The 115,343-nt window shown below is 35.5% G+C and carries 93 protein-coding genes and 1 tRNA gene (2 of these 94 running past the window's edge); 13 read left to right on the top strand and 81 right to left on the bottom strand.

What is annotated here, in order from left to right; genetic code table 11:
• The 28 genes from NTZ27_12475 to NTZ27_12340 all read right to left on the bottom strand — a co-directional run.
• Nucleotides 1-1,304: the 5' portion of a glycosyltransferase family 4 protein gene (locus NTZ27_12475; protein ID MCX6175560.1), read on the bottom strand. Its footprint begins 979 nt before the window's first position; only the first 1,304 of its 2,283 coding nucleotides appear in the window; its start codon is at nucleotides 1,302-1,304; the stop codon falls past the left edge of the window.
• 288 nt (nucleotides 1,305-1,592) lie between these two features.
• Nucleotides 1,593-3,074 (bottom strand): DUF4070 domain-containing protein, encoded by a 1,482-nt coding sequence (locus NTZ27_12470; protein ID MCX6175559.1) that lies wholly within the window; start codon nucleotides 3,072-3,074, stop codon nucleotides 1,593-1,595.
• Nucleotides 3,075-3,536: 462 nt separating this feature from the next.
• Nucleotides 3,537-3,716 (bottom strand): hypothetical protein, encoded by a 180-nt coding sequence (locus tag NTZ27_12465; GenBank protein MCX6175558.1) that lies wholly within the window; start codon nucleotides 3,714-3,716, stop codon nucleotides 3,537-3,539.
• Between the two features lie 324 nt (nucleotides 3,717-4,040).
• On the bottom strand, nucleotides 4,041-4,409 hold the full coding sequence (locus NTZ27_12460; GenBank protein ID MCX6175557.1) for a response regulator: 369 nt from the start codon (nucleotides 4,407-4,409) through the stop codon (nucleotides 4,041-4,043).
• A gap of 56 nt (nucleotides 4,410-4,465) precedes the next feature.
• A complete protein-coding gene (locus NTZ27_12455) occupies nucleotides 4,466-6,481 on the bottom strand; it encodes a PAS domain S-box protein (GenBank protein ID MCX6175556.1) in 2,016 nt (671 codons plus the stop codon).
• Nucleotides 6,482-7,017: 536 nt separating this feature from the next.
• Nucleotides 7,018-8,667, bottom strand: coding sequence for a response regulator (locus tag NTZ27_12450; protein ID MCX6175555.1), 1,650 nt, complete (start codon nucleotides 8,665-8,667; stop codon nucleotides 7,018-7,020).
• A 226-nt stretch (nucleotides 8,668-8,893) separates the two neighbouring features.
• Entirely contained in the window at nucleotides 8,894-10,099 is a 1,206-nt protein-coding gene (locus tag NTZ27_12445; GenBank protein ID MCX6175554.1) for an ATP-binding protein, read from the bottom strand.
• A gap of 183 nt (nucleotides 10,100-10,282) precedes the next feature.
• Nucleotides 10,283-11,293 carry a response regulator gene (locus tag NTZ27_12440; protein MCX6175553.1) on the bottom strand — a complete coding sequence of 337 codons (1,011 nt, stop codon included), beginning with the start codon at nucleotides 11,291-11,293 and terminating at the stop codon, nucleotides 10,283-10,285.
• A 20-nt stretch (nucleotides 11,294-11,313) separates the two neighbouring features.
• Nucleotides 11,314-13,752 (bottom strand): PAS domain S-box protein, encoded by a 2,439-nt coding sequence (locus NTZ27_12435; protein ID MCX6175552.1) that lies wholly within the window; start codon nucleotides 13,750-13,752, stop codon nucleotides 11,314-11,316.
• Nucleotides 13,753-13,996: 244 nt separating this feature from the next.
• Nucleotides 13,997-14,512 carry a hypothetical protein gene (locus tag NTZ27_12430; protein MCX6175551.1) on the bottom strand — a complete coding sequence of 172 codons (516 nt, stop codon included), beginning with the start codon at nucleotides 14,510-14,512 and terminating at the stop codon, nucleotides 13,997-13,999.
• A 65-nt stretch (nucleotides 14,513-14,577) separates the two neighbouring features.
• Nucleotides 14,578-15,267, bottom strand: coding sequence for a response regulator transcription factor (locus NTZ27_12425; GenBank protein MCX6175550.1), 690 nt, complete (start codon nucleotides 15,265-15,267; stop codon nucleotides 14,578-14,580).
• Nucleotides 15,268-15,666: 399 nt separating this feature from the next.
• Nucleotides 15,667-16,785 carry an OmpA family protein gene (locus NTZ27_12420; protein ID MCX6175549.1) on the bottom strand — a complete coding sequence of 373 codons (1,119 nt, stop codon included), beginning with the start codon at nucleotides 16,783-16,785 and terminating at the stop codon, nucleotides 15,667-15,669.
• A gap of 153 nt (nucleotides 16,786-16,938) precedes the next feature.
• The gene (locus NTZ27_12415) at nucleotides 16,939-18,648 is read right to left on the bottom strand and encodes an ice-binding family protein (GenBank protein ID MCX6175548.1); all 1,710 of its coding nucleotides are present in this window, start codon (nucleotides 18,646-18,648) and stop codon (nucleotides 16,939-16,941) included.
• A 75-nt stretch (nucleotides 18,649-18,723) separates the two neighbouring features.
• The gene (locus NTZ27_12410; GenBank protein MCX6175547.1) at nucleotides 18,724-19,806 is read right to left on the bottom strand and encodes an ice-binding family protein; all 1,083 of its coding nucleotides are present in this window, start codon (nucleotides 19,804-19,806) and stop codon (nucleotides 18,724-18,726) included.
• Nucleotides 19,807-20,156: 350 nt separating this feature from the next.
• Complete coding sequence (locus NTZ27_12405; GenBank protein MCX6175546.1) at nucleotides 20,157-20,942, bottom strand: hypothetical protein; 786 nt, start codon at nucleotides 20,940-20,942, stop codon at nucleotides 20,157-20,159.
• 309 nt (nucleotides 20,943-21,251) lie between these two features.
• Nucleotides 21,252-21,902 carry an MlaD family protein gene (locus NTZ27_12400; protein MCX6175545.1) on the bottom strand — a complete coding sequence of 217 codons (651 nt, stop codon included), beginning with the start codon at nucleotides 21,900-21,902 and terminating at the stop codon, nucleotides 21,252-21,254.
• 30 nt (nucleotides 21,903-21,932) lie between these two features.
• Entirely contained in the window at nucleotides 21,933-22,709 is a 777-nt protein-coding gene (locus NTZ27_12395; protein ID MCX6175544.1) for an ATP-binding cassette domain-containing protein, read from the bottom strand.
• 17 nt (nucleotides 22,710-22,726) lie between these two features.
• Complete coding sequence (locus tag NTZ27_12390; protein ID MCX6175543.1) at nucleotides 22,727-23,569, bottom strand: ABC transporter permease; 843 nt, start codon at nucleotides 23,567-23,569, stop codon at nucleotides 22,727-22,729.
• An 80-nt stretch (nucleotides 23,570-23,649) separates the two neighbouring features.
• Nucleotides 23,650-23,784, bottom strand: a complete 135-nt coding sequence (locus NTZ27_12385; GenBank protein MCX6175542.1) for a hypothetical protein — start codon at nucleotides 23,782-23,784, stop codon at nucleotides 23,650-23,652.
• Between the two features lie 24 nt (nucleotides 23,785-23,808).
• The gene (locus NTZ27_12380; protein MCX6175541.1) at nucleotides 23,809-24,060 is read right to left on the bottom strand and encodes a hypothetical protein; all 252 of its coding nucleotides are present in this window, start codon (nucleotides 24,058-24,060) and stop codon (nucleotides 23,809-23,811) included.
• A gap of 183 nt (nucleotides 24,061-24,243) precedes the next feature.
• Nucleotides 24,244-24,627 (bottom strand): hypothetical protein, encoded by a 384-nt coding sequence (locus NTZ27_12375; protein ID MCX6175540.1) that lies wholly within the window; start codon nucleotides 24,625-24,627, stop codon nucleotides 24,244-24,246.
• 115 nt (nucleotides 24,628-24,742) lie between these two features.
• Nucleotides 24,743-26,464 (bottom strand): circadian clock protein KaiC, encoded by a 1,722-nt coding sequence (gene kaiC, locus NTZ27_12370; GenBank protein ID MCX6175539.1) that lies wholly within the window; start codon nucleotides 26,462-26,464, stop codon nucleotides 24,743-24,745.
• Between the two features lie 323 nt (nucleotides 26,465-26,787).
• The gene (locus tag NTZ27_12365) at nucleotides 26,788-28,053 is read right to left on the bottom strand and encodes a divalent metal cation transporter (GenBank protein MCX6175538.1); all 1,266 of its coding nucleotides are present in this window, start codon (nucleotides 28,051-28,053) and stop codon (nucleotides 26,788-26,790) included.
• A 135-nt stretch (nucleotides 28,054-28,188) separates the two neighbouring features.
• Nucleotides 28,189-28,800, bottom strand: coding sequence for a LysE family transporter (locus NTZ27_12360; GenBank protein ID MCX6175537.1), 612 nt, complete (start codon nucleotides 28,798-28,800; stop codon nucleotides 28,189-28,191).
• A 63-nt stretch (nucleotides 28,801-28,863) separates the two neighbouring features.
• A complete protein-coding gene (locus tag NTZ27_12355) occupies nucleotides 28,864-29,403 on the bottom strand; it encodes a hypothetical protein (GenBank protein MCX6175536.1) in 540 nt (179 codons plus the stop codon).
• Nucleotides 29,404-29,530: 127 nt separating this feature from the next.
• Nucleotides 29,531-30,418 carry a phosphatase PAP2 family protein gene (locus tag NTZ27_12350; GenBank protein MCX6175535.1) on the bottom strand — a complete coding sequence of 296 codons (888 nt, stop codon included), beginning with the start codon at nucleotides 30,416-30,418 and terminating at the stop codon, nucleotides 29,531-29,533.
• Between the two features lie 183 nt (nucleotides 30,419-30,601).
• Nucleotides 30,602-31,081, bottom strand: coding sequence for a bacterioferritin (gene bfr, locus NTZ27_12345; GenBank protein MCX6175534.1), 480 nt, complete (start codon nucleotides 31,079-31,081; stop codon nucleotides 30,602-30,604).
• Nucleotides 31,082-31,123: 42 nt separating this feature from the next.
• The gene (locus tag NTZ27_12340; GenBank protein MCX6175533.1) at nucleotides 31,124-31,342 is read right to left on the bottom strand and encodes a hypothetical protein; all 219 of its coding nucleotides are present in this window, start codon (nucleotides 31,340-31,342) and stop codon (nucleotides 31,124-31,126) included.
• A gap of 359 nt (nucleotides 31,343-31,701) precedes the next feature.
• Between NTZ27_12340 and NTZ27_12335 the strand changes: the two genes are divergently transcribed.
• On the top strand, nucleotides 31,702-33,504 hold the full coding sequence (locus tag NTZ27_12335; protein ID MCX6175532.1) for a chloride channel protein: 1,803 nt from the start codon (nucleotides 31,702-31,704) through the stop codon (nucleotides 33,502-33,504).
• Nucleotides 33,505-33,565: 61 nt separating this feature from the next.
• Here NTZ27_12335 and NTZ27_12330 read toward each other — a convergent pair whose 3' ends face one another.
• The 7 genes from NTZ27_12330 to NTZ27_12300 all read right to left on the bottom strand — a co-directional run bounded on the left by NTZ27_12330 (nucleotide 33,566) and on the right by NTZ27_12300 (nucleotide 40,012).
• Nucleotides 33,566-34,381, bottom strand: coding sequence for a phosphatase PAP2 family protein (locus NTZ27_12330; protein MCX6175531.1), 816 nt, complete (start codon nucleotides 34,379-34,381; stop codon nucleotides 33,566-33,568).
• Between the two features lie 50 nt (nucleotides 34,382-34,431).
• Nucleotides 34,432-36,042 carry a DUF3943 domain-containing protein gene (locus NTZ27_12325; protein MCX6175530.1) on the bottom strand — a complete coding sequence of 537 codons (1,611 nt, stop codon included), beginning with the start codon at nucleotides 36,040-36,042 and terminating at the stop codon, nucleotides 34,432-34,434.
• A 36-nt stretch (nucleotides 36,043-36,078) separates the two neighbouring features.
• Nucleotides 36,079-36,519, bottom strand: a complete 441-nt coding sequence (locus NTZ27_12320) for a hypothetical protein (GenBank protein ID MCX6175529.1) — start codon at nucleotides 36,517-36,519, stop codon at nucleotides 36,079-36,081.
• 91 nt (nucleotides 36,520-36,610) lie between these two features.
• Entirely contained in the window at nucleotides 36,611-37,051 is a 441-nt protein-coding gene (locus tag NTZ27_12315; GenBank protein ID MCX6175528.1) for a hypothetical protein, read from the bottom strand.
• A 101-nt stretch (nucleotides 37,052-37,152) separates the two neighbouring features.
• Complete coding sequence (locus NTZ27_12310; GenBank protein MCX6175527.1) at nucleotides 37,153-37,338, bottom strand: CsbD family protein; 186 nt, start codon at nucleotides 37,336-37,338, stop codon at nucleotides 37,153-37,155.
• Between the two features lie 246 nt (nucleotides 37,339-37,584).
• Nucleotides 37,585-39,042, bottom strand: coding sequence for a DUF3943 domain-containing protein (locus NTZ27_12305; protein ID MCX6175526.1), 1,458 nt, complete (start codon nucleotides 39,040-39,042; stop codon nucleotides 37,585-37,587).
• Between the two features lie 286 nt (nucleotides 39,043-39,328).
• The gene (locus NTZ27_12300; protein ID MCX6175525.1) at nucleotides 39,329-40,012 is read right to left on the bottom strand and encodes a hypothetical protein; all 684 of its coding nucleotides are present in this window, start codon (nucleotides 40,010-40,012) and stop codon (nucleotides 39,329-39,331) included.
• 250 nt (nucleotides 40,013-40,262) lie between these two features.
• Between NTZ27_12300 and NTZ27_12295 the strand changes: the two genes are divergently transcribed.
• Complete coding sequence (locus NTZ27_12295; GenBank protein ID MCX6175524.1) at nucleotides 40,263-40,394, top strand: hypothetical protein; 132 nt, start codon at nucleotides 40,263-40,265, stop codon at nucleotides 40,392-40,394.
• A gap of 181 nt (nucleotides 40,395-40,575) precedes the next feature.
• Here the strand turns inward: NTZ27_12295 and NTZ27_12290 are convergent, their stop codons facing one another.
• The 6 genes from NTZ27_12290 to NTZ27_12265 form a co-directional block, all read right to left on the bottom strand.
• Entirely contained in the window at nucleotides 40,576-41,250 is a 675-nt protein-coding gene (locus NTZ27_12290) for a hypothetical protein (protein ID MCX6175523.1), read from the bottom strand.
• 450 nt (nucleotides 41,251-41,700) lie between these two features.
• A complete protein-coding gene (locus NTZ27_12285) occupies nucleotides 41,701-43,098 on the bottom strand; it encodes a hypothetical protein (protein ID MCX6175522.1) in 1,398 nt (465 codons plus the stop codon).
• A complete protein-coding gene (locus NTZ27_12280; GenBank protein ID MCX6175521.1) occupies nucleotides 43,095-44,168 on the bottom strand; it encodes an AI-2E family transporter in 1,074 nt (357 codons plus the stop codon). Before NTZ27_12280 ends, NTZ27_12285 begins: the two co-directional genes overlap by 4 nt.
• Before the next feature lie 12 nt (nucleotides 44,169-44,180).
• Nucleotides 44,181-44,693, bottom strand: a complete 513-nt coding sequence (locus NTZ27_12275; protein ID MCX6175520.1) for a CDP-alcohol phosphatidyltransferase family protein — start codon at nucleotides 44,691-44,693, stop codon at nucleotides 44,181-44,183.
• Nucleotides 44,694-44,785: 92 nt separating this feature from the next.
• On the bottom strand, nucleotides 44,786-44,935 hold the full coding sequence (locus NTZ27_12270; protein MCX6175519.1) for a lmo0937 family membrane protein: 150 nt from the start codon (nucleotides 44,933-44,935) through the stop codon (nucleotides 44,786-44,788).
• A gap of 111 nt (nucleotides 44,936-45,046) precedes the next feature.
• Complete coding sequence (locus NTZ27_12265) at nucleotides 45,047-46,423, bottom strand: hypothetical protein (protein ID MCX6175518.1); 1,377 nt, start codon at nucleotides 46,421-46,423, stop codon at nucleotides 45,047-45,049.
• A 104-nt stretch (nucleotides 46,424-46,527) separates the two neighbouring features.
• Between NTZ27_12265 and NTZ27_12260 the strand changes: the two genes are divergently transcribed.
• Complete coding sequence (locus NTZ27_12260; protein MCX6175517.1) at nucleotides 46,528-46,782, top strand: hypothetical protein; 255 nt, start codon at nucleotides 46,528-46,530, stop codon at nucleotides 46,780-46,782.
• Between the two features lie 79 nt (nucleotides 46,783-46,861).
• On the opposite strand, the gene NTZ27_12255 is transcribed toward NTZ27_12260, so the two are convergent.
• From NTZ27_12255 to NTZ27_12190, 14 genes are all read right to left on the bottom strand, one after another.
• A complete protein-coding gene (locus NTZ27_12255) occupies nucleotides 46,862-47,956 on the bottom strand; it encodes an OmpA family protein (GenBank protein ID MCX6175516.1) in 1,095 nt (364 codons plus the stop codon).
• Between the two features lie 181 nt (nucleotides 47,957-48,137).
• The gene (locus NTZ27_12250) at nucleotides 48,138-49,001 is read right to left on the bottom strand and encodes an alpha/beta hydrolase (GenBank protein MCX6175515.1); all 864 of its coding nucleotides are present in this window, start codon (nucleotides 48,999-49,001) and stop codon (nucleotides 48,138-48,140) included.
• Nucleotides 49,002-49,099: 98 nt separating this feature from the next.
• The gene (locus tag NTZ27_12245; protein MCX6175514.1) at nucleotides 49,100-49,285 is read right to left on the bottom strand and encodes a hypothetical protein; all 186 of its coding nucleotides are present in this window, start codon (nucleotides 49,283-49,285) and stop codon (nucleotides 49,100-49,102) included.
• A gap of 150 nt (nucleotides 49,286-49,435) precedes the next feature.
• Nucleotides 49,436-49,567, bottom strand: a complete 132-nt coding sequence (locus tag NTZ27_12240; protein MCX6175513.1) for a hypothetical protein — start codon at nucleotides 49,565-49,567, stop codon at nucleotides 49,436-49,438.
• A 437-nt stretch (nucleotides 49,568-50,004) separates the two neighbouring features.
• Nucleotides 50,005-50,136 (bottom strand): hypothetical protein, encoded by a 132-nt coding sequence (locus NTZ27_12235; GenBank protein ID MCX6175512.1) that lies wholly within the window; start codon nucleotides 50,134-50,136, stop codon nucleotides 50,005-50,007.
• Nucleotides 50,137-50,284: 148 nt separating this feature from the next.
• Complete coding sequence (locus tag NTZ27_12230) at nucleotides 50,285-50,977, bottom strand: response regulator transcription factor (protein ID MCX6175511.1); 693 nt, start codon at nucleotides 50,975-50,977, stop codon at nucleotides 50,285-50,287.
• 703 nt (nucleotides 50,978-51,680) lie between these two features.
• Nucleotides 51,681-52,862 carry a serine hydrolase gene (locus NTZ27_12225; protein ID MCX6175510.1) on the bottom strand — a complete coding sequence of 394 codons (1,182 nt, stop codon included), beginning with the start codon at nucleotides 52,860-52,862 and terminating at the stop codon, nucleotides 51,681-51,683.
• 111 nt (nucleotides 52,863-52,973) lie between these two features.
• Nucleotides 52,974-54,098: a serine hydrolase gene (locus tag NTZ27_12220; protein ID MCX6175509.1), complete on the bottom strand. Its 1,125-nt coding sequence runs from the start codon at nucleotides 54,096-54,098 to the stop codon at nucleotides 52,974-52,976.
• A 95-nt stretch (nucleotides 54,099-54,193) separates the two neighbouring features.
• On the bottom strand, nucleotides 54,194-55,993 hold the full coding sequence (locus NTZ27_12215) for a hypothetical protein (protein MCX6175508.1): 1,800 nt from the start codon (nucleotides 55,991-55,993) through the stop codon (nucleotides 54,194-54,196).
• An 829-nt stretch (nucleotides 55,994-56,822) separates the two neighbouring features.
• Nucleotides 56,823-57,893: a hypothetical protein gene (locus NTZ27_12210; protein ID MCX6175507.1), complete on the bottom strand. Its 1,071-nt coding sequence runs from the start codon at nucleotides 57,891-57,893 to the stop codon at nucleotides 56,823-56,825.
• Nucleotides 57,894-58,457: 564 nt separating this feature from the next.
• Nucleotides 58,458-61,226: a T9SS type A sorting domain-containing protein gene (locus NTZ27_12205; GenBank protein MCX6175506.1), complete on the bottom strand. Its 2,769-nt coding sequence runs from the start codon at nucleotides 61,224-61,226 to the stop codon at nucleotides 58,458-58,460.
• 70 nt (nucleotides 61,227-61,296) lie between these two features.
• A complete protein-coding gene (locus NTZ27_12200; protein MCX6175505.1) occupies nucleotides 61,297-63,228 on the bottom strand; it encodes a T9SS type A sorting domain-containing protein in 1,932 nt (643 codons plus the stop codon).
• A gap of 270 nt (nucleotides 63,229-63,498) precedes the next feature.
• On the bottom strand, nucleotides 63,499-63,657 hold the full coding sequence (locus tag NTZ27_12195) for a hypothetical protein (protein MCX6175504.1): 159 nt from the start codon (nucleotides 63,655-63,657) through the stop codon (nucleotides 63,499-63,501).
• Nucleotides 63,658-64,160: 503 nt separating this feature from the next.
• Nucleotides 64,161-64,577, bottom strand: coding sequence for a hypothetical protein (locus NTZ27_12190; protein MCX6175503.1), 417 nt, complete (start codon nucleotides 64,575-64,577; stop codon nucleotides 64,161-64,163).
• 597 nt (nucleotides 64,578-65,174) lie between these two features.
• Here NTZ27_12190 and NTZ27_12185 point away from each other — a divergent pair.
• Genes NTZ27_12185 through NTZ27_12170 form a run of 4 tightly spaced genes read left to right on the top strand, consistent with a single transcriptional unit; the run spans nucleotide 65,175 to nucleotide 69,721 of the window.
• On the top strand, nucleotides 65,175-65,783 hold the full coding sequence (locus NTZ27_12185) for a TetR/AcrR family transcriptional regulator (GenBank protein MCX6175502.1): 609 nt from the start codon (nucleotides 65,175-65,177) through the stop codon (nucleotides 65,781-65,783).
• 23 nt (nucleotides 65,784-65,806) lie between these two features.
• A complete protein-coding gene (locus NTZ27_12180) occupies nucleotides 65,807-66,787 on the top strand; it encodes an HlyD family secretion protein (protein ID MCX6175501.1) in 981 nt (326 codons plus the stop codon).
• Nucleotides 66,780-68,387, top strand: a complete 1,608-nt coding sequence (locus NTZ27_12175; GenBank protein MCX6175500.1) for a DHA2 family efflux MFS transporter permease subunit — start codon at nucleotides 66,780-66,782, stop codon at nucleotides 68,385-68,387. Before NTZ27_12180 ends, NTZ27_12175 begins: the two co-directional genes overlap by 8 nt.
• A gap of 20 nt (nucleotides 68,388-68,407) precedes the next feature.
• Nucleotides 68,408-69,721 carry a TolC family protein gene (locus NTZ27_12170; GenBank protein MCX6175499.1) on the top strand — a complete coding sequence of 438 codons (1,314 nt, stop codon included), beginning with the start codon at nucleotides 68,408-68,410 and terminating at the stop codon, nucleotides 69,719-69,721.
• Nucleotides 69,722-69,917: 196 nt separating this feature from the next.
• Here the strand turns inward: NTZ27_12170 and NTZ27_12165 are convergent, their stop codons facing one another.
• A complete protein-coding gene (locus NTZ27_12165; protein MCX6175498.1) occupies nucleotides 69,918-70,691 on the bottom strand; it encodes a slipin family protein in 774 nt (257 codons plus the stop codon).
• A gap of 186 nt (nucleotides 70,692-70,877) precedes the next feature.
• Nucleotides 70,878-72,188 (bottom strand): nodulation protein NfeD, encoded by a 1,311-nt coding sequence (locus tag NTZ27_12160; protein MCX6175497.1) that lies wholly within the window; start codon nucleotides 72,186-72,188, stop codon nucleotides 70,878-70,880.
• A gap of 506 nt (nucleotides 72,189-72,694) precedes the next feature.
• On the opposite strand from NTZ27_12160, the gene aceK reads away from it, so the two are divergent.
• The 3 genes from aceK to NTZ27_12145 all read left to right on the top strand — a co-directional run bounded on the left by aceK (nucleotide 72,695) and on the right by NTZ27_12145 (nucleotide 79,253).
• Entirely contained in the window at nucleotides 72,695-74,458 is a 1,764-nt protein-coding gene (aceK, locus tag NTZ27_12155) for a bifunctional isocitrate dehydrogenase kinase/phosphatase (GenBank protein MCX6175496.1), read from the top strand.
• A gap of 588 nt (nucleotides 74,459-75,046) precedes the next feature.
• Nucleotides 75,047-77,908, top strand: coding sequence for a UPF0182 family protein (locus NTZ27_12150; GenBank protein ID MCX6175495.1), 2,862 nt, complete (start codon nucleotides 75,047-75,049; stop codon nucleotides 77,906-77,908).
• Between the two features lie 97 nt (nucleotides 77,909-78,005).
• The gene (locus NTZ27_12145; GenBank protein MCX6175494.1) at nucleotides 78,006-79,253 is read left to right on the top strand and encodes an MgtC/SapB family protein; all 1,248 of its coding nucleotides are present in this window, start codon (nucleotides 78,006-78,008) and stop codon (nucleotides 79,251-79,253) included.
• Nucleotides 79,254-79,812: 559 nt separating this feature from the next.
• Here NTZ27_12145 and NTZ27_12140 read toward each other — a convergent pair.
• The 18 genes from NTZ27_12140 to NTZ27_12055 form a co-directional block, all read right to left on the bottom strand.
• The gene (locus NTZ27_12140; protein MCX6175493.1) at nucleotides 79,813-82,989 is read right to left on the bottom strand and encodes a PDZ domain-containing protein; all 3,177 of its coding nucleotides are present in this window, start codon (nucleotides 82,987-82,989) and stop codon (nucleotides 79,813-79,815) included.
• Nucleotides 82,990-83,128: 139 nt separating this feature from the next.
• A complete protein-coding gene (locus NTZ27_12135) occupies nucleotides 83,129-84,064 on the bottom strand; it encodes a polysaccharide deacetylase family protein (GenBank protein ID MCX6175492.1) in 936 nt (311 codons plus the stop codon).
• Between the two features lie 249 nt (nucleotides 84,065-84,313).
• Entirely contained in the window at nucleotides 84,314-85,396 is a 1,083-nt protein-coding gene (locus NTZ27_12130; protein MCX6175491.1) for an alpha/beta hydrolase, read from the bottom strand.
• A 210-nt stretch (nucleotides 85,397-85,606) separates the two neighbouring features.
• Complete coding sequence (locus NTZ27_12125; protein MCX6175490.1) at nucleotides 85,607-86,104, bottom strand: N-acetyltransferase; 498 nt, start codon at nucleotides 86,102-86,104, stop codon at nucleotides 85,607-85,609.
• Between the two features lie 121 nt (nucleotides 86,105-86,225).
• A complete protein-coding gene (locus tag NTZ27_12120) occupies nucleotides 86,226-86,945 on the bottom strand; it encodes an SDR family oxidoreductase (protein MCX6175489.1) in 720 nt (239 codons plus the stop codon).
• A gap of 108 nt (nucleotides 86,946-87,053) precedes the next feature.
• Nucleotides 87,054-87,494: a DUF6326 family protein gene (locus NTZ27_12115; protein MCX6175488.1), complete on the bottom strand. Its 441-nt coding sequence runs from the start codon at nucleotides 87,492-87,494 to the stop codon at nucleotides 87,054-87,056.
• Between the two features lie 16 nt (nucleotides 87,495-87,510).
• Nucleotides 87,511-88,455 carry an NAD(P)-dependent alcohol dehydrogenase gene (locus tag NTZ27_12110; protein ID MCX6175487.1) on the bottom strand — a complete coding sequence of 315 codons (945 nt, stop codon included), beginning with the start codon at nucleotides 88,453-88,455 and terminating at the stop codon, nucleotides 87,511-87,513.
• Between the two features lie 36 nt (nucleotides 88,456-88,491).
• Nucleotides 88,492-90,930, bottom strand: a complete 2,439-nt coding sequence (locus tag NTZ27_12105) for a TonB-dependent receptor (protein ID MCX6175486.1) — start codon at nucleotides 90,928-90,930, stop codon at nucleotides 88,492-88,494.
• A gap of 143 nt (nucleotides 90,931-91,073) precedes the next feature.
• Nucleotides 91,074-92,195 carry a DUF4932 domain-containing protein gene (locus tag NTZ27_12100; protein MCX6175485.1) on the bottom strand — a complete coding sequence of 374 codons (1,122 nt, stop codon included), beginning with the start codon at nucleotides 92,193-92,195 and terminating at the stop codon, nucleotides 91,074-91,076.
• A gap of 377 nt (nucleotides 92,196-92,572) precedes the next feature.
• Nucleotides 92,573-93,766, bottom strand: a complete 1,194-nt coding sequence (locus tag NTZ27_12095) for a hypothetical protein (GenBank protein ID MCX6175484.1) — start codon at nucleotides 93,764-93,766, stop codon at nucleotides 92,573-92,575.
• A gap of 23 nt (nucleotides 93,767-93,789) precedes the next feature.
• Entirely contained in the window at nucleotides 93,790-94,947 is a 1,158-nt protein-coding gene (locus NTZ27_12090) for a putative Ig domain-containing protein (protein ID MCX6175483.1), read from the bottom strand.
• 236 nt (nucleotides 94,948-95,183) lie between these two features.
• Nucleotides 95,184-95,885, bottom strand: a complete 702-nt coding sequence (locus NTZ27_12085) for a LytTR family DNA-binding domain-containing protein (protein MCX6175482.1) — start codon at nucleotides 95,883-95,885, stop codon at nucleotides 95,184-95,186.
• Entirely contained in the window at nucleotides 95,885-97,612 is a 1,728-nt protein-coding gene (locus NTZ27_12080; GenBank protein ID MCX6175481.1) for a histidine kinase, read from the bottom strand. Before NTZ27_12080 ends, NTZ27_12085 begins: the two co-directional genes overlap by 1 nt.
• 715 nt (nucleotides 97,613-98,327) lie before the next feature.
• Nucleotides 98,328-99,062 carry a hypothetical protein gene (locus tag NTZ27_12075; protein ID MCX6175480.1) on the bottom strand — a complete coding sequence of 245 codons (735 nt, stop codon included), beginning with the start codon at nucleotides 99,060-99,062 and terminating at the stop codon, nucleotides 98,328-98,330.
• A gap of 741 nt (nucleotides 99,063-99,803) precedes the next feature.
• On the bottom strand, nucleotides 99,804-100,856 hold the full coding sequence (locus tag NTZ27_12070) for a hypothetical protein (GenBank protein MCX6175479.1): 1,053 nt from the start codon (nucleotides 100,854-100,856) through the stop codon (nucleotides 99,804-99,806).
• 435 nt (nucleotides 100,857-101,291) lie between these two features.
• A complete protein-coding gene (locus NTZ27_12065; GenBank protein MCX6175478.1) occupies nucleotides 101,292-101,744 on the bottom strand; it encodes a hypothetical protein in 453 nt (150 codons plus the stop codon).
• 377 nt (nucleotides 101,745-102,121) lie between these two features.
• Nucleotides 102,122-104,326: a T9SS type A sorting domain-containing protein gene (locus NTZ27_12060; GenBank protein MCX6175477.1), complete on the bottom strand. Its 2,205-nt coding sequence runs from the start codon at nucleotides 104,324-104,326 to the stop codon at nucleotides 102,122-102,124.
• Between the two features lie 12 nt (nucleotides 104,327-104,338).
• A complete protein-coding gene (locus NTZ27_12055; protein MCX6175476.1) occupies nucleotides 104,339-105,088 on the bottom strand; it encodes a T9SS type A sorting domain-containing protein in 750 nt (249 codons plus the stop codon).
• 799 nt (nucleotides 105,089-105,887) lie between these two features.
• Here NTZ27_12055 and NTZ27_12050 point away from each other — a divergent pair.
• Nucleotides 105,888-106,652 carry an integrase core domain-containing protein gene (locus NTZ27_12050; GenBank protein ID MCX6175475.1) on the top strand — a complete coding sequence of 255 codons (765 nt, stop codon included), beginning with the start codon at nucleotides 105,888-105,890 and terminating at the stop codon, nucleotides 106,650-106,652.
• Between the two features lie 286 nt (nucleotides 106,653-106,938).
• Here NTZ27_12050 and NTZ27_12045 read toward each other — a convergent pair.
• Both NTZ27_12045 and NTZ27_12040 read right to left on the bottom strand, forming a co-directional pair.
• Nucleotides 106,939-107,028, bottom strand: a tRNA-Ser gene (locus NTZ27_12045).
• Entirely contained in the window at nucleotides 107,007-107,267 is a 261-nt protein-coding gene (locus tag NTZ27_12040) for a GIY-YIG nuclease family protein (GenBank protein ID MCX6175474.1), read from the bottom strand. The genes NTZ27_12045 and NTZ27_12040 overlap by 22 nt, the downstream gene beginning before the upstream one ends.
• A 239-nt stretch (nucleotides 107,268-107,506) precedes the next feature.
• Here NTZ27_12040 and NTZ27_12035 point away from each other — a divergent pair, with 239 nt between their 5' ends.
• Entirely contained in the window at nucleotides 107,507-109,348 is a 1,842-nt protein-coding gene (locus NTZ27_12035) for a glycoside hydrolase family 13 protein (GenBank protein ID MCX6175473.1), read from the top strand.
• Between the two features lie 4 nt (nucleotides 109,349-109,352).
• Here NTZ27_12035 and NTZ27_12030 read toward each other — a convergent pair whose 3' ends face one another.
• Genes NTZ27_12030 through NTZ27_12020 form a run of 3 tightly spaced genes read right to left on the bottom strand, consistent with a single transcriptional unit; the run spans nucleotide 109,353 to nucleotide 112,673 of the window.
• A complete protein-coding gene (locus tag NTZ27_12030) occupies nucleotides 109,353-110,342 on the bottom strand; it encodes a DUF4249 family protein (protein ID MCX6175472.1) in 990 nt (329 codons plus the stop codon).
• The gene (locus tag NTZ27_12025) at nucleotides 110,339-112,594 is read right to left on the bottom strand and encodes a TonB-dependent receptor (GenBank protein MCX6175471.1); all 2,256 of its coding nucleotides are present in this window, start codon (nucleotides 112,592-112,594) and stop codon (nucleotides 110,339-110,341) included. Before NTZ27_12025 ends, NTZ27_12030 begins: the two co-directional genes overlap by 4 nt.
• The gene (locus tag NTZ27_12020; protein MCX6175470.1) at nucleotides 112,581-112,673 is read right to left on the bottom strand and encodes a DUF5989 family protein; all 93 of its coding nucleotides are present in this window, start codon (nucleotides 112,671-112,673) and stop codon (nucleotides 112,581-112,583) included. Before NTZ27_12020 ends, NTZ27_12025 begins: the two co-directional genes overlap by 14 nt.
• A gap of 196 nt (nucleotides 112,674-112,869) precedes the next feature.
• Between NTZ27_12020 and NTZ27_12015 the strand changes: the two genes are divergently transcribed.
• A complete protein-coding gene (locus NTZ27_12015) occupies nucleotides 112,870-114,855 on the top strand; it encodes a GDSL-type esterase/lipase family protein (GenBank protein ID MCX6175469.1) in 1,986 nt (661 codons plus the stop codon).
• 97 nt (nucleotides 114,856-114,952) lie between these two features.
• On the opposite strand, the gene NTZ27_12010 is transcribed toward NTZ27_12015, so the two are convergent.
• Nucleotides 114,953-115,343, bottom strand: the end of a protein-coding gene (locus NTZ27_12010) for a T9SS type A sorting domain-containing protein (protein ID MCX6175468.1). Its footprint extends 1,508 nt past the window's final position; 391 of the gene's 1,899 nt are visible here — the last part of the coding sequence; its start codon lies off the right edge, out of view; the stop codon is at nucleotides 114,953-114,955.

Raw genomic sequence — 115,343 nt, 5'->3', positions numbered from 1 at the left:
GGCACTGTAAAAAGAGCGTGCTGAAACATGCCGGTATAATCCGTTAGACGGTCTAAGTGATCGAGTTTTAATGGAGGTAATTCGCCCGGATATTTATCTAGTGCTTTCGCTATAAATCCCGGTGGGATATAATGACGACGCTCTACCCGCGCAAGTTCAAAACTTTCCATATAACGTTGCGCTACCTCAGACCAAATCATAGCTCGTCCAAACTTATAAGCACGCTTGCGCATAGCGTGCCGTTCGGCTTCATTGTCTAACAAGTTAATAACCTGCTCTGCCAAAGCTTTATAATCGCGGAATGGAACAAGCACACCCCGTCCATCAGAAAGCATTTCTTGTGCATACCAATATGGTGTAGAGATAACAGCTTTGCCCGCTCCTAATGTGTAAGCTAAAGTTCCGGATGTAATCTGTGCCTCGTTGAGATAAGGTGTAATATAGATATCGGCTGCACCGATGAATTCAACAAGTTCTTCCAAACTTACAAAGCGGTTGTAAAAGATAACATTACTTTCCACACCCTTCTGCTGGGCTAACCATTGAAGAGAGAGCCGATAAGTTTCACCCTCGTGTTTGATGACGTGAGGATGTGTGGCTCCGACAATGATATAAACGCAGTCTGGATATCGCGCAACTATTTCAGGCATAGCTGAAATAACAGTCTCGATTCCTTTGCTTGCGGAGAGTAAACCAAAACTGAGTAATACTGTTTTGCCTTCGACTCCAAATAAATCTTTGTTGAAACTCGGATCAACGAACGGTACATCAGGAATGCCGTGCGGAATCAGATCAATCTTTTTCGGTGATACATTATAAATTTTTTGTAAAAATTCAGAGCCGCGTTCACTCATTACAACTAACCGGTCAGAAAGAGCAGCAACTTCTTCCAATACTCGCCTCTGATCTGGATCAGGGTCTTTTAGTATTGTGTGCAAAGTTGTAACTATCGGCATTCGCAGTTCGCGTAAAAGTGAAAGGATATGACTGCCCGCTCTTCCACCGAAGATTCCATACTCGAATTGTACACATACTAAATCAACATCATTAATGTTTAGAAAATCGGCTGCCCGGAGGTAAGATTCGATATCCTTCTCCGTCAATTCAAATCGAACGCGTGTTGGATAAGCATAACCGGCCTCGATATCATTAACCGGCAGTGCAATACACGTTGTTCCGGCATATTGAGCAGCGATTGCCTCGCACAAATCGGTAGTAAACGTTGCAATGCCGCACTGACGCGGTAAATAATTTCCGATGAAGGCGATACGGTTGATAGTGGAACTTGTTACCCTTTTTTTCAAGATGAAGAACTCCCTCTGGTTTTTTCGGAGTTGAATATGAATAAGTGATATTATTCAACTAAATAAATTTTCTCTAAAGATCTCTCTTGAGCTCTTTAACTACATCCCTCAATTCGGGGTAAAGTATTATTGTGCAAATGATCATTACAATTGCACAGAGTCCAAAAACAATTATCGCTAATGTTGAAAATTCCATCGCTCAATCTCGTTTTTTAATTGTTGCGTACACTTAAACAACTCAGTGGTATCATCAATCGCCTTTGTATCAATTGATGGAAGCAAATACTCTTAATAAAAACTATTGGATATTTTTTTGAAATGAAATCCGTAAATCGTAAACAATATTGCTAAAGAAAATAGCTGCGGTTTTCGGAACAATGACCAGAAAAATAATTTCCAGTAATAGATTCTCTCCTCACCGACCACTCCTAATTTGAACATGGATTTAAACAGCGCGAGGATGTAATTAGGATTAAGATGAAAAACTTTCTTCTTCTTCGGTTCAAAATCTTTCATGAAGCGCATAACGCGTTCATAATAAAATTTGGGTGAATAGATTGTATTTAGAATTTTTTTATAACCATTGATGAGCACTTCGGAATCCATATGAGGAATAAAATTGATAGAAAAATCCGTGTTATTACCGGTAAAATCATTTAACAATCTTCCTTCCTCAAGAAGTCTTTTTTGAAGCTTCGTTCCTTGAGGTGCATTTAGTAATCCAACCATTGCTGTTACAATTCCACTTTCCTGGATAAAGTTTGTAAGCTTATCGAAGATTGCTGGTGGATCGTTATCAAACCCAACAATAAATCCTCCCTGAACCTCTATGCCTGACTCTTGAATTTTCTTTACGCTTGAAATAAGATCACGATTTCTATTTTGAGTTTTATTACATTCTATCAGACTCTCCTCGTTCGGAGATTCGATGCCAATGAACACGGCCTCAAATCCCGCTTTAACCATAAGCTGCATAAGTTTATCATCGTCGGCAAGATTGATTGATGCCTCCGTATTGAAATAAAACGGATTTTTTCTACTTTCCATCCACTCTGCAATTGCAGGGAGAATTTCTTTTTTCAATTTTACTTTGTTGCCAATGAAATTATCATCTACAAAAAATACCGGTCCTCGCCATCCTGTAAAATATAATGCATCTAATTCAGCTATCACCTGTTCTTTAGTTTTTGTACGCGGTTTCCTACCATAAAGAACTGTGATATCACAAAAGTCACAATCAAAAGGACAACCGCGTGAATACTGTACATTCATCGAAGTATAATTTTTAAGAGATACCAATTCCCAAAGAGGTAAAGGGGTGGTTGTAATATTAGCCCAATCTTCCGAACTGTATTTTTGTTTCGGTTTTCCTTTATTAAGATCACTTAAAAACTGCGGCAGAGTAATTTCGGCTTCATTAAGAATTAGGTGATCAATGTTTTGATAATATTCGGAACTGCTTGTAAATAAAGGTCCGCCGGCTACAATTTTTGCTTTTAACTTTTTACATCTTTCAATTACTTGATTTGCCGATTCACTTTGAATTGACATGGCGCTTATGAAAACATAATCCGCCCAAAGAATATCTTTATCGGTGAGGTCGCTTGCGTTCATATCAATTAATTTTTTGTTCCATCCTTTTGGAAGCATCGAAGCAACTGTTAATAATCCCAAAGGAGGAAAGCTTGCTTTCTTCGATACAAATTTTAATGCATGCTTAAAACTCCAAAACGTGTCTGGGTACATTGGATAAACCATTAATATATTCATAAGCGAGATCTCACGAATACTTCTTTAAAAATCAGTCTTATAATTGAGAAGAATAATTGTACAAACACATAGATTGTTCTATTGTTTAAAGATTTTATTCTCCCGAATTTCTTTTCAATTACATAATCAATTTTGTGCCTCAACTCGATAACAAATTTTTCTTCTGTAGAAGAAATACTGGCATAAATCATTTTTCTATCTCAGAGCATTGTTTGTTTTTAATCTCGTTTTATAATCGTCAGTTAAGAGGAAGTATTCAATCGGTCAAAAGGATGAAAAAGGAACTACATCTTTTGGATGAGCTATAAACAAAATATTATTATTCAAGCACACTAATAGTGATATAAGCTTAACTCAGAATTATTTCTTGTTCGTGAAAAGACAGTAACTAAATTATTTTTTTATCCTGTGTGGAAACAAATCGCTGAGAAGTCTGTATGTTGGGAATCGAGTCGATCCATTTCAGATTTTTTTTGTTAGGATAATGAAATCCCTATATGGAAGAAGGTACGATTTTTCATCAACTTTGATTTTAACGTTTTCTTTGCCTTCTTTTAATATGGTTGCAACAGCCCCGTTTGTGAATTTGTATCCCTCATTTAAAGAAACATAATTTTGCTTAAATACTCTTTTCTTTTCCATTGTTACTCCTATTTGTTTTTTAAATACCTCACTTATTCTTAATGATGGTGATTTAAGGTATAAAGAGGATTTATAGAAGTAAATAATCCAAAGGGATGAAAAAGGGATTAGATCTTTAGTGTGATTTTTTAAAAGACTATTTTCAAAACAGAGCAAAATAGATTTGAATATATAAGTGCGAATGAGGTGTTAAAATATTGACAACTTATTAAAATTTTTCTATCTATTGTTTATCAAAATAAAATACAAATGATAACTAAATATTTTTCATCTCAATAAATCTACTGTAAAAAACATCCCTTAAATTTTTATTTTATTTCTGTACTATTTTGATTTTAAAAGAAATTCAACTGCTTCTTTAAGCACTTTATTTGAAACCGGTTTGGTTATGAAATAATCTGAACCGGACTCAATTGCCGTTTGCCTCATTTTAGTTTGTGCATGTGCGGTTAGACAAAGTATGGGAGTGCCCGTAAATGTAGGTGCGGCTTTAATCTCTTTGATTAACTCCAAACCATTCTTAGTTCCTTTTAATGCTACATCCATTATTATTACGTCATAATTTGTCTTCGAGTATTTTTCATAATATTCATCAACTGATTCACAAAAATCAATTTCAAAATCACTTTTAAATATTCTTCTCATTACATTTTGAGATAGAATATCATCTTCTACTATTAACATTTTTTTCATTTTAATTTCCACAATAGTTGGGCTTCAAAAATTTCTAAATTGTCATTGCTCTTGATCTAACTCTTAAATATTACTCTAAAAGTTGAACCTACATTTTTTTCGCTCTCTACTTCTAATACGGCATTGTTTATATCGCAATAGTTCTTTACAAGCGTTAATCCCAATCCGCTGCCATCGTAACTTCTCGTATATCCTTGCTCTTCTTGAACAAACGGATCAAACATTCTTGAAAGAAAATCTTTACTCATTCCTATTCCGGTATCTTTTATCTCAACCATAATATTACCGGTTTTATTCTTTAATAAAAGTATTTCTACTTTACCCTTTTTTGTGTACTTGATTGCATTGTCTATCAAGTTGGCAAAGATTTGAGTAATACTGTATACATCGGCTAAAACTTGCGAGTCCTTTGATTCACTTGTGTAGATCAGTTCTAATCCTTTCTGCTTAGCTGAAAGCTGATGCTCTTTATATAATTTATTAAGTATCTCGGAATTGAGATCAACTTTTACTTTGTAAGGATTATATCCGCTGGTTTGTAATTCTGCTGCATTAAGTATCAAATCTACAGTTCTAATAATTCTTTTTGAAGCCAGACCAATACCATCAAAACAATCGCGAGCATCGGAATTCATTTCTTTACCAACCGAATCATTGAGGTAATCAACATTTCCAACTATTGCATTTATAGGAGTTCTAATTTCGTGAGACATCTGATTGAGGAATTCAGATTTCAGTTTATCGGATTCTTCTGCTCTCTCTTTTGCTTCTATCAGTTCTTTCTCGGCACGTCTACGCCCGGTTATATCGGTTGCAACTCCAATTAGTCCTAAAGGTTTGCTTTCCTTATCATTTATAATTGTTGTGGAAAGATATATCGGGAATTCACTTCCATCTTTTCTTTTATTCCACAATTCACCTTGCCATCCTCCGCGTATTGTGGCTGGTAAAATTTCCTTAACTAATTCCGGTGGATTGTTGGGTGAACGTACTATGCTCATATGTTTTCCTACCAGTTCATTTTCATCGTAACCATAAGTCTTCAAAAATGATTCGTTGACAAAAATAATTTTATCTTCCATATCGGTGATACTAACACACTCATTTATACTTCTTAAAGAGTGAGCAAGCATTATAATTTCTTCTTCGGCACGTTTGCGCTCTGTAATGTCGCGAACGACTACTTGCACAGATGGTTTGCTTTCATAACTAAAAGGCATTGCAGCCACTTCTACATCTATTACTGTTCCATCCAATTGAATAAATTTTTCTTCAATCAGGTGCACTGTTTGCCCCTTGCTTATTTGTTGCACCCGATTTTGAACTATGTTTCGAAAATCCGGATGTACAAATTCGATAATGGGCTTACCAAGTATATCCTGAGGATTTTTCCCTCCGAAGAGTTTTACAGCCGCAGGATTAACAAAAATGAATCTGCCACCGGAATGTACAACAATAGCATCTGGAGATAAATTTACTAACTTGCGGTAACGCTCTTCGCTTTCGAGCAGCGCTTCTTCTGCACGTTTGTGTTCCTCTATTTCTTTAAGAAGTAGGATATTATATTTTCTAATATCTTTTTCTGATTGCCCTACCTGCAACATTTTATCTTCGAGTTTTCGCACAAGAGCTTCATTGTACTCTTTTAAGATTACAGTCTCTGGAGTTGAAGGTGTTTCTGTCGTTTGGATATTTTTTCCTTTCGCCTCTTTTAAAAGTGCTTTTACAATTACAATAAACTCTCCCAGATCATGAGGTTTGACTATAAATCTATCCGCCCCAAGACTAAGAGCAAATTCTTCATCCTTTGGATCTGTGTAAGTCGCAGTATAAAATATGAAAGGGACGTTACAAAGTTTCTCATCTTTTTTAAATTCACGGCACAGAGTGAAACCATCCATAACAGGCATAAGAATATCCGTAATGATAAGATCCGGAATATCTTTTCGAGCCAGGCCTAATGCTTCCGCACCGTTTTTAGCGGAGACAGTAATATATCCGTTTTCTTTAAGAAGTAATTCAAGCAGATATAAATTTTCTCGTATATCATCAACGATTAGAATATTTGTCATAGCTTAACCTTTTAATTATTCTTTCCCTTTGAAGAATTATTTCATTTGAGAAATAATAGTATCTCCGGGTCAATTGGCTTTTCGATATAACCGCTTCAAAAACTATTGCATCCGGCGTTTGGTGAAGCATCCAAGCAATGCCAAGAATACTGCGAATGGCTAATGAAGAATCATATCCGCCACAACTATTGAAACGATCCCCGCCGATACTATTGTTGAACAGTTTTTACTCATTATAACAGAAAGATGCAACTATTTTGGATATAAAATCAATCTATCAAAAGGATGAAAAAGGGATTAGATCTTTAGTGAGTTTTTTAAGTCTATTTTCAAAATCAAGCAAAATAGATCTTAATAAAGAAGTGCGAACACGGTCTTAAATATTAACCAGTAATTAAAATATTTTTCTATCTATATATATGGTCCCCTCAGTAATAAATTGTAAATGTGTCATACAATTTCAACGCTATTTTATACGTTGGCGGAGTTTTGGATTTGGACAAGTATGCTGTATTATTAAACCCTGATTCACTTCTTCATTTTGCAAGGCATTTTTCTACTAAACTAACTAAAATATTTTTCGAAAATGGTTTTGCTAAATAATCATCAAAACCTTCGCTTAAAAACCGTTCCTTATCCCCGAACATAACGTAAGCAGTAACAGTAATAATTGGTACACGTGTATATCCCGGAATTTTTCTTATCTGATGCATTGCTTCAACACCGTCAATGCCTGCACCGAGGTTTATGTCCATAAGAATTAGATCGAAGTGTTCCTTTGATGCAAATGTAACACCCGTTATGCCATCTTCAGCTTCAATTATTCTCACATAACTTGATAAACAATGATTCATAAACAAACGATTGGAGGAGTTATCGTCAACAATTAATATTTTTGGTAACCCTTTTTCTTTTATAGTAGGTGGTTTAACTATTGTACTTGCCAATTTTTCTTCGATCTGATGATGTATCTGATTTTTATTTGGTATTGCTGGCAGCCAAATTGAAAAGGTAGATCCTTTACCAATATCACTTTCGATTTGTAAATAACCCTGCATTAACTCAACAATTCTTTTGGCAATTGTTATTCCAAGTCCTGTCCCTTCATAGTTTCTACTATTACCTTCGCTTGCTTGTCTAAAAGCATCAAAGATTTTATTTAGATTCTCCTTTGATATTCCAATGCCCGTATCAATTACTTTGGTAACAGCCCAATCGTGGTCTTGTTTTCTTTCATGATTCAATGTAACTAAAACGCCCCCTTCTTTTGTAAACTTGATTCCATTGCTGACCAAATGATAGAGCGCTTTACCAAATAGTTCACTGTCTATATAAACATTTAGAGAAGTATCATTAAGTTCTGTTTTGAGGAATAACCGCTTTGATTGAGCCATAGGTAAGAACGATTTTACTAATACTTTTATCTCGTCAGCAAGATTGTACGGCTGCAATTTTAAAAACGAATTTGCTGCTTCAAGTTTTGAGATTTCTAAAATTTTACTTAAAGTGTTGTTTAATCTTTGTCCTCCTTCCATTATGTTTTTAACAAATTCCAATTGTTCGGGATCTTTTAATTCTTGCTGAAGCAATTCTGCAAAACCTAGTACAGAAATTAAGGGCGTTCGCAATTCATGACTCATATTAGAAAGGAAACAATTTTTTAAGCGGTTCATTCCCTCAGCTTGTTCTTTTGCAACTATCAATTCTATGTTTGCCTTTTCAAGTTCTTTGGTTCTTTCCTTCACCTTTTCTTCTAAAACCTGATTTTGGTTTTCTAGTTGTTGGTGAAGATAGCGGACTTTAAGAAGATTTTTTATTCGAAGGTCAACTTCTATCAAATCAAATGGTTTTGTAAGAAAATCGCTTGCGCCAGCGGCAAGTGCTTTTTGTTTAGATTCTGGTGTTATATCGGCAGTGAGTACTAATATGGGGAAGTAAGTATTGGCTGGAATAAAAACCTTCAATTGCATCATCACTTGAAAACCGGTTAAGTGCGGCATGTTCAGATCAAGCAAAAGTAAATTCGGTTTATATTCTTCGAACAAGTTGATCACTTTTCGTGAATCTGTTGTTGTGGTATAGTCTGTATAACCCTTTGCATCCAGCAACCCGGTAAGAACATCAATGTTAGCTTGTTGATCATCTACAATGAGAATTTTTGCGTTTATCAGTGTAGAAGCTATCATGGCTTATTTCCACTTAAATTATCATTTAACATTGTAGATATATTGTTCAAATCCTTTCTTCAAGTGAAATTGTATCTACCTATGACTTATTCTGCAAAGGATAATTAAGGGACATATATTTTCATACCGATGCATACCTGCCTGCCCGTAGACAAGTCTATGTTCCAATTTCTTCCAGAACTTTTCATTTTCGTATTTCTCTAAAATAGGTGGTCCATTTATTTAACTATTTTGGACAGGTAAAAAACAAAGTAAACTTAGTTCCTACATCTTTCTTTGATTCTACTGTGAGAGCTATTCTGTTCAAATCGCAATATTTTTTTACGAGTGAAAAACCTAAGCCGTTCTCATCATATCTTCTAGAGTTTCCTCTATCCTCTTGCATAAACGGGTGGTACATTATTTTCAAAAATTCTTCTGATATACCTATGCCGGTATCATCGATGCTAACATTTATTCCTTGTTCATCTTTTGAAACGTTAATAGAAATGTATCCTTTCTTTGTGTACTTGATAGAATTGTCTATTAAATTCACAAATATTTGATAGATGCTGTATTGATCACCTACTATTATTGCTTTTGATAGATCTGAGAAAAAATTAAATTTTAGTCCCTTACTTTCTATTAACTTCATGTTATCATTTATAATTTTTCCGATAATTTCTTTTAGTAAATCGAATTCTCTAAAAGATAGTTCATATGTGCTGACTTGCATTTCAGAAACATTCAAAATTAAATCAACAGTTCTAATCAGTCTATGACCGGTAGAGTCAATTTCATCAAAATAGTCTAAAAGATCCGGCGTTAGTTTTTCTATAATCTCTTCTCTTAATATATTTGTAAAACTCAAGACGGCATTCATTGGAGATCTTATTTCGTGCGACATCTGATTGAGGAATTCGGATTTCAGTTTATCTGACTCTTCGGCTTGCTCTTTAGCAGCTGTTAATTCTATGTTTCTCTTTTCAAGTTCTTGGGTTCTCTCCTTCGCCTTTTCTTCTAAAATCTGATTCTGATTTTCTAATTGTTGGTGAAAATATCGGGCTTTAAGAAGATTTTTTATTCGAAGGTCAACTTCTATCAAATCAAATGGTTTTGCAAGAAAATCACTTGCACCGCAGGCAAGTGCTTTTTGTTTAGATTCCGGTGTTATATCGGCAGTGAGTACTAATATGGGGAAGTAAGTACTGGCTGGAATAAGAATTTTCATTTGCATCATCACTTGAAAACCGGTTAAGTGTGGCATGCTTAAATCAAGCAAAAGTAAATCCGGTTTGAACACTTCGAACAAACCAATAACTTGTCTAGAGTCTTTAGTTGTTGTATAGTTTGTAAAACCTTTAGCATCAAGCAGCCCGGTAAGAACATCTATATTAGCCTGTTGATCATCTACAATTAGTATGTTTGCGTTTTTTAGTGATGAATCAATCAAGGTTTTATCCTTCTATTGTTTATTTATTATGAAGTTTATAACTATTTTCTTTGCGGATACTTCTCCCGGGGGACGGCTATGCCGGTAGTCTCTTAGCCTAAATCTTTAAAAGCATTAAACCTGCCTACCGCAGGCAGGCGCAAAGGTTGCAAAGCTTTCTTCTATCATTCATCAACATACTTCTTAAACCTTACTACTTTTTCTTATCCTCTCATCCACTACTTTCAAAAATTGCACTACATCAATCGGTTTTATGAGATAATCTTTAGCTCCAGTTGCAAGTAATATTTCAATCTGACGACTCATTGCGTATGCACTAAGAATAATAATTGGTATTTCCGCTGTTCTCGGTTCTGCCTGTAACAGCTTTATCACTTCACTACCGTGAATATCCGGCAAACTGAGATCAAGCAGAATTAAATCCGGTTTGTAATCAATTGCAAATTGAACTGCATTTTTGCCATACATATTAGTTATTAAACGAATAGTAGGACGATGCGTTTCTAAAATCTGTTCAATTAATTGTATGTTCGAAAGATTATCTTCGATATACAAAATAGTTTTGCTGTCCTGTGTTATTTCGGCTTCCGGTTTTGTTAATTCACTTATTCGTTCGTGGTGATTCTTTTGACTTTCCGTCAGCGACATCTGATTAAGTAATTCGAATTTCACTTTATCTGACTGTTCGGCTTTTTCTTTAGCAACTCTCAATTCTATGTTTGCCTTTTCAAGTTCTTTGGTTCTTTCTTTCACCTTCTCTTCTACAATCTGATTCTGATTTTCTAATTGTTGGTGAAGATAGCGGACTTTAAGCAGATTTTTTATTCGAAGGTCAACTTCTATCAAATCAAACGGTTTTGCAAGAAAATCACTTGCGCCGCTGGCAAGTGCTTTTTGTTTAGATTCCGGTGTTATATCGGCGGTGAGTACTAATATGGGGAAGTAAGTATTGGCTGGAATAAGAGCTTTCAATTGCATCATCACTTCATAACCGTTTAAGTTCGGCATGATCAGATCAAGCAAAAGTAAATCCGGTTTGAACTCATCAAACAACTTAAAAACTTGTCTGGAGTCTTTAGTGGTTATATAGTTTGTAAAACCTTTAGCATCAAGCAGCCCGGTAAGAACATCTATATTAGCCTGTTGATCATCTACAATTAGTATGTTTGCATTTTTTAGTATTGAATCATTCATGATTTATTCCCTTGAAATTATCACTCCTTACTACTTTTCCTTATCCACTTATCCACTACTTTCAAAAATTGTACTACATCAATCGGTTTTATCAGATAATCTTCAGCTCCGGCTTCCATTAATTGCTCGATCTGTTTTGTCATTGCATCCGCGCTAAGAATAATAACCGGTATTTTCGCTGTTCTCGGTTCTGCATGTATCAGCTTTATCACTTCACTACCGTGTATATCGGGCAGATCGAGATCAAGCAGAATTAAATTCGGCTTGTAATCAATTGCAAATTGAACTGCATTTTTACCATATATATTCGTTATCAATTTAATTGATGGACGATGCATTTCTAAAATCTGTTCAACTAATTGTATGTTCGAAAGATTATCTTCGATATACAAAATAGTTCCGCTGTTCTGTGTTATTTCAGCTTCCAGTTTTGTTAATTCACCTGTTCGTTCGTAGTGATTCTGTTGTCCTTCCGTCTGAGGCAGTTCAATCCAGAAAGTACTTCCTTTGCCGACCTCACTTTCAACACCAATTTTGCCACCCATTGCTTCAATCAATTTTTCAGAAATGGCTAATCCAAGTCCGGTGCCTTCAGTTTCTGTTCGTTCAGCGCCAATGCGTTCGAACGGTTTAAAAAGTTTTTCAATGTATTCTTGAGCAATACCTTTTCCCGTATCAGTCACACTAATCCGAATTACATTCTCATTTCTCCCTTCCGACTTCTTTATTGTACATTCAACCCTCACCACTTGTTTCAAACGCTGGTGATCTGTTTTTACAAAGAGTCTTTCAGTAGTTGAAGCATCTGATTCGAGCTTGATCTGATTTTCTTCAGCGAGATGACGAACAATATCAATCGTTTCCAAAATAATACCGAAAATTTCAACCGGTTCCGGCGAAACAGTCAGCCGTCCAGCTTCAATCTTGGCCATATCGAGCACTTCATTTATTAAATTTAGAAGATGCTTTCCGCTTTTCAAGATTTGATCTACACCTTTTTTGTGAGACGGATTTAGTTCTCCCATATCCATCAATTGTGCAAAGCCGAGAATCGAATTCATTGGTGTTCTAAGTTCGTGACTCATACGGGAAAGGAATTCACTCTTTGCAAAATTGGCCCGTTCGGCTTCTGCTTTTGCTTTTGAAAGTTCGTTCTCATTTTTTTTACGTTCGGTGATGTCCTCAATGGCAAGAAGTATTATCCGTTCTTTTCCCGATCCTCTTTGAATTTGCCGGGCATTCAAAAGCATGATGCGTTTACCGATTGTAGAAAAGTCATGTTCAACTTCATAGTTATCGAATGCTGCTTTTTCGGGAAGGATTGTCTCAAGAAGTTCTCTCAGTTTAGGTATATTCCACTGGTTATTTCCCAGTTCATATATAAGCGTTCCTATTGTTTCTTCAGAACTTACTTTGAAGAATTCATAGAATGAACGGCTGGCTTTGACTACTCTTAACTCTTGATCCAGTGCAAGTAAAGGTTCACGCACAGTGTTGATTAAGTTCTCGGCGAATTCACTTACTTCATCTGCCGATTTTTTAATTACCGCAAGTTCTTTGCGGGTTTTTTCCAGACCGGCTTCTATCTCCTTACGTTCGGTGATATCCTCAATGGCAAGAAGTATTATCTGTTCTTTTTCCGATCCTCTTTGAATTTTTCGGGCATTCAAAAGCATGATGCGTTTACCGATTGTAGAAAAGTCATGTTCAACTTCATAGTTGTCGAATGTAGTTTTTTCCGGAAGGATTGTCTCAAGCAGTTCTCTCAGTTTAGGTATATTCCATTGGTGATTTCCTAGATCATATATAAGCGTTCCTATCGTTTCTTCAGAACTGACTTTGAAGAATTCATAGAATGAATGGCTGGCTTTAACTACTCTTAGCTCTTTATCCAATAAAAGTAAAGGTTCACGTACAGTGTTGATTATGTTTTCGGCGAATTCACTTACTTCATCTGCAGATTTTTTAATCACCACAAGTTCTTTGCGGGTTTTTTCCAGACCGGTTTCTATCCCCTTACGTTCAGCGATGTCCTCAATGGCAAGAAGAATTATCTTCTCTTTTCCAAGGGCTCTTTGAATTTGCCGGGCATTCAAAAGCATGATGCGTTTACCGATTGTAGAAAAGTCGTGTTCAACTTCATAGTTGTCGAATGTTGTTTTTTCGGGAAGGATTGTCTCCAGAAGTTCTCTCAGTTTTGGAATATTCCACTGGTGATTTCCCAAATCATATATAAGCGTTCCAATTGTTTCATCGGAGCTTACCTTGAAGAAATCATAGAATGAACGGCTGGCTTTGACTACTCTTAAATCTTTATCCAGTAAAAGTAAAGGTTCACGCACAGTGTTGATCACACTCTCGGCGAATTCACTTACTTCATCAGCGGATTTCAATTTGATTTTCGAGAGGGACGGCTTTATAGCTGATTTTATTCTTTCTTTTTTATTAATCTTTGCCATTATACTAACCTATATCTAATTTAAGATGTAACTATTTAGTGCTAAAAATCAATCCATCAAAGGGATGAAAAAGGAACTACATCTTTTTGGTGAGGAGCTGCTTGTTTATTCAGAGACAAACCGAAAACAATTCATTTCTAACTTGAGAAATTCATTGCTCATTCCCTTTATAATACCGGTTTCGAAGTGCAATAACTCTGTCAGATCAAAACCGGTTTTTAATTTTTGTAATTATACATCCCAGTTATTTTTTATTCTTGCCTTTATCTTGCTTGTCTCGATTATTATTTTGTTTATTAGCCTTATTCTTACTGTTATCTTGCCTTTGTTGCTGAACCCAGTTATTATGCTCGGGATGGTTTTTGTTCACAAAATATTTTGAATCCTTGCTATCGCGGATTGGCTGCTGATCGTGTTGACCTTTAAATGAGGAATATTTATCTCTGTAGGTATTATGATTTCGCCACGGTGATTTATCATTCACTACTTCTTTATGAGAATTATATAAATCAAAATTACGATAACGTGAAGGCAATGATGCACTGCTAATCCAACGCCCTCTATCATTATAGTAATAACGATGTGATGGGACATTGTAGTAAACTTCAATATCCGGGAAGTAATAATTTTCAGCATAATCATAACCGGTGGGACCCCAAGCTGGCTGGCTATTTAAATTAAAGCTGATACCAAAACGTACTTGTGCATTTAAAGCACCTGCAAAGCACAGTACTACGATTAATGCAAAAAAATAACGCATAATGTTTCTCCTTTTTTTTCCGCTGTTTCATCCAACTACTGTTAGAACGAACAGCGATTGTTTAACTAATTGTTTACCATCGAAATACTTTTGGTAATTGTCTTTAGTGTTTCATCAGTGTAAGAATAGTTTGCAATTTCCAACCGTGTGTGTAGTGCGAGTTTCTCCATAATATTATGAATATGACTTTTAACAGTATAGGTGGATATGTGAATTTTTTGACCGATCTCTCTGTTGCTTATTCCTTCACTAAGTAACCCGATAACCTCCCGTTCCCGCTTTGTCATCCGTACTGATTCTTTCAGTTGGGATTTACCATCTCTTACCGCGTTATCAACAATCTGAGAAAAAAGGGAATTAACTAAGAGAGATGGAAGAACAGTTGACCCATCAGCTATTGTTCGTATCGTGATTAAAAAATCATTAAGCGATGCATCTTTAAGGATGAAGCCGTTGGCACCTGCTTTTACATACTGTAAGATATCGGCTTGTACAGGTGCAAGGTCCATAACAATGATTTTTGCTTCCGGGAAATCTTTTTTCACTATTTCCACAACATGTAAACTATTTTGACTTCGCAATCCCAAATCCAAAAGAACCACATTTGGTTTTAACTGCTGGATTTTGAGAAGTGTGTTCCTACCGTCTCCGGATGCAGCGATTATAACTATATCCTTATAAGGTTTAAGAATCTTTAGGATTCCATCTCGAAGAAGACGGTTATCTTCAATAAGTAACAATCTGATTTTTTTCATGGTATAATCTCAATTAAAAGTAAAACAAATGTGAACTCTATGATAAACTCAACTTAAATTGTTTTCTAAAAAAGTTGGGGTTTGAACAAACTGCCGGCATCGAACGGCAAACAAATCAAACCCCTTCAGGAAATACTATTTTTTTTCCATTACTTTATCTTTAATTATAATTCTTCACTTCTTCACTTACTACCATAATTAAGATGCAACTAATTAGGACGTAAATTCAATCGGTCAAAGGGATGGAAAAGGAACTACATCTTTTGGGTGAGGAAATGCTTGTTTGTAATGATGGTACTAATAAAACTTTTGTGTTTATTTTATAGATTCAAAATATTTATGAGCATCTCTGTAATTTTCAGTTACAGAGATACTCATACTCTGTATAAAAAAAATTAATTATTTAATAATTCTAAACACAATTCTTCTGTTCATTGCTCTGCCATCTGCTGTTTCGTTATCGGCGATCGGATTGCTTTTTCCGTAACCGATAGTTGTAAGTCTGTTTTCATTTATACCTTTTGAAACAAGATAAGTTTTTACTGTTTTAGCTCTATCAACTGAAAGTACTTGGTTGTATTCCACTGTGCCGATATAATCGCAATATCCTTCAATCTCAACATTTACACCGGATTTATCATTTAATAAATCCACCGCTTTATCAAGCACAGGATATGATTCAGGTAATAGGTCTGATTTATCAAATGCAAAATTTACACCGATCAGAACTAATCTATCTTCTGAAATTGCTTTAATATATCTATCAACAACAACTTCTTTTGTAATTTCTTTTGGAATGTGCTTCTTAATCATATCTTCAATTCTGTTATAGTCGGTCATGTCTTTCATTTCATGATTCATCTCCATGGTTATTCCCTGACAAGGTTCGCACAGCTTAGATGGTTTGCCTTTATCGAAATAATAAAGAAGACCAAGATTAATAGTCATGTAAGAATCGCGTCCGTTAACTTCTGTAGGAACAGGAACAATAGCACCATCAAGTTCTGAATTGAACATTGTATGATAGCCATACTCTGTCAAGATTTTCCATTGTGAATCAAGAGACCATTCAACGCCGCCGCCCACATTGAAAGAGAGGGCAGTTTCGTTTGCATCTAAAGTTGTTGTTGCATAATTATTTAACGTTCTTAAAGCAGCACCGGCACCGGCAAATAAATAAGGTGAAACCGGTTTGCATGGAATAAGATAAAAAAGTAAATCAAGATCGCCTGTTATTAGGTTTGTTGATTCTGTAATCACGTTAAGAGATGAATTGGTCCATTGTCCTTCAAGGTGATTATAACTGCCTTTCAATCTTAATCCAACATATTCAGAAAAATTCCTTTTTAAGGAAAGAAATGCGCCGTAGTCAGAGTTTAATGGTTGAATATTGACACTTACAAATCTTGGATATGAAAAACCAAAACCAAATGCCCAGCTATCTGTTGCTGCTTGTGCGTGAGAAATACTCATGCCAATTATTAACATCAATGCAAGAGTTATTAAAAATTTTTTCATTTCATGTCTCCTTTTTTGCTTTTTTGAAATTCTGTTCAACTCACTACTATCAAATTTATTTCCGATCTATTCTTCAAACAGTGCGCCTATTTAGTGCACTCATTTTGAAAATATAAGGTGAGGAGACTGTATCTCCTCACCATGCATATTAAATTATGGTTTTACAATTATACTATGATCCAAAGAAACCTGTCCGGCTGCTGGCCCTTGTATTAACGCTCTTCCGTCTAATCTTGCACCTGTCAAAAGCGAGATTGAAGTACTGGCGATGATTGTTCCTTTCATCTTGGAGTTTGTACCAAGAGTGACAGCAGATCCCGCCGACCAGTAAATGTTCGCTGCCTGTGCGCCATTTGTTAAGACAACCTCACTTGTGGCCTCTGTTGTTATCGAAGTAGCACTGCGAATAACGAAGACAGCATTGGAATTACCCTGTGCATCTAAGTACAGAAAACCACCCGGAGATATTTGAATAGAAGTTCCTGATTCATAAAGACCGGGAACGAGTGTAAGTCCATTAATATTTCCTGAGATCGGTGTTGGGGTTCCGCGTACGGCAGCTGTGGCATCAAGATATGCGACTTGCGCATCATTCTTAGCTGCAATTAACATCGCAGGAGTTGGAACTGCATCGTTAGCAGCAAACACTTTTCCAGTCACTTCAGGTGATGTCGAAAATGTATTCGAGGCATCTGGTGTTAATACAAATCCGGTTATCGACGACCTTGCACCAGGACTTATACCAATATCTCCGGTAATTGCTGAAGTCGGAATGTTTGTGATCGCTGAGTTAGACAGAAGCCCAAACCGTGCTGCTGTTCCAAGATTGACCGGTGCTTGACCTCCAGTACCTGCTGAAGCAAAGTTCGCTACTAATGTTCTGTTTCCACTTATCGTAAATGTATAACTTGCATTTGTAGATACAGTATTTCCGTTCTCTGTCCAGTTAGTAAATGTATATCCAGAATTTGGCGTTGCGGTTACCGTTACCGAAGAGCCTGAATTAAATGCACCGCCTCCATTTGTCGTTCCACCTGCTGATGGATTTGATAATAGCGTTATTGTATACTGTGTTGGAGCTACAGCAGTAAAGTTCGCTACAAGCGTTCTATTTCCACCTATAGTAAACTGATAACTTATACTTGACGTTACCACAATTCCGTTCTCTGTCCAGTTATTAAATATATATCCAGCGTTCGTTGTTGCGGTTACTGTTACTGAAGAGCCTGAATTAAATGTACCGCCTCCATTTGTCGTTCCGCCTGCCGATGGATTTGATGATAGCGTTATTGTATACTGTGTTAAAGATCCAGCAGTAAAGTTCGCTACTAATGTTCTGTTTCCACTTATTGTAAATGTATAACTGGCATTTGTAGATACAGCAGTTCCGTTCTCTGTCCAATTTGTAAATGTATATCCAGCGTTCGGTGTTGCGGTTAGTGTTACTGAAGAGGCTGAATTAAATGCACCGCCTCCACTTGTCGTTCCGCCTGCCAATGGATTTGATAATAGCGTTATTGTATACTGTGTTGGAGCTACAGCAGTAAAGTTCGCTACGAGTGTTCTATTTCCATTTATAGAAAACTGATAACTTATACTTGATGTTACCACAACTCCGTTCTCTTTCCAATTTGTAAATGTATATCCAGAATTTGGTGTTGCGGTTACTGTTACTGAAGAGCCTGTATTAAATGTACCGCCTCCACTTGTCGATCCGCCTGCCGATGGACTTGATGATAGCGTTACTGTATAAGGGATGACCAGCGTAGAAGTGATTCCAACTCTATCTTCGCAGCCCGCCATAATCATGACCAGTAGCAGTGGAATTAACCATATCTTAGAATAGTTTTTCATTTTGTTCATTATAATTTACCTCCCATGATAAATTAGTTTTTGTTATTTATTTGTTAAAAAAGTTTCATACTTTATCAATAAGAACTACTTCATGAGAATCAACTTCTTCGTCGAGACGAAGGATCCGGTTTCCAAACGGTAGAAATACACACCACTTGAAAGATTCAGTTTTGCTTCGCTCGTGTTAAATGGTACTGTATAACTTCCGGCTTCCTGATTGCTGTTCACAAGCGTAACAACTTCATGACCAAGCACATCATACACCTTGAGGGAGACCAAACCGGCATTTCCAATTGTGTATTGAATCTTTGTTGACGGATTGAATGGGTTTGGATAGTTTTGGTCGAGAGAAAAAGTTTGAGGCATTACATCATTTTCAACCGAGGTCAACACCGGTTTGGAGACGGTATTGGCGATCAATGTAACTGCGGTCTGTGCCAGCGCTCTGCCGTTGAGTGTTGCACCGGTATTCATTGCAATCTGTGTTTGACACAATATGATTCCCTTCATGTCAGCCGTTGTTCCAAGAGTAACTTGACCGGCAACCTGCCAGAAGATGTTGGAAGTCTTTGCACCGCCGCTGAGAGTAACAATGGCTCCGTTGCCAACGGTTAGGTTCCCCGCTATCTGAAAGATCCAGACAGCTGTTGCGTTGCCCGAGATAGTGACACCGCCAGCAGATACCATGACCCCAGTACTCCATTTGTAAAGACCAGGAGTGAGGGTCTGCCCGGTAACATCCCCGGTGTACATTTCAGTATGATCAGGCAATGTTCGTCCAGCAGCATCGGTGTATGCGGTTTCCATGTCGCCAATAGCTGTAGTCATCTTAGTTGGAGTTGGGGGAGTATAGTCAGCGGCATATATCCTTCCAGTAACTAAAGATGATGTTGAAAATGTATTCGAAGCATCCGCGATTAACCCAAATCCCGTTATGAAACTCGCGGCGGCTGGACTAATTCCAATATCTCCAGTAATTTGAGTCGTTCCCGTGGTTGAGACTCCTGTTTTTGCTAGAATCACAAAATCGCCAGCTGTTCCAAGATTCACTGGTGTCGATTGAGGTACGGCAGCGACGGGCACTAACAAAACAACCGTCAGCATCGCTCCGAGGAAGCGCATCCATCTGTTTAATACATTTGTTGGATTTTTTGTATTGGTCTTCATAAGATTCTCCTTGTAATTGTAGTTATTGAAAGGGTAAGTGTTCGAACAATTGCGTTTTTCATTCTTATTCATAATAATTTACCTCCTATGGTAATTTCGTTTTCCTTATTTACTTATATAAGGTAAGTAGATGTTGTGAATGTTGTAATCAGGCGAAGGGATGAAAATGGAACTACTACTTTTGGTTGAGTTCTTTGGATGATTATTTTGAAAAGAAACTATTCGTGGATAAAATTTATTTTGTTTGATTAAGTTTTCATTATTAATAAATAAAAGCCCCAATTTTATACGGGGCTTTTTAACTAAAACTGTCAACTTTTTTTAGGACGATTCAAGCGTTAAAAGTTGATTTAATTGCTGTCTTCTTTTCCGTCTTTATTATTATCCTTGAATGCTTTTAAGAAACTTTTCAAATTATTTTCTATAACACTAAAGTTATTCGGGTTTGTTGGATCGAGCAGAGCGTTGTTTTGATCCAGGAACCAGCCAGCTGAGCTAATCTGTAAAGTAAGATTAAATGTTGTTTGAGTTTGACTGATAACTAAATTGGGGGAAAGTGTCTTTTCAAACTCAACATTTATCTTTGACTTATAAGTAAAAGCAGTAGCAGTAGACTGTCCATTTTTATATATGCTACCATCTATAATTATGCTGAACCTATCGCCGCTAAGGAAATCTGCAAATGTTGCTTTTTGTGAAGCTGATAAGGTATCGATTTCACTTTGACTTACCTTGTGAATCTCAAATTTAAACTTGTTATAAGTATCAAATGGAATATTCGAAATAGAAATCTGCTGCATTGCACCGGAAAGGTTTAAATCCAATACAAACGGAGCGAGTTTTTTGGTTGAGTTTATACCATTTTCTTCGTGTTCCATTTCTACTTCATTATTGTCTTCGGCTTTCAGCTTTATATTACGCAGCACAACTCTTACACGAGTTATTTTTATAGAATCTACTGCATTTACTGAGCCTGATTTCTGCAAGCCGGAAATAGCCTGAGTAGTATATACTGCAGTCATCGAAATTTTACTTGTAGTGCCAATGGGAGCCGGATCAGTTGAGTTACTGCAGCCGTAAACAAAAAGGGATACAGCAAAAATCAGGACTAGAAATACTACATTTATGTTTTTCATGGGGATTCTCCTATTTTATGAATTTTTTAAGTCATTCAACTATTTTAGTTAATGCTTGTGGGAAAAGATATTATTATTGGGATTGGAATACTATCAGGCAAAGGGATGAAAAAGGAACTACATCTTTTAGTTGGGTAAAGATTTTAAACAATAATTTTCCATTTCTGATTTTCGAATATTCATTTCCAAGAATCTTATTAGATTCTAATTACAAATTTATTATTGAACCTGATATTCTTTCTAACTAACGTTAAAATACTTTTTCTCCATAGGAGTCCTTCGGACAAACTTTATTCAAATATTCAAATACTAAAAACCCCACAGCAGCCAACTACTTTTTGCCTTATCCATAAGTATTTTAAACCCGGCTGAGCCTTCTTTCAAATTAACAAAAGTAGAATCGAAATTTTGCGCGTAAGTTCGATCCATTAACAGTCTTCCTATTGTTCCTTTTCCGGATTGTATATTGTTTGTAATCTTAGACAAATCATTTGTGATGTTGGATGTATTATCAATAGTTGTTTTTAATGATATCAGAACATCGTCCATATTAATTGGCTGGACTGTTTCGATAGTATCGTTATTTTCTATTCCCATTTTTTCGCCTGATCCGGGACTTATAATTAAAATTTTATTCCCCATAAGTCCTTCCGAGCCAATACTTGCAACCGCATCCTTCTTTATAAACTTTCGAGTGCTTTCATCAATTAGTATTTTTACTATAACGGAAGTATCGCTAACTATACTAATATTTTCTACTGTCCCAACATTTATTCCCGAGAACCTTACGTTATTTCCTGCCTGGAGCCCGGCAACATCTTTAAATACTCCGCTTACTCGAAAAGTACTTCTGAATAATTGCTGCCTCTCACCGATAAAATATATTCCTAAAATGAATACCATTATTCCAACGGAAATAAATATTCCCAGCCTGATTTTATTACTTGTGTCTTTTTTCATTTGATTTACTCTTATAATTTGTTTTATGTATTATTCAAAAAATGATCTCACCCATGCATCTGAAGAACTCTCAAGATCCGAATATGATCCTTCTGCAACGCATACTCCATCTTTGATTACTATAATTCGATTTGCCGTACGCCTGGCACAATCAATATCGTGCGTGATAATAATGGAAGAAGTATTATATATTCTTTGTACTTCCAGAATAAGGTTGCTTATTTCTTTTGATGTAATAGGATCCAGTCCTGTAGTAGGTTCATCATAAAGCATTATTTCAGGTTTTAAGATCAACGTTCGGGCTAAACCTAACCTTTTACGCATACCGCCGGAAAGTTCCGAAGGTGTCATATCAATTTCTCCACCAAGTCCTACATTTTGTAATGCTTCTTGAACCATTGAGTTCATTTCTTCTTTCGGTATGGAACCTAATTGTCTTCGTAGCGGGAATTCAAGATTTTCTCTGGCAGTCATAGAATCATATAGTGCACCGCTTTGAAAAAGGAAACCAATCTTTTTGCGTATTTCAATTAGTTCCTTTTCATTAAGTTCTGAAATATTTTGCCCGAGTATTACCATCTTACCTTCATCAGGATCAACCAATCCTACAATACATTTTATTAGTACTGATTTTCCGGTTCCGGATTGGCCAAGTATAACAAGGTTTTCTCCTTTATTAATAGCCAAATTAATATCACGCAGCACATGATTATTCCCAAAAGATTTCTTAAGATGTTCCATCTCAACAACAACATCATTTTGCTTATAATCATTTTCAACTTTTACAGATGTAGCGATAGTTGTCATTTCTCTCATTACCAAAATTAATTTTGGAACAAACTTGTAATTTGTACTGCAATTACATCAATTACAAAAACCATTAGGGATGCAAACACTACTGCTGAGTTAGCGGCTTTTCCAACTCCTTCGGTTCCCTTATTGGAATTATATCCTTTATAACTTCCTATAAGTCCAATTGCAAATCCGAAGAAAAATGTTTTGATGAAAGCAGGAAACAGATCTTTAAATTCGAGACTTTGGAATACCTGCGAAAAAAATAAATAAAAGCTTACATTTCCTTTTAAGTTTACGCCGACAAATGAACCTAATAAACCAATTGCATCGGCAAAAACTACCAATACTGGAAGCATCAACGTTGCAGAAAGTACCCTTGTAACAACTAGATATTTAAACGGATTAGTGCCTGATACCTTCATTGCATCAATTTGTTCGGTTACATTCATTGATGCCAGTTCTGCACCGATTCCAGATCCAACTTTTCCGGCAAAGATTAGCGCAGTTACTGCCGGTCCTATTTCCCTTATAATTGAAACTGCTACCATTGCAGGTAATAACGATTCAGCTCCAAACTTTACTAAAGTTGGTCTTGATTGAATTGTAAGTACAAGTCCAATTATAAATCCCGTTATAGCAACTAAAGGAAGTGACTTGTAACCAACAAGAAAAAATTGTTTCAATAGTTCATTAAACTCATACGGAGGTTTAAATACTTCTTTGAAAAAGCGTAGGGTAAAAATTGCAATTGAAGATACTTCTAAAAAGAATTTTTTAAATATTGAATAAGAGATACCCTCAGAAAACGATTCAGGAATGATTTCTTCTTCGTGGTGTAGATTTTGGGACTGCTGTAAAATTATTTTTTCCATTTTAGTGATGTCTTTAAATATTTAAAATTATTTATCCGGCGGTTATCTGTTTTTCCAATAAGCCTCCTTTATCAAAACCATCAACTGGCTTGTTGATTGAAAAACCCTTGGTTCATCTTTTCATTTTTCTTTTCTCTTTTAGCTGTCTTTTTTTCTTTCATAGTTTTTGTCGGTTCTTTCTTTGAACCCTTTTTACTGTCTTGACCTTTACTCATGATTTTTTTCCTTTTTTGAATTAGCTAAAATTCAGTGTGTAAACGAACTAGTGAAACCCTTGAAATTAATTTTTGCAACTCTTCTTTACTAAGTCCAAGCTTGATTTTAAGGTTTTCCCACATTGCACCTTTTTTCCCTTCGTCATAACGTAAATCGCTATCCGTTAAACTTGGATACTTCTTTTTAAGTTTAGCTTTTTGGATATCCCAATTTTCCCTCATTGAAGGAGTGGAGATAGTAAATGGTCGTACAGTTGTGCTATTTCTAAATGTCATTTATTAAATCCTAATTTAATTGCAATGTCTTAACAAATTATATTATGTAGAAATAAGCTTCTATACAATAGAGCAAAGGGATGAAGAAGGAACTACATCTTTTATGGGGAGATCAGAAATTAATTGCCTACTTAACAATTAATCTATAGCGATAAAGATTAAGAGATGGGGATTTGGTGGCATTTACTTTTGTTCAATTTCCAAAAGCCAATTAAATGCTTCTAGAATATTATCCGCACAAAAATATTTCAAGATACTCCAACGGTTATTTTGGTTTATGGATTCTGGCGATTTGGAGTCGAACCCAAGATTAGCAATTACAATTGCAATCCGGTCTGTATTCTTAAATCCAAATTGCTGCAGTTCTTCTCCATCCGTGTGTAGCTTGTTAATTCCCCCTTGAATTGTTGTTTCTGTGTGGTCTAATAAAAACTTTGTACAATCATGTTGATGAGCAAGTTTTACAGCTTCCTTGGAATACTGTTCTACAATCTGAAAGTTTAATCTTCCTTTCATTTTAACGCTGACAATTTTTTTGTCAGGTAAGTAATCAGTTGTGTATCCCATACCTAAATCCTACTGCACTTTCATCGTTACAATTTTGGTTATTCTTTTTCACTGATCTATTTTCAACATCTACTGTTTGGCTTCCTTAAAAAACCAAATAACCATTTCTTCCTGGTCATGCTTTTTTCTTTACGAATGTATCTGCCTTTCTACTCTTTGCCATTTTTTTCTGATCTAGTGCGAACATTTCATTTTTTGATTTTTCCATCTCAATAATCTTTAGTGCTTCTGATTCATCTTCTTTAAATTCAGATCGTAAAACTACAATATGAGCATCCGTTGCCGCACGTTTAAGCTCTAGACCAAATTGTTTGCGTTCAATTTCTTGTTGACGCAATAATTGTTCAGCATCGTTTTTCGCTTCTTGTGATAATCGAGCCGAGCCCGTCAATACGCCTTCCGGACCAACATAGACATCAAGCAATTCAATTCCGTGGTCGGTAAGTATGAACTCACGGATCTGATTGGAATGCGCCATACCTCGAGATTTAAGAACATACAGTCCTCTGTTGCGTTCACCGCCAATTTCAATATCACGCAGAAGCAGCCATGTGTCTATTAGTGATGATATTGATATATCTGTAAGTTCCTGGGCATCATTTGTGTTGGTAAGACTTGCAAAGAATGCAGTGATATTCCTCATCTTCAAAAAATCCACAAGACGCAGTAACATTATTTTTACTTCAGTTTGGTTCCCTCCAATCACGAATGCATCAATAGGATCCAGAACAACTATTTGCGGTTTAACTTTATTAATTAATTTGATAGAAGTCGTTAGATGATGTTCCAATCCATAGAGAGTTGGACGCGTTGCATGAAAGGTGAGCAATTCTTTTTTCACCCACGGTTCTAAGTGTATTCCAATTGAAGACATATTGCGCATAAACTGACTCGGGGATTCTTCGAAAGCAAAATAAAGAACGCGTTCCCCACGCTTACATGCTGCTTCAACAAATTGCGCTGCAACACTTGTCTTGCCGGTACCGGCTGTACCTGAAACAAGCACTGTACTGCCGCGAAAGTAACCTTTACCGGAGAGCATTGTATCCAGTCGTGGAATACCGGTGGAAATTCTTTCGCTGGATGTAATGTTATTCAATCCCAGCGAAGTGACAGGCAGAACAGAAAAACCATCTTCATCAATTAAAAAAGGATATTCGTTTGTACCGTGCGTTGAGCCGCGATATTTAACAATACGCAATCGTCGTATAGATGATTGATCGTTCACGCGATGATCGAGCAGAATGACACAATCGGAAACGTACTCTTCCAAACCCTGACGTGTTAATGTGCCATTGCCTCGTTCTCCAATTACTATTGTTGTAACACCTTTCATTTTCAACCAGCCGAATAACCGTCGCAGTTCTGTGCGTACAACAGTAGCATTTGGCAGCGCTGTAAAGAGTGATTCAATAGTATCCAGTACAACACGCTTAGCTCCAATGCTTTCAATTGCACTATGGATGCGGACGAACAAACCTTTTAAATCATATTCACCGCTCTGGTCAATTTCACCTCGCTCAATGTGAATATGTTCAAGCAAAATCTTTTTTCGTGCTATAAGTCCATTCAAATCGAACCCCAAAGAAGCAACGTTTGCAATGAGTTCTTTTTCAGATTCCTCGAACGAAATAAAAACACCAGGTTCATTGTAAATAGTCGCACCGCGAACGAGAAACTCCATTGCAAAAAGAGTCTTGCCGCAACCCGCACCCCCGCATATAAGCGTCGGTCTCCCTTTCGGTAATCCTCCGCCGGTGATTTCGTCCAAACCTTGAATACTGGTGGGGGATTTAGGAAGGGTCTTTCGCTGAAATTTTAATATGTTTTTTTTCATAAAATTTATCTCCAGAAATGTTATTACTATTCCTTAATTATATTTTTTTACGATTATTTAAATCAGTCATAAATAATTTAGCTTGACACCAAATGCTTGTTTGTTAATAAAGTAATGCAACCTCTTAGAAAAGATTTTGGTGTTTTGTCTTAATATCTCAAGGAATTATAGAAACTTTTGTAAAATAGAACAATAGTCCAAAGGGATGAAAAAGGGATTAGATCTTTATCACAACAAAACCTCTAATTGATCACATAGAAGATTGATTGTTAACTACCGAATATGTAGAAGTATTCGAAATAGAAAATTGAAATTAAGTTATTCTACTTGAACTGAAAATAAATCAATGCAACTGCAGCCGCACTCATCAGTATTAACGTTATTAATCCGAGAACATTTGACCATCTCTTGTTGGTAAATTCACCCATAACTTTTTTGTTGTTACAAATGTGTATTATTATGGCAATCATTACCGGCGCAGTTATGCCATACAAAACAGCAGTGTAAATAAGCGCATGTATTGGGCTTATGCCGAGAAATTCCAGAGACAATCCAACAATGAGCGACACGATAAGCGTGATGTAAAACCCTTTGGCTTCGTGAAATTTTTTATCTAACCCTTCCTTCCAATTAAAAGTCTCGGCTAAAATATAGGAAAGTGAGCCAGCTAAAACAGGTATTGCTAAAAATCCTGTACCGATTATACCCACAGCAAAAAGTAAATAAGTAAGTTTACCTGTCAATGGTTCTAATGCTTTTGCTGCTTGTCCTACCGTATCAATTTGTCTTATGCCCGCCTTATACAACACAGCGCCCGTAGTAAGGATTATGAAAAACATAACAAGGTTTGAAAATAACATTCCGAAATCAATATCCATTTTCATGTTGTCTAAAATTCGTTTATTGATTATGATTTTTTTACGGTTATGTGCAATGTCTTCGGCTTCCATAGTGGCTTGCCAAAAAAACAAATAGGGAGAAATAGTGGTTCCGAGAATGGCTACAAGTATCGCAAAGAAAGTTTTGTCAAAATGAATAGTAGGAATAAAAGTACTTTTCATAACATCCATCCAATCAGCATGCACCAAGAACGGAACTACGACATATAGTAATAAAGAAAGGCAAAGCCATTTTAATACAGCAGAAAGTTTTTGATATGGAAATTTGATAATAAAGAAAATAAGTAAACCCGTAAAAATTATACTGAAAGCAAAAGTTGGAATTTGAGGTATAAGTAAATTGGCAACAGCTCCCATTCCCTGAATGTCTGCACCTATATTAAGAGTAATAGCGGGAAAACTAAACACTGCCATTAGATATAAAATACTTTTCGGATATTTCTTTTTTAGTGTTGCTGTCAATCCTTCTTGAGTTACCATACCGATTCGTGCGCACATCTCCTGCACAGCAGCCATTAGAGGGAAAGTGATAATTGCAGTCCAAAGAGTTGCAAAACCAAAACCGGCACCTGCCTGTGAATAGGTTGCAATGCCCGAAGGATCATCATCGCTTGCGCCTGTGATAAGTCCGGGACCAAGTATGTGCCAGTATTTTTTAATTCTTGTTGAAAGTATTGTAGATATATTCATTATCATTAAATAATGAGGAACCCGGTTATATTTTTCATGAAAATTCTTTCCAATGATTAATGATAAACAATGTGATAAGATTTAATTCGTATTCGAAAATTGATGAGCGCAATTAAACTTTCTTGAAAATAATATTCATAACAAACTCACAATTGCAATAACACCGGAGATAATAATTAAAATACCGGCAATTTTGTTTACCCACCGCAGCCCGATTAAGTCAAGCTTTTTTCTAAAGAGTGTAACGCCGGAACTAAGAAATAGAAACCATAAACTTGAACCAATAAAAACTCCTACAACAAGTGCTGATGCAGAAAAATAACCGAGCCCGGTTCCTAAACCAAGAATTGCAAACACAGCTATAAAAGAAAAGATGGTCATAGGATTAGTGAGCGTTAGAAAAACAGTAGTGAGATATGATCTAAAAATTCCACTGCCTTTAACAGGAAGATTGGGATCAGCAGGATGTGTGCGAAATGTTCTTACCCCTAAGAAAAAGAGAAGAGCTCCTCCAACCAGCCGTATCCAGATTTTTTGACTAACAAGCGTATTTGAAATAATTGTAAGTCCAAATGCAGCCACACAACCGTAAAACATATCAGCTGTAGCAGCTCCAAGACCTATGATTAATCCGCGTAATCGTCCCTCGGTAAGTGTCTTGCGGATACACATTATTCCAATTGGTCCAACCGGTACTGCCATCGCAAAACCAATAAAGATTCCTTTAAGAAAAATAGTAAGTTCCATAACATAACCTTTCAACCATGGTGTTCGTGTAAATAGTCATGCATTCAACATACAATACGTTGCTTACTTTACTTTGTACTTGAACTGTGTAGTTTTGTAACCCATACCAACATTCAGATTAATAGTAAATAGGTATTCACCTTTTTCATCGAGTGTAACACCTGCACCGAAATGGTTCATCATTGGTTTGAGGTTCACAGATGATATTTTCTTGGTAGGAGAAACAACTTCCACCTTAGCACTGGTATCGGCGACTTCTTTTTTATTCAAAATATTTGTTACATCAAATATGAAGTAATGAGTCCCGGTCGAAATAGCTTTTTTAATTTCAGTATCCTTCACAGTGTTTTTATCTTTCATTTTTCCCATCACCTCACCCACAGTAGTGCTCTTCATTTCTGTGTTAAGCTTCTGACTTATGATCCACACTTTAGTGTTGAGACTATCAACTGTTGATTCATAAACTGGTTTACCCAACACATTTGAAATATCATTTACCTTTTTAACAGTCTTTGTTTTCATATCGCGGATAGTCTGCCCATACATAGTTAATGTCAGAACGATTACCATCATTGCTGAGAGAAGTAAATATTTAGTTTTCATAATAAATCCTTCCATATTAATTTGTAATTATGTTGATATTATAAAATCAATGGTAAAATTTTATTTATCACTTAAATCGGATCATAACTTTGTAAAAGACATAATCAGTTCAATGAACCAGATACAACTATTTCAAAAAATTTGGCTGCCATTTTACAGCTATTCCTGTTGCTTCGGATGAAGAATACACCCCTAATAAAATGTTCTTATCTTGTAAACGATGGAGTTCTGGGATTAATATGCCGAAAAATGCTCCTACTCCAAGACCAACTAATACATCGGTTGGAAAATGCATGAGTGCCCCGATTCTAAAATATGACATGAGAAGTGGGGGTATTGCCGCCGCACCATATACAAGATATTTCTTCCATCCCAGTTCTGGATGGTAATCACAAAATATCTTTGCGGTAAAAAAAGAAGCCGCTGCCGCAGATGCAACATGCCCGCTATAAAGTGAATTCCGGTTGTTGCTGTCCCTTCTTACGTCACTACTGTCACCAAGTGCATTGTAATAGACAACAGGACGTAATCTATTCTGAAAAGTGGCTCCGAATGGGCTATAAAGGTAAAAATTATTTGTAATTGCCTGGGTTTGCAAATACATCATCAGCACGTCTAACCAGTCTTGCCTGATATTGCGATCCAACATAGTTAAAACCGGAAGAAAGGGGCAGAGTGATGCCAATTGAGTTGAAAGTTTATCGTATTTGCTTTTTTGCGAGGGGTCAAGATTCAAAACCCAACGGTCAATTGGGGTAATATCATTTCTGTTTAAATTCTGTAATTCTGCAATTGATATGGTAGATTTGTTCGATAACCAGGGTACTCCAATCTTTTCTAACGCCAGTCCTCCGATTATGATACCACCTGTTGCCCAGTAATTAACATGGTAGGGATGAAATGAAGAATCACTTGCAGAAGATTGAGGATATATCGGTCTCACAAGACCGAAAAGAGCAAATGAAAAGATGATGAATTTAATAAGAATGAAACGATTATTTGAATTCTTTGTCATGATTATTCTCGAATTAGATCAATGCGACCCAGTTTATAGGAGCTCAATAGTTTAGCGTTTTTCATTTTACATTCCCTTCTATAAAATTATTCATCAAAGTTAGTACAGACTCAATAACCGTATTACAACTTTCTGAAAAACACAACAAGATAATTTTTCATTTGGTTATCAAATAATTTTGAATCAACTTACCAGACCTTCAACTTGGTTAGTTAAATAATTTTCCATGCCCATTTGTTCAATCTGTGCACGTTGTATTTCTGCCCAATCGACGTGGCCTTCTTCCATTTTAAGTATCTTGGTTAGCAGGTCAACAGTGCCTTGATCATCAACCTCACGGGCGAGTTTGATTGCGTCATTATAAGAGCGCACAGCATCAAGTTCATCTTTATCGTCGTTACTGATCATTTCTGAAACAGTCTTACCAATTTTTATAGTATTAAGTTTAGATACCGTTGGCGAAGCATCAAAAAAAATAATTCGCTCGATAAGCCACTCGGCATGGTGCATTTCATCCATTGCCTGTTTTCTGATAGCCATGTGAAGTTTACTGTAACCCCAGTTTTCGCACATTTCAGAATGCACCATGTACTGGTTTATTGCAGTGAGTTCATCTGCCAGAAGCAAATTCAAAACTTTAAGTAATTCTTTATTCCCTTTCATCTTTGTCTTCCGTTAAAATTGTTATTATAAATCTTGACTTGATTATGCTTTCCTTCTAAAGAGCAGCCAGCCAACTAAGACACCAAAACCAAAAGTGATTAATGCAGGAACCCATCCGAATCTGTTTCTGCCCATCCAATCGTTTAGATTCATTTTTCCATTCATTCCGCTATCCATCATCGTTCCATTGCCAAAGTACAAAAACAGCACTACTATGATTGCTAACACGATGATCAACAGCGTATTTTTTGTTATTGTCATTTGATTAATCTCTATTATAAAAATTGATCCTACTTATCATGAATATTTCAGATTCTTATTAATTGTAATTATTAAATATTTCATCACTAGTTTCTTGAATACCTTATGATGATATGAAGGTTTGTAGAATTGTTCAATCGGGCAAAGGGATGAAAAAAGGACTACATCTTTTGGGCGAGCTTAAAGATTTTAGTAGATTACTACTAGAATTGAAACATGGTAACATTGCTTAGATACTCAATTACTATTGAAAGATTATTTCATTGTAATTCTTTACTATAAATATGAATTTTGTAAGAAAGCTATCGGAAATCAGTATTTGTTTATAATTTAATATGAGTAAAAATTCTAGGAGTTTATTGAAACCAACAAGAAGGCATATAAAACTTTATTCTCGACTGTTAGGTAAGAAAATTCTATCTTATCTAAAATTAAGAATTGAGTATAAAACATTTCTGATTATAGCTAGTCTTTGTGTTGGAATATTTTCTGGTTTAGCCGCATCGATTTTAAAAAACACTGTACATTTTATTCAAAATGAAACTCATACACTATTCAATAATCTTGGAATTCAATATTTACTCCCAATTACTCCTCTTATTGGTATATTATTATCAATTCTAATTGTAAAAGTTATGTTTGATGGAAAAATTGTTAAAGGACTTAGTAACATTATTTACTCAATAATAAGGAAAAAGTCTGATATTCCACGACGGAAGATCCTTTCGCATTTACTAACTAGCGGTATTACTGTTGGAATGGGTGGGTCAGCGGGGTTAGAAGCACCTATTGTTATTATTGGAGCTTCAATCGGTTCGAATGTTGCTAAGGAGCTAAAACTTAATTATAAAACGAGAACATTATTATTAGCTTGCGGTTCAGCAGCGGGCATCTCAGCAATTTTTAATAGTCCAATCGCTGGAGTTATTTTTGCCTTTGAAGTGTTATTACCAGAAATAACCGTCTATTCATTTATTCCTCTTCTAATTGCATCGGCATCATCTGCGGTTCTTTCAAAAATGCTTTATAGTGGACAGTTGTTTTACTTAGTTACAGAGGGTTGGCATTTATATGCGATACCTTTTTATATCTTATTAGGAATCATTTGTGGGTTTGTTTCATTGTATATGATTAGAACCTCTCATTATATAGAAAACGTTTTGAATAATTATAACAAGCCTATAAGAAAAGCTATAATTGGAGGATTGGTTCTTTGCACTATGATTTTATTATTACCACCTCTGTTTGGCGAAGGATATACAACAGTTATTAATTTGTTAGCCGGACGACAGAACGAACTATTAGATAGTAGCATTTATAGAATATTTAATAACAAGGAATTGGCGCTTCTAGTTTTTATTGCAATAATAATATTAACCAAAGTTGTTGCAACAGCACTCACAATTGGCTCAGGAGGAAATGGAGGGATAATTGCCCCTTCACTTTTTACTGGTGCATTGACCGGCTTCTTTCTCGCCCAAGTTGTTAGCTATTTAGGAATATCAGAACTAAATCGAGCTAATTTTATTGTTGTAGGAATGGCCGGTATTTTAAGTGGCGTGATTCATGCCCCGCTAACCGGGATATTTTTAATCGCAGAAATTACAGGTGTTTATGTACTTATAGTACCTTTAATGATAGTTGTAGCTTTATCTTTTTTTATTTCTAAACACTTTAACCAAAATTCTATTTATACAACCTCTCTTGCAGAAAAAGGGATTCAATTCCGATCTAAGAGAGAATATTTCTTTACTCAGGAAATAAAACTCGAGGATTTAATAGAGACTGATTTTATCACTCTTAATCCAAACATGACATTAAGAATAATCATGGAAAAATTAACACATACGAGAAGAAATTTATTCCCAGTTATAGATGAGAAGGAACAATTAGTTGGAATTATAACGCTAGATGAAATAAGGGAAATAATATTGGATAAAGAAGCTTACGATTTTATTCTAGTTGGAGATATAATGAGTCAATATTTTGATTCAATTGAAATTAACACCGAATTTATTGAAGTCATGGAATACTTTGAAGAAAAAAATATTTGGAATTTGCCAGTAACAGACGGAGGAAAATATGTAGGATTTCTTTCCAAATCTAATATTTTTCAAAGATATAGTACCTTATGGACTAAGCAACAAAACGAAGGAATATAATGAATCTCCCCGACGCAAGGCGTCGGGGATTAACGATTTAGGTTTGTATAATTATATTAATTCAAAGTGCAATCCTAATGGATAACGGGAACGCCGAAGAAGTTTCTACTATTGATTTATTATTCTCATGCAGATCAACAACCCATGTTGCAACAAAGTAACCGAGTGCAGCACCAAAAAAATCATCTGATGTCCAATGTTGATCTTGATAAATGCGAGAGACAAAAGTAAGCGCAGCAGGTAAGTAAGCCAATACTTTTAACCAACCCGCTTTAGCATTTCTTGAAAGAACTGTTGATAAGACCATGGCAGCAGTAGTATGTCCGCCGGGAATTGAGTGATCATCCTGGTTAAAAATTGAAGAGAATGGGTGAAATGAAGTTGTGCCTCTATCCGTATAAGGTCGCGACCTTCCAATTGCCATTTTTAATAAAAAAGTAACTGCACCGGCATAGAGAGAAGCCTGCCCGATCTCATAAGCAATTTTCCTGGTCCCAATATCATCCGCTATCAATGAATGAATAGCAAATCCACCAAAGAGGATTACAGGCATATATAGTTCTCCCCACATTCTGCCGAATTCAATCGGAAAACTTTTGTAATATTTTTGGCTTCCTGGTATCGGTAACCCATTCGTATCATATCTTCCGTCTTTTAAAACTGCATTGCGTATAGGTTGATCTATAGTTTGCATAATTAAAAATGTTGCCGCACTTACAACACCTAATTTGAGCCAATCGCCTCCATCCCACTTGGTCGGTTGCTTGATGAAGTCACCGGTCTCACTCCAGAACTGAGGAAAAGTATATTTTAGTTGTCCGAAGAGAGAAGATGCACATATGATGATTAATAGAAGTGATAAATAAATTTTCTTCATTGTTGTGTCCATTTTTTTTATCTGTTATTAAAAATTCAAAAAAAAATATTTTATCTTTTAAATTTGAACTCTTCTATAAATATTTGAAGAAAAATTTTCTGTTCCGTTCTTACGTCATGTACACTTGCAAAATTAGTCGGGTATCTATCGCTGTAGTAAACCAAATGTTCAAATCCAAGGCTTACATTGTCAAAAAGTTTGAATGAGACACTGGGCTTTATTAATAATACGGAACTATTTCCTGCAACTCCGACATAGGTATGAAACCACCAGTAATAACCTATGAATGAAAGGCTTACCCAACCGCCGATATTGAAAGCACTTTCAATCTTTGCTTCCGCTCCGCCAGTATAGCTATAATCTCTAAACTCTGTAACATCAGGCCCAAATCGATTGCTAAGTGCGCCGAAAGGCACAATATCAACATGAAGATTAGTATAAAGACTGGTACTCTTGCTCATTGGTAGCTTAGAAATTATTCCGGGCCCAAAAGCCATTGTACCTAATTCGAAAGTTTTATTATCAAAATAATTCATGTGTTGAAACAATCCAATTAACATTTCCAAATTACCAACTTGAACATTCTTACCAAATAAAATTCCATACCCGGATATAAGGTCAATAATTTTCCTTCCCACTCCAAAATCCAAATCACTCCGAACTTTGAAATAATCAAAAGGTTTTCGTGATCTTTTTTCAAACGGGTTTCCGTAATCGAGATTAAGATTGATATTAAAGCTGGTGGTTCCACCATTTTCGATTTTTGTTCCAGGATTTACCTTATGATACCCTGCCTCTAATGTTATGTTAAGCGGTTCTTTCTGATATACTTCTTCCGTTGTTAACCTGGAAAGTTCTCCTTGCAAAAGCCTGCTAAAAAACCGGTTAGGTGTCATAATGCCAACAGCTAGTTCCCGGAAAAATCTATTTGCCCCGGTTGTTTGATCATCCAGAATATTTGAGCCCAATCGATATAATATTTCTCCAATAAATGACCCGTTAACTGTTGTATTTATTAAATCGTTATATGAGGGTAGTGTGGTTTCACCAAAATACTCCCACTCTAAACTGCCAAAAGTTGCAAATGGCACTGATCCGAAGTAAGAATAACCGTTTGCACGAGCAGCATTAAAATACATTCCGCCGGAAAATGGATGGAAAAAATAATTCATACCAAATCTGTCTTGATCCCATTCCCATCCCGTTTGTATGTTATGTTGCCATGAATTAAATCCTACTCTTGAAAAACTTTCGTTAAGGATATACCTGTCAATTAAAAAAGTGGAAACGTTTGACAAGGTAACTCTTAGGGCAACCATCAACAAAGAAGATTTCGGGTTATACAACGGATTGTCATTCAGTAAATCACCATACATGTTGTACTTCATTGTGTCCGGAGTAGAAGTTTTATTAGAGGTTTTAATAGTGTCGCGAATTGAGGTTTTCGTAGTATCGCGAATTGATGTTTTATTCGTATCAGCAACTGAATCGGAATAACGATTAATCTCATTCATTGACATCTGCTGACCTGCCTGTCCGGTAGGCCGGCTTAACCATGTGTTTTGATTTAAGAATATTTTTTTCCCCATCGCAGATTTAAACTGCGCCTGAAGAATTATTGGAACTAAAAACAAAGAAAACAAAAAGTATACTTTTTTCATTTTATTCTTCCTTAACAATTAAAAATCAATTACTGGTTATTTTTTTTTTGCAAATAAATCCTTGATTGCTTTTCCAACAACCTCCATATCATGATTAAACCCTTGTTTGAATTCTTCCCATTTATCTTTTCCTTCGTACTTATATTCACTTATCGTTTTCTTTAACTCGATATTTTTTTGTTCTAACACCACTACTTCTTTTTCATATTGAGCTTTGAATTTTCTACTCGCTGTTTTCATTTCCACTTTGAATGTATCAATGCTTTTTTCGTTAGCGGTAATTTTTAATTCAGCATCGCTCTTGAATTGTTGCCAGTCCTTTTCATATTGAGCCTGTGCTTCTTTCAAATCTTGATTTGCTTCTTTAACATTTTCTTTAGCATTCTCTACTTTTTTTTCTCGATTGATGTTGCAACCGGTTAATACTGATCCTCCAATTAACCCTATAACTGCTAAGATTAAATATTTGTTTTTCATGATTCTCCTTTTAGGATATTTAGAAATATTTATATGCTTTATTCTAGTATGCAAGATATAATTGCTTCCTTAGTAGCCTTATCCATTTCAGTTAATCTTTTTTTGCGAATAAATTCTTGATTGCTTTACCGACTACCTTTAAATCATGATTAAACCCGCGCTTGAATATTACCCATTGATCTTTTCCTTCATACTTATATTCACTTATTTTTTTCTTAAGCTCGATATTTCTTTGCTCTAGCGAGTCTACTTTTTTATCATACTTAATTTTGAATTTTTCGTCTGCTGTTTTAATCTTCACTTTGAATTTTGCAATACTTTTTTCGTTATCGTTGATTTTTAATTCGGCATAGGCCTTAAATTGACGGTATTCCTTATCACTTTCCGCCTGTGCATCTTTCAACTCTAGTTTTGCATTTTTAACCTTTTCTTTTGCAGCTTCTACTTTAGTTGCCTGAGCGAAGTTAATTCCTGTAAATAATAAGCCGTTTATTAATACTATGGCCGTTAAGATGGAATATTTGGTTTTCATAATTCTCCTTGTTGGTTTTATTGTAATTATTTATTTGTACTATACTAGTATGCTGGAAATTCTCGCAACCGGAACGCATTAAATTTCTCGGTGAACTACCGCTATAATTTCGAAATTATTTTGCGTAATTCTTCTTTAGTTTTTCCGAGTTTATTCTGCAACCTTCCCAATAGTTCTTCTTCTTTACCATTTTTGAAAAGTAAATCATCATCAGTAAGGTTTGCGAATTGTTGTTTGAGTTTACCTGCGGCTTCATTCCAGTTTCCTTTAATTATCAGCGAATTCATTTAATAACTCCTTTATAACCGTAATTAATAAATATTTCACGTACTAATCCCATGATTACCATAATATGATAGGAAGGAATTTAGGATTGTTCAATCGGGCAAAGGGATGAAAAAGGAACTACATCCTTTAGGTGAGTTTTTCAACGCTTATTCAGTATGAGAACTATTTGCAGACAAATAAATTTTCTTAATGGTTGTGCCCATTTTATTTTTTTACATGATATCAAAAATTCGGAAAAGATCAATTTATTTTTTGAACTTGAACTCTTCTATAAATACTTGAACAAAAACTTTCTGTTCGGTTCTTACGGAATGAACACTAGGAAAATCACGCGGGTATCTATCGCTGTAGTAAACTAAATGTTCAAAACCAATGCTTACATTGTTAAAAAGCTTGAATGCAATTCTGGGTTTGATTAATCCTATATAACTATTTCCTGCAGTTCCATAAATTGTATGTAACCACCAGTAATAAGCTGTAAATGTAAGCCCTACCCATCCTCCAATATTATAAGTGCTTTCAAATGTCATCAGAGCTCCACTGTCGTAATCGAAATCCCTAACCTGTGAAGTATCAGGACCAAATCGGTTGCTTAGTGCGCCAAAAGGAACTATACTAACATGAAGATTAGTATAAAGACTTGAATTATAGCTCATTGGGAGTTTAGCAATTATTCCCGGTCCAAAAGCAAAGGTACCCAATTCAAAAGTTTTATTATCAAAATAATCCATGTGTTGAAAAAGCCCAACTAAAGCTTCCAGACTACCGCTTTGAATATTATTTCCATATAAAATACCATACCCAGTTATATTGGCGGCAATTTTATCTCCTACTCCAAAATCTAAACTCCCCAGGACTTTGTAATAATCAAAAGGTTTCCGCGATCTTTTTTCAAACGGATTTCCATAATCTAAATTAATATTTAAATTAAAGCTACTAGATCCTTTTTCGATTGATGTACCTTCATTCACTCTATGATACCCAGGGGAAAAGGTTATGTTAAGCGGTTCAGTCTGATAAACATCTTCTGTGATATGATCAAACAATTTCCCGGATAAAAGCCTGCTAAATGATCTGCCAGGACTAATAATGAAAGCCAGGAGTTCTCTACTGACTCTTTCTACCCCTGTAGTTCTTAGATCGATAACATCCGACCCCAATCTGTATAATCCTTCACCCATAACCATACCACCCAAAGTTGTAGCAATTATAGAATTCTTTGCCGGTTTGAACTCAGGTCCTCCGTTTTCTCCGAAAAGCTTCCAAAAATAAGAACCACCAAGTACAAATAAAGATGACTCCCAAAAATTGTATCCGCCCGAGCGTGCCGCATTAAAATAGCTTGCGCCGGTATAAGGGTGCAGTAAAAAGTCATTGGCGAATCTTGCGTTATCCCATTCCCATCCATTATTCCACGGGAAACCGGAGTGTAAGACAGTCTTATTCCAGGAATTGAATCCCACTGTAGCCCAATCGAAGTGCATCACATAATGATCGAACAAATTTAAGAGCCCACATTGGATGATAATTTGTAAGGCAGGAAACCATACATGACGCTTTTTGGTATAGATTGGGTCATCATTCAGCAAATCGCCATACATATTGTACTTCATGGTGTCCGGGGATAAGGTTTTAATAGTGTCGCGAGCTGATATTTTATTCGTATCAGCGACTAAATTGGAATGACGATTAATCTCATTCACTGACGTCTGCCGGTTTAACCATGTATTTTGATTTAAGAATATTTTTTTTTCAAACGAAGATTTAAACTGCGCCTGAAGAATTATTGGAACTAAAAATAAAAAAAACAAAAAGAATACATTTTTCGTTTTATTCTTCCTTACAATTGAAAAAACAATTACCGGTTAATCTTTTTTTACGAATAAATCTTTGAGCGTTTTTCATCATTCTTTAACTCTTTAATACATCTTTTAAGAATCCGGGATTAAATAGTTTCAATCTCCGCCAATGAATATGTTTGAACTGAACTTAGAGTATAAGAGCCACCTGAAAGTCAATTAAAAACCGCGCCCTTTTATTTATTGGGAAGAACGGAGCCAATTCCAGACCTGCAGTGATTTTCTTGATTAAGTCTATTCCAAGTATCCTCGTCATCTCTGCCACATCAAGGAATAACGACAAAGCAAATCCGCCACGTCCGACATTAACATCGATGGGAGAATTAACACCGAATGTTCCTATCCCAAAATTAACAGGGAATCGATTTCCCGATACTCCGTTCACTAAATAAAATCGTATCATCGCACTTGAGTTACCGTAGTTTAAGGAATCTTTTGCTTGCGTGTCGAACAAAACTTTAGGTATAGCGAGAGAAAAACCCATCTCAATCTTCGGACCTCTTACACGGAAATAGCGAGAGTAAGAGTTGGATCGATCGTAACCTCCAATTTTTATAGTGTAATCAGGTTCGATGTTGATCTTGATGATAGCCCAATCAGGAAGGGAGTCTAAATGTATCCGCACTTGTGTAAATTCCTCCGATCGAATTGCTGCATAGGAACCGTAAGCTGTACGGTATTGAATTAACATAGCACGGTCCCGGTTCGGATCGTTGTCATTTCGAAATGTTAAGACACGCCGTTCAAAAGTTTGTGTCGTAGTTCCATCTCGCAATTGCACTGATGTCCTTATTGTTACAAACTGTGGTCCCATTCCCAACCGAATACTATCGCGCTGGAATATCACTCGAAGGTTTTGTATCTGACTACGGTCGAGCGTTACAGCCGATTGTATATCATCACTGCCGGCTTCAGGTTCAATATGTACATAATGACTTATCTGCTCTATGACCTGGTACTCTTCGACATCAACGATGCAATCCGTATCATAAACATAACGTCGTTTTTCATCATCCTGAGCTTTGAGGCGAACTCGATATCGACCGGGTGCGCAAGCTTGAGGGATGACAGCGCTGTATATGTTGTGGCCAATGGATTTTAGTGTTGTCCCTTCAATGACTAAGACTGGAGTTACAACAACTGTTGCCGTGCGGTCATTTCGTTTAACTGTTAAACGGACGGTGTCGCCGGGATAATATACAGACTTATCCACAGAGAGCGTTATAATTTCATCCTCGTTTGATGATTGAATGAGTGTAGGATATCTCTGCTGAGCTTGCACACTCCATGAAAATAAAATGCAGAAAATCATAAGAAATAGTAATTTAAATTTTAGCATGTTCTTTTTAGAATTTTGTGAAAGTGATAATTATTCGATTATTGTTTTCTAATTTCTTTTAATTCAAATTCAATGGTTCCATATCCTAGAATATCCCTTAGAAAACCCATCGCTCCACCGCCTTCAATCATTATTTTTGCTTTTATTAATCCTATACCTTCTGCAAACCATTCGGTTGCTATATCTTTAACGTTGTCAGAACCTTCAACAATGGATTCTAATTTTATTGCTTCAAATCTTCCGGCTTCCGTTATAACAAATTCCTTATTAAGAACTTTGCCGGTAACCTTCACTTTATTCGTATCACCATCTGAATATTCATCTCCTTCCCATTTCCACTCCATACCCGGTGACAAAGGGAGAGGAAATCGTAATAAAGGTTTTCCATACGTGAACGTTCCTTCTTTTTTAATAAACAAAAATATTTTTAAGAAACGATATGTTTCTTTTACATAAACACCGTCTTCTTTTATTATCAAAGTCTGTCTATACTTGAATTTATCAGCTTCACTCGAGCTGATAATAAATTCACCATCTTGAAAGTATTTTGTAATACTTTCACCAAATGATGATTTATAAACCAATGTTATACCATTATTAACTGGGAAGTATGAATTTGAGTTTATAACTGTTTTCTCTTTTGCTGATAAAGCGTCACTCATAGCAGCAAATAAAAGAAGTAGTGGAATGATATAAATAGAATTGCTTTTCATGTCAGTTGCAGTTTCCTAGTTAAATATCTTTGTAAGACTTAAAATTATCTTCTTCCTGATAGAAGGGGGAAAAATGGAGGTTGTGTAATTGCTATTTGCCTTTGTATAGCTCTTATACTTATATGCTATTATTTTTTAATAAACCCAGCTGTAAATACCGCTTTAATTTGCAGCTGGGTTAGGGGTTGTATGAGCAAAGAAAAAACAATCAAGCATAAAAATTCGTATCTAATCTTGTTTTCCTAATCGCTTTATTGGTCTTTTCATTGCTGAATAATGATATCAAGAAATGTATTGCGAATCAATCGCCCATAAGGATGAAAAAGGAACTACATCTTTTGGGTGAGATCGCCCGCTATATTCTTGCGGAAAATTATTTATGATATAAGAAAATATTTTATTCTTCTAAACAAAAAAAGTAAACATATATATTCATTACTTTTCTGGAAGTTATATTTGAGGAAGTCCAATTACATCAGCAATACCGTTGCGAAGCGCAAACCACAAAAAATTGAAAAAATAATCTCTCGGATTCCGTGTGTATTTTATTTCACCGATCTTCATTAAACCTTTCTCATCCGGCATATTGGCTCCGCGGATAATAAATATTTTACTAAAGATAGAGGAGACCCGATCGAAAATTCCATTTTCACTTCCGGTATTTTTGTTGAGAACAGCGATAGATAAGTCTTTGTACGCAGCTCGCAAGGTACCGTTTGCATGCCCCGAATTAACATTGATATTATACGTTGCAGACTGAAGGATTCCGGATTTAATACGTTTATGTTCACATGGTTCAATGAATGAATTTAATACGGTCACATCCATCGTGCTAAGTGAACCGGAATATCGTAAAGAAAAATCCGTTGATGTGGGAGGAATTGCCATAAACAGTTTCATTGTGCCGGAATTCATAAAAAGTCCCTCCCCATGAATAATTGTAGTGTCAGGGTGAGCTGTATTATTAGCAATTCCACTTATTGAAACATTGACTTTATCAAATTTAACCACTCCAGGTATTGCTTTAACTACAAACCTCTCGCGATAGTTCAACCGTCCATTTATGACTTTCAAACTATCAACCTTTACTATTTCCTTCATCGAAGATAGAGCTTCGTTCAGCATCTGTGGATTAGATGAGTTCATGTCATAGGGCTTATCCATGTTCACCAGAATATCAAGAAATACATCATGTATATTAATGTTTCTGGCACTATAGATATTTCCTTGAAGTAATGCGAGACAATTCAAACCCATTATTTTTATTTGAGGAATATTAAAACGAAACCTGGTTTGCCTAAATTGATTTTTTGCGAAGAATTGTTCATCGTCAATTAAAGAATAAAACTTAATTGAATCAGCCACCATTTCAGAATCAGGTACCGATATATGCAACATATCAAAACGAAGTTCATTCTGAGACTGACGAAAATTAAGAACAATTTTTTGTGCATCTATCACTGAGCTTGTAAGAATATTAGAAGTATAATCTTTTTTCATAAGAATTTTCATCCAACCGATTCCGCTAACGGAGAATGAAGCAACACTGCATGTAAGCGTAGAGTCGTTAGTCTTCAGTGTTAGAGAATCACACCCTAAACGATTCTTCCAAAAATTATAATGCATATCGCTAAACTTTATTGAGTATGCCGGATAAGTTTCTTTAAAAGCTTTTGTAATTCGGTCTTTGAAGAATGCGTTGATAAAAGGATCCGGGAAGAAAATGAATATCAGTACACAGATAAGTATGACAGCACCGACAATAAAACTTACATACTTCGCGACTTTCAGTAGCGATTGTTCTCTCCAATTGAATGATGTATTCTTCATCTGTGGTGTTTTCATCATTGTTCTTTCTTCTTCTTCGACATTGGTTTAGAAATATCATCGAACTTTTCTGATCCGAGCAACACAGCAATCCATAGTGTGCTTTCATTGCTCTCAAATGCAAACTTCATTGTCATCGTAAGCGGTATGCAAAGAATCGCTCCGATCAAACCGAGCAGGCTGCCCCAAAAAATCAGCGAGAGAAAGACGACCAAAGTAGAGAGCCCAAATTTCTTCCCCATAAGTCGAGGTTCAATCACATTACCTATTATGAATCCAACGAGAATATTACCGGCAACTACAAGTAGTGCGCTGCCCATTCCGAGTTGAACAAGTGCAAGAAGTGCTGCAGGAATGGCCGCGATAACGGAACCGATATTTGGTATATAATGGAGTACAAAGGCAAGGAAACCCCATAGAACGGGAAATTGCACGCCGAGTATGTACATCCATACCGCGATTAAGATTCCAGCAAACAGGTTGATTAAAGTTTTGATGACCATATAGCGTTTCATATCAACAACAAACTTCGTGAAATGGGGAAATACCTGCTTAGGATCACCGAGAATAGCGCGGAGTTTTATAGGAAAGCTTGAGACTTCAAGCAAGATAAAAGTTACTGTGAGAAGGATCAGGACAAGATCGGAAAGTAGAGAACTCAATCCCGATAGTAAGCCGGCAGTAAGTTTCATCACCGCTTCCGGGTTAACGTATTCTAGAAAAAATTTTGGGGGAACTACAATACCCTTGCTTGTCAACAGTACAGTAAGCTCCTTGACTTGTTCTCGAATGCGTGATTGCAATAAAGGCAGTTCATCTGAAAAGCTGTTAACGGATGTGCCAATTTGTGCGCTAATCAGAATTAGAATAATTATCATACCCGCCATAACTATCAGCACTGCAAATCCGGATGGAATACGTTTTTCCTTTAACCAGAGTACAGGCGGAGTTCCAAGTAGAGCAAGGAAAACAGAGACAAGGAACAGAACAACAACCGATTGCGCAAGATTAATCCCTGCGATGATTATTACAAATGCTGCTGCGCTAACAAGGAAGTGCATTCCGCTAAAAGAATTACTTTGCTCAGTCATAAATTTATGTGATTATATTTTTTTTAGTCTTAAATCAGAAATCATTGCAACTGCCGAGACGAAATAAAAAATCACAAACCAAACGAGATATGCTTGGGCAAATAAATATCCAAGGAAGGCAATCGTAGAGACTGCTGATGCAGCTAATACAGTCGGAATACCTGTGAAGCCCTTTTGTTTATATGCCGTGAAGTAAGCCAATCTTATTGACGCTGCACCGACATTTAAAAATCCAGCAATGAGCATAGCAATTCCGTCTATCCCAACGAACCAACCAAATACAACAGAGGAAGCAACTGCCATAAAATCCGTAAAACTATCCAGGTAAACACCCAGCACTCCTCCGCCAATTGCTCTTGCTAACTTTCCATCAAAATAATCTAAGAGGAATTGCATGAGGATAAGACCGTATGCAATTACTAAAAACCCTTTAAAAGAAAAATAAACTGAAGAGGAAACACACAGAAGACCAAGAAGAGTAAGCATGTCCGGTAATCGAAGAGTACGGAGTTGTTTAAATAACATTGCAATATTTCCTTATTAATCATTGAGTATGAAAACTTTCTTCTCAATTATGATCGTTGTTTACTAAATAAATTTTGTTATTTAATATTCGTTCACAGTGCGCGGCGTCCGCTAATGATTCTAACTAAGACCATTATAATTGCAATTACCAAAAGAATGTGAATAAAACTGCCCATAACAGGAACGGCGACCAATCCAAGTAACCACAATACTATTAAAATTACAGCGATAGTGTATAACATGATATTTAACCTTTCTATTAGTTGGAAATACTTTTCTTTTTCTATATTCAACAATAAAAGCAATCTACTTTTTCATTCATAATAACACACATCAATCTCATCACCATGTAATCATTCTGGTTTTCTATTTTCCTTTTTATCATCCTTCGGAATGGATTTTGATGGTTGATCCATATTCTGGTTCTTTGGTGGATTCACAGTTCGTACTTTCGGTGGTTGATTTGTATTACTATTGTTCTTAGGTGGATTCACGGTTCGTGCTTTCGGTGGTTGATCTGTATTATTATTCTTTGGTACTATTTTATTCTGCGGTTGTAATGGTCTATCTATTTTATTTTCTTTTTTGGGAGGGTCTAAATACCGCGGTTGATTTGGTTGATTTGTATTGCCATTGTTAATTGGTGGATTTGTATTCCGCAACTGTGATGGTTGATCCTTTTTATTTTCCTTCTTTGGAGGATCTAAATTCCGCGGTTGATATGCATTCTTTTTAGTGTCAACCTTATTTACCGAATTCACAGCAGGTTGTTGTCCTTTATTTATATTGTTATTCGGTGGATTTGTATTCCGCTGTTGAGTAGGATTCCCGGCAGGTTGTTGTTGTCCTTTTCCTGTTTTACTATTCTGCAATTGTATATTCTGTGGCTGCTTTTCGGCATTTCTTTCCGATATCCGTTTTACATCTTTTAATTTTGTTAATTCAGATGGTGCCGGTTTTAACCCGTTGTTATTCTTCTGTACTTGGGGTCTGTATATCTGCACCTGATCATTGTTTAAACTCTGACCCGGTTTGTCTTTTTCACGAACGGTAACCGGGTTAATTGTTTTGCCGGTAATTTTTTGAACATCTTCTCTGCCAGGTCCAGCGACATATGTTGTACGTCTCTTATCATCATAGTAAGTTTTATTAATCACTGTTGAATTATTCATGATACTAGAATTGTTTTTTCGATCAATATAATTCCGACCAATGTCGTGCCTTTCAATATCTCTGTCTCTTACAAATATCCAACGATCGTTTGGTACATCATTATAGCCGCCAAAAGTCACACTTATGGAAATACCTGGTCTCATCGGTGCCCAACCATAATAACCATTGGATCTTCTCCAGGTAACCCATGAAGGACCCCATTCATAATCCGGAACCCAGAACCAGCCATAAGAACCATTGTAATCCCAGCGTCCATAATGGAAAGTTGCCCAGCCCCAGTTATAATCTGATACCCACATCCAACCGTAATCTGTTAGTATCCAGTAACCATTGGTTAAATATGGTGCAAAGTCCGGACCTGCTGTTGGAATCCACACATATCCATAATTATTGTCTTCAATCCACTGACCGTAAGGACTTAATTGATCGTAAAACTCCTGATAATTAACATCATTTTGTTGCGCTGATATTTGTCCCGGGAATATTGCAGAGACAAGATATAAAGTGATTACTAGTGCAAAAATTCTAATATAGAATATTGCTTTTAGCTTTTTCACAGTGATTCTCCTGTTAAATTAATTTTACATGTCATTCATATATTTGATTAATGTTTGTAGAAAAAAATATAATTACGAGTAGTGGAATACAATCGAGCAAAGGGATGAAAAAGGAACTACATCTTTCAGGTGAGGTGGAGAAAGAGAGTTTAACCGAGTTTGTAAAACAATTAATGCAGTTTAAAGTAAATTATTTTTTCTCTGCTGGTTTAGCTGCTTCTGTTCCATTCCTTATTGCTTTGATTTCAACTCTTCTATTCTTTGCCGCATTCTCTTCGTTGTCATTTGGTACAATCGGTTTGCTTTCGAAAAACCACATAACGGAAAATATAATTTCACTTAAGCCTTTCTTAACTTAGATAACTTTCCTATAATAAAAATTATGAGAAATTATTTTAAGAAAAGGTCACTTATTTAGTGACCTTTTCATCATAAAGATTATTGCACTTTAAATTCGATGCGTCTGTTCATTGCTCTGCCGTTGGCAGTATTATTATCAGCAACCGGATTGCTTTTTCCGAAACCGACTGTTGTAAGTCTGTTTGCAGCTATACCTTTGGAAACAAGAAACATTTTTACAGTTTCTGCTCTTCTTAATGAAAGTTTATTGTTGTATTCAACGGAACCGATATAATCACAATAGCCCTGTATCTCAACTTTTATATCTGGATTCCTTAATAATGTCTTCGCAGCATCGTAAAGTATTGGATATGATTCCGGTAAAAGTGTTGACTTGTCAAAGTCGAAGTTAACACCAATAAGAATCCATTTTTCCGTCATCATAGCTTTCATCGGTTTTTCGACAACAACTTCTTTGGTAATTTCCTTTGGAATATGCTTAACAATCATCTCTTCAATTTTATTTAAGTCATTGAGAGTTAGATCTTTCGTTTCAGGAGTTATACCGGGATAAAGTTGACATAACTTTGACGGCCCGCCTTGAGCAAATAAGTAAAGTAACCCAACGTTAACTCCCCAATAAGAATCGTTTCCATTAGGACTATAAAAACCATCCAGTTCTGAATTGCTTGTTGAATGATAACCAAACTCTGTTACAATTTTCCAATCCCTGTCAAGAGCCCATTCTACACCGAAGCCAAAGTTCCATTCGGCTCCAGTTGCGTTATCATCCAAAGTCGCTGTTGCTTTGTTAGTTAACATTCTGTAAGTGCCGCCAACTCCACCATACACATAGGGTGAAACCGGTTCGCATGGAATTAGGTAATACATAAAATCAAGATCGCCGGAAATAAGGTTTGTTGATTCTGTAATAGTTGCCGAAGCTAGATTAACCCATGTTCCTTCCATGTGAGAAAAACCGCCCTTAAATCTTAATCCAAAATGTTCTGAAAAATTCCTCTTAAGTGAAAGATACCCACCATAATTAGAATGTGTAGGTGTAACTTGTACACCTATGTATCTGGGATAACCGAAACCAAAACCGAATGCCCAGCTATCTGTTGCTAATTGTGCTTGAGAAATATCAACAGCAACCATCAGAAGTAATACAATTGTAAAATAAATTTTTTTCATGTTTCTTTTCTCCTTAGTTTATTAAATGACTTTCCTTAAATAATAAATAGTTTATGTTATTTAGGTGGATAAAGGTTATGAAGATACTTGGGACAAAACAATCGGCCAAAGGGATGAAAAAGGAACTACATCTTTTAGGTGAGATGGTGAGAGAGAATTACAAGCAGATTGATTAATCGTTTCATCGTTGCCCTTTAATAAATGCATATATTTTTTCGAATGTTACCACGGGCTTTTCTTCCTGCGGAACATGTCCGCATTTATCAATTATTTCCAATCTTGCATTAGGCAATTCCTTACTAAGTCTGGTGCCATTATCCACTGATATTACCGGGTCATTTTTGCCCCATATAATCAAGCATGGTGTCGGAATGTTTTTGTAAGCATCTATTATTTTTTCGTATCCAATTTGATCAATCTGCTTGGCAGACGTAATAAAAGTGTACTCGAGATCGTCTCCGCTATAAAAAGCTACATACCTGTTAATTAATTTTTCATTAACCATCTTCTTATCATAAAAAATTTTATTTAGAATATACTCTGCTCTGAATTTATTGGGCAATAGAAATGTTAATTTATTTAAAAGAGGTGTTCGCAAATTTTCCATAAATACCGGCATCTCCTGCATATAGGCAAGACAATCAATCAGAATCAATTTACTAATTCTTGTTTTACTCTTCTCATTTAATAATGATATTTGAGTAAGCAGCGCAACTGCTCCTCCAAAAGAATGACCGATGAGATACAAAGAATCTGTATTAATGTCCTTAATAAATTGTTTGACAATTTTTGATTGTTCTTGAATTGTATATTTATCATCCTCTGGTTTCGAAGAATTACCAAATCCTTTTAGATCAATAAGGTAAAGCGTGAATTCGCTTTTCGGGAATAATGCCTTTATATCATCCCACGTATGTAATGATGCACCGAATCCATGCAAGAGTACAATCATCTTATCACCATAACCAATCTTTTCATAATTGATTTGGATGTTATCAGAGTAAGCATACGTTAAGTTTCTGGAATTACCTTCTAATGCCGGCATTGACTGGATATAATTTGAAAGGAAAAACAATAAGCTCAATGATATTAACATTCTCATAGAGTTAATTATATAACACATGTTCATGATTGTTTTATTTTTCACTTGTCGGTACCAGATTTTTCTTTCTGCCGGGTCTTTGACACAGCTGCCATAATTCCCAAACCGATTACGATAATGACACCTATGCCAATCCAAATTGGCTGAGCTCCCAATTTATAAGCTGCCCAAGCTAATCCGCCGGCTACAAATAGAGTTCCTATTAAATATATTGCAAAATTAGACATCTAGATTTTCCTTTTATTGTTAGGCGGTTTTTTAATTCATCGGAATATTTTGCGCCTATAAATTTTGCTTCTTATGAATCGTTCTCATTCTTGGTTGAATTTATTAAAACCAACGAGTCATTGTCTTAACAGTATTTTTTACGACTTTTTTTACTTGTTCAACGTTACAGTTTTCGCGTTTTGTTGTTTACCTACGGATACTCCTCCGCTTGCACTGCAGCTGCAAATAAAAAGAGATACAGCAAAAATTAGAATTAAGAATGTTGCGTTTAACTTTTTCATGGTGATTCTCCTGTTAAATTAATTTACAAGTCATTCATGTATTTGTTTAATGCTTGCAGGTAAAAGATATGACTACGAGTAGTGGAATACTATCGAGCAAAGGGATGAAAAAGGAACTACATCTTTTAAGTAATTAATGAAAGGGAATTACTAGAAGTTTAAAAGATAGTATTCTTTCAAAAATAATTTCTTTATGTTATTCCACGTATGTAATGATGTGCCAAATCCATGCAATAGTACAATCTTCTAATCACCACAACCAATAATTTCATTATTGATGCGGATGTAATTAGAGTAAACAAACCTCAAGTTTCGGAAAGTATTTTCTAATGCCGGCATTGGCAAATATAAATTCGCTTCGTATGAATCGTTTCCATTTTTAGCTGAATTATCTAAAACCAACGATTCATTATTTTAAAAAAATTTTGATGACTTTTTTACTTGCTCACGCTGACAGTTTTTGCGTTTTGTTGTTTATTAGTTGAAACTTGTCCGCTTGCACTGCAGCTGCATATAAAAAGGGATACAGCAAAAATTAGAACTAAAGAAATTGCGCTTAGTTTTTTCATAGTGATTCTCCTGTTAAATTTATTTTACAAGTCATTCATCTATTTGACTAATGCTTGTAAATAAAAGATATGATTACAAATAGGGACATACTATCGAGCAAAGGGATGAAAAAGGAACTACATCTTTTAAGTAGTTAAGGGAAGAGAATTACTCACCAATTAATGAAGTAGTCTCTATTGCAGTTTTGTAGGAGTCAGAAAGATGAGCGTGTTTTGCAATCTGCACACGTGTATTAAGCGCTAATTTTTCAAGTATGTTATGGACGTGGCTTTTTATTGTGTAGGTTGATAGATGAAGTTTTTGTGCGATCTCTTTATTTGTGAGTCCATCAGAAATCAATTCAATTACTTGCCGCTCACGTTTTGTCATACGAACCGATTCAATGATTGCCGAATGGTTGGATCCGTTAACAGCATGTTCAACGATTTGAGAAAAAAGTGAGCCGGTTAAATGCGATGGTAAAACTTTAGCGCCCTGATAAACTGATCGGATAGTTTTAAAAAAATCAGCAACGTTTGCATCTTTGAGTATGAATCCTGAAACTCCTGCCTGAACAAAATCGAAAACATCTGCTTGAAGCGGTATAAGATCCATCACTATTACTTTGGTTCCCGGAAAATGCTGCTTTGTTAATTTTACAACTTGCAAACTGTTTTGATTCCGTAAACCGAGATCGAGAAGCACTATATTTGGCTTGTGCTTATCCATCATCAAAAGAATGTTTTCGCCATTACCAATAGTAGCAACAACATGCATATCAGGCTGCTTTTTGAGCATTGATGCAATGCCATCACGCAGAAGCTTATTATCTTCAATAAGTAGTATCTGGATTTTTTTCAATGTGTTTCCCGAATTTTTGTAAACAGATGTAATTAATAACTTGAAAAATCTAATACAAATCTAAGACAAAGATATATTAAGATATACTAATACTGTATGACGTTAAACACTAATACTTCCAAATCAGTTTCAAATAAATAGGTTGTTTATTATTCTTAATCTTTTCTAAGTATAAGTTAACAAATGTTAAAATATTTGGCAATAATTAAATCATCGTTGCGACCAAAATATGACCGACTACACTGACCCCATATAAAAGCAAAAACCTCGAATAACATATTCTTCGGTGAAATCAATTCGCCTAATAACACAAATAGTTTCATAAATCTTAATGACTGAAGAGTGACTATTCCTTATGTAAATTGTAAGAAATAGAAAAGAACATTCTAAACTAGAAATTTATATTTTGGCTAAAGATTCTACCCAAGATTTGAACCGCTCGAAATACTTAAGCAGTTTATCTACATCCTTTTTATAATAAATATCACCATGATAGGAGACTTTATTTTTATGATCAATTAATTTTTTGAACTGATCGAGAGCTTTAGTTTTGTTGGTGGAAGGAGGAGTTACGAGACGCTGCAGCTTTATCTTACTTGTAAGATTCTACCGATTCAAGTTTATTTTCATTTACTCCAATGTTCATTTTTTTCAAATAGATTACTACATTTGAACTGTACTCAAAAATCAATTAAGATAAATATTATAATTTGCCTTCAATGAATTTCATTGTCTTATCAAAAAATTCCACCAATACCATAGTAGGATCATACGACGAATTGTTAAATAACAAAATGAATGTAATATTTTTTTCGGGCCAGTAATAAGCAAGTGTTTTAAAACCAAATATTGTCCCGGAATGACCCCATATTTTTTTCCCGTTTTCAATACCCAAATTTGCAATTCCAAGTCCATATCCGGTTAACGGGCTATCGTTTATTGCATTTAGTCTCTCTGTTTGTAATGAGCTTGATATGAGTGAACCTTTTACAAGCACTTGTACCCAAGTTTTCAAATCATAAATATCTGAGATCAAAGCACCAGCAAAACCCGCATATGAAGGATTAAATGCTTCAGTAACATCGGGTAATGGACTTTCATTTTCACCCCAACTATATCCATGAGAATAATTTCCCCACATAAAATTATCGGCCGGGTATGCTGTATTGTAAAGCTTTAACGGCTCTAAAATTCTTTTCTTTAATTCATAAGGGAGTGTATTACCGGTTATCTTTTCGATTATCATACCGGCAATTATTGTATTTGTATTTGAATAGTGATAACCGCTTCCAGGAGTGAAATAAAATGGTTCCTGATATGCAATGTCAACTAACTCCTGAGGCTGCCAGATTTTCATGGGGTTAGCTTTTACCGGTCCTGCTAAGGTAGGTGATTTGTCCGTGTAATTATAAATTCCGCTGGAATGATTACAGATCATTCTAATTGTAATGTTATTCCATATTGAATAATTTGGAAGATACTTAGTTATTTTATCTTCCAGACTGACTTTGCCTTCATCAACCAACTGCAAAAGTACGGTATAGGTAAAAGTTTTTGTAACACTTCCCATTCGAAATTTCATATCATCCTTCATCGCTTCGCCAGTTGCAATATTTGATTTTCCTTTTGCTTTGATCCAGGTAAGATTTTGATCTGGTGCCCAAACCGCTGCAATTAAACCGGGTACCTTAGAGTTTGCGATAAGGGAATCCGTCAGATGTTCGAAAATGGAAGTAAGTTTATCGTTATTTGGAGAAGCTAGAGGATTAGAATTATCTTGACATGATAGAATCAATCCAGATGTAAGAGATAATAACAACACAGGGACAAAAAATTTCTTTTTGCAGATGAAAATCGCGATAAAATTTCGAATAGAATTTTTCATAAAATAATCTCCAATAGTATAATAAGTATTTTATTATTTATTCTTCGTACACAATTGATCCAAAATAATTATTTCATTATTTACTTTCCCAAAAGAGTTTTATCCCTGTTATCACGGAACAAGTATACCAGCGAATTGATTTAAAGCCTGCATGGCAGGCGTATCATCATCAGAGTTTGCACTGATAATAATCGTTATCTTTTTATCGGGATGATAAAAGATTTGAGAATTATATCCTTCAATTATTCCCGGATGTCCGATCCAACCGTTAAGCTTCTCAAGTCCAAAACCGTAAAAAAGCACTCCAGCACCATCTTGGTCAACCCATTGAAATCGTTCATTCTTTGTACTAGTGGAAAGTAAATTCCTTTCATATATCTCTCTTATCCATATCTTTAGATCAGAAAAATTTGATATCAGAATACCGACAGCATCTCCCCATGAGGGACTCCAATTTGTTTCATCGAGCAAAGAGCCTGTTTTTGCAGAATATCCGTGAGTATATGGATAGGGCATAAAGCGTGATAGGGGCCAGAACGTGTTAACCAAACCTAAAGGCTGAAATATTCTTTCACTCATTACCTGAGCTACAGGTTCACCTGTTACCTTTTTAATTAGTAACCCAAGTATTATAGTATTAGTGTTGCAGTATTCATATTTAGATCCGGGAGTAAAATTAAGAGGATGCCTAAATGATGCTGCTACAAGATCCTCAGGTGTGAATATTTTTTCTCCTTTTGAATTATACATTTGCGTCATCAAAACCGAATCAGCAGAATAAGTAAACAAACCGCTTGTCATATTACCCAGCATTCTTATAGTAATTTTATCACCACTTGGTATATTATATTCCGGCAAGTAAGAAGAAATTGATTTGTTGAGATCAATTTTTCCTTCATCAACTAGTATAAGGACTGTCTCAGTGGTAAAAGTTTTTGTTATGCTCGCAATTCTAAAATAGTTATTTGCATTCATGGGCTCATTTGTTGCCAGATTGCTTACACCGCGTGTTATATATAATTCCCCCTCACCTTCTACTTTAATGTATGCTGCCAAGCCGGGAGTTTTGTAGTTCGTTATTACTCTATCAGCGGCTGATTGTAATTTTATAAGATTTTCATTTGTGAGGACCGTGAGGTGCGGTTCTGTGAGACCTTCTTTACAACTGATCGCAATAAATGTTAAAGTAAAAACAATTAAGAAATAAAACAGACTGTCGAAGTTTTTAGATTTCATCTTATCCTCCTCGAGATATATAAATTGCTACCAGACTTTTACTGCTGAATGCAGTATCATTTATTATTTTTCAATGCCATAATTCTTTATTTGAATTAAAAAACTAAATCCAATTCAAAAATCCATTGATACTCCGGCGCACTACCGGCCAGAATTTTGGCTGAATACCTGAATTTCAATGGCAGCAACCATTGAATCGGAACTCTTAACCACACGGGCCATTCGTAATAGTTGATTCCAATCAAAGAACCGAGTTGAAGACCAATTGAAGGACTAAATAAAAAATGATTCTCTCCGGGAATTTCCCCACGTACATATTGCCCCATATCATTTATCCCTATATACGGAAATGAATGTACCCGCAGCCACCCTGCTTCTATGTAACCATAAATTCCTAAGAATCTGCTTTCAGAAACCCATATATCATAATTATAAGCGATGCCCCCTTTGAGAATGTGCGCCCAATAATCGAAATTATTTTGTTTTAATAATGCAAACGATATCGTGGTTCCAAACCAGTAATCTACAGTCCATGCCTTTGTGCGATCGAAATTATAATTATAAGAATAAAAAGCAGAACCGAATGAAAGTCTCAAATCGTATTCATGCCATCCTTCATCTCCGGATACAGTACTCAATCCAAGCGAAATAGAATTTGCAACTCTGCTTCTGATAAAACTCCAGTTTTGAAGAAGCTGAGTATTCTTTCTGATCTCATTGATATTATTTTCGGGCAATTTAAAACCACTTACATCGGTGTTGAATGGAATAGGAATATATGTAAGCGATTTGTACTCGGATAAGAAGAAATCGGAAACACGTGTCTCATCATCAGGAACTCGGTCAAATATCGACTTGTGGTTCGAATCTGCAGATGCGGATTTAAGGGAAGAGAAAATATCTGCGATTGATTCTGAAACAGCATTAATAATCCTCTCAGTATCTTCCGAATATTGTGAATAGGTTACATCAGAGTAACTAGCTTTTGTCTTCCAACTGGAAAACCTGCTGTTCAATGTTCCATCACCGTATTGCTTCCAGGTTTCACCCCTAAGATTGGCAACGTTTACTCCTTCTTCGTTATAAAAATCATGCAAGGCTCTGTTATTGATTACTCCGCTTAGTAAGGAACGGTTAACTACCATATGGCCTGAAGGAAATATATCTTCTAGAAAATGATCGGCGAATGAATTAAAAATTAGTGCGTAATACATAAACTCTTTTGATTTTTCCGGATTCTTGCTAAGGTTTGCCCCAGCTTTTTCTGCCAAATAAATTGCGAAAGTATGTAAGGAAACATACTTGTTAATTGAATTGGTGCTTTTTAATTCACTCATAACAGTATCAACGGAAAATGGTCTTTGTAATTTTAGAATTAGCTTCTTATTGAATTCTCCTATCTGTTTTTGCAACGGTGTTCCGTAGTTATGAAAGTGTGATAAATCGGTAAGAGCAAGCAGAAGATATTTAAAATCTTTGCTGAGAACATCCATATTAGCCGCTCCCGTTTCGTATTTAGATGAGTATTCACTTTGTAATTTCACAATTCTATTCAATACAGAAGAGCGGTACTGTAAAAACTCATTCATATCTAGTGGGTTATCTGAATGGTCACCAGCCAATCCATTAAGAGTTCCATAAGTTATAATGTTATCTTCATGAGAAAGGTTAAGGAAATAATAATTCTTTGATTGAGTGTCGTATTTCATTTGCAAATAATTCTCAAGAAAGATAGATGTTTCCGGCTGATTATTAAAATAGCCGGATTCAATTAACCTTTTTAGAATTTTTAAAAATGCTGCATCACCTAATTCCTTATGTTCATTATAATCCCAAGAATAACCAACAGTTGATATAATTAGAATGAGCGATAAAATTTTTATGATGTGTTTCATTTTTTCTCCTTATGAAAAGGAAAACGAATTTTTAATCTTTCAGCAAAGATTTTATTTTGCGGTTCGGTTAGTGAAGACTCCTCTATATATGATAAGGCACAAAAAAATATAAACGATGGGATTAATAACGTGGAATAGAATTTCTTTTTGTCAGCTTGCATTATTCCCTCCGTTAAGGATTAGAAATATTTTTACATATCTACTTGTATAGAGGTATAAATGTATTTCGTGTAACAAAATCTATATTGATGTTGCTTTCAAACGAAATAATGCTAGCGTGGAATTCTGTTATGATACTTAGAATAAAGCAGAAGTGTCTGAAAGATTCTGGAATAATATTCCAGAAATAAAGTGGAATCTTAGAGGCAAATAGTGCTTTTTCCTATGACGAAATTATTGAATAAGAAAATTTTTTCCTAAATAAATCTGAATGTATCTAAAATTTGAAACAGAGCTAAGTAATAAATCATTTGTGATTCAGGATGTAAAATAAACGATTAAAAACCATGACTTTAAAATTTCATTAAATACTATTCTTTGTAAATAGATGTCGATGCATGCAAAAGAAGACAATCTTTAAAATGCAAAAGCTCGAAATGTCTTTCGAGCTTTTGCGGAGAGTCGGGAATCCCCTCCATGCTTAGAATACCGTGTTTATAACTTATTTTCGCGATTTTGGAGAGTGTTGTGACCAAGACAAAATTTTTTCTATCTATTATGTGTATGATCTATCTGTAATAAATTTTCAAATGGCCGTACAATTTATTTTACGTTTTTATAAGCGTACAAGGTTTTGGATATGGACAGGCGGATTTGTGTGCTAATTCCTTTAGTTATAAAACTCATATTCCACTTCCAAAAGTTTTATCGGCTCGTTTAGTTTATCGCTAGTAATTCTTTCTTTCAGATTTCCTTTCTGATCATATTTATAATCATATTTAACAAAAGTATTTTCATCTTTATTATCGTTTTGTTCTTCAACAATATTTCCCTTTGCGTCAAATTTATAAGTCTTAGAATAAATTAATGCACCGCCTTTGCCATAATTTGAATTTTCAATTATGTTTCCATTTTTATCAAATTTATAAATAACTGATTCCATTAAATCACCATCTTCAAAGCGAGATTTTTCAACCAGCTTTTTCCCTTCATATTTTGAAACAACTTTTCCAATTGCTTTACCATCGGAATCGTATTTTATAGATTCTACAGCCTTACCGCCGTCTATATAATTCTTCATCTCTTTATAAACCACACGGCCTTCGTCGTCATATTGTGCTTCTACAGATAAATTACCAGCGGTATCATATTCATACCCGAACTTCTCGAGAAGTTTTCCTTCGGCGTTGTATTTAACTTTCTTAACAATTTTATTTCCCTCGGAATACGTGAGTATTGTTTTACTTTCTACAGCGCCATCAGAATCCAGTCTTGTTTCTTTTACTAGATTGCCATTTACGTCAAATTCAAATTGGAGTTTGCTTCTAATGCTTTCGTCTGCTTTTAATTCAGCCTTCTCAATCAAATTATTGTTCTCGTCATATTTGAAAGTAAACATGGAATCGATATTATCTTTTTCATCAAATTTTATTTGGGAAATTACATTTCCTTTCGGATCGTATCCATATTTCATTTTATAATTTATTTCACCATTTTGATCATAAACTATCTGCGATGTAACAAAACCGTTTTTATCGAATTCGGAATACAGAAATTTTTTCCCATCTTTAGAAGCTTCGCCAAAAGCATAATCGAAAAGCTGCTGGGTGCATGTCTTTATTGCAGCAACTTTCATTTTGGCTGACTCTTTGTTCAAATCCTTTGGCTGCGAAAAACTGTTTTGAGTCATCAATAAGAATGAGATAAATATAATTAACACACAGTTAATACTTGGTTTCATTGGATACTCCAAATTATTTGATAGATAAAAATAATATCAACAATTTTTTAATTAGAGAAAATATAGCAAAATATTTCCATAAACCCATGTTATACAATAGGGAATACAATCGATAATAGATATTGGTTGTCTATACTGTGGCTATTCAAAACCTCATTCGTCATCAAAGTAATGATTTTGATCTAACATTTTTTTATGCTTCGTGAAATGAAGAATTGATTAGAAAATTTTGTGACAAAAAAATTACCAACTACACCAAATACACCCTAATAAGCAGACTACAGCGACAACTTTAAAAATCAAAAAACTCGAAAACAGCATTCATTTGCTATAATCGAGGTTTTATTTTTCTGGGCGGAGAGTCAGGGAATCTCTTCCCGGAACAAAATGCTGTGTTTTAAACTTATTTTCAGCTTTTAAGAATGTTGTGACCATTTTGTGACCGAGATTTAATTTTTCTATCTATTATATATATCCTAATCAGTAATAAAATTCCAACCGTTATACAATATTTTGCTTTTTATATGTGCACGGAGTTTTGGATATGGACATATCGTGTAACAACTATTTCAGCAAAATCATTTTCTTTGTTTGCATAAATTCTCCAGCTTGAATCTTGTAAAAATAAATTCCATTCGGTAATTCTGTTGCATCGAAATCAACTGAATATGTTGAAGCCGGTAATTCTTGATCAACTAATCTTGCAATTTCCTGCCCAAGTGTATTGTATATATTTAGTTTGACATATACTTCTTTGGGAATACTAAATTGAATCTTTGTAGTAGGATTAAACGGATTAGGGTAATTCTGAGATAAAACAAACTTAGTTGGTATTCCACCTTCATCATTAACTGATGTAATATCTAAAAAGTTAGCAACTAAATTTCTATTTGCTGTAATAGTAAAATAGTATGAAGGACTTTTAGATACCTCAATTCCATTTTCAGTCCAGTTCGTAAATTGAAATTTACTACCGGTTATGTTTTTTGCCGTGGCTCTTGCAGTTACAAAACTCCCGTAATTATATGTACCGTTTCCGCTGACAGTTCCTCCGTTTTCAGGATTAGCCGTTACCGTTACTGTATCTTTATTAATAGTAAAGTTAGCAAAAAGCGTTCTGTTACTACTTATAGTAAAAGTATAATTAGTACTAGTTGATAATATTGTTCCAGCCTCAAACCAGTTAGTAAATGTATAACCAGAGTTCGGCGTTGCAGTTACTGTTACGCTGGTACCGGAATTGTAATTGCCTCCTCCGCCCGTAGTTCCGCCATTGCTTGGATTACTTATTAAATTTACTGAGTATTGTGTCGGTGGGATTACTGCAAAATTTGCAACAAGTGTTCTGTTTCCATTTACTGTAAATGTATAACTCGAACTTGTTGAAACGATATTACTTCCTTCAGTCCAATTAACAAAGCTATAACCGCTGTTTGGAGTTGACGAGACAGTTAATTGCGTACCTTGATCGAATGTTCCACCGCCTGATGTAAAACCGCCATTTGTAGGGTTACTGCTGGTAGTCACGGTATACTGAAGAGGAATAATTTCCGACAAAGGTCGTTTCCATACACCGCTACCTTGAGTTCCTACAATTAGACTTGTACTATTAAACGTAAGAGATAAAATATAAGTAGAGTATGCAAATCCTGTATTCGCTGCCGTCCAACTTGTTCCGTTGTTCCTAGAATAAAACACGCCGCTATTAGTGCCTGCAAAAAGATTTCCACCATTAACTACCAGTGAGAATATTGAAGATTTAAAGGGAAGCCCCGTATTAACCGCAGACCAACTTGTACCGTTGTTTGTGGAAAGAAATATTCCATCTTCGTTGCTACCTGCAAAAAGATTCGTCCCGTTTACCGCAAGACAATTAATATAGGTGTTAGTAAGTCCTGTGTTCACAACGGCCCAGCTTGTTCCATTGTTAGTTGATAGATACACGCCATCATGAGTACCAGCAAATATATTTGTTCCATTAACTGCAAGGGAAGAAACAATAGTGTTTGTTGGTAGTCCGGAATTTACTGCATTCCAGTTTGTGCCGTTATTTGTAGAAAGATATACTCCACCATCAACTCCAGCAAAGAAATTTGTTCCGTTAAATAATAGAGTATTAACAAAAGGATTTGGTGGAAGACCTGTGCTATCTGTATCCCAGTGTGTACCGTTGTTAGATGTTTGAAATACACCGAATGCACCGCCCGCAAAAATGGTTGCGTTATTAGCAATAAGGCATTTAATATTAAGTGCCGCCAATCCACTGTTTACAGCAGACCAATTTGTGCCGCTGTTTGTGGAAAGAAAAATACCTCCTCCATCAGTTGCTGCAAAAAGATTCGTACCATTAAATAAAAGAGATTGAACTACAGAACCTTTAAGACCGGAGTTTACTTCGCTCCAGCTTGTCCCGCCGTTTGTGGAAATAAATACCCCGTCATCATTACCGGCAAAAAGATTTGCCCCATTAGCCGTAAGTGAATGAACTGCGGAGTTTGTGAGCCCGGTGCTTACATCTGTCCAACTATTACCGTTATTTCTGGAAATCCAAAACCGGTCTGAAGTTCCGGCGAAGAGATTCGATCCATTTACAGAAAGTGATAAAACCCAAAGGTCTCCAGTAGGAAGTCCGATGGTTGAGGGGCTCCAGCTTGTTCCATTGTTTGTTGAAAGAAATACTCCTTTACCATGCGTTCCGGCAAAGAGATTGGTCCCGATTATCGCCAGAGAATTAATGTATGTATTAGTCAAACCGGAATTCACTACAGTCCAATTAGTCCCATTATTCGTAGAATAGAATACACCGCTACGAGTTCCGGCAAAAAGATTTGTTCCGTTAATAGCGAGACAATTAATATAAGTGTCGGTAAGTCCTGTGTTAACAGCATTCCAATTTGTACCGTTATTTGTGGAGAGAAAAACACCCTCGGACGTTCCAGCGAAAAGATTTGAACCGTTAATAGCAAGAGAATAAACAGTAGAATTTTGGGGAATGCCTGAATTTACTGCTGTCCAGTTTGTTCCGTTGTTTGTAGAAAGAAAAACACCATTGACGCTGGTTCCGACAAATAGATTAGTTCCGCTAACAGCCATTGAAAAAATTGGAGTGTTTATGGGAAGTCCTGTATTCGTAGCATTCCAGCTTGTGCCGTTGTCAGTAGAAAGAAATACACCGCCATAAGTACCCGCAAAAAGATTTGTTCCGTTACTAGCAAGACACCAAACGATGCCGCCGTAAGGCCCATTTGTTTGTTGCCATTGAGAATATATTGATACGTTAAGAAAGAAAAAGAATAGAACTGAATTTATTAAGAAACGGTAAAAGGTTCTCATTTTCAGATTCTCCTTTATTGTTCTAAAAAAAACTTCTTATCTTTTCGTGCTGAGAAGTAATTCCGAAAAATCATTTAACCAGCACCAACTTTTTTGTATTCACATACTCACCAGCTTTAAGTTGATAAAAATAAATTCCGCTTACAAGTTTACTTGCATTAAATTCGATGCTATAACTTCCTACTGGTTTATTCTCTTTTACTATAATTGCTATTTCCTTTCCTAATACATCATAAATTTTTATTGTAACAAAACTTGCTTTGGAGACCGAGTATTTTATTGTTGTCGTTGGATTAAACGGGTTGGGATAGTTTTGTTGCAAGAAAAAACTTGTTGGTAAATTATTCTGTTCATCTCCAATATCGGTTATCATATCAATCAAAGGACGCCTCCAAACGCCGCCATCAGTCCCTGTAAATAGATTTGTGCTGCTTACGATTAGAGACCACACAGCAGGACTTGTTAAACCGATATTGACTGCAGTCCAGTTTGTGCCGTTGTTGGTCGATAAAAAAACGCCGCCATCAGTCCCGGTAAATAAATTCGTGCTGCTTACGGTAAAAGAGTACACGATAGTACTAGTCAAGCCGTTATTGATCGCAGTCCAGCTTGTGCCGTTGTTGGTTGATAAAAAAACACCGCCACCAGTCCCTGCAAATAAATTTGTGCCGTTTACGATTAGAGACGAAACAGCAGGATTTGTTAAACCGTTATTTACCGCAGTCCAGCTTGTGCCGTTGTTGGTTGATAAAAAAACGCCGCTATGAGTCCCGGCAAATATATTCGTGCCGCTTACAGCAAAAGAGTATACGGTAGTACTAATCAAGCCGTTATTGACCGCAGTCCAGCTTGTGCCGTTGTTAGTCGATAAAAAAACACCGCCGCCAGTTCCGGCAAATAAATTCGTGCCGTTTGCAGCAAGAGATCTCACAAAAGTATTTGTCAAGCCGCTGTTTACCGCCGTCCAGTTTGTGCCGTTGTTGGTTGATAAAAAAACGCCGGCATCAGTCCCGGTAAATAAATTCGTGCCGCTTACGGCTAGAGACCACACATAAGTATTTGTCAAGCCGTTATTGACTGCAGTCCAGTTTGTGCCGTTGTTGGTCGATAAAAAAACGCCGGTATTAGTCCCGGCAAATAAATTTGTGCTGCTTACGGCAAAAGCGTACACAGTAGTATTCGTCAAGCCGTTATTAACCGCGGTCCAGTTTGTGCCGTTGTTGGTCGATAAAAAAACACCATCGGCATCAGTCCCGGCAAATAAATTCGTACCGCTTACGGCAATAGAGTATACAGTAGTACTAGTCAAGCCGTTATTTACCGCAGTCCAGCTTGTGCCGTTGTTGGTCGATAAAAAAACACCGCCATTAGTTCCGGCAAATAGATTCGTGCCGCTTACAGCAAGAGATCTCACGTAAGTATTTGTCAAGCTGTTATTTACCGCAGTCCAGTTTGTGCCGTTGTTGGTCGATAAAAAAACACCGCCATTAGTCCCGGCAAATAGATTAGTGCTGCTTACGGCAAAAGCGTACACAGTAGTATTCGTCAAGCCGTTATTAACCGCGGTCCAGCTTGTACCGTTGTTAGTCGATAAAAAAACGCCGCCATTAGTTCCGGCGAATATATTCGTACCGCTTACGGCAATAGAGTACACAGTTGTACTAGTCAAGCCGTTATTTACCGCAGTCCAGCTTGTGCCGTTGTTGGTCGATAAAAAAACGCCGCCATTAGTTCCGGCAAATAAATTCGTGCCGCTTACGGCAAGAGATCTAACGTAAGTATTTATCAAGCCGTTATTGACTGCAGTCCAGCTTGTTCCGTTGTTTGTCGATAAAAAAACACCGCTATGAGTCCCGGCAAATATATTTGTACTGCTTACAGCAAGAGAAATAATAGAGCCACCGTAAGGTCCGTTTGTTTGAAGCCATTGAGAATATATTGATACGTTAATAAAGAAACATAATAGAACTGATTTTATTAAGAAACGGTAAAAGGTTTTCATTTTCAAATTCTCCTTTATTGTTTATAAATGAAATTAGAATTCCTTTTCTCTTCTTCCGGTATTTTCAGTTTCATAAGTTTATCGAAAAGACTGCGGTTGTATTCTTTATGAATGAAAGCAGACATTGGATTAAATTACTTCCTAATTGGTGACTAGTAATTTGCGAATAGAAAACCTTTATATTTTGAGTTTGGATAAAAGAATTCGGTGGTAAGTCAACTCGAATCCATCAAGAGAGTCGTCTGGTTTTGTGATTTTAATTGCTCTTCCTCATGTACTGATTGGCCGTGTAGTAATGTCAACGGTTGGTCCAGTTATAATATTTGCACCAGTATTATTTGTAGATGTCGATTCAATTGAGTTAATTGATTTTTTGCAAGCCGAGAGCAAAATCATTAAAGATAAGTGAAGAGTAAATAATTTTTTCATAACATCCTCGCTAAATATTTTTATGCATTCTTAGGAGGGGAAAAAAATATAATCAGATAATGGGAGACAATAACCATTGAAAGGTTAAGAAAAATAAATGCATTGTCAACAAAAATATAATTGCACAACGTATCTTTTATAATGGGGTATTTAACGTCAGTGTTACTCGGACGATCATTTACGATGACGAACTTGATCGAAAACTTGAACTCACAACAGGCAAAGTATAAAAGTATATAAGAAAAGTAAAACACTGGCTCAACTCAGATATGAAATCAAGATATGCTGCCGTTGCGCTTTAGTGAAATTATCTTCTTCGGAGAGTAACTTACCCTCCTCCCATATCATAGTCACCAATAAAATCAGCTATACTATGGATAAGACCAAATTGTGGCTGACATTTTTAGCATTGATATAGTTTAGGATAATTATGTATATAATATTTATACATTTTTATATCGGATGGAGTTTTGGATATGGACAACCATAATATTATGTACCGATTAATTAAGACTAATAACGATTTTATGAATTAAGGAAGGTGAAACAAAAACTGTAGTATGATATAAAAATGATCTCGGAGTAAGTTCTCCAATTTGCTGATTATCCCAATAGTTTTGCGGACCCCAACCACCTCTATCATAAGAAATTTTCATTTTATCTAAATATCGACTGTCTTTATCGAAGATACTGATCCAAATATTTGAAATTTTCTTATCAAGAAGAATTTCAATTGTGTTTTCATTCCTCGCTGAGCCAGACAAACCACTCAAACTATAATCAATAAGTGCTATGTTTGCATTTTTCATATCATCAGCTAATTCAACTTTTATTGATGGTTCTAATGTAACTGGTGTCGGTTCTTCTTTGCCACAACCGCTTAAAAGAATGACTAAAACAAGAACTAAGTACTTTTTCATAACTCTTCCAGATGATTATGATTAATAAAATAGCTGAAATTAATCTAACAAAAAACACCTTTCTATATCTGACCCCTCCATATTTAAAAAGAAGGTTGTGGCTATTAAAAACCTCGTCCAAATAAAAAACACTTAATTCGTACTTTAATCTATATTTTTGTCCTCCTTAAAACAACAAATCAAAACTCATTATGCTTAAATCTTTCTTATTGTTTTGTCTTGGTTTCTTTAAAACTCAAACACAACTACAGCTTGAAATCATCTTTCTTAGAAAGCAGCTGGAAATTCTGAATAGAACCCCGTTATATATTTAACCTCAACAATTATTTCCTCTTTATTTCACAGTTATATCACACAATATTTTTGCTATTTATATGCGGACAAAGTTTTGGATATGAACATTAATAAATTTTCAAATGCGTCATACAATATCTGTGCATTTTCATATGCGGACTGAGTTTTGGATAGCAACAATGTTTCAAAATCAAAGGACATAATCATATTTGGAAAAATTCTTTCCTATGAATATTTTTTATTTAGCGAGAATTATTCTTATTTTTCGACCGTTCAAGTAAAATAGTCGGAATACTGAAGAATATGACGGAACAGCTTCCAAAAGAGAAACAAAAAACAATAATTGATGCCGCGCGCAAACTGTTCGCTCACTACGGTTTTTCAAAAGTTACAATGGAAGAGATTGCCGCCGATATCGAGATGGGCAAAGCTTCTCTCTATTATTATTTTCCTACTAAAGAAAGCTTATTCTACGCAGTTCTAACCCAGGAACAGAATGAGTTTATTAAAGAGATGGAAGAAATTCTTGCCGATAAACTTTCTGCCAGCGAAAAATTGATTGAGTTTGTAAACAAAAGGCTTGTTTACTTTCAGCGCTTTCTTAATCTCGGCACGCTCAGCTTTCATACATTCATGGATACAAAATCATTCTACAAAAAATTCTTTATGGATTTCGAAAAGAAAGAACTGGGTTTAATAAACCGGATAATATCGGAAGGAAAAACTAACGGTGAGTTCGACAAAAAACTTCATCGGAAAACCGGAACAGTCCTTCTCCATATTCTTCACGGGCTGCGTATTCGTACGCTTAGAATTATTAAAGAACTAAAGACGAGTGACGAGACAATTCATGGGCTGCAATCGGAAATGAACATCGCTATTAAAATTTTCATTAAAGGAATTTCAAAATAATATTACAATAGGAGATTAGTAGCATGTCTGATAATGACAAAATAAAAAATAATACCAAGGAAGAATTTGAGCAGGAAATTGAGTCCGTTCCACTTTATAAAAAGAAAAGCGCTTGGATTGGATTTTTGTTTATCCTGCTTGTGCTTGCAATCGGAGTTTACTGGTTCATCGGAAATCTTGGATCAATTTCCACAGATGATGCGTTTGTTGACGGGAATAGATTAAATGTAAGTCCCAAAATATTAGGCAGAGTTGTAAAGCTTTATGCTGATGAACGTGACAGCGTTAAAGCCGAACAATTAATTGCGGAACTTGATTCAACCGACTTGATCGCCCGACTAAATCAAACGAAAGCTGTTTTGAACAATGCACAGGCGAGTATCGATCTTGCAAAAGTGAATGTCGAGAAAGCGCAGATTGATTTTGATAGAGCGAAAGCGCAGTACAAAGATAATGTGATTCCCAAAGCTGAGTTTGATAATGCGCAGAAAAGATTGGAAGCCGCGCAGGCGGAATATAAAATCGCACAAAGCCGTATTGTTACTGCTCAATCGGATATGAAAGTGATCGAATCAAATCTTGAAAACACAAAATTATATTCTACTATCGACGGTGTTGTTGCCAAGAGATGGATTCTTGAAGGCGATATAGTTCAGCCTGGACAGCCCATCTTTACAATTTACGATATGAAAAATATTTGGGTAACAGCCGAGCTTGAAGAGACAAAAATTCACGATATTCAATTGAACGATGATGTTGAAATAAATGTAGATGCTTATCCAAATCAAAAATTCTCCGGAAAAGTTTATCAGATTGGAACAAGCACATCCGCACAATTTTCTTTGATTCCTCCTTCGAATGCATCGGGTAACTTTACAAAAGTTACACAGAGAATTCCTGTTAAGATTTCCATCAAACCGGAAAATGCGAACGACCTGATAAAATTTGGATTGCTGCCGGGCATGTCTGTTGAAGTGAAGATAAAGGAAAAGAAGAATGATTAAGGGTCTTCGCAACACAGCTATTGGTTTTGCGCCATCGCTTCATCACGAACACACACATTATAAATGGTGGGTTCTCATCAGTGTAATGATTGGAACATTTATGGCAGTTCTTGATGCAACGATTGTGAATGTTGGTCTCTCTAAAATGACAGCGGCGTTTGGAACCAGCGTGGATAAAATTGAATGGGTGCTTACTGCTTACTTATTAATATTTGCTGTGATGCTTCCTTCATCCGGTTGGGTCGCAGATCATCTCGGCTACAAAAAAACTTATCTCGGTGGAATGTTTCTATTTACTCTCGGATCGTTATTATGCAGTTTATCGTGGGATGAGAACGCGTTGATCTTTTTTAGAGTAGTTCAAGGCGCCGGCGCCGGATTTGTAATGCCTGTAGGCATGGCAATCGTAACGCGCGAGTTTCCTCTGGAACAACGCGGAACTGCAATTGGTTTTTGGGGAATTGCATCAGCTGCTTCAGTTTCGCTCGGTCCGCTTGTCGGCGGCTATTTGATTGATACGTTTTCATGGCACGCTATATTTGATGTAAATGTTCCGGTCGGAATTGTCGGCCTCATTGCTGTTATGATTATTCAAAGAGAATTTAAAACCGAAAAGACGAGAAGTTTTGACTTTATTGGTTTTATCAGTATGACTTTGTCTTTAACTACTCTTCTTCTCGCTTTGGCAGACGGTAACGCCGCATGGAATACAGGCGGTTGGTCGTCGCCGTTTATTTTGTCTTGCTTCTTTATATCCGCAATCAGCTTTGTTGTTTTTATTGTTACGGAAATAAATGTAAAACATCCGATAGTTGATCTAACTCTTTTTAGAGATAGAAACTTTGCATCAGCTAATATTATTCTCTTCATATTCGGAATCGGATTTTTCGGAAGTACTTTTCTGCTGCCGTTGTACTTACAGAATTCGCTTGGCTACACAGCGTTTCAGGCAGGATTAGTTTTTCTGCCGCTCGGAATTATCCAAGCTTTTGTTTCTCCGATCGCAGGAAGATTAACGGATAAGATCAATCCAAAGTTTATGGTGATGATAGGAATTGTTTTACTTTCTTGGTCGCTTTATGCTTACGGATTTTTTTCGCTTCAAACGGAAAGCTCGCAAATTCAAATTCCATTGTATGTTCGGGCATTTGCTCTCGGAATGATTTTCGTTCCTTTATCAGCCGTTGCTCTTTTGAATATTCCCAAACAAAAAATTGCTCAGGCATCTGGATTGTTTAATACAATCCGACAAGTAGGCGGAAGCTTTGGCGTTGCACTTCTCGGTTCTTTACTAACAAGAAGAACTATTTTTCACATGCAATCATTTTCTCAAAATGTTGATTCAAGTTCACCGGCATTTCAGAATACGTTAATCCATGCAAAAAACTTTGTGATGCACTCTGTCGGAGGTTCTCCCGCCGAAGTTACTTCGAGAGCCAAAGCTATGATTGCACTTAATCTTTCTTCTCAATCTTTTATACAGGGAATCAATGATGATTTTCTGGTTGCAGCGCTTTTATCAATTGTGTTGGTTATACCGGTTTTATTTTTGAAAATATCAAAAGCAAAATCAGCTGAAAAAATTGAAGTACTTGAATAACAAAATTTTATGGATCTACAATGAATAAAAATTTGAAATACGTTCTCACGGCTTTACTAATATTTGTTTTTTCTATTTCATTCGCGCAAAAGGCGGAAAATAATTCTTTGACTCTTAAAGATGTAATCAAACTTACAGTTCAAAATCATCCTTTAATTAAGCAAAAAGAGGATGAGCTGCGCGCCGCGCAATTTAGAGTTGAACAGCAAAAAAGTTCGTACTTGCCAACCGTATTAGGAGTGGCGTCCTATACACGCATCGGTCCCATTCCTGCATTTGCATTCGGCGGAGAAAATTTGGAACTGGCGCCGGCGAATAACTATAACGTTAGTGTTCTCGTGCATCAGACGTTGTATGATTTCGGCAAGCGTGATTTACAGGTTGATTATACCACGTCATTTATGAAATCCATTAAAGACAACGAAGATTTAATCAAGAATGATTTATCCAACCAAGCGGTTAGAGTTTTTTATGGAATATTATTCTTGGGAAAAAGTATTGCTGTTAAAGATACACAGTATTCGGCGCTTCAAGAACATCTGAAAATAACGGAACTGAGAATCAAGAATGGCACCGCAACAGACTATGATGCGCTGAGCACAAAAACCCGGATGATCGAGATCAAAAATGAAAAGCTCGAGCTGCAGAACGAAAAGAATAAGCAGGAACTCTATCTTAAAGAATTGATCGGCTTGGACAGAAAAAAGGAAATCAATATTATCGGTTATTTTGATTTACCCAAGTATGATTTGAATAGCGATTCGCTTCTGAATGCGGCCAACAACCAGAGACCGGAATTGAAACTTGCAACAGATGCGAGTAAAACGGCAAATCTTCAAAAAGAAATGGTAAGTCAAACTGATAAACCGGTTTTGAAAGCCGATCTCGGCTATGGATTTAAAAACGGTTACGAACCGAATATCCAGGTGATGAGAGGAAATTGGTTTACTAGTGTTTCAGTCGATGTCCCAATCTTTAACGGAAATCTTACAGAGAACAAAGTGAATGAGGCCGGCGCAGCCATCAATGCCGCTGACAAAAAGATTGATCAAGTTAAAGAATCTATTTCAACCGATATTTACCAGACAATAGGCGATTTGAAAATGGGTGTTGAGAAGTTAAATTCAACAGAAGATCAAATTGATTACGCTAAGAAATCTTTGGAACGTGCGAAAATCCAGTACGAACGTGGCGCCGGAACAAACCTTGAAGTACTTGATGCTGAAACCGCTTTAACACAGGCGCGGCTACTGAATATCCAGGCGATGTATAAAAGTATAATCAGTTATTACTCGCTGCGCAAAGCTGTTGGCGATAAAATTTTTATTTACTGATTTGCCACGATGCGTGACAGCGAAATGTCGTCACACAATATTTTTGCTATTTATATGCGGACAAAGTTTTGGATATGGACAGCCGCCAAATATTACTGCAGATTTTGATATGAATTTTCGCCGAGAAAAATATTGACCGTTCACTTGTAAAATCTATGTCGAAATTAGTTTAATAGATAAACTATTTTAAAAATTGTTATTTGCTTTTTGCTTTCTCCATTAAATCGAAGAACGGTTTGAATAAATCGATTGGTACCGGGAAGATAATAGTCGAATTTTTCTCCGCTGCAACTTCGGTCAATGTTTGTAAAAATCTCAGTTGCAGAGCGTAAGGCGAAGTGCTTATAATTTTTGACGCATCGGCTAAGCGCTGCGACGCCTGGTATTCACCTTCAGCATGAATTATTTTCGCACGTCTTTCTCTTTCCGCTTCGGCCTGACGCGCTATCGCACGCTGCATCTCTTGTGGCAGATCAACATTCTTGACTTCAACGAGAGAAACTTTGATGCCCCAGGGTGCGGTGTGCGTGTCCATTGTTTCCTGGAGAAGTCGGTTTATCTTCTCACGTTCGGAAAGAAGTTCGTCAAGTTCCGATTTTCCAAGAATGCTTCGCAACGTAGTTTGTGATAACTGCGAAGTGGCAAAAAGAAAATTTTCAACTTCTACTATCGCTTTCGAGGCTTCAATTACCCTGAAGTAAATAACGGCACTGACTTTGATCGAAACATTATCTTTTGTGATAACGTCTTGAGACGGAACGTCCATCGCAACTACACGAAGACTTACCCTTACCATCCTGTCAACGATTGGGATAAGGAAAATCAACCCGGGACCTTTTGCGCTGATCAATCTTCCTAATCTGAAAATAACGCCCCGTTCATATTCGCGCAGAATTCTTATCGCGCTCGAGAGTATAATGATGATGAAGAATATTAGAATGAAAAGCATTGTTACTGTTTCCTGTATCATAAAATGTCCTCCTGTAAAATTTATGTCTGGGTTTGTAATCTACGATTCTCTTTCCTCAATCCTTAATCTTATTCCTAACCATACTTTTTATCTTACTGACAATTTAATTTCTCTACAATTTCCCAGACAGAATAAGATTATGATCAAGAGCAAGAAATATTAACAATTATATTCTAAAGAACATGCTTAACTTGTCTTCTTCACTATCACATTTAAGTCTTTCAGTTCCGTTACCTTTATTTTCGTACCTTCTTCAATTTCGTCTCCTTTGGATTCGGCATTCCAAATCTCGCCGTGAACCATAACCTGGCCGGGTCTTTCTGGATTAATTAAAGTTAACGCCTTGCCGGTTTCGCCGATCAGTCCTTCACCTCCGGTAGCCGGCTGGCGTCTCTGCGCCGCAATTCCTTTTCCTAGTGCGAATACAAAAAATAGAGTAGTAAGGACTGTGACGGTAATGATAACGCTCAGAGAAAGATGAACAAATTCATATGAAGCATCAGTATTGATCAGCATCAACGAACCGATGGCAAATGAAATTATTCCACCCGCCGTAAGCAAACCGTGACTGACTATTTTGATCTCTGCAATGAAAAGAATTACGGCAAATATGATTAGAGCTAATCCAGCATAGTTAATCGGCAACGTGTGCATGGAATAAAAAGCAAGTATAAGGGAAATTACTCCAACTATGCCCGGAAAAATCGAACCCGGATTGCTCAGCTCAAATATTAATCCGTATATCGCGATCATCATAAGTATGTAAGCGATGTTCGGGTCGCTGATGATGTCTAAAAATTTTTCTATCGCGTTCATTTCTATCAACCGGACTTGTGCATTCTGCGTGTGAAGCGTTTTAGTACCGGCTGCCGTTTCTACTGTGCGGCTGTTAAGTTGAACTAGAAGACTATCCAAATTTTTTGCGATCATGTCGATAATATTTTCTTTTAGCGCTTCGGTCTCGGTAAGAGAAACACTTTGACGGACTGCTTTCTCTGCCCACTCAATATTACGATGACGCTTTTCGGCAATGCTTCTAATGAATGCGGCTGCATCGTTAGTTGCCTTTTCCATCATAATATCCAGGCTATCTTTACGATTCTGTACGCCGCCTTCGCTCATCATTACAGGATGCGCTGCGCCGATATTTGTACCGGGCGTCATTGCGGAAATGTTGGCAGCCAATGTAATAAATACTCCGGCAGAAGCGGCCTGCGCACCGGCAGGGTAAACATAAATTATCACGGGAACGTTCGACGTCAGCATATCGCTAACAATAAGTCGTGTTGATTTAAGCAAACCACCCGGCGTATTGAGTTTTATAACAAGGCACTCGGAATTTTCTTCCTCCGCCTTTTTAATTCCATCATGAATAAAAGCAGCTACGGGAGGATTAATAGCGCCGTCTATGTTGATAACGTCCACGAAATGTTTGCCGGTAGGTACCTCCTGGAAGACATGCAACATAAAAACCAATAACACGATCATCGATTTCATTTTCATTCTCCTTCAAGGTAGAATGATTCTTATCAATCAAGACATAAAATTGCAACTGCTAAAAATGTAACTAATTCTCTCACAACAAGCAATTAGCATGCATAAGCACATACTTTCAATAATGCTGCAGCCTGTGCGAGTTTTTGTAATTCGTTTTTTATGGGTCATATTAATTTTTTCTATACCGTAAAATATTTCGTGCATCGTGCGTCATAATATTAAAATGAATTATAAGTCGGAATGATTTTATTCGGGAAAGAATTAAGCATGGTAAAATTAAAGCTATTATCTATGGTGATAGATATATGATAAACATTTACGAACTTTCTCGTATTCTATTTGATGGAATTAATTATGGTTTTGCCAGGGAACAGGTATCAGTTCCCCTCAGATGAAAAATTATTTGTTCAACTGGAAATTTGTTTTTGCTTCGTTTTATTCGCTTTGACTTTTTTGCATCTCACATTTGTATATTGTAATGCAAACTTTAATCTTATTCATACAAAATGCTTACGGATTCTATAATTAAAGATACCGCCGAATTAATCTTTCATGGATTCAAGGGATATCTTGATGAATTCCTTGCTATAACCAAAAGATCAAAAGACAGATTTGAAAAAAGAAAATGGAAAGAAATAAAAAAAGATTCTGTTGAAAGGATGATTTCATATGAAAAAAATCTCTCTGAACTTTTAAATAAAATTCAACCGGTTCTGTCCGCAGATAAGAATAAATCTCACGTCTGGATAAGTATAAAAAAAGAATATGCTGAAATTATATTAAACTACTGTAATAAAAATATCGCCGAAACTTTTTTCAATTCTTTATCAAGAAAAATATTTAAGACTTTAGGATTAAACCGCGATTTGGAATTCTTCTACCTTAAAGTTGTTGAGCAGAAGAACCCTTGCGGACCAATCATCTTCAAATCGTATAAACCGGAAACAACAACACAGGAATTAATTAAAAAAATTATCAAGGATAAAAGATTCGTAACAAAATTTGATAACCTCGACAGGGATACAGAACACGTTGCCGATGAACTCGATTTATTCTTATGGCCGTATATCAGGGCTAATAAAGATTATTCCATACAAGTTATAAGATCCTGCTTCTTCCGTAATAAAGTTGCATATATAGTGGGCAGAATCTGCGTTGATTCCAGGCATATTCCAATTTTAATCCCATTATATAACGACGAATCCGGTATTTATATTGATTCGATTTTATTTGATGAAGCCGATGCAAACAATATCTTCGGATTTTCTTATTCTTATTTCCACGTTAATGTTAAACTGCCTAATCAGCTCATTAATTTTTTGAGAACAATTCTTCCTGATAAACCCCTTTCTGAATTATATAACTCAATAGGATTTATCAAGCACGGTAAAACAGAGTTCTACCGGGATCTACACAGATTTGTTCATATTTCAAAGGAGAAGTTTGACTTCGCTCCAGGGCTGGAAGGAGCTGTTATGATTGTGTTTACTTTACCGAATTATAATTATGTCTTCAAAGTAATTAAAGATAAACCTTGTTTTACAAGATCTGCAAACTTCACTAATAAAATAATCAGTAAATCACAGGTGAAGTATAAATATAATTTTGTCTGTAACTCGGATCGTGTTGGAAGACTTGTTGATACTCAGGAGTTTGAAAATATCAGGTTTAAGATTAAGAGGTTTTCCGACGAACTATTATACGATTTTAATTTAATCGGTAAAGATGCAATCTCAATTTCCGAAGATCATATTATAATAAATCATTTGTATATACAAAGAAAAGTAACTCCTCTGCCAATTTACTTTTTTGATGAAACCGATATTAACTCAATAAAGCAGATTGTAATAGATTTTGGTTATTTCATAAAGGACTTAGTTGCTACCGGACTTTTCCCTGCAGACTTATTTAATACCTGGAATTACGGGGTTACCGAAAATAATAGAATTGTGTTGTATGATTACGATGATATTATTCCTCTTGAAAACGCTAACTTTAAAATAAAGCCTGAACCTAGAAATGAATTTGAAGAAATATCTCCCGAGGAGGATTGGATAATAGCGGATCAGAATGATTTCTTTATGGATGAAATGGAAAAGTTTCTCGGCATTCCCAAACCATTAGAAGGTATTTTCCGTTCAGTGCATAGAGATTTATATACTTTAGATTTCTGGGAAAGGACAAAAGAAAGAGTAATGAGCGGAGAGGTAATAGATATTATTCCTTACGACCGGACAAAGCGATTTAAAAAACAATCACGCGAGGCATAATTTTTATATAATGTTGGGGGATTTATGAATATTATTTTATTCTATTTCAGAAGGCTTGCAAATTGTATAGAATATATCTGCGTCGTTTCTTAAGGGGGAAAATACATTTACGTGATTTCATTCCAATTGCGTCACCTGCAGAATTGAATAAGAAAGACATTGCAATATTACATTGAAATACTCCTTTATTTTTTGTAAAGGTATCTGTTATTCCACAATTATAAATTTCTTTGAATTTATTATTATTCATTTCGGATTTAAGGAGCGGCAGATTTTTCAATGTCGTAATGAAATTTGAAATTATTAAATATAATCTTATGACCAAATTGTGACTAAGACAAATAAGATATACCTTACTAATCTAACAATACAGAAGTAGTATTTTAATGCTTTTAAGTTGTGATGAATATTTCTAAAGAAAAGTGTAGTTGTTAACTATAGTTGAAAATGCAATTTAGTTATAATTCTTTTTGTTAACTTGTAATAAGAATATTCAACTGATGATCGAAGATAAAAAAGAATGAAATTCTGAGTGTAAAGGAGATGATCTTTTATTCTGGTTGTAGAATATTACCAAAGGAGAAATAAATGTATACTGCATTGTTACTTGGACTGTTAATCTTTGCAGCTTATCTTTTCTTTACGGGATTTCGAAAACGACAAAAAATAAAAACATATCTTGGCGTAACTCTCGCGCTATTAACCCTGTTCTTTTTTCAGTTTATGGATTTTTGGGGAGACGCCTTATGGTATGAAAATTTAGGCTACGGTGATCGATTTTGGATGATAATTAATTCCGCATCGGGACTGGCAATAGCGTTTGCACTATTCGGACTTATATTCGTTACAGCATTAACATTTCGCATCCCGAAAGAACATAAATTGATTCGAACGCTATCTAAATTTTTAGGAATTATTATCGGCGGATATTGGGGCGCTTCCAATTGGGATGTTATTCTACAATTCTGGAACGGGGTTGCAACCGGTCTTAAAGACCCTATTCTTGGCAAGGATATCGGTTTTTATCTTTTTTCATTACCATTTTATGATGAGCTGTTAATTCTTTTAACTGTTCTCTCAATCATCGCACTTGCTTCTTCTTTTATCGCTTCTTTTATAAGAATGAGTGAAAATAATATTCGATTCTATTTTCCTGAGAGCGGTACAATAAATGAGAAGAAGTTTTACTTTCCGTTATACCTTAACAGCGCTGTTATTATATACGTTCTTGCTTGTGGAAAATTTTTAGACCGCTATCATATGATGTATTCTACTACCGGTGTAGCTGCCGGACCCGGTTGGACCGATGTTAATGTACTTCTCCCTGCTTACACCGTAGTAATAGTTCTTATGATGTTTATAGGTGCGGTTCTAATTATTCCTTTCTTAAGGAGGAAGGTTCAGAATTTTTTTAATAGGAAATTTAATATTGCACGAGAACGTTCTCATATTTTCGTTTTGGTAAGTTCTGCTGTTTCGATCATCATCATCTGGTTTCTTGCGCTCACGGCAATCCCCGAAGGTTTTCAATGGCTTATGGTTCGACCTAACGAAATTACTTTTGAACGTCCATATATTTTGAACAACATTAAATTTACACGCGAGGGTTTCGGATTAAATAAGGTTGAAGAAAAAGAATACCCGATGAGTGGTAATCTAACTCAAGAAACTGTAAATACATTTCCGAACATCTTTTCAAATATTCGATTGTGGGATTGGAAAGCTCTCGATGCAGTTTACCGTCAATTCCAATCCATTAGGCTTTATTACGAATTTTCCGATGTTGATGTCGATCGATATAAAATTGATGGGAAATATAAACAAGTAATGGTTTCAGGTCGTGAGATTAAAATTGATAACCTCCCGCCTCAAAGCCGAACCTTTGTAAATCAACGTTTCCAATATACGCATGGTTACGGCTTGACTATGTCGGCAGTTAATGAATTTACATCTCAGGGCTTGCCTCATTTTCTTATTAAAGATATTCCTCCCGTTTGCGAATACCCGTCTCTTAATGTAACACAGCCGCAAATTTATTTCGGCGAATCAACTAATACTCCCGTCGTTGTTAATTCGAAAGCGAAAGAATTTGATTATCCTAGCGGTGAAGAAAATGTTTATACGAATTATTCTGGAAAGGGGGGAGTTCAGCTTTCCAATTTTTGGAGAAAGTTTTTATACGGTTGGAAATTCGACGGGACTAACTTTTTATTTTCGGATTACCCGACTTCACAAAGCCGGATAATGTTTCACCGGCAAATCAGCGAATGCGTTAAACTTCTTGCCCCGTTTCTTCATTTCGAAAAAGATCCATACCTCGTACTTGCGGACGGTAAACTATACTGGATGATTGACGCATATACAACTTCGAAATATTTCCCTTACAGTCAGCCGTTTTCGTCAACGGAAAATATTCAATATAAAGAAGGCGGTGCTACTAAGGTTCTAACTACACAGCACAGCGAGTTCTTTGATGGAGTAAATTATATCCGTAATTCCGTAAAAGTCTCAATAAACGCTTATGACGGCTCAGTTAATTTTTATATCATGGATAAAACCGATCCCATTATAAATGTGTGGAGTAAAATCTTTCCTCATCTTTTTAAAACAAAAGATGAAATGCCGAAAAATTTGCTGGCGCATATCCGTTACCCGACTGATTTGTTGTTAACCCAAGGAATAGTTTATGAAAAATATCACATGACCGACCCAACAGTATTTTATAACCAGGAAGATCTTTGGATTAGAGCGACTGCAAAATACTATAATGAAGTACAACCCGTAGAGCCGTATTATATAATGTGGCAGGAACCAGGTTCCACCGAGCAGCAGTTTGTTTCAATGCTTCCCTTTACACCAAAAAATAGGCAGGTGTTAATTGGCTGGGTTGCCGGTATGTGCGATCCGGAAAATTACGGTCGCTTTCTTGCCTATCAATTTCCTAAGGATCAAATGGTTCTCGGTCCCCAACAAGTTGAAACCAAAATTGACCAGGATAGTTTTCTTTCCGGACAGTTGACTCTATGGGATCAGCACGGGTCAAAAGTAATAAGAGGAAATGTACTCGCCATTCCGGTCAACAATACTCTTTTTTATGTAGAACCGATTTACCTCCAGGCAGAAACAGCCGCATACCCGGAACTAAGATTGGTTGTTGTTATGCACGGTGAGAATATGAGCTACGCGAAAAATTTTGACGATGCTTTGAATGGATTATTTACTAAGACAAATTCTGTTATTCATGAAGTTGCACAAACGGGCAAATCAGAGAGTACTTTAGCGTTTAATCTGCAGAACCAGGTAAAAACAGCAAACGACGCTTTCAATAATTACTTGAAATACATTGGCGACAAGAAATTTACTGATGCGGCGAAAGAACTTGAAATACTGCAGAGGGCACTTCAAACTCTTATAAACCAAACGGAGAAGGATGCACAGAAGAAAAAATAAGTTTTCGTGTACTACTATAAATTTATCTCATTACAATTCTTTCATTGCTACTTTTTGAAAAGTCGGTTAGATTGTATCTAAATAATTTCAGATTTGTATGAATACAATCGAATGGACTTTTCAACTTAGATTTCTTGTCGCTCTCGCACTCGGTTTTCTAATCGGCCTTGAAAGAGAAAGCAATAAGAGCACACACAAAGTATTAATTCTTGGTGGTATAAGAACATTTCCAATTATAAGCATGTTAGGATTCGGATGTGCATGGCTGTTTCAGTTAGGTGTTTCATCAATGCTTCCTCTTGGATTATTAAGTATATGTGCACTTGCATCAATTTCGTATTTTTCAAAAATTCAAACAGATCGCTGGGGTGTTACAAGTGAAGTTTCTGCTCTTCTCACTTTTGTTGTTGGTGCATTAGCGCTCTTAGTTGATATATGGGCGGCGATGGCTCTTGGTATTATTAATACAATGCTTCTTTCAGAAAAAGCGGGCTTAGAAAATCTTGTTGAAAAACTTGACCGTTCAGAATTTACTGCAGTACTGAAATTTTTATTGGTTACTCTTATTATTCTGCCCGTTCTACCGAATAAAAGCTTTACTCAATTCGAATTAAATCCCTCTAAGATCTGGCAAATTGTAATTCTTGTTTCATCAATCGGATTTGTTGGTTATCTACTTTCAAAATTTCTTGGTCCTAAAATTGGATTGTGGTTATCGGGGTTTGTCGGAGGAATTGTCTCAAGCACAGCAGTTTGCATTGCATACGGAAGGATGGCTCAAAACAATCCTAATAAAGGTGGTAGTGCATTGCAGGGAACACTTGTTGCCAGCGGAGTTATGTATTTAAAAGTATTAATTTTAATTTTTATTTTGAATCCAACAGTAGTTTTCTCGATTTGGTGGAAGCTAATTTTATTAAGTATCATTGGATTTTGTATATCAGTAATAAAAATTGATTTATCTAAAGAAGTAAAATCCTCGGAGAAAGATCTGCAGCAATTACAAAACCCGTTTGAGGTAAGACCGGCAATGATTTTTGCAATACTTTTCGTATTTCTTTCAATCATCACAAAACTTGTTCAACAATATATCGGTGCAAACGGATTGCTTAGTCTAGCAGGAATTGTAGGATTATCAAATATTGACCCGTTCATCCTTTCCTTGATACAGTCGTCGAACATCAATATAGCATTGATTTCATCGGCGATAATTATTGCTATGATGAGTAATACTATAATAAAGGGAATCTATTTTGGTTATTTTGTTCCATCGTATAGATTAATGACATTGAAACGATTCGGAATTCTTACCTTAGCTCATATACCATTTCTATTTATTAGATAATGAAAAATGTTTTAGATTATTGCCTTTCATTTATACTGTTGTGCCTATCCAAAACCTCCTCCAAAATAAAAGCACTTAATTCGTACTCTTATATGAAATTTATACTGGTCGTTTAGAATAAGTAATTTCTAAAAATTTATCAGTATTGATATTCCATGTAACGAGATGTAAATAGGAAGATTCTTATCAATAAAAAAGCCTAAAACAATTTGTTTTAAGCCTTTTTGCGGAGAGACAGGGATTCTCTTCTATATCAAAATTGTTGCTAGTTTAATTCAATTATGCAACTTTCTTAAAAGCTGTGACCATTTTGTGACCAAGAAAAATTTTTCCTATCTATTATATATGATCTAACAGTAATAAAATTTGGACCGTCATACAATATTTCTGCTTTTTATATGCGTACGAAGTTTTGGATATGGACAAATAATTATCTTAATATTCAGTCCAAATTATAGGCGGATGGGATTTTGAATATGGACAACACATTAATTGTCCGACTGCAAACCATTTGCTGTTTATCAGGTTTTGTTTTTATACAATTTATGAATTTGTATTTTTATTTTACCTTCGATTTCAACTGTTTCATAATTTCGCTGATACTTCGCTCAAGTTGTTGATCTTTTCCATTTATCATATAGTCCGGGCGATTGGTAACATCAATATCCGGAGATACACCTTTGTTTTCTACAAAGGTTTCACCTTTGCTGTTTTGCTTTCCTTCTGCAGGGTAAGTGACAATCCCCCCGTCAACAAGAGCAAATCCTCTTGCAGACGCTAAATTGCCAGAAGTTCTTTTACCAATTACTAAACCGCTATTAAATTGTTTGAATATAGAAGTATAATTCTCGCCGCCTGATTCTGCCCATTCATTAGTAATACACACCTTCGGACCAAAAAAGCCAGTATCCGGTTCTTTCATAGGAGCTTTTCCATAAGGGAAATGGGAATAACAGAACATAATGCGGTTTATTCGTTCAATCATCCAATAAGGAGAATATCCGCCACTATTGAATCGAATATCCAAAATAAGCCCCTCTTTATGTGTCTGAGAATAGAAATAACGGAAAAAGGATTCAATACCCGGAATATATGTATCTGGTATATGAATATACCCGACTTTTCCCCCGGTTGCCTTATTTACTTTTTCTATATTGCTTAATACCCAATCATTGTAGCGTAGTAAATCCCCTTGACTCTCTGAAAAAGCTGTTGCTTTCACATCCACTTTTCTGGAATCTGTAAAAGTGGGTTTGTCATTGATAGTCAGACAAACAATTTTACCGGCTTTGTCAACCAACAATGAATCCGGATTAAATCCTTCTTTCAAAGTTGTACCATCGATAGCCAGCAGAAAATTCCCTTCCTTTATATTCATGCCTGGAAAAGTCAAAGGACTGTATTTATCATCATCCCAGTTTTGTCCCCTGTATATCTTAGCTATTTTGTAAAGTTGATTATTTTTGTCCCACTCCAGATCGATTCCGAGCAGACCATTATTGCTATGTGGAAGTTTAGGTAAATCACCGCCGCTAATTTCAACATGACTATGTCTCAATTCCGAAAGTAAATCTGCAATCAGATAATTGAGATCAGTGCGCGAAGCTATGTAGGGAAGCAGTGTTTCATATTTTCGTTTCATTGCTTCCCAATCAACACCGCACAAATTCTCGTCAAAAAAGAAGTCCCTCTGAACCTGCCATGCCTCATTGAATATTTGCATCCATTCTTTTTTATAATCAATAGTCATATTTAAACCAGAGAGATCGATTTGGCCATCGCCGGCTTTTTGATCCGCTTTGATATCGAGAATGCCAATCTTGCCGGCCGCAAGATAAACGATTTTATCCGCATGAGCGGCAGGAATGCAGTAATAAGCATCCTTCAGCAGAACCGATTCTTTTTTTTCAGCTATGTCAAACATTTTTATTGACGATTCTCCGTTTGCCAGCGAGGATTGATAGATTAACCTTCCTTTCAGAGCAAGCAGACTACTGTAATTAGAATCTTCAACAGGCAGTACTGTAATTCTTTGACCTAACCCATCAATATCAATCTTAATCGAAAATGTTGTTTTACCCAGTTCTTTAGGATCATTTATTTGACCCGGTGCAAAAGGAGAAATCAAATCTTTTTGAAGTGTAGCAACAATGATTTTTGATGGATTGACCATATGATGTTCATTGTCCCAATAAGAATCTTCAATATTGACCTTACAATCGGCTATCCAGTAAAGGTATTTTCCATCCGGATCGAATTGCGGATCATAAGCATGCGTGTATTCATCGGTTACACGATAACTCTTGTTATTCTCCAATGAATAAAGGTAAATGGAATAGAACCAATTTGGATTTCCGGATGTATATACCAACCACCTGCTATCAGGGGACCAGGAAGCGGATACAAATCGCTCGCTTGCAAAATACTTATCAAAAAATATTTTTTTTGTTTCCTTTGTTTTTATATCGATAACATAATAGTTGGCGCGTTTGTCTGAAAAACCAATTTTTGTTCCATCGGGCGACCAGTTGAGTTTTCCTAATTTTGATTTTATACTATTGCTTACCTGAATTGGTTTTTGAGTGATATCTTCTGTTTGAATGTATACTTGTTCTTCCCCTGAAATATCAGATATATATGCAAAATAATTTCCTTCAGGACTCCAAACCGGATATCTTTCATTTACACCGGGAGTTTCTGTTAGGTTGCGTGTTATTTTCTTTTCAGGTTCTAAGTAGAATAATTCGCCCCTGGCATTTACTATAACCTTTTTTCCGTCAGGCGAAATGGTGGGTGAGCTCACTTTATTTTGTACGTTTTTAACTGTTGCAACCAGGTAATTATCAGGTAAAACAATCTCGATTTTAATATTGCTAATTTTTCCATCTTTTATGTTGTAGATGCAGAGTGTACCTTCATTTTCATATATAATTTTATCTTCACTCTTACTTGGCCATTTGATACTCCAATCCTTATAAAAAGTTAGTTGATGGAGAGCTTTATTTTTACAATTATATACCCAAAGATTCTGTACTTTGTTTAATCCCCGGTCACTAACAAAATAAATGTTATTGCCAACCCACATCGGATGGTGATTGATTGAGTTATCATCAATTACCAGATCAGCTTTATGGTTTACAAAATCATATATCCAGATTTTTGGTACTGCGCCACCTCTATATCCTTTCCAAATTAAAGTTTCGGTACTGGTCCGGCAAAATGCTATTTTATTTCCCGTATCGTTATAACTTGATAAATCAGCTTCCGGCAAAGCCAGAACTGAAGGAAGCCCGCCATTAACTGAAACGGTGTGAAGTCGGTTGTACCTATAACTATTACTGCTGCCGTTAGAACGAAATATTATTTTTGTCCCATCCGGATGCCAGTCAACCACAAATTCATCCGCGGGATGGAAAGTTAATCGTCGGGGATTTCCCCCATGAATCGACATTACATAAATTTCCTTGTTTCCTTCAAACTCGGCAGTAAAAGCAATTTGCTCTCCATCTGGTGAAAATTTAGGAAGCATTTCCTCTCCGGGGAAAGAAGTAAGTTGTTTTACATTTTTCCCGTCAATTGTTGAGCTATAGATATCGCCCCCATAACAGAACACAATATTATTCTTGTTTATATCCGGGTAACGCAACATTTTTGTTTCGCTTGCAAAACTTATTACATTTAAATAAATAAATATGGGAACCACAAAAATCCAATTTTGTCTTTTCATCTTTTTCATTATTTAGTACCTTTAATTTTATTATTATACTTTCACTATTTATTTTATTACTTATTTTTATTCATTACAGAACAACAGCTATAATCCATCATGTTAAAATCTTTATTCCTTTTTTTCTAGGTTTCATAAAACTATAGATTCACTTCAAATTTTTATACTGTTGTAATATATCCTTTGAATATGGTTCTTTATTCATTAACATTTTTCTTTCATAGCTATTTTCAATCCAACGATATATCCAAGAAATACCGTACTGTCCGGTATAATAGTCTTTACTTTGATACATATTATCTTTTAGTGCTTCATCTAACGTAATAAAGTTGTAGCCTTTATCTTTTAACCGGGTTATAAGTTTTTCAAAGCATGCAGAATTTAACTGGTTTGTATGACACAAAAATATATGGTTAATGTTTCTACCGAATAATTCTTTTGTTAAATCTTCAAAATATTGAAATAGATCAGCGGTAAAGTCGATATATTTTTCTATGATTCTATCCGCCTCTTTTGTATTTCCAGATTTAATAAAATTACAATACAGTGCATCATAAACATAATCTATACTTTCAATAGTAAATGGAGTAATTGTATATCCTCTGTGATTTAACAAATCATAAATCTCCGCTCTGGAAATACTATCTTTTCCAGTACTGTTATAAGGGAAACGGAAATATTTAAGTTTTTTATTTGTCTTTTTAAGCAGCTCTTTTGTAATAGTTTCACCGCGGAGAATATCTTCTTCAAATAAAGATAATTCTGTCTTCGTATAATTTTGATGGCTATATGTATGATTTCCAATTGTAACCAAGGGATTATTAATCCATTTATTATATTCAAGTAATTTTCTATCGGTGTCTCCATTTTCACTGAATGATTTCTCAACAACAAATACAGTAACTGGTATACCATGTTTTGTAATAGAAGTTAACAAAGAATCACTAGCATCTTCTATTTTCTTTATATCAATATTGCTATATGCGCTAAATAAATCATCCATAGTAATAGCTACAGATTTTTCTTGAGCAAATAAAAATGTGTTTAATGTCATTATAACTAATAATGCAAAAATTGATTTCATTTTATCCCTTTGTTGAGTATAAATAAGGTTAAGAAAATATATTAATTCGTACACCTAACGGCGTTGTGGCTAAGGCGCAGCCCAATACTACAATGCCGAACTTATTAATTAAATTTATAATTAGAACAAAACTTTCTTTTATAAACTACACTAAACAACAAAGCCGAAACGGTAGAACAAACTTTTTAATTACACAAATGTCGAAAGCGAAAACGCTGTCGCTGTTGAGGCGCTTGTTAGGCCGTTAATCTATCCAAGACTTTTGCTTTCTGAAATTTTAATAGTTGGTAATATCTCATCAACTAATAGTTGGTTGAATAGCTCACGTTCTTCTGTATTTGGCAAATGAGAGGAATTTTCAAACCAGAATAATTTCTTATAAGGTGCTTTTAGAAAATCAAAGTACTTTGCTGATAATACAGATGGTACTTCGCAATCATGTCTTCCCAACATAAACCATACTGGCACCTTCAACTCTACCGCTTGTTCAAATAAATTAACCTTCATTAATTCTGGGAATAACAACTCTACTGACTCGAATATTCCTCTAAAAAAGTTTATCCGATCTACAAAAGTATATTCTGTAGACAATACAAGATTTTTTATAACAGACCCGAACGCACCAATTTTACTTCCATAATACTCACCACCATACTTACCAAGTATCTGGCGTTGGGCCATAAATTTCTTCCTCCACGCCCCTTGATATGGTGGAATTCCCATATCTATTAACTTCTTTATCGCGTTCACATCGTTTGATAATTTAGCTTGTTGCAGTGTCCACTCATAAGAGATTTTCTCGCTTTCCATCACATTAGACATTTGACCAATACCTATATATGCACTATACAATTCTGGTCGTTGAGATACAGCAAGCATACTAATAACACTACCCCATGAATGGCCGACAAGAATTATCTTGTTTCTGTTGAATCGCTTAGCCAAGTATTCAGACAATTCGTTTATATCAGACACAAATTGATCAATGTTCATTCTGCTTTTATCACGTATAGCAGAATATGATTTGCCAGCACCACGCTGATCCCAATTAACAACTGTGAAATATTTTTCAATTGGTTGTGTATTATTTTTCATTTGGGTTAACTGCGAAGTGCCAGGACCTCCATGTATAAATAGCAAGATAGGGTTATCAATATTTTCTGAACGGATCATAACCCATTGCAATGAATCCCCAATTCTTATCTTCTTGAGTTCTGTTAGACTTTTTTGCCCTTGCACATTTCCTAACTTTTTGATTCTCTGTGTATAGCCAGGCATTAATATAATTACTAAGATTATTACCACAATGATTACTAAAACAATATACATCATTCACCTTTTTTCTCTTCTTGTCTACATCGGCCTAACGTAGTTGCGTTTAAGCGGACGCCACGAAGTGTCCGCTACTAACAACATGATATTTATTGTTTATAAAATTCACTTATACAATTACCGAACGAACTAAATCAACTATAACAACAAATACCACGACCGACTACAGCGTTCCTCTTGAGACGCTTGTCAGGCGTTTAGATATATTTTCTACTTTGTTTCACTCTTTTTATAATCAACTAGAGGGGATATTGTCTTGCGTAATAATATTTCCGAATGACCCGATACTATATAATCTTTTAATTCACCAACTATTTCATAGCCATTTCGTATATACAATCTTTGCGCATCTTTATTGAAAGAGGAGACACAAATGAAAACATTTGGGGTCTCTGAGAATATTCTTTTTTCTGCATGATCTATTAAGGCACTTCCAATACCTCTGTTTCGATATTTTGGATCAATACAAATCGATTGAATATATCCAATAAATATTCCTTTCATCATCAATATTGAAAATCCAACTAATACACCATTAACGTTTGCAACATATACTTCTCTTGATAAGTCGTTAATAATATTTATAGCTGAACTATAATTCCTTTTTAATGTAATCCATGGTTCTGTATCAACCATCATTTTTGCACAAAGCTCAACTTCCGCAAAACCATCAAGATTTCTTATAACTATTTGATTTTTTTCATTCATATTTTACTCTATGTTACAAAGACGCCTAACGACGTATTATGTTAAACAACAGCAATAATTTCTCGTATTCCGCTTTTGAAAAAATGCGGTCTGGTGGAAAACTATTTATTCATACCTCAACTTAATTTCCAATATTATATATCACCGGCATTTTATATTTCCACTTTTCCCATAATTCTTCATTCAATAACAAGTCAATCATAAAATGACTAGCATTTATTCGGCTTGTTTTCCCGGCATCGAAAACAGGACTTTGTTTTGGAGACTCAAAGATTTCGTATTCATTTTCTTTCTCTTCATTTATCAAAGTATCTGGTCTAACTGCTGTCCATTCTATATTAGTATTCTCTCCAATAATGTTTGAAAGATACTTTGCAGCCTTCTCGTTATCTTTTTGAGGAGGGAGTGCGAAACTCAAAAAAGAAAGAACTATTCTGTCTGCTAAAGAATACTTCTCATTTATTTTTCTATTCCTATTTGCAGTAGTATTCATAAGAATTACTTTAACTTTATTTCTATTATTTCTTTCAATTGCTTCACAAATGTTTCTTACGCAACTTGTAACAAGCCTCCTAGGTTTTCCAAATATTCCGCGGAATGAAATATTGTGCCCAAGACAAGAAATCACAGCGTCGCAATCAATGATCAAATTCAAATATTTTTCTTGTTCAAACTCAGAAATATTTCCAACAACACATTCCAACAGCTTATTATTCAGAAAATCTTGTGATACATTCTTAATATCTCGCACAACTATTTTCGTTTCAACATTGATATTAATAAGGTGTTTGACAACTAAACGGCCTGTTGAACCAGTAGCACCGAGAACTAAAACCTTCATAAATTTTTCTTCAATAAATTTTCAAACTGTTATATTTCCTAAAATATTATTGACACTGATTTAATGTGATCGCCTAATGGAAGTGTGAGCAGCTGGCATATTCGCACATCAGACAAGCCATTTGTTAATAGAACTTTCTTTTGGTTTAGGCCAACTCCAGGCATACCGTATAATGAATAAAGTACACGCAATTTCTATAATTCCACAAAACAGGTAATAAAGAGCAGGCTTCGCAACAAACATGGATGAGAAAACAGCTGCAGTATGAATTATACCTACAATGATGTTTGCCCAGCGATTTGCTCTATAATTCAATACCCGCGACAGGACTATCATAACAATGGAAGTCTCCATTAAAATTGCAGCAATCAACAAAAATTCCTGCGTCATGTGAAAAGGTCCTGTACCTGATAATATTTTTGCTAGTTGCTGTGGATCCATTAATGTTAATACATCTGCATAGAGGTAATTAAACATGGCAAATATCCAAAGCAAAGAGAGCACCACTTTCCTGTCTTTTATTTCGTAGGTTTTAGTGTTTGAGTTCATTTTTTTCTTCTTTTTTTTATTTGCTATTATGTTCCACAGTTATCGCTACTCCGCCTTTTTTATGTCCTTGCTCTACATATCTATGAGCATCAATAATTTGTTCGAATGGAAAACATTTATCATTAATTGGAGTAATTATTTTTGCTTCAACAAGTTCCTTGATTCTGTTAAGACGTTCTGAGCTGCAGAGTAAAGGATTGTCATCAATAGAAACAAATTTGCCTTTATTTGCTATGGATAATTTACATGCCTCTTTGAGTTGAGATGTTTTTCTTTTTCCAACAGAGTCTAATATAAAATCATAAACTTCCAGTTTTGAAATTGATTCTTCCTTTGTGTAATCAAGCGTTTTATCTGCCCCTAACGATTTTATAAATTTTATATTCTTTGTACTGCATACACCGGTAACTTCCGCACCAAGATGTTTTGCGTATTGGACTGCTATTGTACCTGAGGTCCCGGACGCGCCATAAATGAGTACTTTTTGATTTGGTTGAATATTTCCTTTCTCAAGAAATTGAAACGCGAGCAGCCCGCCATAAGCGGCGGCTGTTGCTTCTTCAAAACTTATGTTACTTGGTTTAATTGCTATGCAGCCTTTTTTGGAATCTATTTCTTTCATGCATTTGTAATCAGCATATGCGCCTAATGACATTCCCGTAATTCCATATACTTGATCACCAACTTTGAATCTTTTGATTCTGGTACCAGTTTTTTCTATAACACCCGAAAACACTTCACCAATAATCTCGTTCCTTGGTTTTAATATACCAATCATCAAGCGAAAAGGAATAATCACCCTAAATGGAACGTTTGAGCTTCGTATAAAAATATCACTGTCTGTTACAGATGTCGCATAAATCTTAATAAGCACTTCATCATCTTTGGGTATCGGATTTTTGTACTCAACAATTTCTAAATTTTCCGGAGGACCATATTTTTTACATATAATTGCTTTCATTTTGTTTGTATCCATTATTCTTAGTTTTAAAATTAATTAAAAATATACTCGATACATTAAGTTAGGAAGAAGGGCCATTTGAGTAACATAGCCTATTTTGTTAGGTTTATTTGCATCGTAATATTCGTACAATCTACCTTGGCGATTAGTAATATTTGGTAAATCAAGAAAGATTTCGTGTGTAACGTTTTGTATGTTAAATTTATAGCTTACAGATAAATTTAACTGGAAAATATTATCAAGCTTATTATCATAAGCTTTGCTATAATCCCAGAACCGATTGTTTGCAGGGTCAACAGCTAAATTACCGCTTGCATCGCGTAACAATGGAATGTACCTTTGACCACCGCTGAAAAATATTTTTACATTTAAAGTCAGTGTTTGGTTTTGCTTTTCTCCAAACACAAATTCTTTTCCACACAATAAATTAAATAAGAAATTACTATTGAATTTTGTGTTTCGCTCAACACCTTCTAACGATTTGTATTTTGAATTGAACAACGAACTATTAATTAAAAAATAGTAGTGATTGTCAAAAAATCGTTCTATAGTAGCTTCAATACCATAGTTTTTTCCGGTTCCGCTGTTTACTAAAGAAACATATTTATAATCAGAGCCTTCGTTAATGGTTGCGTAATAACTTGCATTGTTATTTTCTACAGGTAAATTGTAAAGGTTCTGGTAGTATACTTCTACTTTTGCCTTCAAATTTTCAGTAATGCTTTTATCGTAACCCAACACATAATGGTCTGCTTTTAGTAAACCAAGGTTTTTGTTGGGCTCGATTATACTTCCGTCTTGTTGTTGAATCCTTGAAAAATAATTGTGAATGTTTTCCATCGTGCTGTGTTTGCCATATCCGGCGTGTACTGAACTTGTATTATCAAGCTTCCAGTTTACTGCAATTCTTGGTTCGAGCGTACTTTTTTTGTTTAATAAAACATTCGTGTTGTGTAATCCGGTAACCAGAGTTAGATTATCATTGAAACTGTGTTTCCAGGTTATAAAATTTTGTAGAGTAGTGATATTCCCTTTGTAATCTATTAAAGTAAACCGGGTGGTAGTTGAATCATTCTCAAGTTGACTTTGATTATTGTTTTCATCAATGAGAGAATATTCTGTACCAATATGTATTATGTTTTCAGCATTAATTTTGTTGTAATACGTTATACCCCCTTTGTAAGTTGAAGTTTTTATTCTGCTGCTATAGTTTAATTTTCTATCAACGGTATCAATACCAATTATTGTTGACTCATAAACATCATCATTCAAGCCTGTTCCTGAATAGGTAAGGAAGATTCTAGTATAGCTATTGTTGTTAATAGTAAAGGTATGGTTCATTCCCAAATTTGCCTTATAATTTCTTTTGTCAAAATCCTGTATAATGTCCGGCATCATTCCGTTGTTGCCGGGTGTTATCCATAGATTAGGATTTACGTCTTTAACTAGTAAATTATCTAGACCCCCTACACCGAAGAAAGAAAATGTGCCCATCTTTTCAGTGGGCAGTACAACCTTAAAATTCGCATCCTGAAATGTGGTAGTAACTCCGTCTATATCGCCAACTAAACCAAGTTTTTGAATCAAGCCAATGTTAGAAAATCTGTAATTTATAAGATACGAACCAGCGTAGCCATTTTTAATCGGGCCTTCCACTGTAAAGTCGGTGCCCAGCAAACCAACCCCTGCCATCGTTTCAAATTTTTCATTATTCCCTGCTCGAAGTTTTAGATCGTAAACCCCCGATAACACATCACCATATTCAGGTGAAAATGCCCCGGTATAAAAATCGGAGGCAGCCAATAATTTATTATTTAAGAAACTAAATCCTCCAATCGTTGCATTTTGATTTGCCATATGGTTCGGTGCTGTAATTTCTATTCCTTCCAAACGCCATTGGATGTATTTTGGCGAATTACCTCTAACAATTATATCGAAGGTCATTCCTGAGGAAGCTACTCCGGCAAAATTATTCAGTATCAAAGAAGGATCGTCCCAGGTACCGGAGTAACGTTTTGTTTCTTCAGCTGAAATAGAACGAGCACTAAGTAGCGCCATATCGTTAAGCGCTTCGCCTTTATTTTCATTTGGTGTGATAACTACTTCATCCATTTTTACAGCAGATTCCTGCATAGAGAGATCTAAAACCACTTCTTTGCCTGAGTTCACAACGATGTCTGGAATGGTTTTGGTTTCATAACCCATATACGATATTCGTAATGTAATTCTGCCGATTGGTACGCTCTCGAATTTAAATGTACCATTCACATCCGTTGTTGTGCCGATTGCTGGATCAGTACCGACTATGAAGACATTGGTTCCGATAAGAGGCAATTTACTATCGGTATCAGTTATGGTACCTCTTACTGTTTGGGAAAGTTTTTGACTAAAAGTCTGTGTTGTTTGAGCAAGTGTTTCTTTTATACTGATTAAAAAGAACATCGCAATTAATATGGTTATGCAAAATGATTTCATCTTATGTACTTACCTTAAATAATTATTAGAATAACTGTTATTTTCATTTATATTATTCATATCATAATGTTTACTAAAGAAAATAAATATCTCATCCGGAGTTACTGAATATAAAACCGAATTCTATTTTTGTGTAGTGTGAGTTATTCTTTAATTTCAAACATTAACTCGCTGTCTTTGGCTACTTCATTGTAATAATTAATTATTACAGGCAAATAGCTTTCCAGTGTTGGATATCTATTTCTATTTTTTTCATAAACACCTAAACATTCAACCAGCCCTTTCATCCAGAAGAAACCACGACTATATTCAGACATCAATTGTTTTTTCGCAATTGTAAAATCAGTATTATGTTTTAATAAATACCTTATTACAGATGCTCTAACTAAAGCCTCATTCATCATCGCCTGCCAATTAGTATAACGTTGGCTTCCCATGCCCGTTTTTACAAGATCAAAAAGTTTGGAACCAGAACTCTCAAAATCTTTTTCATATTTTGTTGTCAAATGGTTTACATAGGAATGGTTAAATTCGTGAATGAGAGTCGGCAGGTAATTATCAACCGTATAAAAAGGTTTATTGGTACTATCGATAGACGAGGTTCCCATGATAGCATAAATCTCTTCCTTCCCATCGCGATATATTAATTTGGGTCCGTAATTACCTCCCCCGAGACCTAACCCTATAATAATATTCAAGCTGCCTTCAGGTTGTACCCCATAATACTGGTTGTACCAGTTTATATCTAACGCTTTGTAAACGGGCATAAATTTTTCTTGCGCGATTCCATACAACCCTTCATGTTCTTTGAAAAATTCTTCACATTTAGCATCAATATAAAATTGCTTCAGCAACCCGACGAATTTGTTTGCATTATCCTGCCCCCATCTGCCTTCCGGAACTTTTGATGAAAATGGCACAATTGGATTTAATGATGGAGGCTGTTCCAGGTGAATTGCCATGAACATAACAGCATCAAAGCTTACACCGTTTTTATCGCGCAGTTCAGTTGCAAAAGCAATAAGAGGATGATCTTTATATTTGTCGAAGTGGTTATGAATATCTGTAACATAGTTTCTATAAATATCATCATTGTACTCAAAATTGCCTGCCAGACGAAATACGATACTCAGAAGTTCTGTTCGCTTGTCAACCTTTGGTAATGGATAATGATTTAATAAATCATGGTTAATCGTTTTAGTCTCTTGACTAAACGTCTCAATTGAGAAAAAGAGAACGAAGATCAATAAAATATTTTTTTTCATTTTTAGTGCGCCTAACTATGTGTTATCCCGCCTTGCGGGACAAGTTGTTAAAGATCAATGGCAATGCCTTTGAGTCCTCTATCAATTATTTATTTGTTTGAATTTCAAAGTCACATGAAACAAAAGCCTGTGAGGTATATGTAGCTGTTACTTTTATTATTTAGGAGCCTGCTGCTTGTATGATATTGGCAGCAGTCAGATTTTTGTTTCTGTTCCAGCTACTATATATTCCTTTATTTCAGAAAAAAATTTAACAAGCTATTCTTCGTTTCCTATGCTACAAATATTTTATTGGTCATTACAAAACAGGATCCCCTCATGTAATTATTTTCTCATCTATTATTTAATAAAACGAAACAACATGTTACAATATAAACCTATCTAAGTTTTTCAATAGCTGAAATGGCCACCCAATATATTGAGTTCCCCTGCGGAGTATGTCGAGTAAAGAAAAGGTAATTCCCATCAGAGGAGAGATGAGCTCCATACTCATCGCTCGCGCTATTGAAATTTGCACCAAGATTTTTAGGTGTACCCCATTCTCCATCTGCATTGATGAAACTCACATACAGATCGGAACTGACTCCTGACCGGCCTGAGTAGAAAATAAGGAAATGCCCATCTAGTGCAATACAAGGATCACCTTCATAAGATCGCATGTTTATAGGAGCGCTCAAAAGTTCGGCAGCAGCTGTTGTAGATGTACTTTTATACACTTGCATCATTCCGCTACGATTAGACCCGAAATAAAATGTCCCGTTCGTCATGTAACTACCTCGAAACTCATTAGCGTTACTATTGATTGTTGATGGTAACGCAACTGGTACACCCCAACTGTTATTGGTATAGCTAACAGACCAAAGATCCAACTTTTCAGTTCCTTTTTTCCCTGTAAACATTAAAGTCGTGCCATCTGCAGAAAACACTGGTTCATTTGAATAAGTGAAATCGGTTATAAATGGTGCCTCCACAAAAGGAGTCCACACATTGTTAACATATTTTGAGTAGTAGAGTTTTGCGCCAGAGTAGTCCGCCATTCCTACAGCTGCGAAAAAAAGAGTACCATCCGGAGATAAAGCAGTAGCCTCTACCCACACACTTAACGAGTTCAAAACCTGTGATGCAAAAAGAACAGGTGTTTCTCCAGGCAAAGTTTGACCAAAATATGTTTGCTTAGGAATAAAAGAAATGGCAGCACCATATCCAGTTCCATCACTGTTTGTTGCATATGCTCTAACATAATAGGTTGTGTTTTCTGTAAGACCAGTAACACTGCTTACAAAGTTTCCGGTTCCAGATCCGTCAGAAGTTTTACTGTCTGAAATTGTAGGGGGTTCATTTGTACTCCAGCATACACCACGTGCGATAATTGCGGATCCTCCATCGGATGTTATGTTGCCGCCACTAACAGCACTGTTTGGAGTTACACCAGTTACTGCGACTGTAGTTAAAACTGGTACTTCCAGCTTTGGAGCTGTTACATTATCATCACTCTTGCAACCAACGATATTAAATAATGTTATTCCAAATATCATTGATGCGTAGATCATTGTTCTTAATTTTCTTTTCATATTATTCCTATAGAATTAAGTAATTATTTATCCAAAACATTTATTACGATTCCGAAAGCTGTCATAACATCCTTGTCGTCGAAGGCGTTAAATCTTAAAGTTACTTTTCCCGCAGTCTCTGGTGTGCCGGATAAAGTTTTAGTTCTTGAATCGAACCTCAACCATGCGGGCATAGGGCTGCTGTCGAGCGAAAGCACTTCATAACGAATACTGCTTCCGTCGTCATCGCAAACTGCATCATCCGGTATAATGAAAGAAAACATTTTTCCGATCGTTGCCGTTTGTGGTTTGGGTTTGTTTTTGACATATGGAGGGAGGTTCGTGTTTTTCATGCTGTCAACAATATTGCTCATGCTTACCCAGTAAACGTGCACGTCTGAATAATCCATTTTCGTTCCTGTTGTGTAGAAAAGAAATTTACTGTCTGGTGATACATAAGCGCCCCACCCGCTAATACCAAAGTTGATTTTTTTATTAAGATATCTTCCGTTAAACCATCCACCTTTGCCATCGGGATAGCTTATGCAAACCGGTCCTTGTGGGCATGTGATCATATAACTTTCATCTTTTGCAATAAAAAAGTCTTGATCGTCAACAACTCTGTTAATTGGAAAGCCTAAACTTTTTGCTACAGTATCTTTTCCAGTAATTTGAATTTTACTCCAATCAGATGCGCCTACCGAACTTGCCGACTTAGCAGAGATATAGTAATTCCCTTTATTAGTGACTTGTAGATAATGTGCGAATTCAATAGAACTGAAAAATGGCTTAGGTGAACTCCACCCCGTTTTTTTCCTCACAGAGAAATACATATTGTGTTCATGTTCAACAAACAATGTATCTCCCGTCAATGATAAAGCTGGTCCGAAAAATCCTTCAAACAGTATCTGCGATTCACTCCATTTGTTATTTTCGTATTTATAATAACGTATTTTATCACCAGTAACGGGATAATAACTTTTTACTTCGGAGTAATAAATCTCTGAGCCATCTTTCGAGATCGCAATTCTTTCGGCGGCAAAGGTTCCGGGTGTTACTTCCAGATTGAATGCTTTGGGATTGCTGCCTGGTACTTTTTGCCCAAGGTACAAACTATCGATAGGTATTGGCTGTGCTGAACTACTGATTGTAATGAAAAAGAAAACAAAAAGGATTGAAATACTATTAATTAATTTTTTCATGTTGCTTCTCCAGGTTCAAGTGGTTATCAATTGCCAAATTTCAATTAAGTTTTTATTCTCGAGTAAATAGACGGCAGCAATTATTTATTGTTAGTGGGCGAGGTGTGAAAAACTTGTGAACTGCACTATGGACTTGTGAACTGCACCGTTTTATTATTTGTAATCAGATTTTGTGCTCTCAAATCTATGATGCAGAATGAAAGAGAACTAAAAAGAGAAGGAAGAATTGACAGATGTTACAACTCTAGACGGGTTTTGAGCGTTTTAATTTTATTTCTACTGAGTGGAAGACAGTCGCCGGTTTTCAATTTAACACGGTACTGCCCTCCGCCTAGAGTTTGAATAGTATCTATATTATTGATATCAATTATATATGATTTGTGAATTCTGAAATAACTTGAAGGAAGTAGTGGAGCGAGAGTTTTCATCGATTTATCACAAAAAGCAATCTGTTTATCCTTAAGATGCAATTCAACATAAATATTTGCTGATTTGAAATAATGGATATCTTCAAGCGGAACCACACGAATTTCAAATCCCTTTTTTACCGAAAGATATTTTATTGCTTGCCCATCCAAAGCATGGTTCGACCTTAATCTCTGGAAAGCTGCTTTCAATCTTTCGATGCTGTAAGGTTTCGGAATAAAATCTAGAACTCCATATTCATATGCTTCCATTGCCCGGTTTATGTTTGCAGAAATAATAATAGTATGAAATGATTTGCTTACAACTTGTTTAAGAATTTGAAATCCGTCTCTTGCATTGAGGTTCAAGTCTAACAATAAAACATCTATTGGTTTTTCATTCAAGTATGCAAGTGCATTGTCCAGCGTAGTCTCAATGTGAATAGATGTAATTTCCTTTTTCAGAATTTGTTTGACTAACAATTGTATATCTTCAGCGGTAGGTCGTTCATCTTCAACAATAAGTATGCGCATTATTTGTCCTTAATCTCAATAATTGTTTCCCATCCCTGTTCAAACCTATGAGAAGTTAATTCCCATCGATCATGATAACTCTCTTCTAAACGTCCTTTGATATATCGGATCCCGAAACCGCTTGAGTCTTTTGGCTCATCGTGTATAAAGTCTCCATCATTTGAAAGGATATATTGAACACAATTGGAATTCTTTTTCCGCTGTAATGTAAAAGTGCCTTGGATTTTATTCTCATACCCGTGTGTAAGTCCGTTTTCAACAAGCGTATGAAATATCATTGGCGGCACATTTTCTTCTTCTACAATGTCCACCGTTGCTATTTTATAATCAGCTCCTTTTCGATAGCTCATTATTTTCAGATGCGCTTTGCATAAATCAATTTCCTGTTGGATAGGAATCTGTTTGAGGGCAGAGATTTGTAAAATCATCCTGAATTCTTCAGCCAGCGCTTCAATAAGTTTTATGGCTGATTTGGGATCTTTCCTTAGCCATACGATTATTGATGTTAATGTATTTAAAATGAAATGCGGATTAATATTCTTCTTTAATAATTCATTTTCTAAATGTGCTGATCTTAGTTGAGCTTCTCTTTCGGCTGTTTCTTTTCTGGCAAACTGCCTTGCTATTGAAAAGCTGGTGCATATGACCATAGTTGTTGCCAATCCGGCAAAAGCAAAATTGAAATGATAAGCTACCCATGCTAAAGCGAGGCCACTAATAATAATTATACTTTCTTCGCGTCGTGTGAGCAAAGCCGCCAACGCAATAAAGCTGCTTTCAACAAGTACTATAAGAGACATAACACTAAAAAAATTCAAAAAGCTTGCAAAGAATAAAGAGGTTATGAGATTTATTACTATGACTAGCCCAATAAATTTTTTAGGAAATGAAAACATGTAGATGAAAAATGCGGGAAAAAGAATAGAAAATATTACCGTAATTATCTGATAGATATATAACTGCCATGACACAATTGTTGTTGGGGTATTAATGAAAATTGGGACTAGATTAGTTGCGGAATCTAAAATCACAATAAAACAAATTAAGCTGAACAACAGATGTTCAGTTCTTCTTTTTCTTGCTATATAAAGAAAAAGATTAAAAAGAAATGGAATAAACAAAATTCCTATTATGAAAAACGCTTGATACTTCGATATAAACAAATTCTTAAGTATATCGTCGTACGGACCAATTATAAGACCACCGTAAAACCATTTCCACGATGAAGAACTATGATAATTAGATATTCGAAGAATAATTGTATGCTTTCCAACAGTTACCAGATGTGGAGGTAGGGGCAGATTAAAATTGAATTTGCCAGCTTTTTCATCAACGTTATCAGTTCCAATAATACCATTTTGTGCAATCTTGATTCCATCCCAATAAATTTCATATGCAGTTATAAAATTTGTTGGAAATAACCCCCATACGGTTTCCTTGCTTACCGAATCTTTATAAACAATTTCTGTTCTTATAAGCCAATTACCCACTGTATATTTATCGTTTTCAGAGGAAGATACAGGTGATCGCCATAAAGAATCCCGGGGATTTTGCAGAGTACCTTTTGGGGCAGGATCTTTTGCAATTTGCCAATGCTTCAAATAAATTGATTTATTTGAAGATGAAATGATATTTTGTTGTGCATGGGTAATTGTGCAATTTATACAAATAACTGTAAGAGGAATTATTACTAATTGTAATAAATGATAGGGAATGATTTTTATCATAGTGCTTTATATAATAGCTTCAAATATATTCCATGGTCGATTTCCTATTATTAAATTTAGATAAAAATGAATGGGGAAACAAAATCAGTATTTTATTCCCCTGTTCGCTTCTGTTCTTTGATCGGTTGCTATCTGACATGGCTCAATGACTTCCAAATACACCCTATTATACCGACTACTGTGACAGCTTTTAAAAACAAAAAACCTCGAAGACAGCATTCATTTGCCATCATCGAGGTTTTATTTTTATTGGCGGAGAGTCAGGGAATCTCTTCCCGGAACAAAATACTGTGTTTTAAACTTATTTTCATAGCTTTTAAGAATGTTGTGAAGCTTTTAAGAATGTTGTGACCATTTTGTGACCGAGATTTAATTTTTCTATCTATTATATATATCCTAATCAGTAATAAAATTCCAACCGTTATACAATATTTTGCTTTTTATATGTGCACGGAGTTTTGGATATGGACATTATATTTTTTTTGACTAAAACTGTAACCAATCAAGAATTTTTTGACAAATTTATGTTAGTACTTCTCGAAATTTTTCGTCCTTATCACTGATTGAAACAATAATTATTTTAATATTCAATCTAAATTAGAGGCGGATGGGATTTTGAATATGGACACCCCACCTTTTAAGGAATATTTTAAATTATCATTTTTATAGATTATACTATTACAGTCTATCATTTTAAGTCTTTAACAGTTTTGAATTAGAAGTGAATAGAAATACCAAAATAAAACATACTTTCAGAATCACCTTCTTTCTCGCTTTTATCTTTAATATAATACCAATCAACACCATCTTCTGTATATGCATAATCTCCCAAGGTATAAGATTGAGTCACTGAATAAGATGCCATTGGACGATATTCAAGTTCAATAGACAAAAATTTAAATGGAATAACTTTACAACCGAGTATATATCCATATCTAAAAATATTAAAGCTTTGCTTACCATTTACATTTGAAAATGTTGATTTGTCACCAGAAACATTATAAGAATGAAACGATCCGTCCAAAGTGAAACCAAGTGTAAATGCGAAAGGTATATTTTCAATTGGGAGTAGATAAAAATTACAATCAAAAAATAAAAATGAATAACTTATGTCTTTATAAGCTAGTACGTCTGTTGTTATTGCATCAGTATAAGAAAATGAATTTAGTTTAGTATTACAAAAACTTACGCTACCCCCAAATCCATACCACTCATTATGGGGAATGTAGTCGTAACCTACACCAAATGTAATGGGACTATTTTTTTGGTTAATCCATATTTCAGTACTTTCGTCGGAGTGCATTAGTAATTCCTTATTTAATAAAATTTGTCCTCCACGAATAAAAAATCCATCCAAAAGGTCTTCGTTTATAGTATTTTGTGAATATATTGGGGAGGTTAGCAATAATAAAACTGTAACGATCAATATTTTTATTTTTCTGAAATCCATGGATTTCTCCAAATATTTATTAAAACGATTTTTTTAGTCGATTTTATTACAACTAGTTTTTAGCAAAACATTCAAGAAAGGAAATCTATATAGATTTTTATTTTCTGAGGTTTTGTGGAAAAGGTAATTTAATTTAATTATTAAAGCAGGATATGTCAATCATTTTCAACTTTGCCAAATAACTCAAGATAGTGAGATAAGAAGAAATTTAAGAATAAACACATCGAAAAATGTTTGTTGAAGAATACGGTTTGAGTTGGGTTTTGTTGGTTATCCTGTTCAACCTCCAAACATTTACCCAGGTAAATCTCAATAAATATTTCTGTAGCTATTCAAAACCTCGTCCTTTATCAAAATAATGATTATGAATTATAAACGCTATTTTTACATTCCCTTAAATAAATCGTCAAAACTTACTATGCTAAAAGCTTTACTCTATTTTTGTTTTGGTTTCTTCAAATCAAAGACACAACTCCAACTGGAAATCATTTCTGTCTGAGAATAATATATTCTCCGCCAAATTCATTTTAATCAATGGATGCAATGTTTTGAAAAATAGCGGTGACCAAATTTTTGCTAAGATTTTATTTTTCTATCTATATGTATGATCTATCAGTAATTAATATTGAAATGGCCAGACAACATTTGTGCATTTTAATATGTGCACGGGATTTTGGATATAGACAGTTTTCATCTTAAAAATACCATCTTTTTTGTTACCAATAATTTTCACCAATGTACTCAGTCAACCCAACATAAAAATTTAAAATAATTAGGAGGACTGGACTGAAGTGCTTCGTTAGTTATATCAATGTAACCACCGGAATAAATATCCTTAATTACAATTGATGAATTCTGTCTGTAAGCAATTAACTTATTTTTCTTATCCATAAAAAAATCAAACCGATAATAATCATCAAATTTGATATCAAACTCTTTCTCAAACTCTAGTGTCCGTGGGTTAACCAAAATAATATTTTTCTCATTAGTATCATCTTCCACAAAAAATAATTTTGAAGTTCCCGGCATAAACCCAACATATTCGTATAGTCTACAATAAATAGAATTAGTCACAATATTATCAAAGTTTGAAAAACTTGGAACAACGAATAATGAATCACTTACTTGATCATGAAAGTGCGGATCATAACCATCCGCAGTTTTTGATAAAAGCAAATAAGAAGCATCTTTGCTCAGCCCTTTAACCCACCATCTTTTCCCTGAATCAATTATTTGCATTGGTTTTTTCAAAAAAGCTAAAGAAGTTGTATTTGATTTAACTTTCCCCCTATTTGTTTCATTACTATTCACAAAATAATTTAAGACGCCTCTTTGAAAAATAAATCGATCATCACTTAACCAAACAATATCCTCAACAACTCCATTTAATTCAAAATTGTCACCCATGTGGTAAATAGGATTACTCAATAAATTTTTTGTGTAGGTATTTGTTTCTCCGATTAGAACAACCTCACAAGCTTTTTTTAGAAATGAATAAATAAATATTGTATCACTTTTTTCGAATTCGCTTTTTCCAAAATAATTTTTCTTAAAAGAAAATATACTTCCGCTGAGAGACCATTTTATATCTTTAATTGGGTAATTTAAAAACTTCTGCTCAGTGTTTTTTGATAATTCAACTAAAAGGGTTTCAATATTTGTTGAAAAAATTAGATATCTCTCATCTGGTGAAACAGATGAACAAACTACTTCACTTTTAATAATTTTTATTTCAATATTTGATGAATAATTAGTTTCTGATATTTCAATTATTTTGTCATTGAACTGGGCCAACAATTTCCCCTGGAATTTAGGAGGGGTTGTCTGACAACCATAAAAAATAAAAATTGAAATTAAGAACAATTTAAACATGAGAATTGGGAAATGCACAATTATTATTTTTTCGTAATTCATTGTTTTCTCTAATTATTTACTTTCAATTATTTTTCTAAACGAGTTGTATATATTCACGGCTTACACACCCGTCCGCCCCAAACAAAAAAATTCCGGTTTGAAAAACGAACGTCAATAATTTTCAACAAATTTATTTATTGGAAAAATGTTTAACAGAATTACCAACTTTTCACCAAACCCGAAAATCTGAAAGATGTCGCAATGAAAACGCGGTCGGGTGGAAAAGCTGGTTATGTGCCGCACAGCTCATATGCGTTGTGATCGTGTTCGCCGATTTGAAAAAAAAATGAACTAATGCCGTCGTGTCGATGCCGTTCATTTTGTTTCCGATTTTTTCCAACGAATATATTTAACCTTTTGTTCAGGCTCGTCCACTGGCATTGCAAACCCTAAAGAACCATACTGATAGAATAGAAAAATCTCAACACGATCATTCACCCCACGTGGTGCTTGCATGAAGAACTCATCACGCGATATTTTTATTTGTTTGTCCGCTTTGCCATACTTCTTGATGATATCTTTTATGTTTGGTTGATCTTTGTCTGGGATGCCAAACACAAACTGTGGAGACATGCTAGCCAACTTCTTTATATTTTTTGCAAATGATGGAGTAAAGAAAAGAGTGTCCGAAAGTATTTTATCAGCGGTTGACTGATTCTGCATTTTGTTTTTCTGTTGAATTTGTGTCTTTTGATTTGGGCTTCCGTAAATAACAATAACGGTTATAATAGACAAGAATAACTTAATGAAGAACGAAGATTTTTTCATTATTTCCTCCTTTGGCATTAGACTATGTAGCACATAACTATTAATTAACCCGCCAACGGACAATGTGGCGGATGTTGTTTATCTACCAGTATATTCTTTGTTTCCGTTTCATTTTCCAATTTTTTGGCGTGATATCATTCCATCTATTAAAGTATGATATCAAGCAGAATTCTTAGCTCACACGCCGTTTTAGATATCAGAATTAAATTAATCGAGAAAAGGAAATAATAAGTTTTGTTATATAGAAAGTCTTACGACTTATAATTCGCGAGTGGTTATAGGAAAAGATATTTATAATTTGCAGAATCATGGTGGGATTACTCTTTGTTGCAGATGCAACTTAAAATAAAAAAAGGTATCTGTCAAACTGCATGAGCTCATTTCAACAGTATCATTTTTTTAGTTTGCATGAATTCTCCTGCTTGAATCTTGTAGAAATAAATTCCACTTGGCATTTTTGAACCATCAAAACTAATTTCGTGATAACCCGCTTCTAATTCCATATTAAACAAAATCTTAATTTCTTTCCCCAGTAAGTCATAAATTATCAATTGGGTTAATGCAGTCTCGGGTAAGCCAAATTTAATTTTTGTTGTTGGATTAAATGGATTAGGATAATTTTGGTTGAGCTCAAATTTAGTCGGGGATTCTTCATTTTCCTTTTTTACTGATGTTACTATTTCCGATAGAGGACGGCGCCATACTCCTCCCCAATAGGTTCCCACATACAGGAAGTTGTCGCTTACTGTCAAAGAACTTACATCATATTCATTCAAACCTGTATTTACTCCATTCCAGGTAATACCAAAGTTTGTTGAAAGAAACACACCACCACCGAATGTAGCTGCAAAAAGATTGTTGTCTTTCATTGTAAAAGCTTTTACATATTCTTTATTGATCAAACCAGTATTTCTATCAATCCAGCCTCCACCGCCGTCGACTGAGACATGAACTCCTGAAGAAGTTCCCTGAATTATGTTGATCCCGCTTATATAGAGTGCACTCACTGGATCGCTCCAAGTCGGAATCCAAAATATATATATTGACTCTCCAGAAAATCTTAAACTTGGATCATTTGAAAAATAAATTCCCTTAGAAGTCCCTGCTATGACAAACTGATCTTTGACAGCTATAGCATTTACTTTAGTATCGGTCAATCCCTTGACACTCCAATTTCTTCCCCGATCTATACTAGAATAAACACCCGCAGAAGTTCCCGCGAAAATAATAGAAGTGTTACTTGGATCAATGGCAAATGAATTAACAAAATTTCCATAATAACCTAAGCTCCAACTGTTTCCATAGTCAGTTGACATAACCATACCACCATCGATACCTGCATATAAAATACTACCGGTCACACTGTTTGATGACCATGCCAATGAGTTGACGCTTACGTTATCTAGTGTGAAAGAAAAACCCGGATAAGAAGGTATCTCTAAAGAAACACTATTTAATTTGTTCCAGCCAATTCCATCATTTGTTGAAACAAAGGTACCGCAATGTTCGGTACCCGCGAAAAGTTTATTCCCAAGTTGAGTTAATGATAACACAGATGCGAAAATTCCTGAATTCGCAGATGTCCAGTTTAATCCATTATTTGTAGAACGAAAAATCCCGCTGTTTGTACCAGCAAATAAATTTTCCCCGTTATAGATAAGTGCATTTACATAAAGATTTGTCAAACCAGAATTACAAGAATACCAACTGGAGCCATTATCCGAACGAAAGATTCCGCCTCCATAAGTACCTGCTAATATTGGGCCTCCACTGCATGCAAGTGCTCGAACATTGCTGCTGTACGTTAATCCATTATTCACTGAAAAAAAATAATCCGGAACAATAGGATTCCACGAAAGATAAACTCCATCACCTAAACATGCAGCGTAGACATTTGAACCTTGTACGGCAAGAGACGAAATATTGCCTGGTTGGGATGGTGGAGATGGATAGGCAACCCAACTCATACCATTATCTGTGGAGAATGATAATTTCAGATGAAGATATTGGGATCCACCACCTGCTAGAAGACCGCCTCTGTATTCTGTAAAAGCAGGACTATATATTGATTCATGTATGATGTTAAAAATCCCAGTGCTATCCCAAATAGCAACTCTAACACTATCTGGAGTCCAACTATTTCCGTTGTCTGTGGAATGAAATAGTCCGCCTTCAGTATTATAATGATTGATGTTTGCAAACAAAGTACCCCCATAGATGTAAACCGAGCCTACATCGCGTTGAGTAAGTCCGAGGTGTATCCATGTGGCCCCGTAATTGTGTGAAATGTAAACTCCTCTATCTGTTCCGGCTAGTAAAGTACTCCCGCTTGCAGATAGAGAATACACATGGGAGATATTGTCACTAGATAATGTTGTAGTGGTAATATTCCAATTCATTCCATTGTTAGTTGAAAGATAGATTTTACCGGAATTTGTACCAGCATAAAGATTGTTCCCGCTTGCGGCAAAGCAAGTTATTTGAGCTCCTGTTGGTCCATTTGTTTGTACCCATTGTGCTTCTAAATTAAAATAAGATGAAAAAATTACAGTTGTCAATTGAAGTAGAAATATTTTTTTCATTTCAAACTCAACTTATTTTTCTATAACTAATTTTTTTGTGTCTGAGAAGTTTGGGGTTGTTAACTTATAGAAATAAACTCCGCTTGAAATTGAATTATTCGTTATACTAAATGTTGAATAGTGATTTCCAGCCTGCTTATATTCATTTACAAGTATTGCAACTTCTTTTCCCAAAACATTATAAACTTTAAGTGAAACAAAACCTGCAATAGGTAACTGATAATTTATAATTGTACTTGGATTAAACGGATTTGGGTAATTTTGTGATAACATATAACTAACTGGTATTTCCTTCAAATTCTCAACTGAAGTAATAACAGATAATATCCCTACATGAAAATACCCCGGATCACCTTGAGCGCCTCCCAAATATGATGTCCCATTAATTGTATACCGATAACAAAAATTATAATTACCAGCTGGTAGAAGATTTCCGTTTACTGTTGCTCTATATTCATACGTAGTGCCCACTTGTAAATAAAAATCAGCTACTATAATTGCTACTTGGTTCTGCCTTGGATCATTTGAAGGATATGGCAAATCTGCATTGGTTAAGTACAACGCAGCGCTGATAAGAGAACCATTTCCGGCGTGGTCAGTAATTCCTGGCATGGTAATCATTCCCAGAATATCTATTGTTAGATTATTTGTTATTATTGCATGAACTGGATTCAAATCGAATGTTTGTGCTACAGTACAAGTATTGTTTCCGAATTGTAATATCAAAATAATTGAAATCACTAAAAAGCATGATCGTTTCATAGTAACCCTCCTTTTAAAAGCAAAGAACTTTATCTTGACTTATCTCAGATGTTCTATTCGGACTGGCCGAGCTATACTACTATCATCCTTCCTACAAATTAGAGATATCGGACTAAATTTTGGCTCACAAATTATTGTGCAAGCCCAATCCAGACAGAAAAAGGAATACTATTAGTTTTTATTTATATTAAATTTTACGACTAATAATTCGCGAGAGCTGAGAGGAAAAGATATATTGAAATTGATGACCCATTGTGAGTTTGTCTTTGTTACAATTGCAAAATAAAATAAAAAATTAAATCTATCAATTAGTAAAGTCTGGTATGATTAGGAGAATAATAACACTTGAGGTGTTTAGGTTGTGTCGGGAACCACAACAAAATTAGTTTTGTCAACATGTCCAAATGTCATTTTTAAAAAATAGCCTCTTATTCCGAGGCTTATCTTATTCAGCTTTGTGGCTTTTCAAAATCCCGTCCATCAAAAAATCAATCTTTCAAATCGAAAAGCCATATTTTTGCTCTCCGAGAATTAACTTGTCAGGCTCATTATGCTTAAATATTTATTATGTTTTTTACTTGGCCTCTTCAAATCAAGAACACAACTACAATTGGAAATAATCTTTCTTAGAAAACAACTTGAAATCTTAAGCAGATCCTCAAAGAGAATCCATATGAGAAAGCGTGATCAGCTCTTCTTCCTATTCATTCGAAAAATCTTCTGTAAGTGGCGAAATAGTCTAATCATCATTAAACCAGAAACAGTTATCAGATGACACAGAAAAGGTTTTAATATTTATTTGCGATGGAAAAGTAAGAATTATTCAGGAAGACCAAAGGTTCCGATAGAACAAATTGAACTCATTAAAAGGATTGCAACCGAGAATCCAATGTGGGGTGTACCTCGAATACACGGAGAAATTCTAAAACTCGGTTATGATATTTCGCAAGTGACTGTTTGGAGATATACTCCGAAGGATAAGTATAATAAAACTGGACAACGTTGGAAAACTTTTCTTAAAAACCATGTCTCTGAAATTATTTCAATCGACTTCTTTTGTGTCCCTACTATTAATTTCAAGTTGTTACATGTTTTAGTCTTTCTCTCTCATGGGAGACGAAAGATTATTCACTTTAATATTACTGCTAATCCAACTTCTGAATGGGCTACACAACAACTTAAGAATGCATTTTATGATTCTGATATTCCTAAATACTTGATTAGAGATCGTGACTGTAGATTTGGTAATTTATTTAAACAAAGTGTTTCAGACTTTGGTGTTCGTGAAATTGTTACTGCATATCGATCACCATGGCAGAATGGATATGTTGAAAGAGTTATTGATAGTATTAGAAGAGAGTTTCTTGATCATCTAGTTGTAATAAATGAAAATCATCTTCGTAAGCTTCTGAAAGAATATTTTCGTTATTACAATCATCAACGAACTCATCTTGGGTTGAATAAAGATTCTCCCGAATCAAGAATTGTTCATGTAATTGGCAAGATTGAGAAAGTTGCTGTTGCCAATGGATTGCATAACTTCTACTTTAGGAAAGTTGCGTAATTAATTCTTTAATTTTAATCTGCGTTAAAAATCTTCGCTGATCGACCAAAGGTTATATTCTTTTCGACTAAAACTGTAACAAGACAATAATTTTTTGACAAATTTATGTTAGTACTTCTCGAAATTTTTCGTCCTTATCACTGATTGAAACAATAATTATTTTAATATTCAGTCAAAAATAGAGACGGATGGAATATTGAATATGGACACGTCTAGGCAGACCCCTCTAGAAAACAAAAACCTCGAAAACAGCATTCATTTGCTATAATCGAGGTTTTATTTTTCTTGGCGGAGAGTCAGGGATTCGAACCCCGGATAGACTTGCATCTATAACGGTTTTCAAGACCGCCGCATTCAACCACTCTGCCAACTCTCCGTTTTTATTAATTCTTTGAATTTAAATCCTGACTTATAAGATTTAATTTCTTTTTCTCTGCTAAAAGCTTGAGATTTATTTTCAAAGACTTCAGTGTAAACAACTTTCCAAGGCACGAATGCTCTTGTAGATGAAACTTTACCTTTATTATGTTCCGCTAATCTTCGTTCCACATTATCAGAACAACTTATATAATGTCTATTCGAATTATTACTTTCAAGAATATAAACAGAATACATATTCTACCGCTGCATTTCCCGCAAAGCGGGACAAGCAACCTTTACCCCGTATGCGGGGACGAAGTTTATCCCGCCCTGCGGGACCAACTCTCCGTTCTAAATACATTTTCTTAAAAAACGCTCACAACAATAAGAAAAAAAATTTTATTTCTCCATTTCCGCAATAATGTCAAAAAAATTTTATTCATACATGTTATTCAATATATTTAATTATCGAATCATTTATTTCTGAGGTTATAATGTCATTACAAAGATTTATCGTTTATCTATTTCTAATTATTATTTCCATTAATACTATCGTTAATTCACAACATATAATTAAAGTCCCGGCATGGACTAAACAAGCAATCTGGTACCAAATTTTTCCGGAAAGATTTTTCAACGGAGATAAATCCAACGATCCTAAACCGATCGATTTAGAAGGCGGCTGGCCTTACGACGTACCTGCAGGATGGCAGATTCATCCTTGGACTTCTGATTGGTATAAGCTACAGCCATGGGAAGTAAAAGACGGTCATGATTTTTATTGGAATGCCGGTGTTAGAAGATATGGCGGCGATTTACAAGGCATCTTAAATAAACTTGATTACCTAAAGCAACTTGGTATAAATGCAATTTATCTTAACCCAATTTTTGAATCGCCATCTTTGCATAAATATGATGCTTCAATGTATCATCACATTGATAATAATTTTGGTCCGAATCCCGAAAAGGATAGAGAACTCTGGACGCAAGAAAATCCTGATGATTCTTCAACCTGGAAATGGACAACAGCAGACAAACTTTTTCTAAAACTTATCAGTGAATGTCATAAACGTGGAATAAAAATTATCATTGATGGTGTCTTCAATCATGTGGGAACAACATTCTGGGCTTTCAAAGATGTAGTTAAGAATCAGCAGAAGTCAAAACACAAAGATTGGTTCGTAATAAAATCATGGGACGATCCAAACACGCCTAAAAATGAATTCGATTATGAGGGCTGGGCTGGTATAAAAGATCTACCGAGATTCCGTCAAGATGAAAACGGAATTGTATCCGGGCCAAAAGAACATATTCATGCAATCATTAAACGATGGATGGAGCCCAACGGAAATCCTTCGGATGGAATTGACGGCTGGCGGCTCGATGTTGCCGAACAAGTGAATCATAATTTCTGGAAAACTTTTAGAACATGGGTTAAGGAAATTAATTCTGATGCTTACATTGTAGGAGAAATTTTCTGGGACGATTGGCAGAAAGATAAAATGATGGATGCCGGACCATGGTTGCATGGCGACGAGTTTGATGCTGTAATGAATTATCGTTTTGCTCGTGCACTCAAAGAATTTGTTCTCAACAAGAAAGACCAGATAGGACCCCAAGGATTCATTGATTCATTGAACACACTTTACAAAAAATATCCTATAGAAAATAATTATGTGATGATGAATTTGCTCGACAGCCACGATGTTGAACGTGTTTCTTCAATGATCGTGAACCCCGATTTGTGGTATGACCATGACGGCAATCCATCCAACAATAAAAATTATGATGTGCGAAAACCAACAGATCAAGAGAGATTAAAACAAAAGCTGGTTGTAGGTTTACAGTTTATGCTTCCGGGTGCACCACAAGTTTACTATGGCGATGAAGCCGGAATGTGGGGCGGAGATGATCCTGATTGCCGTAAACCAATGGTGTGGCCTGAATTAAATTATGATACTGAAACTAATCATCCTTTCGGATTGCCGCGTGTAAAAGATGAAGTTGAGTTTGATAAAAATATTTTTGATTGGTACAAAAAAATTATCGCTATCAGAACGCAAAATAAAGTATTAGCCCTTGGTGATATTAAGTTTAACGTAATTGATGAGAATAAAAAAATTCTCGGTTTCTCTCGTGAGTTCAAGGGTGATAAGATCTTCATCATTCTAAATAATAACTCGTCACCAAACAAAATTTCTTTAGTAAAAAATAAATTCATGTTAGATAATAATTCTTATACGGATTTGATTAACGGAAATATGATCAGGCCGGTTAAAGGAAATTTTAATTTTGAATTAAAACCGTATCAGATAATGATTTTAAAAAGCGAATAGAATTTTATTTCTGATAGCCGAGATAACCGTAAGCGCTAATCAGATATTTCGGATCGAATTGGATTACTCTTTTTGTGTAAGAGTATGACCCGAAAAATCCGAAGCCGCCGGTTATGTCTGTAAAATCGGCGGGAAAGTTTCTCACTGTGAATCCGTAATTGAAAAATTGTTCCGACGAAAAATATTTTGAAAGATTGTCGTCTAACACCATGATCTCTACATTAAGAGTACCTATTAAGTACCTTCCTTTTTTAGAATCTCCCGCCGAGATTTGCCTTAATGCTATATCTAATAATTTTCTTGGTATTTGTACCTTATTCTCAAATACGCTCTTACTCATAACATAAGAAGTATCGCTCCCGGAAATGTCCATTGCAACTGGAACCCTCTTTACAAATCCCACCGTATCGCCATTGAGTTCTTTGTGGTAATAATTTAAATATGCCCTTGCAGTCTTCGCGGTGTTGGAATTGCTGTTTTTCCAAACCACGTTTATATATACCGTATCGTTCCCGATAAATGGGCCGGGAAGGAACGGAAGAGTTTTGGCTTCATCAAAATAAATTCCTTCCGGTACATTTGTGACTGATAAAAGTTTCTGTCCATCCGGCAATGCAACATTTAACTCAATTTGTTTACCGTAAACCGGTCTAAAATTTTTGATGTAATAATATTTTGCCGGAGTGTTGAATCTTGTATTAATATTTCCGTTGTCAACAGTATCTCTGAAAAAATACTGCTTTGGCGAATCTGAATACTTGAGCGAAATGACCGCTCCATCAACTGCCGGATCTGTTGTTAACTTTTGAGGATCGAATCCTTGTACGTCGTAAGCTTTGGAAATGTAAGCCGTCTGAAACGTAGTATCACTTCTTAAGATGAGATTAATGGAATACTTATTCTGCAATTCACCTTTTGGGGAAAAAGTTTCCTCGCAACTGATTGATAAACCTGTCAAAGCAAGTATTACTAAGTAATATGTTGTTTTTTTCATAACTCTACCTTGACAGTTGCCGTTAAAAGAAAAGGAAGCATGTTTACAATTTTGCCGGTGTTTTGTTCAAAGTAAAAAATATTTTTACGGTTGTATACGTTGACAGCGCTTATATCCAGATCCATTTTCATAAAATCAAAATTAAGTTTCTTCGATAAACTTAAATCCAATCTGTGATAATCAGGTAATCTTGCAGAGTTTTTTGCACCAAATAAAGTGATCGGAAATAACAGTACATAGATTTTGTAGTCGTTAAAGAAATCATTCAACGACAACTTATCATAGTAGCCCGCTTGCTGAGTATAAGGGAATCCTGAGTGATAGACCCAGTTTGCGCTGAACTGCCAATCGTACGGCAATTTGATCGTTGCCAAAATATTTAGATTATGCCGGGAGTCGTAACGCGGTGAATATCTTACGCCATCAACTTCCTTAAACGCCCAACTCAATGTATAAGCCAATGTAACATCTATCAGATCGGAATTAAATTTTGTTTGTAATTCGCCGCCGTAAGATTCCCCGGTGCTAAGCAAAAGATCCGGCTCATCGAACCTTGTTTTATTTTCATTTAGTGTTGGCGCAGCATTAATCTTCTTGTAATAACTTTCAACATTCACTGAAATGTAATCGGATAATTTGGAAGCGATTCCGAAAATATAATGCTCAGCCCTTGTTTTGGTTAGATACGATGGAACTATCACTACCGGATCGAATAACGATAGTACTTCTCTCTCATCTTCGATCGTAGTTAACTCTTGCTGAAAAACTCCGAACGCCGCTTTAGCAATCAGCTCGGGTGTAAACATATAACTTACATTGACGCGTGGTTCCGCAAATACTCCTTTGGCAGCAATGTCTTTTATATTTAAGCGCGTCCCCACGTCCAACGTAAAATTAGAAAGACTAAGAAATTTATAATTTAGATATGCATTGGAACCTATTCCGTCGGAACCAACATCGGTTCGGAAATCGAGATTACTTTGCAAGAATAGTTGTGTAGTAACAGACTTTATATCCAGACCAAGATTAATTTCATCTTTATTATCCAATATGTATGTGAAATCTGTGGTCATAGTAAAATCGCTTACTTCATTCGACTTTGGTTTTAATCCGCTAAGCTTCGGAATAATTTCGTTTTTATACTTGCTTAGTGTAATCCCAAAATCTAAGAACAACGGAACTTCGCCTACTGTGAATACATGAAAACCCCAGTCACTGTTCGACCAGCTGTAATCCGGCTGATGCGGATCAGAATATATGAGATTATCCTGGCTTGTCAATCCTTGAAAAGTAAATTTTGAACCAGAGAAGAAAACCGGATTTGCATAATTTAATTTGAAAGCGAGATCGTAGAAATCTACCGGAAGATCGTTATTGTTAACAAACTTCTTGAGAATTTCATTTGATAAACTTTTTCTTCCGGAAATATAGAACGACCCGTCGGGAATCGGTCCTTCAATCATTCCTTTAACAGATAAAAAGCTTGCGCCGAGTTTTGCATCATATTTATTTTTATCGCCGTCTTTTGTGGTAATGTTCAGCACGGAAGAAATTGCTCTTCCATACTTTGAAGGAAAACCCCCGCGGAAGAATTCGACACTGTTAATTATGTCTGGATCCATCACGCTGAATAAACCGATTGCATGAAACGGATAATAGACCGGCATACCATCTAAGAGAATTAAGTTTTGATTGGACTCTCCGCCCCTCACATTGAACTTTGCCGAAACATCGCTTGTAGATTGAACACCGGGTAACGATGCAAGCGATCTTAATACATCTGTCTCAACACTTTTAGGAATAGTCTCAAGTTCCTTAGGTGTAAGAACTGTTTTGCTTATATCGGTAAGGTTTTCGTGCTTGCCGAGATACTCAACTTTCTCGATCGTTTTCATCTGAATGCTTGACGGAGCGAGATCTATTTTTATATCAGTGACTTCGCCTGCTTTTGTCTCAACATGTAATTGTTTCGTTTTGTAACCGACATACGATGTAACTAGCGTGTAACTTCTGCCTGCAGGTAATGATCTGATAACAAAATACCCTCTGTTGTTTGTAGATGAACCAACATTTAACTCTTTAATATAAACGTTGCCGTACGGCAATGATTCTAAAGTGGTAGAGTCTCGTACAACACCTCGAATTGTTCCTTTGTCTTGAGCGAAAGAAGAATAACAGGTTAATACGATGATAAAAAGAAGAAGACGCAGAAGGTTTACTAATCTTTTATTCACTGTATTAGAAGATAGCATATATAAACGGCGCCAAAGCTGAACCTTTAGTCAATATTATCAATCCCCCAAGAAGGATTAGAAAGAAAACAATTGGCATTAGCCACCATTTTTTTCGCTCGCGGAGGAAAGTCCAGAGCTGACCCAATGTGGAAAGCTTGCTCATCTATTTACCTAAACTATTATTACTATTTACATACAAAGTGTAATCATAAAATTAATTTCAGTCAAGGATTTCGTCTTCCACCATTAAACATTTTTGTTTATTTTTATTTACAAAATAGCCCGGAGATCATTTGGCGCTTACAAAAATGCAGATCAAATTTATAGAAAAGAACCGAAAAAAATTATCTGCTGAAAAGATTTCAAAAGAATTAAATGTTCCTCTCGAAGAAGTAAAAAAATATAACGAGTGGAGATCGGTTCAGAAAGCTCCAGTCTATTTTTACATCATATTAGTTTTAATTCCCGTCATATTTTTTGTTCTGCTCGAAGTTTGTCTCCGAATTTTTCATTACGGAAACGATCTTTCCATGTGGTCATCTATAACTGAGGACAAACTCATTTTAAATTCAGAAGTCGCACATCGTTACTTTTCCACGGTTAAAAACGTTCCGACATCAATTGAAGATGTGTTTGATAAAGAAAAGAAACCTAACTCGTTTCGTGTTTTTGTTCTTGGCGAAAGCAGCGCTGCCGGATATCCTTTTATGCCGCTCGGTTCTTTCTCTCGATACATTCGCAAAAGATTAGAGCTTGCTTACCCAAACAATAAAATTGAAATTATTAACATCGGTCTTACTGCTGTTAATAGTTATACCATTCGTGATTTTATACCTGGAGTTTTAGAAGAGAGCCCAGATTTAATTTTAATCTACACCGGGCATAATGAATATTACGGCGCTCTTGGTATTGGATCGTTGGAATCTTTTGGTAACTCAAGAACATTTATAAATTTAGTTCTTTACCTCAATAGATTTAAAACTACTCAACTAGTCAAAAATTTCATTCAATGGTGTATGGAATTATTTTCTTCAACTGATGCGAATACAAAAAGCGGCACTCTTATGTCCCGCATGGCAAAGGAACAGTACATTGAATTTAATTCGGAAAATTACAAACAAGGGCTCGCTCAATTTTCAGATAATATGCACGACGTAATTGAAATCGTAAAGCAAGCAAATGTACCTATTATGATCGGGACACTAACGAGTAATTTGAAAGATCAGAAACCATTTATTTCTGTAAAGAGCGGAAAATATCCACCGGCAGAACAAGTTTTTGATGAAGCACAATCAGATTACAGTTTAGGTAAATACAAAACGGCAGATTCGTTATTCCGTTTTGCAAAGGATTTGGATGCACTTCGTTTTAGAGCGCCTGAAGAAATTAACAAAACAATAAAAAAGTTTGGTAAGGAATACAATATTCCCATTATTGATGTTGATTCTGTTTTCAATGCTTCGAGTCCTAACGGAATTGTAGGAAATAATTTAATGACCGATCATCTTCATCCGACTCTTCAAGGATACCAATTAATGGGTAAACTGTTTTATGAAAAGATGACAAAAATGAAATACTTACCAAAAAATGCCGCCTCTTCAATACCATTTGAGAAACAAGACAGTACAACACTTGCAAGCTTCCCATTTTTTAAAATTGATTCCACAATCGCTGCCTATAGAATAAAATACCTGAAAAACGATTGGCCTTATATTGACCCTAAAAATAAAATTGCAGCTAACATTCTTCTTGCCCCTAAGACCTTTGAAGATTCTCTCGCGTTTAAGGTTGTTATAGAAGGACTTAGCTGGGCGGAATGTCATGAAAAAGTTGTTGAAAGATGTCTCAAGGAAAGAAAAATTGATGAGTTCTTACATGAAATAGAAATACTCCTTTATCAATATCCGATAATTGTAGACTATTACAAATTCATTGATGGTTTTGCACTGGATTTTATGAACAGAAAAGATTTCGGTAATGCCTATAAAATTCTTTTAAAACGATATCAGATTCAACCAAATGATTTCTCGACTAAATGGCTGGGTACTATTGATTTGAATCAATCCCGAATTCAATCCGCTATTAAATATTTGGAACAAAGTTATTCGTTTAACTCAAATGACAACCAGACGATTTACAACCTTGCCGGTGCTTATGCTTTGAATAAAGATTATAGGAAAAGTTATGATATGATTACAAAAATTTTGAAGTTGGATCCATACTATCCCGGTGCACAAAATCTGTTGCAGCAGTTGAAAAATGTATTGAAAATAAATTAGTCGTGTGAATCAAGAAATTAGAAAGTAACCTTTTCTTTTTAAAAAGAAAAAGCCGAGCTTATTCAGTTCGGCTTTTTCCAAATCTACTTCCAGATAATTACTTCAGTAATAACATTTTTTTCGTGATATTATAATTACCAGCTTCGATTCTATAGAAGTAAACACCGCTGCTTAATTTAGATGCATTGAAATCTACATTATAAGAACCTGCTCTCATGCTTTTATTAATAAGGGTTTCAACTTGTTGACCGAGAACATTATAAATCTTCAAGCTAACCAATTCATCAGACGGTAATGAGAATCTGATTGTTGTTGTTGGGTTGAATGGATTTGGATAGTTTTGTTTCAGGTCGAAAGTTGTTGGAATACCTGTACCCAAATCTTGAACATCACTTAAACCGGTTGGCCAGAGTTCATATTCGGTGCTTGGTTTAACTTCGTCTCTCGTCCACTGATCAACTTTTGCTGTATATGGCTGAACAAATGCT

Source organism: Ignavibacteriales bacterium (genome assembly GCA_026390775.1).
In the GTDB taxonomy this organism is placed as follows: Bacteria; Bacteroidota; Ignavibacteria; order Ignavibacteriales; family Melioribacteraceae; genus Fen-1258.
This window is presented reverse-complemented; position numbering and strand designations above follow the sequence as displayed.

Coding starts and splice junctions, on each gene's coding strand:
- NTZ27_12470 (MCX6175559.1), bottom strand. CDS start 3,074: ATGAATATATTAATGGTTTATCCAATGTACCCAGACACGTTTTGGAGT.
- NTZ27_12465 (MCX6175558.1), bottom strand. CDS start 3,716: ATGGAAAAGAAAAGAGTATTTAAGCAAAATTATGTTTCTTTAAATGAG.
- NTZ27_12460 (MCX6175557.1), bottom strand. CDS start 4,409: ATGAAAAAAATGTTAATAGTAGAAGATGATATTCTATCTCAAAATGTA.
- NTZ27_12455 (MCX6175556.1), bottom strand. CDS start 6,481: ATGACAAATATTCTAATCGTTGATGATATACGAGAAAATTTATATCTG.
- NTZ27_12450 (MCX6175555.1), bottom strand. CDS start 8,667: ATGATAGCTTCTACACTGATAAACGCAAAAATTCTCATTGTAGATGAT.
- NTZ27_12440 (MCX6175553.1), bottom strand. CDS start 11,293: ATGAATGATTCAATACTAAAAAATGCAAACATACTAATTGTAGATGAT.
- NTZ27_12435 (MCX6175552.1), bottom strand. CDS start 13,752: ATGGCAAAGATTAATAAAAAAGAAAGAATAAAATCAGCTATAAAGCCG.
- NTZ27_12430 (MCX6175551.1), bottom strand. CDS start 14,512: ATGCGTTATTTTTTTGCATTAATCGTAGTACTGTGCTTTGCAGGTGCT.
- NTZ27_12425 (MCX6175550.1), bottom strand. CDS start 15,267: ATGAAAAAAATCAGATTGTTACTTATTGAAGATAACCGTCTTCTTCGA.
- NTZ27_12420 (MCX6175549.1), bottom strand. CDS start 16,785: ATGAAAAAATTTTTAATAACTCTTGCATTGATGTTAATAATTGGCATG.
- NTZ27_12415 (MCX6175548.1), bottom strand. CDS start 18,648: ATGAACAAAATGAAAAACTATTCTAAGATATGGTTAATTCCACTGCTA.
- NTZ27_12410 (MCX6175547.1), bottom strand. CDS start 19,806: ATGAAGACCAATACAAAAAATCCAACAAATGTATTAAACAGATGGATG.
- NTZ27_12405 (MCX6175546.1), bottom strand. CDS start 20,942: ATGAAAAACATAAATGTAGTATTTCTAGTCCTGATTTTTGCTGTATCC.
- NTZ27_12400 (MCX6175545.1), bottom strand. CDS start 21,902: ATGAAAAAAGACACAAGTAATAAAATCAGGCTGGGAATATTTATTTCC.
- NTZ27_12395 (MCX6175544.1), bottom strand. CDS start 22,709: ATGACAACTATCGCTACATCTGTAAAAGTTGAAAATGATTATAAGCAA.
- NTZ27_12390 (MCX6175543.1), bottom strand. CDS start 23,569: ATGGAAAAAATAATTTTACAGCAGTCCCAAAATCTACACCACGAAGAA.
- NTZ27_12385 (MCX6175542.1), bottom strand. CDS start 23,784: ATGAGTAAAGGTCAAGACAGTAAAAAGGGTTCAAAGAAAGAACCGACA.
- NTZ27_12380 (MCX6175541.1), bottom strand. CDS start 24,060: ATGACATTTAGAAATAGCACAACTGTACGACCATTTACTATCTCCACT.
- NTZ27_12375 (MCX6175540.1), bottom strand. CDS start 24,627: ATGGGATACACAACTGATTACTTACCTGACAAAAAAATTGTCAGCGTT.
- kaiC (MCX6175539.1), bottom strand. CDS start 26,464: ATGAAAAAAAACATATTAAAATTTCAGCGAAAGACCCTTCCTAAATCC.
- NTZ27_12365 (MCX6175538.1), bottom strand. CDS start 28,053: ATGAATATATCTACAATACTTTCAACAAGAATTAAAAAATACTGGCAC.
- NTZ27_12360 (MCX6175537.1), bottom strand. CDS start 28,800: ATGGAACTTACTATTTTTCTTAAAGGAATCTTTATTGGTTTTGCGATG.
- NTZ27_12355 (MCX6175536.1), bottom strand. CDS start 29,403: ATGAAAACTAAATATTTACTTCTCTCAGCAATGATGGTAATCGTTCTG.
- NTZ27_12350 (MCX6175535.1), bottom strand. CDS start 30,418: ATGACAAAGAATTCAAATAATCGTTTCATTCTTATTAAATTCATCATC.
- bfr (MCX6175534.1), bottom strand. CDS start 31,081: ATGAAAGGGAATAAAGAATTACTTAAAGTTTTGAATTTGCTTCTGGCA.
- NTZ27_12340 (MCX6175533.1), bottom strand. CDS start 31,342: ATGACAATAACAAAAAATACGCTGTTGATCATCGTGTTAGCAATCATA.
- NTZ27_12330 (MCX6175531.1), bottom strand. CDS start 34,381: ATGAAGAAAATTTATTTATCACTTCTATTAATCATCATATGTGCATCT.
- NTZ27_12325 (MCX6175530.1), bottom strand. CDS start 36,042: ATGAAAAAAGTATACTTTTTGTTTTCTTTGTTTTTAGTTCCAATAATT.
- NTZ27_12320 (MCX6175529.1), bottom strand. CDS start 36,519: ATGAAAAACAAATATTTAATCTTAGCAGTTATAGGGTTAATTGGAGGA.
- NTZ27_12315 (MCX6175528.1), bottom strand. CDS start 37,051: ATGAAAACCAAATATTCCATCTTAACGGCCATAGTATTAATAAACGGC.
- NTZ27_12310 (MCX6175527.1), bottom strand. CDS start 37,338: ATGAATTCGCTGATAATTAAAGGAAACTGGAATGAAGCCGCAGGTAAA.
- NTZ27_12300 (MCX6175525.1), bottom strand. CDS start 40,012: ATGGGACCACAGTTTGTAACAATAAGGACATCAGTGCAATTGCGAGAT.
- NTZ27_12295 (MCX6175524.1), top strand. CDS start 40,263: ATGACAGCGCTGTATATGTTGTGGCCAATGGATTTTAGTGTTGTCCCT.
- NTZ27_12290 (MCX6175523.1), bottom strand. CDS start 41,250: ATGAAAAGCAATTCTATTTATATCATTCCACTACTTCTTTTATTTGCT.
- NTZ27_12285 (MCX6175522.1), bottom strand. CDS start 43,098: ATGATGAAAACACCACAGATGAAGAATACATCATTCAATTGGAGAGAA.
- NTZ27_12280 (MCX6175521.1), bottom strand. CDS start 44,168: ATGACTGAGCAAAGTAATTCTTTTAGCGGAATGCACTTCCTTGTTAGC.
- NTZ27_12275 (MCX6175520.1), bottom strand. CDS start 44,693: ATGTTATTTAAACAACTCCGTACTCTTCGATTACCGGACATGCTTACT.
- NTZ27_12270 (MCX6175519.1), bottom strand. CDS start 44,935: ATGTTATACACTATCGCTGTAATTTTAATAGTATTGTGGTTACTTGGA.
- NTZ27_12260 (MCX6175517.1), top strand. CDS start 46,528: ATGAAAAAGGAACTACATCTTTCAGGTGAGGTGGAGAAAGAGAGTTTA.
- NTZ27_12255 (MCX6175516.1), bottom strand. CDS start 47,956: ATGAAAAAAATTTATTTTACAATTGTATTACTTCTGATGGTTGCTGTT.
- NTZ27_12250 (MCX6175515.1), bottom strand. CDS start 49,001: ATGCCGGCATTAGAAGGTAATTCCAGAAACTTAACGTATGCTTACTCT.
- NTZ27_12245 (MCX6175514.1), bottom strand. CDS start 49,285: ATGTCTAATTTTGCAATATATTTAATAGGAACTCTATTTGTAGCCGGC.
- NTZ27_12240 (MCX6175513.1), bottom strand. CDS start 49,567: ATGAAAAAGTTAAACGCAACATTCTTAATTCTAATTTTTGCTGTATCT.
- NTZ27_12235 (MCX6175512.1), bottom strand. CDS start 50,136: ATGAAAAAACTAAGCGCAATTTCTTTAGTTCTAATTTTTGCTGTATCC.
- NTZ27_12225 (MCX6175510.1), bottom strand. CDS start 52,862: ATGAAAAATTCTATTCGAAATTTTATCGCGATTTTCATCTGCAAAAAG.
- NTZ27_12220 (MCX6175509.1), bottom strand. CDS start 54,098: ATGAAATCTAAAAACTTCGACAGTCTGTTTTATTTCTTAATTGTTTTT.
- NTZ27_12215 (MCX6175508.1), bottom strand. CDS start 55,993: ATGAAACACATCATAAAAATTTTATCGCTCATTCTAATTATATCAACT.
- NTZ27_12210 (MCX6175507.1), bottom strand. CDS start 57,893: ATGAAACCAAGTATTAACTGTGTGTTAATTATATTTATCTCATTCTTA.
- NTZ27_12205 (MCX6175506.1), bottom strand. CDS start 61,226: ATGAGAACCTTTTACCGTTTCTTAATAAATTCAGTTCTATTCTTTTTC.
- NTZ27_12200 (MCX6175505.1), bottom strand. CDS start 63,228: ATGAAAACCTTTTACCGTTTCTTAATAAAATCAGTTCTATTATGTTTC.
- NTZ27_12195 (MCX6175504.1), bottom strand. CDS start 63,657: ATGAAAAAATTATTTACTCTTCACTTATCTTTAATGATTTTGCTCTCG.
- NTZ27_12190 (MCX6175503.1), bottom strand. CDS start 64,577: ATGAAAAAGTACTTAGTTCTTGTTTTAGTCATTCTTTTAAGCGGTTGT.
- NTZ27_12185 (MCX6175502.1), top strand. CDS start 65,175: ATGACGGAACAGCTTCCAAAAGAGAAACAAAAAACAATAATTGATGCC.
- NTZ27_12180 (MCX6175501.1), top strand. CDS start 65,807: ATGTCTGATAATGACAAAATAAAAAATAATACCAAGGAAGAATTTGAG.
- NTZ27_12175 (MCX6175500.1), top strand. CDS start 66,780: ATGATTAAGGGTCTTCGCAACACAGCTATTGGTTTTGCGCCATCGCTT.
- NTZ27_12170 (MCX6175499.1), top strand. CDS start 68,408: ATGAATAAAAATTTGAAATACGTTCTCACGGCTTTACTAATATTTGTT.
- NTZ27_12165 (MCX6175498.1), bottom strand. CDS start 70,691: ATGATACAGGAAACAGTAACAATGCTTTTCATTCTAATATTCTTCATC.
- NTZ27_12160 (MCX6175497.1), bottom strand. CDS start 72,188: ATGAAATCGATGATCGTGTTATTGGTTTTTATGTTGCATGTCTTCCAG.
- aceK (MCX6175496.1), top strand. CDS start 72,695: ATGCTTACGGATTCTATAATTAAAGATACCGCCGAATTAATCTTTCAT.
- NTZ27_12150 (MCX6175495.1), top strand. CDS start 75,047: ATGTATACTGCATTGTTACTTGGACTGTTAATCTTTGCAGCTTATCTT.
- NTZ27_12145 (MCX6175494.1), top strand. CDS start 78,006: ATGAATACAATCGAATGGACTTTTCAACTTAGATTTCTTGTCGCTCTC.
- NTZ27_12140 (MCX6175493.1), bottom strand. CDS start 82,989: ATGAAAAAGATGAAAAGACAAAATTGGATTTTTGTGGTTCCCATATTT.
- NTZ27_12135 (MCX6175492.1), bottom strand. CDS start 84,064: ATGAAATCAATTTTTGCATTATTAGTTATAATGACATTAAACACATTT.
- NTZ27_12130 (MCX6175491.1), bottom strand. CDS start 85,396: ATGATGTATATTGTTTTAGTAATCATTGTGGTAATAATCTTAGTAATT.
- NTZ27_12125 (MCX6175490.1), bottom strand. CDS start 86,104: ATGAATGAAAAAAATCAAATAGTTATAAGAAATCTTGATGGTTTTGCG.
- NTZ27_12120 (MCX6175489.1), bottom strand. CDS start 86,945: ATGAAGGTTTTAGTTCTCGGTGCTACTGGTTCAACAGGCCGTTTAGTT.
- NTZ27_12115 (MCX6175488.1), bottom strand. CDS start 87,494: ATGAACTCAAACACTAAAACCTACGAAATAAAAGACAGGAAAGTGGTG.
- NTZ27_12110 (MCX6175487.1), bottom strand. CDS start 88,455: ATGAAAGCAATTATATGTAAAAAATATGGTCCTCCGGAAAATTTAGAA.
- NTZ27_12105 (MCX6175486.1), bottom strand. CDS start 90,930: ATGAAATCATTTTGCATAACCATATTAATTGCGATGTTCTTTTTAATC.
- NTZ27_12100 (MCX6175485.1), bottom strand. CDS start 92,195: ATGAAAAAAAATATTTTATTGATCTTCGTTCTCTTTTTCTCAATTGAG.
- NTZ27_12095 (MCX6175484.1), bottom strand. CDS start 93,766: ATGAAAAGAAAATTAAGAACAATGATCTACGCATCAATGATATTTGGA.
- NTZ27_12090 (MCX6175483.1), bottom strand. CDS start 94,947: ATGAAAAAATTAATTAATAGTATTTCAATCCTTTTTGTTTTCTTTTTC.
- NTZ27_12085 (MCX6175482.1), bottom strand. CDS start 95,885: ATGCGCATACTTATTGTTGAAGATGAACGACCTACCGCTGAAGATATA.
- NTZ27_12080 (MCX6175481.1), bottom strand. CDS start 97,612: ATGATAAAAATCATTCCCTATCATTTATTACAATTAGTAATAATTCCT.
- NTZ27_12075 (MCX6175480.1), bottom strand. CDS start 99,062: ATGGATTTCAGAAAAATAAAAATATTGATCGTTACAGTTTTATTATTG.
- NTZ27_12065 (MCX6175478.1), bottom strand. CDS start 101,744: ATGAAAAAATCTTCGTTCTTCATTAAGTTATTCTTGTCTATTATAACC.
- NTZ27_12060 (MCX6175477.1), bottom strand. CDS start 104,326: ATGAAAAAAATATTTCTACTTCAATTGACAACTGTAATTTTTTCATCT.
- NTZ27_12055 (MCX6175476.1), bottom strand. CDS start 105,088: ATGAAACGATCATGCTTTTTAGTGATTTCAATTATTTTGATATTACAA.
- NTZ27_12040 (MCX6175474.1), bottom strand. CDS start 107,267: ATGTATTCTGTTTATATTCTTGAAAGTAATAATTCGAATAGACATTAT.
- NTZ27_12035 (MCX6175473.1), top strand. CDS start 107,507: ATGTCATTACAAAGATTTATCGTTTATCTATTTCTAATTATTATTTCC.
- NTZ27_12030 (MCX6175472.1), bottom strand. CDS start 110,342: ATGAAAAAAACAACATATTACTTAGTAATACTTGCTTTGACAGGTTTA.
- NTZ27_12025 (MCX6175471.1), bottom strand. CDS start 112,594: ATGCTATCTTCTAATACAGTGAATAAAAGATTAGTAAACCTTCTGCGT.
- NTZ27_12020 (MCX6175470.1), bottom strand. CDS start 112,673: ATGCCAATTGTTTTCTTTCTAATCCTTCTTGGGGGATTGATAATATTG.